At 71.6% G+C, this 115,343-nt stretch carries 101 protein-coding genes and 1 riboswitch (1 of these 102 running past the window's edge); of the genes, 54 read left to right on the top strand and 47 right to left on the bottom strand.

The window, feature by feature from the left end; genetic code table 11:
• From D7193_RS30520 to D7193_RS30505, 4 genes are all read left to right on the top strand, one after another.
• A protein-coding gene (locus D7193_RS30520; RefSeq protein ID WP_120783125.1) for an alpha/beta fold hydrolase crosses the window boundary here: on the top strand, nt 1-268 show its end. The gene continues 692 nt to the left of window position 1, outside the view; only the last 268 of its 960 coding nucleotides appear in the window; its start codon lies off the left edge, out of view; it ends in the stop codon at nt 266-268.
• Between the two features lie 153 nt (nt 269-421).
• The gene (locus tag D7193_RS30515; protein WP_120783124.1) at nt 422-1,651 is read left to right on the top strand and encodes an SGNH/GDSL hydrolase family protein; all 1,230 of its coding nucleotides are present in this window, start codon (nt 422-424) and stop codon (nt 1,649-1,651) included.
• A 14-nt stretch (nt 1,652-1,665) separates the two neighbouring features.
• Nucleotides 1,666-2,697, top strand: coding sequence for an alpha/beta hydrolase (locus D7193_RS30510; RefSeq protein ID WP_120783123.1), 1,032 nt, complete (start codon nt 1,666-1,668; stop codon nt 2,695-2,697).
• A gap of 115 nt (nt 2,698-2,812) precedes the next feature.
• The gene (locus D7193_RS30505; protein WP_120783122.1) at nt 2,813-4,369 is read left to right on the top strand and encodes a bifunctional 3-(3-hydroxy-phenyl)propionate/3-hydroxycinnamic acid hydroxylase; all 1,557 of its coding nucleotides are present in this window, start codon (nt 2,813-2,815) and stop codon (nt 4,367-4,369) included.
• On the opposite strand, the gene D7193_RS30500 is transcribed toward D7193_RS30505, so the two are convergent.
• Both D7193_RS30500 and D7193_RS33600 read right to left on the bottom strand, forming a co-directional pair.
• Entirely contained in the window at nt 4,278-4,517 is a 240-nt protein-coding gene (locus tag D7193_RS30500; protein WP_120783121.1) for an SDR family NAD(P)-dependent oxidoreductase, read from the bottom strand. The two genes, D7193_RS30505 and D7193_RS30500, sit on opposite strands and share 92 nt — an antisense overlap.
• Before the next feature lie 96 nt (nt 4,518-4,613).
• Nucleotides 4,614-4,829 carry a YbaB/EbfC family nucleoid-associated protein gene (locus tag D7193_RS33600; RefSeq protein ID WP_158674892.1) on the bottom strand — a complete coding sequence of 72 codons (216 nt, stop codon included), beginning with the start codon at nt 4,827-4,829 and terminating at the stop codon, nt 4,614-4,616.
• A 1,175-nt stretch (nt 4,830-6,004) separates the two neighbouring features.
• Between D7193_RS33600 and D7193_RS30490 the strand changes: the two genes are divergently transcribed.
• The 7 genes from D7193_RS30490 (at nt 6,005) to D7193_RS30460 (ending at nt 14,270) form a co-directional block, all read left to right on the top strand.
• Nucleotides 6,005-9,184 (top strand): amidohydrolase family protein, encoded by a 3,180-nt coding sequence (locus tag D7193_RS30490; RefSeq protein ID WP_120783119.1) that lies wholly within the window; start codon nt 6,005-6,007, stop codon nt 9,182-9,184.
• A gap of 69 nt (nt 9,185-9,253) precedes the next feature.
• The gene (locus D7193_RS30485; protein WP_241563649.1) at nt 9,254-10,033 is read left to right on the top strand and encodes a hypothetical protein; all 780 of its coding nucleotides are present in this window, start codon (nt 9,254-9,256) and stop codon (nt 10,031-10,033) included.
• 6 nt (nt 10,034-10,039) lie between these two features.
• Nucleotides 10,040-10,921 (top strand): nucleoside hydrolase, encoded by an 882-nt coding sequence (locus D7193_RS30480; protein ID WP_120783118.1) that lies wholly within the window; start codon nt 10,040-10,042, stop codon nt 10,919-10,921.
• A gap of 123 nt (nt 10,922-11,044) precedes the next feature.
• On the top strand, nt 11,045-12,262 hold the full coding sequence (locus D7193_RS30475; protein WP_147434480.1) for a cupin domain-containing protein: 1,218 nt from the start codon (nt 11,045-11,047) through the stop codon (nt 12,260-12,262).
• 306 nt (nt 12,263-12,568) lie between these two features.
• Entirely contained in the window at nt 12,569-13,189 is a 621-nt protein-coding gene (locus D7193_RS30470; protein ID WP_120783116.1) for an L-threonylcarbamoyladenylate synthase, read from the top strand.
• Nucleotides 13,190-13,219: 30 nt separating this feature from the next.
• Complete coding sequence (locus D7193_RS30465; protein ID WP_120783115.1) at nt 13,220-13,684, top strand: SRPBCC family protein; 465 nt, start codon at nt 13,220-13,222, stop codon at nt 13,682-13,684.
• Entirely contained in the window at nt 13,674-14,270 is a 597-nt protein-coding gene (locus tag D7193_RS30460; protein ID WP_120783114.1) for a TetR/AcrR family transcriptional regulator, read from the top strand. Before D7193_RS30465 ends, D7193_RS30460 begins: the two co-directional genes overlap by 11 nt.
• Here D7193_RS30460 and D7193_RS30455 read toward each other — a convergent pair.
• The 4 genes from D7193_RS30455 to D7193_RS34425 all read right to left on the bottom strand — a co-directional run bounded on the left by D7193_RS30455 (nt 14,215) and on the right by D7193_RS34425 (nt 18,352).
• Nucleotides 14,215-16,410, bottom strand: coding sequence for an FUSC family protein (locus D7193_RS30455; RefSeq protein ID WP_158674891.1), 2,196 nt, complete (start codon nt 16,408-16,410; stop codon nt 14,215-14,217). The genes D7193_RS30460 and D7193_RS30455 overlap by 56 nt on opposite strands.
• 87 nt (nt 16,411-16,497) lie before the next feature.
• Entirely contained in the window at nt 16,498-16,830 is a 333-nt protein-coding gene (locus tag D7193_RS30450; protein WP_120783112.1) for a putative quinol monooxygenase, read from the bottom strand.
• A 165-nt stretch (nt 16,831-16,995) separates the two neighbouring features.
• Nucleotides 16,996-17,739 (bottom strand): N-acetyltransferase, encoded by a 744-nt coding sequence (locus tag D7193_RS30445; RefSeq protein ID WP_120783169.1) that lies wholly within the window; start codon nt 17,737-17,739, stop codon nt 16,996-16,998.
• 274 nt (nt 17,740-18,013) lie between these two features.
• Nucleotides 18,014-18,352, bottom strand: coding sequence for a hypothetical protein (locus D7193_RS34425; protein WP_241563647.1), 339 nt, complete (start codon nt 18,350-18,352; stop codon nt 18,014-18,016).
• Nucleotides 18,353-18,827: 475 nt separating this feature from the next.
• A riboswitch (cyclic di-AMP (ydaO/yuaA leader) is annotated at nt 18,828-19,011 on the top strand.
• Between D7193_RS34425 and D7193_RS30435 the strand changes: the two genes are divergently transcribed.
• The 3 genes from D7193_RS30435 (at nt 19,010) to D7193_RS30425 (ending at nt 20,849) form a co-directional block, all read left to right on the top strand.
• Complete coding sequence (locus D7193_RS30435; protein ID WP_120783111.1) at nt 19,010-19,660, top strand: LysM peptidoglycan-binding domain-containing protein; 651 nt, start codon at nt 19,010-19,012, stop codon at nt 19,658-19,660. (Overlaps the previous riboswitch by 2 nt.)
• A 244-nt stretch (nt 19,661-19,904) precedes the next feature.
• Nucleotides 19,905-20,186, top strand: a complete 282-nt coding sequence (locus tag D7193_RS30430) for a hypothetical protein (RefSeq protein WP_120783110.1) — start codon at nt 19,905-19,907, stop codon at nt 20,184-20,186.
• A 72-nt stretch (nt 20,187-20,258) separates the two neighbouring features.
• Nucleotides 20,259-20,849 (top strand): hypothetical protein, encoded by a 591-nt coding sequence (locus D7193_RS30425; protein ID WP_147434479.1) that lies wholly within the window; start codon nt 20,259-20,261, stop codon nt 20,847-20,849.
• Nucleotides 20,850-20,982: 133 nt separating this feature from the next.
• On the opposite strand, the gene D7193_RS30420 is transcribed toward D7193_RS30425, so the two are convergent.
• The 5 genes from D7193_RS30420 to D7193_RS30395 form a co-directional block, all read right to left on the bottom strand.
• On the bottom strand, nt 20,983-21,819 hold the full coding sequence (locus tag D7193_RS30420; protein ID WP_120783108.1) for an aldo/keto reductase: 837 nt from the start codon (nt 21,817-21,819) through the stop codon (nt 20,983-20,985).
• 180 nt (nt 21,820-21,999) lie between these two features.
• The gene (locus D7193_RS30415) at nt 22,000-23,049 is read right to left on the bottom strand and encodes an SEC-C metal-binding domain-containing protein (protein WP_241563645.1); all 1,050 of its coding nucleotides are present in this window, start codon (nt 23,047-23,049) and stop codon (nt 22,000-22,002) included.
• A 187-nt stretch (nt 23,050-23,236) separates the two neighbouring features.
• Entirely contained in the window at nt 23,237-23,890 is a 654-nt protein-coding gene (locus tag D7193_RS30405) for a response regulator transcription factor (protein ID WP_120783105.1), read from the bottom strand.
• Nucleotides 23,887-25,104: a sensor histidine kinase gene (locus tag D7193_RS30400; RefSeq protein ID WP_120783104.1), complete on the bottom strand. Its 1,218-nt coding sequence runs from the start codon at nt 25,102-25,104 to the stop codon at nt 23,887-23,889. The genes D7193_RS30405 and D7193_RS30400 overlap by 4 nt, the downstream gene beginning before the upstream one ends.
• 75 nt (nt 25,105-25,179) lie before the next feature.
• Nucleotides 25,180-26,154: a hypothetical protein gene (locus tag D7193_RS30395; protein WP_120783103.1), complete on the bottom strand. Its 975-nt coding sequence runs from the start codon at nt 26,152-26,154 to the stop codon at nt 25,180-25,182.
• Nucleotides 26,155-26,462: 308 nt separating this feature from the next.
• Between D7193_RS30395 and D7193_RS30390 the strand changes: the two genes are divergently transcribed.
• From D7193_RS30390 to D7193_RS30375, 4 genes are read left to right on the top strand one after another with little or no spacing between them, the layout of a single operon-like run.
• On the top strand, nt 26,463-27,590 hold the full coding sequence (locus D7193_RS30390) for an acyl-CoA dehydrogenase family protein (protein ID WP_120783102.1): 1,128 nt from the start codon (nt 26,463-26,465) through the stop codon (nt 27,588-27,590).
• 49 nt (nt 27,591-27,639) lie between these two features.
• Entirely contained in the window at nt 27,640-28,497 is an 858-nt protein-coding gene (locus tag D7193_RS30385) for a phosphate/phosphite/phosphonate ABC transporter substrate-binding protein (RefSeq protein ID WP_120783101.1), read from the top strand.
• A complete protein-coding gene (locus tag D7193_RS30380) occupies nt 28,475-29,653 on the top strand; it encodes a ferritin-like domain-containing protein (protein WP_120783100.1) in 1,179 nt (392 codons plus the stop codon). The genes D7193_RS30385 and D7193_RS30380 overlap by 23 nt, the downstream gene beginning before the upstream one ends.
• Before the next feature lie 40 nt (nt 29,654-29,693).
• A complete protein-coding gene (locus D7193_RS30375; protein WP_120783099.1) occupies nt 29,694-30,437 on the top strand; it encodes an MBL fold metallo-hydrolase in 744 nt (247 codons plus the stop codon).
• 60 nt (nt 30,438-30,497) lie between these two features.
• Here the strand turns inward: D7193_RS30375 and D7193_RS30370 are convergent, their stop codons facing one another.
• The 8 genes from D7193_RS30370 to D7193_RS30335 all read right to left on the bottom strand — a co-directional run bounded on the left by D7193_RS30370 (nt 30,498) and on the right by D7193_RS30335 (nt 39,769).
• On the bottom strand, nt 30,498-32,891 hold the full coding sequence (locus D7193_RS30370; protein ID WP_120783098.1) for an ATP-binding cassette domain-containing protein: 2,394 nt from the start codon (nt 32,889-32,891) through the stop codon (nt 30,498-30,500).
• Between the two features lie 147 nt (nt 32,892-33,038).
• Nucleotides 33,039-33,449, bottom strand: coding sequence for a VOC family protein (locus tag D7193_RS30365; protein WP_120783168.1), 411 nt, complete (start codon nt 33,447-33,449; stop codon nt 33,039-33,041).
• 5 nt (nt 33,450-33,454) lie between these two features.
• Nucleotides 33,455-33,904 (bottom strand): helix-turn-helix transcriptional regulator, encoded by a 450-nt coding sequence (locus D7193_RS30360; RefSeq protein ID WP_120783097.1) that lies wholly within the window; start codon nt 33,902-33,904, stop codon nt 33,455-33,457.
• Nucleotides 33,905-34,017: 113 nt separating this feature from the next.
• Nucleotides 34,018-34,590, bottom strand: coding sequence for a TIGR03086 family metal-binding protein (locus tag D7193_RS30355; protein WP_120783096.1), 573 nt, complete (start codon nt 34,588-34,590; stop codon nt 34,018-34,020).
• Nucleotides 34,577-35,059: an SRPBCC family protein gene (locus tag D7193_RS30350; RefSeq protein ID WP_120783095.1), complete on the bottom strand. Its 483-nt coding sequence runs from the start codon at nt 35,057-35,059 to the stop codon at nt 34,577-34,579. Before D7193_RS30350 ends, D7193_RS30355 begins: the two co-directional genes overlap by 14 nt.
• Nucleotides 34,992-35,387 carry an ArsR/SmtB family transcription factor gene (locus D7193_RS30345; RefSeq protein WP_120783094.1) on the bottom strand — a complete coding sequence of 132 codons (396 nt, stop codon included), beginning with the start codon at nt 35,385-35,387 and terminating at the stop codon, nt 34,992-34,994. Before D7193_RS30345 ends, D7193_RS30350 begins: the two co-directional genes overlap by 68 nt.
• A 97-nt stretch (nt 35,388-35,484) precedes the next feature.
• Nucleotides 35,485-37,797, bottom strand: a complete 2,313-nt coding sequence (locus tag D7193_RS30340; RefSeq protein ID WP_120783093.1) for a low temperature requirement protein A — start codon at nt 37,795-37,797, stop codon at nt 35,485-35,487.
• 196 nt (nt 37,798-37,993) lie between these two features.
• The gene (locus tag D7193_RS30335; protein ID WP_377456372.1) at nt 37,994-39,769 is read right to left on the bottom strand and encodes an LVIVD repeat-containing protein; all 1,776 of its coding nucleotides are present in this window, start codon (nt 39,767-39,769) and stop codon (nt 37,994-37,996) included.
• Nucleotides 39,770-40,045: 276 nt separating this feature from the next.
• Here D7193_RS30335 and D7193_RS30330 point away from each other — a divergent pair, with 276 nt between their 5' ends.
• The 3 genes from D7193_RS30330 to D7193_RS30320 all read left to right on the top strand — a co-directional run bounded on the left by D7193_RS30330 (nt 40,046) and on the right by D7193_RS30320 (nt 42,365).
• The gene (locus D7193_RS30330) at nt 40,046-40,726 is read left to right on the top strand and encodes a DUF305 domain-containing protein (protein ID WP_158674890.1); all 681 of its coding nucleotides are present in this window, start codon (nt 40,046-40,048) and stop codon (nt 40,724-40,726) included.
• Nucleotides 40,727-40,788: 62 nt separating this feature from the next.
• A complete protein-coding gene (locus D7193_RS30325) occupies nt 40,789-41,370 on the top strand; it encodes a PadR family transcriptional regulator (RefSeq protein ID WP_120783090.1) in 582 nt (193 codons plus the stop codon).
• Nucleotides 41,367-42,365, top strand: a complete 999-nt coding sequence (locus D7193_RS30320) for a hypothetical protein (RefSeq protein WP_120783089.1) — start codon at nt 41,367-41,369, stop codon at nt 42,363-42,365. Before D7193_RS30325 ends, D7193_RS30320 begins: the two co-directional genes overlap by 4 nt.
• Before the next feature lie 10 nt (nt 42,366-42,375).
• On the opposite strand, the gene D7193_RS30315 is transcribed toward D7193_RS30320, so the two are convergent.
• Complete coding sequence (locus D7193_RS30315; protein WP_120783088.1) at nt 42,376-42,765, bottom strand: MmcQ/YjbR family DNA-binding protein; 390 nt, start codon at nt 42,763-42,765, stop codon at nt 42,376-42,378.
• Between the two features lie 248 nt (nt 42,766-43,013).
• On the opposite strand from D7193_RS30315, the gene D7193_RS30310 reads away from it, so the two are divergent.
• On the top strand, nt 43,014-44,747 hold the full coding sequence (locus D7193_RS30310) for an amidohydrolase (protein WP_120783087.1): 1,734 nt from the start codon (nt 43,014-43,016) through the stop codon (nt 44,745-44,747).
• A 112-nt stretch (nt 44,748-44,859) separates the two neighbouring features.
• Here D7193_RS30310 and D7193_RS30305 read toward each other — a convergent pair whose 3' ends face one another.
• Together D7193_RS30305 and D7193_RS30300 are read right to left on the bottom strand one after the other, a co-directional pair.
• The gene (locus tag D7193_RS30305; protein ID WP_120783086.1) at nt 44,860-46,026 is read right to left on the bottom strand and encodes a mandelate racemase/muconate lactonizing enzyme family protein; all 1,167 of its coding nucleotides are present in this window, start codon (nt 46,024-46,026) and stop codon (nt 44,860-44,862) included.
• 59 nt (nt 46,027-46,085) lie between these two features.
• On the bottom strand, nt 46,086-47,117 hold the full coding sequence (locus D7193_RS30300; protein WP_120783085.1) for a LacI family DNA-binding transcriptional regulator: 1,032 nt from the start codon (nt 47,115-47,117) through the stop codon (nt 46,086-46,088).
• A gap of 185 nt (nt 47,118-47,302) precedes the next feature.
• Between D7193_RS30300 and D7193_RS30295 the strand changes: the two genes are divergently transcribed.
• Genes D7193_RS30295 through D7193_RS30285 form a run of 3 tightly spaced genes read left to right on the top strand, consistent with a single transcriptional unit; the run spans nt 47,303 to nt 50,040 of the window.
• Nucleotides 47,303-48,181, top strand: coding sequence for an ABC transporter permease (locus D7193_RS30295; protein ID WP_120783084.1), 879 nt, complete (start codon nt 47,303-47,305; stop codon nt 48,179-48,181).
• A 12-nt stretch (nt 48,182-48,193) separates the two neighbouring features.
• Entirely contained in the window at nt 48,194-49,213 is a 1,020-nt protein-coding gene (locus D7193_RS30290) for an ABC transporter substrate-binding protein (RefSeq protein ID WP_120783083.1), read from the top strand.
• Between the two features lie 5 nt (nt 49,214-49,218).
• Nucleotides 49,219-50,040: an ABC transporter ATP-binding protein gene (locus D7193_RS30285; RefSeq protein WP_120783082.1), complete on the top strand. Its 822-nt coding sequence runs from the start codon at nt 49,219-49,221 to the stop codon at nt 50,038-50,040.
• Nucleotides 50,041-50,054: 14 nt separating this feature from the next.
• Here D7193_RS30285 and D7193_RS30280 read toward each other — a convergent pair whose 3' ends face one another.
• Nucleotides 50,055-51,116 carry a saccharopine dehydrogenase family protein gene (locus D7193_RS30280; RefSeq protein ID WP_120783081.1) on the bottom strand — a complete coding sequence of 354 codons (1,062 nt, stop codon included), beginning with the start codon at nt 51,114-51,116 and terminating at the stop codon, nt 50,055-50,057.
• A 104-nt stretch (nt 51,117-51,220) separates the two neighbouring features.
• Here D7193_RS30280 and D7193_RS30275 point away from each other — a divergent pair, with 104 nt between their 5' ends.
• Complete coding sequence (locus tag D7193_RS30275; RefSeq protein ID WP_120783080.1) at nt 51,221-52,177, top strand: helix-turn-helix domain-containing protein; 957 nt, start codon at nt 51,221-51,223, stop codon at nt 52,175-52,177.
• A 51-nt stretch (nt 52,178-52,228) separates the two neighbouring features.
• On the opposite strand, the gene D7193_RS30270 is transcribed toward D7193_RS30275, so the two are convergent.
• The gene (locus D7193_RS30270) at nt 52,229-53,128 is read right to left on the bottom strand and encodes a hypothetical protein (protein ID WP_120783079.1); all 900 of its coding nucleotides are present in this window, start codon (nt 53,126-53,128) and stop codon (nt 52,229-52,231) included.
• 162 nt (nt 53,129-53,290) lie between these two features.
• Here D7193_RS30270 and D7193_RS33330 point away from each other — a divergent pair, with 162 nt between their 5' ends.
• Nucleotides 53,291-53,671: a hypothetical protein gene (locus tag D7193_RS33330; RefSeq protein ID WP_147434478.1), complete on the top strand. Its 381-nt coding sequence runs from the start codon at nt 53,291-53,293 to the stop codon at nt 53,669-53,671.
• Nucleotides 53,672-53,768: 97 nt separating this feature from the next.
• Here the strand turns inward: D7193_RS33330 and D7193_RS30265 are convergent, their stop codons facing one another.
• Nucleotides 53,769-54,953 (bottom strand): sugar phosphate isomerase/epimerase family protein, encoded by a 1,185-nt coding sequence (locus D7193_RS30265; protein WP_120783167.1) that lies wholly within the window; start codon nt 54,951-54,953, stop codon nt 53,769-53,771.
• Nucleotides 54,954-55,046: 93 nt separating this feature from the next.
• Nucleotides 55,047-58,499 carry a ThuA domain-containing protein gene (locus D7193_RS30260; RefSeq protein ID WP_120783078.1) on the bottom strand — a complete coding sequence of 1,151 codons (3,453 nt, stop codon included), beginning with the start codon at nt 58,497-58,499 and terminating at the stop codon, nt 55,047-55,049.
• 313 nt (nt 58,500-58,812) lie between these two features.
• Between D7193_RS30260 and D7193_RS30255 the strand changes: the two genes are divergently transcribed.
• Together D7193_RS30255 and D7193_RS30250 are read left to right on the top strand one after the other, a co-directional pair.
• Entirely contained in the window at nt 58,813-59,487 is a 675-nt protein-coding gene (locus tag D7193_RS30255) for a hypothetical protein (protein ID WP_120783077.1), read from the top strand.
• Nucleotides 59,488-59,495: 8 nt separating this feature from the next.
• Entirely contained in the window at nt 59,496-62,438 is a 2,943-nt protein-coding gene (locus D7193_RS30250; protein WP_120783076.1) for a M48 family metalloprotease, read from the top strand.
• 181 nt (nt 62,439-62,619) lie between these two features.
• Here the strand turns inward: D7193_RS30250 and D7193_RS30245 are convergent, their stop codons facing one another.
• Nucleotides 62,620-63,342, bottom strand: coding sequence for a VOC family protein (locus D7193_RS30245; RefSeq protein WP_120783075.1), 723 nt, complete (start codon nt 63,340-63,342; stop codon nt 62,620-62,622).
• A 219-nt stretch (nt 63,343-63,561) separates the two neighbouring features.
• Between D7193_RS30245 and D7193_RS30240 the strand changes: the two genes are divergently transcribed.
• The 10 genes from D7193_RS30240 (at nt 63,562) to D7193_RS30195 (ending at nt 78,434) form a co-directional block, all read left to right on the top strand.
• The gene (locus tag D7193_RS30240) at nt 63,562-64,203 is read left to right on the top strand and encodes a suppressor of fused domain protein (protein ID WP_241563643.1); all 642 of its coding nucleotides are present in this window, start codon (nt 63,562-63,564) and stop codon (nt 64,201-64,203) included.
• Nucleotides 64,204-64,335: 132 nt separating this feature from the next.
• The gene (locus tag D7193_RS30235) at nt 64,336-64,950 is read left to right on the top strand and encodes a dihydrofolate reductase family protein (RefSeq protein ID WP_120783073.1); all 615 of its coding nucleotides are present in this window, start codon (nt 64,336-64,338) and stop codon (nt 64,948-64,950) included.
• Between the two features lie 202 nt (nt 64,951-65,152).
• Nucleotides 65,153-66,217, top strand: a complete 1,065-nt coding sequence (locus D7193_RS30230; RefSeq protein ID WP_206612025.1) for a Gfo/Idh/MocA family protein — start codon at nt 65,153-65,155, stop codon at nt 66,215-66,217.
• A complete protein-coding gene (locus D7193_RS30225) occupies nt 66,214-67,716 on the top strand; it encodes a sugar ABC transporter ATP-binding protein (RefSeq protein WP_120783166.1) in 1,503 nt (500 codons plus the stop codon). Before D7193_RS30230 ends, D7193_RS30225 begins: the two co-directional genes overlap by 4 nt.
• The gene (locus D7193_RS30220; protein ID WP_120783071.1) at nt 67,713-68,738 is read left to right on the top strand and encodes an ABC transporter permease; all 1,026 of its coding nucleotides are present in this window, start codon (nt 67,713-67,715) and stop codon (nt 68,736-68,738) included. Before D7193_RS30225 ends, D7193_RS30220 begins: the two co-directional genes overlap by 4 nt.
• The gene (locus D7193_RS30215; protein ID WP_120783070.1) at nt 68,735-69,739 is read left to right on the top strand and encodes an ABC transporter permease; all 1,005 of its coding nucleotides are present in this window, start codon (nt 68,735-68,737) and stop codon (nt 69,737-69,739) included. Before D7193_RS30220 ends, D7193_RS30215 begins: the two co-directional genes overlap by 4 nt.
• A 32-nt stretch (nt 69,740-69,771) precedes the next feature.
• The gene (locus D7193_RS30210; protein WP_120783069.1) at nt 69,772-70,944 is read left to right on the top strand and encodes a substrate-binding domain-containing protein; all 1,173 of its coding nucleotides are present in this window, start codon (nt 69,772-69,774) and stop codon (nt 70,942-70,944) included.
• Nucleotides 70,941-71,792, top strand: coding sequence for a sugar phosphate isomerase/epimerase family protein (locus D7193_RS30205; RefSeq protein ID WP_120783068.1), 852 nt, complete (start codon nt 70,941-70,943; stop codon nt 71,790-71,792). Before D7193_RS30210 ends, D7193_RS30205 begins: the two co-directional genes overlap by 4 nt.
• Before the next feature lie 90 nt (nt 71,793-71,882).
• On the top strand, nt 71,883-77,882 hold the full coding sequence (locus D7193_RS30200; RefSeq protein ID WP_120783067.1) for a ThuA domain-containing protein: 6,000 nt from the start codon (nt 71,883-71,885) through the stop codon (nt 77,880-77,882).
• 159 nt (nt 77,883-78,041) lie between these two features.
• Complete coding sequence (locus D7193_RS30195) at nt 78,042-78,434, top strand: VOC family protein (protein ID WP_206612024.1); 393 nt, start codon at nt 78,042-78,044, stop codon at nt 78,432-78,434.
• Between the two features lie 41 nt (nt 78,435-78,475).
• Here D7193_RS30195 and D7193_RS30190 read toward each other — a convergent pair whose 3' ends face one another.
• Nucleotides 78,476-78,946 (bottom strand): YdeI/OmpD-associated family protein, encoded by a 471-nt coding sequence (locus D7193_RS30190; RefSeq protein WP_120783065.1) that lies wholly within the window; start codon nt 78,944-78,946, stop codon nt 78,476-78,478.
• Nucleotides 78,947-79,080: 134 nt separating this feature from the next.
• Between D7193_RS30190 and D7193_RS33595 the strand changes: the two genes are divergently transcribed.
• Nucleotides 79,081-79,218 (top strand): hypothetical protein, encoded by a 138-nt coding sequence (locus tag D7193_RS33595; RefSeq protein ID WP_158674889.1) that lies wholly within the window; start codon nt 79,081-79,083, stop codon nt 79,216-79,218.
• On the opposite strand, the gene D7193_RS30185 is transcribed toward D7193_RS33595, so the two are convergent.
• A complete protein-coding gene (locus tag D7193_RS30185) occupies nt 79,215-79,637 on the bottom strand; it encodes a winged helix-turn-helix transcriptional regulator (RefSeq protein ID WP_241563641.1) in 423 nt (140 codons plus the stop codon). The genes D7193_RS33595 and D7193_RS30185 overlap by 4 nt on opposite strands.
• Nucleotides 79,638-79,797: 160 nt before the next feature.
• Here D7193_RS30185 and D7193_RS30180 point away from each other — a divergent pair, with 160 nt between their 5' ends.
• Both D7193_RS30180 and D7193_RS33325 read left to right on the top strand, forming a co-directional pair.
• Complete coding sequence (locus D7193_RS30180) at nt 79,798-80,520, top strand: DsbA family oxidoreductase (protein ID WP_158674888.1); 723 nt, start codon at nt 79,798-79,800, stop codon at nt 80,518-80,520.
• 226 nt (nt 80,521-80,746) lie between these two features.
• Nucleotides 80,747-80,974, top strand: a complete 228-nt coding sequence (locus tag D7193_RS33325) for a hypothetical protein (protein ID WP_147434477.1) — start codon at nt 80,747-80,749, stop codon at nt 80,972-80,974.
• 76 nt (nt 80,975-81,050) lie between these two features.
• Here the strand turns inward: D7193_RS33325 and D7193_RS30175 are convergent, their stop codons facing one another.
• Both D7193_RS30175 and D7193_RS34950 read right to left on the bottom strand, forming a co-directional pair.
• Nucleotides 81,051-81,566, bottom strand: coding sequence for a Uma2 family endonuclease (locus D7193_RS30175; protein ID WP_241563639.1), 516 nt, complete (start codon nt 81,564-81,566; stop codon nt 81,051-81,053).
• Nucleotides 81,567-81,700: 134 nt separating this feature from the next.
• Nucleotides 81,701-81,826: a DUF4926 domain-containing protein gene (locus D7193_RS34950; RefSeq protein WP_120783062.1), complete on the bottom strand. Its 126-nt coding sequence runs from the start codon at nt 81,824-81,826 to the stop codon at nt 81,701-81,703.
• A 52-nt stretch (nt 81,827-81,878) separates the two neighbouring features.
• On the opposite strand from D7193_RS34950, the gene D7193_RS30165 reads away from it, so the two are divergent.
• A complete protein-coding gene (locus D7193_RS30165; RefSeq protein ID WP_120783164.1) occupies nt 81,879-82,097 on the top strand; it encodes a hypothetical protein in 219 nt (72 codons plus the stop codon).
• Between the two features lie 9 nt (nt 82,098-82,106).
• Here the strand turns inward: D7193_RS30165 and D7193_RS30160 are convergent, their stop codons facing one another.
• From D7193_RS30160 to D7193_RS30130, 7 genes are all read right to left on the bottom strand, one after another.
• On the bottom strand, nt 82,107-82,409 hold the full coding sequence (locus D7193_RS30160; RefSeq protein ID WP_120783061.1) for a DUF4193 domain-containing protein: 303 nt from the start codon (nt 82,407-82,409) through the stop codon (nt 82,107-82,109).
• Between the two features lie 206 nt (nt 82,410-82,615).
• On the bottom strand, nt 82,616-83,029 hold the full coding sequence (locus D7193_RS30155; RefSeq protein WP_120783060.1) for a hypothetical protein: 414 nt from the start codon (nt 83,027-83,029) through the stop codon (nt 82,616-82,618).
• On the bottom strand, nt 83,026-85,464 hold the full coding sequence (locus tag D7193_RS30150) for an AAA family ATPase (protein ID WP_120783059.1): 2,439 nt from the start codon (nt 85,462-85,464) through the stop codon (nt 83,026-83,028). The genes D7193_RS30155 and D7193_RS30150 overlap by 4 nt, the downstream gene beginning before the upstream one ends.
• Nucleotides 85,465-85,597: 133 nt before the next feature.
• A complete protein-coding gene (locus D7193_RS30145; RefSeq protein WP_120783058.1) occupies nt 85,598-86,410 on the bottom strand; it encodes an RNase H family protein in 813 nt (270 codons plus the stop codon).
• A gap of 11 nt (nt 86,411-86,421) precedes the next feature.
• On the bottom strand, nt 86,422-87,021 hold the full coding sequence (locus D7193_RS30140; RefSeq protein ID WP_120783057.1) for a hypothetical protein: 600 nt from the start codon (nt 87,019-87,021) through the stop codon (nt 86,422-86,424).
• A 91-nt stretch (nt 87,022-87,112) separates the two neighbouring features.
• On the bottom strand, nt 87,113-88,867 hold the full coding sequence (locus tag D7193_RS30135; protein ID WP_120783056.1) for a DUF6119 family protein: 1,755 nt from the start codon (nt 88,865-88,867) through the stop codon (nt 87,113-87,115).
• A 97-nt stretch (nt 88,868-88,964) separates the two neighbouring features.
• Complete coding sequence (locus D7193_RS30130) at nt 88,965-89,516, bottom strand: DUF4352 domain-containing protein (RefSeq protein WP_120783055.1); 552 nt, start codon at nt 89,514-89,516, stop codon at nt 88,965-88,967.
• A gap of 189 nt (nt 89,517-89,705) precedes the next feature.
• Between D7193_RS30130 and D7193_RS30125 the strand changes: the two genes are divergently transcribed.
• The 6 genes from D7193_RS30125 (at nt 89,706) to D7193_RS30100 (ending at nt 100,332) form a co-directional block, all read left to right on the top strand.
• Nucleotides 89,706-91,655 (top strand): N-6 DNA methylase, encoded by a 1,950-nt coding sequence (locus tag D7193_RS30125; protein ID WP_120783054.1) that lies wholly within the window; start codon nt 89,706-89,708, stop codon nt 91,653-91,655.
• Between the two features lie 119 nt (nt 91,656-91,774).
• A complete protein-coding gene (locus D7193_RS30120) occupies nt 91,775-93,745 on the top strand; it encodes a type I restriction-modification system subunit M (protein ID WP_120783053.1) in 1,971 nt (656 codons plus the stop codon).
• Nucleotides 93,738-94,955 (top strand): restriction endonuclease subunit S, encoded by a 1,218-nt coding sequence (locus D7193_RS30115; RefSeq protein WP_120783052.1) that lies wholly within the window; start codon nt 93,738-93,740, stop codon nt 94,953-94,955. The genes D7193_RS30120 and D7193_RS30115 overlap by 8 nt, the downstream gene beginning before the upstream one ends.
• Entirely contained in the window at nt 94,952-98,068 is a 3,117-nt protein-coding gene (locus D7193_RS30110; protein WP_120783051.1) for a type I restriction endonuclease subunit R, read from the top strand. The genes D7193_RS30115 and D7193_RS30110 overlap by 4 nt, the downstream gene beginning before the upstream one ends.
• A gap of 21 nt (nt 98,069-98,089) precedes the next feature.
• Nucleotides 98,090-99,649 (top strand): serine/threonine-protein kinase, encoded by a 1,560-nt coding sequence (locus D7193_RS30105; RefSeq protein WP_120783050.1) that lies wholly within the window; start codon nt 98,090-98,092, stop codon nt 99,647-99,649.
• Nucleotides 99,650-99,690: 41 nt separating this feature from the next.
• A complete protein-coding gene (locus tag D7193_RS30100; protein ID WP_120783049.1) occupies nt 99,691-100,332 on the top strand; it encodes a hypothetical protein in 642 nt (213 codons plus the stop codon).
• Nucleotides 100,333-100,423: 91 nt separating this feature from the next.
• On the opposite strand, the gene D7193_RS30095 is transcribed toward D7193_RS30100, so the two are convergent.
• Nucleotides 100,424-100,624: a helix-turn-helix transcriptional regulator gene (locus D7193_RS30095; protein WP_174242777.1), complete on the bottom strand. Its 201-nt coding sequence runs from the start codon at nt 100,622-100,624 to the stop codon at nt 100,424-100,426.
• Nucleotides 100,625-100,815: 191 nt separating this feature from the next.
• Here D7193_RS30095 and D7193_RS34420 point away from each other — a divergent pair, with 191 nt between their 5' ends.
• The 3 genes from D7193_RS34420 (at nt 100,816) to D7193_RS30080 (ending at nt 102,223) form a co-directional block, all read left to right on the top strand.
• On the top strand, nt 100,816-101,037 hold the full coding sequence (locus D7193_RS34420; RefSeq protein ID WP_241563637.1) for a DivIVA domain-containing protein: 222 nt from the start codon (nt 100,816-100,818) through the stop codon (nt 101,035-101,037).
• Entirely contained in the window at nt 101,034-101,285 is a 252-nt protein-coding gene (locus D7193_RS30085; protein ID WP_120783047.1) for a hypothetical protein, read from the top strand. The genes D7193_RS34420 and D7193_RS30085 overlap by 4 nt, the downstream gene beginning before the upstream one ends.
• Nucleotides 101,286-101,875: 590 nt before the next feature.
• Entirely contained in the window at nt 101,876-102,223 is a 348-nt protein-coding gene (locus D7193_RS30080) for a hypothetical protein (protein WP_120783046.1), read from the top strand.
• A gap of 79 nt (nt 102,224-102,302) precedes the next feature.
• Here the strand turns inward: D7193_RS30080 and D7193_RS30075 are convergent, their stop codons facing one another.
• The gene (locus D7193_RS30075) at nt 102,303-102,797 is read right to left on the bottom strand and encodes a hypothetical protein (RefSeq protein WP_120783045.1); all 495 of its coding nucleotides are present in this window, start codon (nt 102,795-102,797) and stop codon (nt 102,303-102,305) included.
• Nucleotides 102,798-102,916: 119 nt separating this feature from the next.
• Between D7193_RS30075 and D7193_RS30070 the strand changes: the two genes are divergently transcribed.
• Nucleotides 102,917-108,910, top strand: a complete 5,994-nt coding sequence (locus D7193_RS30070; protein ID WP_120783044.1) for a DUF4011 domain-containing protein — start codon at nt 102,917-102,919, stop codon at nt 108,908-108,910.
• 76 nt (nt 108,911-108,986) lie between these two features.
• Here the strand turns inward: D7193_RS30070 and D7193_RS30065 are convergent, their stop codons facing one another.
• The 7 genes from D7193_RS30065 to D7193_RS30035 all read right to left on the bottom strand — a co-directional run bounded on the left by D7193_RS30065 (nt 108,987) and on the right by D7193_RS30035 (nt 115,104).
• Nucleotides 108,987-109,718, bottom strand: coding sequence for a hypothetical protein (locus D7193_RS30065; protein WP_120783043.1), 732 nt, complete (start codon nt 109,716-109,718; stop codon nt 108,987-108,989).
• Between the two features lie 320 nt (nt 109,719-110,038).
• Entirely contained in the window at nt 110,039-110,269 is a 231-nt protein-coding gene (locus D7193_RS30060) for a hypothetical protein (protein ID WP_120783042.1), read from the bottom strand.
• Between the two features lie 3 nt (nt 110,270-110,272).
• Nucleotides 110,273-111,550 carry a WXG100 family type VII secretion target gene (locus D7193_RS30055; protein WP_120783041.1) on the bottom strand — a complete coding sequence of 426 codons (1,278 nt, stop codon included), beginning with the start codon at nt 111,548-111,550 and terminating at the stop codon, nt 110,273-110,275.
• The gene (locus D7193_RS30050; protein ID WP_120783040.1) at nt 111,547-111,867 is read right to left on the bottom strand and encodes a type VII secretion target; all 321 of its coding nucleotides are present in this window, start codon (nt 111,865-111,867) and stop codon (nt 111,547-111,549) included. The genes D7193_RS30055 and D7193_RS30050 overlap by 4 nt, the downstream gene beginning before the upstream one ends.
• Nucleotides 111,854-112,255, bottom strand: a complete 402-nt coding sequence (locus D7193_RS30045) for a YbaB/EbfC family nucleoid-associated protein (RefSeq protein ID WP_120783039.1) — start codon at nt 112,253-112,255, stop codon at nt 111,854-111,856. The genes D7193_RS30050 and D7193_RS30045 overlap by 14 nt, the downstream gene beginning before the upstream one ends.
• A gap of 129 nt (nt 112,256-112,384) precedes the next feature.
• Complete coding sequence (locus tag D7193_RS30040) at nt 112,385-113,443, bottom strand: tartrate dehydrogenase (protein WP_120783038.1); 1,059 nt, start codon at nt 113,441-113,443, stop codon at nt 112,385-112,387.
• The gene (locus D7193_RS30035; protein WP_120783037.1) at nt 113,440-115,104 is read right to left on the bottom strand and encodes an SLC13 family permease; all 1,665 of its coding nucleotides are present in this window, start codon (nt 115,102-115,104) and stop codon (nt 113,440-113,442) included. The genes D7193_RS30040 and D7193_RS30035 overlap by 4 nt, the downstream gene beginning before the upstream one ends.
• Nucleotides 115,105-115,149: 45 nt before the next feature.
• Here D7193_RS30035 and D7193_RS33970 point away from each other — a divergent pair.
• The coding region (locus tag D7193_RS33970; protein WP_206612023.1) for a hypothetical protein at nt 115,150-115,343 on the top strand (194 nt) is incomplete at its 3' end.

Genomic DNA, 115,343 nt, shown 5'->3' with positions numbered 1-115,343 from the left:
GCTGCTGCTCGTGCTCGCCACCGAGGACCTGCCCGAACAGCAGGCGTTCCACGAGCTGTACACGGCCTACCGCCGCGCGACCGCGGAGTGTCTCGCCGGTGTGGACAACCCCTCGCTGCGCGTGCTCCACCTCGCCGGCGCGAGCCACGCGATGGTCGCCGAGCGGCCCCGGGAACTCGCCGCCCTCATCACCGACTTCCTCGCCGCTGCCGTTGCCCGACGGGCTTCCCACCGAGGTGAATGGTCGGCTCGCATCGATAGCCGCTGATCGCAGTCGCCCTGTCCGTTCGGCTCAGCTAATCGTCCGCTCGCCGCGCTGACCCCGCCAGTGCCCTCCGTTCGCTGTCAGTTGATCACGGTACGTGATTACATCACCCGCGCCGGCCGGCTACCGCATCAGTGTCGACAAGGGAGCTGGGTTGTGACATCGAAACGTGTACGAGGCCGTCTCGCCGCCACCGCCGTGGTCGCCGCCCTGATCGGGCTTCTTCCCGCGAGCGCTTCCGCCGAGTCCCACGGCCGCACCGACTGGGTGGGCAGCTGGACCGCGGCGGTGGCCGAGCCGCGGACCACCGGTACGTCGGCCACGGGCTTCACGGACACCACGCTGCGGCAGGTCGCGCACCTGTCGATCGGCGGCGACAGCATCCGGGTACGCCTCAGCAACGTCTACGGGAACACTCCGCTGACCGTCGCGGCGGTCACCGTGGCCCCCCGCACCGAGGGCGCGGGCACGCCGCAGGTCGACGCGCGGGCGCTGCGCCCGGTGACGTTCGACGGCCAGCGGTCGGTGAGCATCCCCGCCGGGGTCGAGTGGTGGTCCGACCCGCTGCGGATCCGGGTCGCCGCCGATTCCGACCTCGTCGTGAGCACGTACCTGCCGGGGCCCACCGGCCCGACGACCTGGCACCCGGCCGGCTACGCCACCTCGTTCCGCGCCACGGGCGACGCGACCTCGGACACCGGCGGCGCCTTCGCCCGGCTGGACACCGCGCGGTACTTCCTCTCCGGCGTGGACGTCACCTCGCGGGCGGCCGGGTCGGTGGTCTTCTTCGGCGACTCGATCACCGACGGCGTCGTCTCGACGGTCGACGCGAACCTGCGCTACCCCGACCAGGTCGCCGACCGGCTGCTCCAGCGGCCCGAGGTGCGGCAGTGCGGCGTCCTCAACGCCGGGATCAGCGGCAACCGGCTGCTGTCCAACGCGGGCTCCGCGGGTGACTCCGCGCTCGCCCGGTTCGACCGCGACGTGCTGGGGCAGGCCGGCGTCCGCTCGGTGGTGCTGCTGGAGGGCATCAACGACATCGGCAACAGCCGCGGCGCCCTCGAACCGGAGCAGATCATCGCCGTGTACCGGCAGTTCATCGCGCGGGCGCACCAGGCGGGCATCCGGGTCGTGGGCGCCACCGTCCTGCCGTACGAGGGCGCCGGCTACTACAGCGAGGCCGGCGAGGCCGACCGCCAGGCGGTCAACGAGTGGATCCGCACGTCCGGTGAGTTCGACGCGGTGGTCGACCTCGACGCGGCGACCCGCGACCCGGCCGACCCGGGCCGCCTGAACCCCGCGTACGACTCGGGCGACCACCTGCACCCCGGCGACGTGGGCTTCACGGCCATGGCGCGCGCCGTGGACCTGCGCGACATCTGCTGAGGACGGGAGCTGCCATGAGGAGATCATCGGGGCTTCGGGTCGCCCTCGCGGCCGCGCTCGTGCTGGCCGGGCTCGCCGTACCAGCGCCGGCCGTCGCGGCGACCGGCTCGGCGACGGGTGCCGCGGCCGCCGCCGCGCCCGTTCGGGCCTCCGACGGGGCGTACGTGACGCGGGAGACGGTGGTCGGCCCGCGCCTGGTCGACCTCACGATCGAGTCCCCGGCGCTCGGCGGGACGGCGAACGTGCGACTGCTGACCCCCGACGGATGGGAGCAGCGGCGGCGCGGGGACCGGTGGCCCGTGCTCTACCTGCTGCACGGCTGCTGCGACTCGTACGTGAGCTGGACCCGCTCGACGGACGTCGCCACGATCCCGCAGCTGCGGGACGTCCTCGTCGTCATGCCGGAGGCCGGCGCCGCCGGCTGGTACAGCAACTGGTGGAACGGGGGCAGCGGCGGCGCCCCGGCGTGGGAGACGTTCCACCTCACCGAGGTACGCCAGATCATCGAGCGCGGGTACGGGGCGGGCTCGAAGCGGGCGGTTGCCGGCCTCTCGATGGGCGGCTTCGGGGCGATGTCGTACGCGGCCCGCAACCCCGGCATGTTCCGGGCGGCGGCCTCGTTCAGCGGGGTCGTGCACCCATTGCGGGACGCCTCGTACTGGTTGCCGTTCTTCGGGCGCACCGGCCTGGACCCGTACGCGCTGTGGGGCGACCCGGTGGCGCAGCGGCACATCTGGGCGGCGCACGACCCGTACCACCTCGCGAAGCGGCTGCGCCACACGGCGCTGTTCGTGGCCACCGGTGACGGCACCCCCGGCGGACCGTTCGACCCGCCGGGGGCGACCGACGGCCTGGAGGCGCTCATCCACCAGGAGAACGTCGACTTCGTCGACCGGCTGCGGGAGCGCGGGGTGTCCGTCCAGACCGACTTCTACGGCCCCGGAACGCACAGCTGGCCGTACTGGCAGCGGGAACTGCACCGGGCCCTGCCGATGCTGCTGCGCGCGCTGGGAACGGGGCGGGCGGCGGGGACGGCCCAGGAGTGACCGCCGGGGCGCCCGCCGGTGACCGGTCCGGTCACCGGCGGGCGCCCCCACGCGCCGGCCGGCGCGGGCCACCATGGATCCCTACCGAGTTGTTGCCGGACGCGGGGAGTGGGCGATGGCGGGCACCAGCGACACCGTCGACGTGGTCGTCGTCGGCTGCGGACCGGTCGGTGGGGTGCTCGCCGCGCTCCTCGGCGCCCACGGCGCCACCGTCGTCGTGGTCGACCCGAATCACGAGCCCCACCCGCTGCCGCGCGCCGCGACGCTGGACGCCGAGGTGATGCGGATCCTCGGCCGGGTGCCGGGTCTGCACGACACCGGCCGGTGGGCGGCCACCGTGCGGCGTTCCCGGGTCCTCGGCCCCGACCACCGGCCGCTGTTCACCGTCGACGTCCCGGACCCGGGAGCGGCCGCACCGCAGCCGGCGCTGATCGACCAACCCGAGCTGGAGGCGGCGCTGCGGGCCGGGCTGTCCGCGCTGCCGACCGTCGCGGTGCGCACCGGCCGGTCGGTGGTGGAGATCGAGCAGGGCGACGGCCACGTGCGGGTCGCGCTCGACGACGGCACGCCCGTCCGGGCCGGCTGGGTGGTGGGCTGTGACGGCGCGTCCAGCAGCGTCCGCCGGCTGCTCGACCTGCCGTACGACGGGGTGAGCTTCCCCCAGCCGTGGCTCGTGGTCGACGCCACGACCGGCGCGGACCTCACCGCGCCACCCACCATGTCCTTCGTGCTGGACCCGCGCCGTCCACTGGTGACCATGTCCCGTCCCGGAGCGTACCGCTGGGAGTGGATGCTGCTGCCGGGCGAGGACCCGGAGCGGATGGCCGGCGAGGCGACCGTCCGCGAGCTGATCGGCGCGTGGGTCGACCCCGACGCCGTACGGGTGCGCCGCGCCGCCGTGTTCACCTTCCACGCCCGGGCCGCCGCGCGGTGGCGCCGGGGGCGGGTGCTGCTGGCGGGGGACGCCGCGCACTCGATGCCGCCGTTCGTGGGCCAGGGGCTGGGCAGCGGCATCCGCGACGCCGCGAGCCTCGCCTGGCGGCTCGCGCAGGTCGCGCGGGGGCTCGACGGGGACGACCTGCTCGACGGGTACGAGCGGGAGCGGCGACCCGACGTGCGGGCCACGACCCGGATGGCGCTGCGGGCGGGCCGCGTGGTGCAGAGCCGGAGTCCCGTCGGTTCGGCCCTGCTGCGGGCGGTGCTCCGTACTGCGGGATCGGTGCCGGGGCTGGAGGGGTTCGTGAGCCGGCGCGCCCAGCGGGCCCAACCCGCCCGCCGCCTTCCGCGGGCGGCCGTCGGGTCCCGCCCCGACGCCGGACGGCTCCTGCCCGACGTGCGGGTACGCGTCCGGGGTGGGGACCTGGTCCGGCTCGACGACCTGCTCGGCACCCGGTGGGCCGTCATCGGGTACGGCGTCGATCCGCGATCCGCGATGGACGCCGGGGCACGCGAGTGGGCGGCGGCGCGCGAGGCGGTGATCCTGGCGGTCGCCGTGCCGGGCCGCCCCGTGACGGTCGACGCGGGCTGCGCCGTCGTCGAGGACCCCGCCGGTGCGCTCCGGCCACCGCGACGGGCCGCCGTCACGGTCGTACGGCCGGACCGGTTCCTGCTCGGCACCCTTCCCGTGCCGCTTCGCGGCGGAGACCTGGCCGTGCGTCCGGCCTCCCGGTAAGGTCGGCGCCCTCGCCGATCAGGTGGTCGACCGTCCGGGCGCTGTCGGCGCCACCGGGTCCGTGCACGAGGACGAGCCAGCCCGTGCCAGCCAACCGTGCGGCCACGGCCCGGCCGATGCCCTCCGCGGCGCCGGTGACGAGCGCGATCCTGGGCGTATCGGCCGGTGAGCGGCGGCCGGGGCGGGCAAGCGTGTGCGGTCGGTGATGGTCGTGCGTGGCATCGGTGGTCCTCTGGGCTCCCGGTCAGGCCGCCCGCGCCGGGCCCGAGCCGGCCCCGGCCGAGCAGGCCCGCTGGATCGCCTCGATGCAGGCGCTCGCCAGCTCGGCGGCGGTCAGGTCGTACATGGCGTGGGGATCGATCCGCAGCGCGGCCAGTCGTCCGTCCGGTCGTACGGTGACCTCGACGTACCCGCCGGGATCGGACGCCGTGACGGCCCGCGCGTCGCTGTGGTTGTCCATGATCTGCTCCTTCCGGAACGAGGGCGCGGCAGGCCCGGCCGAACCGGCCGGGACCTGCCGCGGGAGGGTGGAAGGGACGGTTAGCGGCGTCCGTCGCCCGGCCGCGGCGCGCGCCGGTGCGCTGTCTGGACCGCACCTTCCGCCGGCCATGCGAGCCCGGTCGAGGGGCGCCGTATCGAGGGGACCACCGTCGTCCTTTCACCTGGTCGGGCTCCACCTGCCCGACACGACCAGCACACCGCGACCGGCCGGTACGGGACAAGGATCTTCACGCGGCCCGTACGCGCGGGGCCCGGGATTTCACGCCGGCGATACGAGAAGGGCCGGCGCGACCGGCCAACCCGATGCCGGGGAAGGGCCCGCTCGATCGCCGGAACGCGCACCGCCGCCCCGGGCCCGGCGCATGGTCGGGTGTCGTGATCGACTCGGGCTCCTGGAAGTCGCGGTGTTCCGGCCGTCGTGACACCGCGACTTCCGGGAAGTCGAGTCGATCAACGCGGCCTGCCTGCGCCGAGGGCACGGTGCCCCCGTTTGCGGGCCGGCGCGGACGTCCTCGGCCGGCGGGTGCCGATCGGCGCTCCGTTTGCGGGGCGGCGCGGCCGTCTCTGCCTGGCGGGCGCCGATCGGGTCCACGTGATCGGCTCGGTTTCGCCGATGTGGCGGGGTCTGCGTGCGTTGGACACCGCCAGGTCGGCGATCTGGTGTCGATCATGTGTGGTGATCGACTCGGGTTCGTGGAAGTCGCGGTGTTCCGGCCGTCGTGACACCGCGACTTCGAGGAAGGCGAGTCGATCAACCCGGTCTGCCCGCGGCCGAGGGCACGGTGCCCCCGTTTGCGGGCCGGCGCGGACGTCCTCGGCCGGCGGGTGCCGATCGGCGCTCCGTTTGCGGGGCGGCGCGGCCGTCCCCGCCTCGCGGCGCTGATCGGGTCCACGTGATCGACTCCGTTTCGCCGATGTGGCGGGGTCTGCGTGTGTTGGACACCGCCACATCGGCGATCTGGTGTCGATCACGCTCACCGCGGGTATCCGGCGTGCCGCTCAACGCGTACGACCGGCCGGTCACCGCTCCAGCCCGTCCGCTGGCCGCTCGCCCGCAGGTGCACGCTGTCCCGGGGCGTACGGCGGGGACAACGATCGGTGTTGTTCGATCAGTGGCTTCGACGGGGAGGCATCATGACGGGCGTCCGGAGACGGGATCTGCTGGCGGGAGCGGCCGGTGCGGCGGCGCTGGCGGGAAGCGGCATCGCGACCGGGGAACCGGCGCTGGCGACGGAGGGCCACGGGTCGGGGGACCGGAGCCGGCGGGTCAGCCTCCGGCAGGGCACCGACGTGGCGGCGCAGTTGTCGCCGGACGGCCGGCTGATCGCCATGGACCTGGTGAGCGTGCTGTGGGTGCTGCCGTCGTCGGGCGGGCCGGCCCGCCGCCTCACGAGCGACCTGTACGACATCGCCCAGCCCGAGTGGGCGCCGGACAGCTCGACGATCGTCTTCCAGTCCTACCGGGACGGCGTTTTCAACCTGTGGCTGATCCGCCCCGACGGCTCCGGCCTGCGCCAGCTCACCCACGGCCCGTACGACCACCGGGAGCCCCGCTTCTCGCCGGACGGGCGGCGGATCGCGTACTCCTCGGACCGGACCGGCAGCTACGCGATCCACGTGCTCGACGTGGCCACGGGGGAGAGCACCGTCGTGGCCGACACCGCGGCCGAGGAGTACGAGCCGGCGTGGTCGCCGGACGGGACCCGCATCGCGTTCGTGGTCGCCAACACCCGCATCGACGTGGTCGACCTCGCGGGCGGCGCCCGGACCACCGCGGTCACCGCCCCGGCCGGCGCCGTGCTGCACAGCCCGGCGTGGACACCGGACGGCCGGGACCTGGTCTACCACCGCCTGCTGGACGGGCGCAGCGAACTGTGGCGCGCGGATTCGCCCCTGGTGACGGGCGAGGACGCGTACCCGTTCCGGGTGTCGTGGCGCTCCGACCGCGAGTTCGTCTACACCGCCGACGGCCGGATCCGGCGCCGCCGCCTCGACGGCGACCGCCACCAGGACATCGGCTTCGTGGCCGCGGTGACGGTGGCGACCCCCCGCTACCGCAAGCGGCGGCGGGACTTCGACTCGACCATCCGCCGGCCGGTGGTCGGCATCGGCAGCCCGACGCTGTCACCGGACGGCCGCCAGGTCGCGTTCCGGGCGCTCAACGACATCTACCTCATGACGATCGGGCAGCCGCCCCGCCCGCTCACCCGGGACCAGTGGTGGAAGTGCGATCCGGCGTGGTCCCCGGACGGGCGCTACCTGTCGTACTCGACGGACAGGGCGGGGACGCTGGACATCTGGCTGCGGGACCTGCGTACGGGTGCGGAGCGGCAACTGACCGACCTGCCGGACCGGGCGGCGGTGTCGGGCACGTGGTCACCGGACGGCGAGCGGCTCGCGTTCCTCGACCAGAACGGCGCGCTCTACACCGTCGAGGTGGACTCGGGCGACGTGCAGCCGGTCTTCGGCGCCACCTTCGAACCCGGCCGCCCCACCTGGTCACCGGACGGCAGGACCATCGCCCTCGCCGCGGTCGTGCCGTACTCGGCCCGCTACCGGGAGGGCCTCAGCAAGATCCTGCTGGTGGACCGGACCACCGGCGCCGCCCGCTACGTCGATCCGATGCCGCACCGGTCGATCCAGACGCGCGGCGACGACGGGCCGGTCTGGTCCCCGGACGGCCGGCGGATGGCGTTCGTGGTGGCCAGCGTCCTGTGGGTGGTCGACGTCCACCCCGACGGCACGTTCGACGGCACGCCCCGCCAGGTGACCCAGGAGGTCACGGACGCGCCGAGCTGGAGCGGCGACTCCCGCCACCTGCTGTACCTCAACAACGGCCGGCTGCGGACGGTGTCCGCCGACGGCGGCTCGCCGCGGACCGTCCCGGTGGGTCTCAGCTGGACGAACAGCCGGCCGCGCGCGCGTACGGTGATCCGGGCCGGACGCCTCTGGGACGGCACCGCGCCGAAGCTGCGCCACGACGTCGACGTGGTGGTCGAGGGGCACCGGGTGGTGGCCGTCGAACCGTCGCGGCCCGGCCGCGACGGGCGCATCGTCGACGCCCGCGACGGCGTGGTGATCCCCGGTCTCATCGACATGCACCACCACCGCGAGATGCAGGGGTACGGCTACGGCGCGCGGCAGAACGCCCTGTGGCTGTCCCTCGGCGTGACCACCACCCGGTCGCCGGGCAGCCCGGCGTACCACATGGTGGAGGAACGGGAGTCGATCCAGTCCGGCGCCCGGATCGGGCCGCGGTACTTCGGCACAGGCGAGGCGATCGACGGCCCACGGATCTACTACAACTTCATGCGCCCCACCTTCGACGAGCGGCAGCTGGAGCTGGAGCTGGAACGGGCCGGCGCCCTCGACTACGACCTCATGAAGGCGTACGTGCGGCTGCCCGTCGTGTGGCAGCGCGCGGTGGTCGACTGGTCACACCGGCACGGTGTTCACGCCACCTCGCACTACCACTATCCGGCGTTCGCCTTCGGCAGTGACGGCATGGAGCACACCGGGGCGACGAACCGGTTCGGCTACTCCCGCACCGTCACCGCGATCGGCGCCGGCTACCAGGACGTCATCGACATCTTCAACACCTCCCGCGCGGCGCGCACGCCCACCCTGTTCGGCGCGAACACGCTGCTGCGCGAGGACACCTCGCTGGTCACCGACCGGCGGGTCCGCACGCTCTACCCGCCGTGGCAGTACGCGGCCCTCCAGGCGGCGGTCACGTCGGCGCAGACGACCGACCAGACGGCCAACCGGGAGAACCTGGCCCGCCAGGTCGCCCAGGCGGCGGCGATGATCCGTGGCGGTGGGCGGGTGATCAGCGGCACGGACTCACCGATCGCGTTCAACGCCGTCAGCCTGCACCTGAACCTGCGGGCGATGGTCGCGTACGGGCTGACCCCGTACGAGGCGTTGACGACCGCGACCCGGGTGCCGGGAGAGTTCCTGGAGGAGCCGGTCGGCCGCATCGCGCGCGGCACGTACGCCGACCTGGTGGTGCTCGGCGGTGACCCGCTGCGCGACATCGACGAGGCGGCCGACGTCCGGCAGACCATGGTCAACGGCGTGCTGCACGGCGTGGACGAGCTCCTGGCCCCGTTCGCGACCGGCGCGGCCGCGCGGGCCACGGCGACCGGCGCGGGCACGCCGACCACCGCGACCGGCGTGGCCGAGCAAACCACCCCGGCGCCCCGGAACCGGGTGCTGCCGGCGCTGCCGGAACACCCCGACAACGCGCGGTACTGGTGGCACGACCCGGACTACGTGGAGGCCGGCCGCCACTCGTGTTGCGCCGAGGGCTGACCACCGGGGCCCGACGACGATCAGTATGCTGCGGCCCGCACGGCACGTGCGCTCACGGTCGGGGGTCGGATGCGCGGAAGACGGTTCGTCGCGGGGATTCTGGTGACGGCGGGGCTCGCCGGCTGCGGGGGACACTCCGTCCGGCCGGCGCCCCCGCCGCCCGCGGTGACCGCTTCCCCGGCGTCGCCGTACGAGCCGGAGGCGTTCCTGGCGATCGCTCGCGCGGCGGTGGACGAGGCGGGCGTCGGTGACGACGTGGCGCAGAGCGACGTCGAGAGCGGCGAGGTGTCCTACCGGCCCTGCGAACTGTTCGTGACCGACCCGCGTTCCGGGGATCCCGAGGTGAGCGTGGACGCGGTCTGGGCGGGCCAGATCGAGGTCAACGCGGTGCCGTCCTTCCAGGCCGTCGCGCGCCCGACGACCGTCGTGACCGTGGAGGTGGCGCGGCTCACCGATGCGGCGACGGCCGGCGCGGCGGCCGACCGGCTGCGTGCCGCGAGGTGCCCGGGCGGGGACTTCCGCCTCCGCATGGGCCTGGCCACCGCGCGGCAGGCGGCGGCCACGGTCACCGTCGGCGCGACGGGCGCGCGGGTGACCACCGCGACGGTCCGCCGTGTCGACCCGGAGAGCGAGGCCGGGATGACGTACCTGCCGGGCGACGCCCGGCTGTTCTTCGCGTACGGGCCGCTGCTGGTCAGCGTCGAGGCGCTGGCGTTGTGGCCGCGCCACGGGAACACCGCCGCGGAGATCACGGCGATGGCACAGGAGAAGGCCACCACGGTGGCCGCCGCGATCGTGGCGAGGCTTCCGCCGGGAGACGCGACCGACCCCGGTCCGGGGGATGATTGAGCCGCCATGGAGACGGTACCCGTCCTGCTGGACACCGACATCGGCAACGACATCGACGACGCGATCTGCCTCGCCTACCTGCTGGCGCAGCCCCGCTGCGACCTGCTCGGCGTCACCACGGTGACCGCCCACCCGGAGCAGCGGGCCGCGCTCGCGAGCGTGCTGTGCCGCGCCGCGGGGCGCAGCGTGCCGATCCTTCCCGGCGCCGCCGAGCCGCTGGCCAGCCCGCCCGTGCAGGCCCCGCCGCCGCAGGCGGTGGCACTGGCCCGCTGGGCCCACGACACCTCGTTCCCCACCGGGGAGGCGGTGGAGTTCCTGCGTCGCACGATCCGGGCGCGTCCGGGCGAGGTCACGCTGCTGGCGATCGGGCCGCTCACGAACGTGGCGCTCCTGTTCGCCGTCGACCCGGAGATCCCGTCGTTGCTGAAGTCGCTGGTGCTCATGGGCGGGGCGTTCACGACGGTCGCGGGTCCGGAGTGGAACATCCACTGTGATCCGCACGCGGCGGCCCGTGTGTACGCGGCGCCGGTGCCCGTGCACCGCTCGGTCGGTCTCGACGTCACGACCCGGGTGCGCATGGACGCGGACGCCTTCCTGGAGCACTGCGCCAACCCGCTGCTGCGCCCGGTCGCCGACATGGCCGCGCCCTGGTTCGCCGAGCGGCCGGAGGTCACGTTCCACGACCCGCTGGCAGCGGCGACGTTGTTCGACCCGTCCCTGTGCGTGTTCGAGGCGGGGGAGGTCACGGTCGGCCGCGAGCCGGGGCCGTCGGCCGGCGCCACGGCGTGGCGCCGGGACGCGGGCGGGCCGCACGAGGTGGCCGTCGACGTACGGCCCGAGGCGTTCCTCGACCACCACCTCACGGTCCTCGACGGCGCACGGTCATGACGGGCCACCTCCGCGCGCGGCCGGCTGACCTCCCGGGCCCTGGCCGCCGGTCGTCCTCTCCGGTTCCGACAAATACCCGGCGCCGCTCGGCCTAGCATTGTTCGTGGTCAAGAATCGGACGTCGTGGACCCTGGGATGACCGGCGGGCCGCCGCGGCAGCTCGTCGAGGAACTGCTCCACGACGGCGGGGGAGTGCTCCGCCTCGCCCCGGCCTTCGTGGCGCGGGACCTGGTGCCGCCCGGACGGCGGTTCGGCCTGCCCGAGGACGCGTACGACCTGGGCGAGCGGGGCTACCTGTGCGAGCGCTGGCTGGGCTCGACCACGAAGGCCGACAACCGGGTCGGCCCGGCCGACGAGGGGCTCAGCCACGTCGTCGACTCGACGCGGCGGCCGCGCATGACCCTGCGGGACGCCGTCGCCGCCGACCCCGCCGCGATCATGGGTGAGGCGTACGCGGAGAGCCATCCGCAGGGGCTCGGGCGCCTCGCGAAGCTGCTCGACTACGGCGACCGGATCCCGTACCACATCCACCCGCCGCAGCGTTTCGCGGAGCTGATGGGGAGGCGGTCGAAGGACGAGGCGTACTACTTCCCGGCCGGGGTCGACATGGGTGCGCACCCGGAGACGTTCTTCGGCGTGCATCCGTGGATCGCCCGCGAGCGGGCGTACGACGTGCTGCTGCCGTACCTCGTGGACTGGGACAGCGACCTCATCCTGCGGCACTCGCGCGCCGAGGTGCAGGTGCCGGACGAGGGTTTCCAGGTGCCGTCGGGGGTGCTGCACGGGCCCGGCACGGCGCTGACCGTGGAACTCCAGGAGGACTCGGACGTCTTCGCCATGTTCCAGGCGCTCAACGCCGGCCGGATCATCGACAAGGACCTGCTCTTCCACGACGTACGCCCCGAGGACCGCAGCGCCTACGGCGAGCGGTTCCCGCTGAACTTCGTGGAGTGGGAGCTGAACGGCGACCCGTTCTTCTACGAGAACAACCACCTCACGCCCCAGCCGATCGAGACCGGGCCGGGCGGTGGCCGCGAGTGGTGGATCTTCTACAACACGTCGAAGTTCAGCGGGAAGAAACTCGTCGTACCGCCCGGCGCTCGGCACACGGTCACCGAGAACGGCGTCTACTCGCTGCTGGTCTGGTCGGGTGCCGGCCGGTACTGCGGCCACGACGTCCGCGGCGGTGACGCCGACGCCGACGAGTTGCTGGTGAGCCACGCGGTGGCGACCGCCCCGCACACGGTGGAGAACACGGGCGACAGCGATCTCGTGGTGTTCCTGTTCTTCGGCCCGGACATCAACGACACCCCGACCATCGCCCGGTACGGCGTGAGCTGACGGTCAGGCGGTGCGCAGCAGGCGGCGGGCGAGGGTGGCGAGGAGGGCCATCAGGACGCCGGCGAGGACCTCGGCGGCCACCTTGACGAGAATCTCGGTCATGTTTCTTCGGCTTTCGGGTCGGATTGTGTTGATTCCTGCGAAAGCTAGCCGCCGTCGGCGAACGTGAGGTGCACGGAAGGTCGACGTTTCCTGCCGGCGAGCCGCCCACCGGGTGCGGACAACGGGGGACGAGGCCGGCAATGCGGCCGTCGAGGCGTTCGCCGATGGCGCGGCGGGGCTACCGCTCCGCACTAGGCTCGACACATGGCGAGGTACTACGACGTGCACCCGGACAACCCGCAGCCCCGGGCCATCGGCCAGATCGTCGACCTGGTCCGAGGCGGTGGTCTGATCGCCTACCCGACGGACTCCTGCTACGCCCTCGGTTGCCAGCTGGGCAACCAGGACGGGCTCAACCGGATCCGGGAGATCCGCCGGCTCGACGAGCGGCACCACTTCACGCTGGTCTGCCGGGACTTCGCGCAGCTCGGCCAGTTCGTGAAGGTCAGCAACTCGGTCTTCCGGCTGGTGAAAGCCGCGACTCCGGGCAGCTACACCTTCATCCTGCCGGCCACGCGGGAGGTGCCGCGCCGGATGTTGCATCCGCGCAAGCGGACCGTCGGCGTCCGCGTCCCGGACCACGCGGTCACCCAGGCGCTGCTCGCCGAGCTGGGCGAGCCGCTGGTGTCGAGCACCCTGATCCTGCCCGGCGAGGACGAGCCGATGACCCAGGGGTGGGAGATCAAGGAACGGCTGGACCACCTCGTCGACGCGGTGATCGACGCCGGTGACTGCGGCAAGGAACCCACGACCGTGGTCGACCTGTCGCAGGACGAACCGGAGGTGCTGCGCCGCGGGGCCGGCGACCCCTCCCGGTTCGAGTAGCCGTACGCCGCTCTATGTACCATCTGGTACATGGATTACGGGGAGACGATCACCACCACGGCCGGCGCCGACCGCGCCTGGGCCGCGCTCGCGGCCGTCACGACCTATCCGCGCTGGACCGCGTCCATGTCGTCGGTGCAGCCGCTCGACGGCCCGGCGCTGGCCGTCGGCAACCGGTTCCGCATCCGCCAGCCTGGCCTGCCGGTCACCGTGTGGCGGGTCTGCGAGGTACGCGACGGCGAGTCGTACGCGTGGGAGGCGCGCGCCCCCGGGGTACACACCCTGGCCTACCACCGGCTGACGCCCGAGGCGGACGGGGCGACCCGGATCACCATCGGCATCCGGCAGACCGGTCCCCTCGCCGGCCTGGTCGCGCTGCTGATCGCGGCGCGGACCCGGCGGTACCTGCGGATGGAGGCGGCGGGCCTCAAGGCGGCCGCCGAGGCGGGCCACGGGACGACCGCGGACGAGGGGCCGGCCGCCGGTGGCCGGTGACGCCCGCGCGGCGCTGCTCGACCGGTGCGTCGACTTCCTGAAGCAGGGTGGGTTCAGTCAGCTGAGCCTGCGGGAGATCGCCGCCGGCACCGGCACGAGCCACCGCATGCTGATCTACCACTTCGGTAGTCGGGAGGGGCTGCTCGCCGAGGTCGTCGGGCGCGTGGAGGAGGAGCAGCGGGCCGCGCTCGTCTCGCTCACCGACGGAACGGACGACCCGGTCGAGGTGAGCCGTCGGTTCTGGCAACGCCTGGCCGACCCGGCGCTGGCACCGGCCGAACGGCTGTTCTTCGAGATCTACGCGCACGCGCTCTACGACCGGACCTGGACGGAGCAGTTCCGTGCCTCCGTCGTCGCGGCCTGGACCGGACCGGTCGAGGACCTCTTCGCCGGCCTCGGGTTCGACCAAGCGGAGGCCCGCCAGCGCGCCCGGCTCGGCCTCGCCGCCACCCGCGGCCTGCTGCTCGACCTGCTCGTCACCGGTGACCGGGAGCTGCTCGACGCCACCGCCGACCTGTTCGCGCGGCTCGTCACGACCTCTCGCCCGGACGGGCGACCTCCGGCCGCAGTGGAGCCGGGGGACTGAGCCGGGTGAGCCCGTCGGTGCAGTTCGCGAGGAGCAGCTGGATCTCCGCGAGGTGCCGCATCGCGTTCCCGTCCCCGCGCTCGTCGAGCATCGGGCGGATCCCGCTCAGCTCGTCCACGCACCGGATGGGCGTGACCCCCGGCTCCGGGACGTCGCCGCGGACCAGCTGCTCCGCGGTCCGGTCGTACGCCGACCGCAACCGTCCCACGGCGCCGCGCAGCTGCGCCGCCGTCTCGGGCCAGCCGGTGAGGCATCCGGGCGGGTTCCGGTACAGCGTCGACTCGGCACCCTGCAGAGCGTGGTGTCCCGCGGCCAGAACCGACGGCCAGTCGACGCGGCTCGTCCCTGGGTCCGGGCGCTCGGCATGGTACTGGGCGTAGGAGGCGTCCGCCAGCACCACCGCCCGGCGGCCCCGCTCCAGGGCACCGTCCGGGCGCTCGCCCCCGAGCACCGCCTCGACGACGCCCACGAGCACCTCGCCGCTGGCCCGGAGCGCCACGGCGGCATTGCGCCGCAGCTCGCGGCGCGTGCCTCGCGGCCACATGAACACACCGGCGAGGACGCCGACGGCACCGCCGAGCAGCACGTTGACCAGCCGGGCCTCGGCCAGCTGCAACCCTCCGGGAGCGAGCTGCGCGAACACGAACGTGAGCAGCAGGGTGAAGAAGGCCTGCGCCCAGGCGGGCCCCAGGAGCTTCCCCACCGTGAAGGCCAGCACCATGGCGACCGGCAGTGCGGCGACGTAGATGACCGACCGGTTCGCGAACAGCATCAGCAGCCCACTGACGACGGCGCCGCCGATCGTGCCGAGCACGGCGGGCCTCAGCGCGGTCCGGGTGTCCACGGCCGACGTCCGCAGCACGGTGAGGGTCGCGAGCAGCACCCAGAAACCGTGCATGAGCGCCAGCACCCCGGCGATCACCCGCGCGGCGGCCAGCGCCACGGCCAGCCGCAGCGCCGACTGGAACGGGGCGGACCGGATCGTCAGGTGCGAACGGAACTGCTGCCAGTACAGCGTCCACGGGTGGCGCGGCCGGTCGGCGAACAGGTCCTGGTAGGCCCTCGCCGCGGTGTCCTCGCGATCGGCCGGCGCCCCCGCGGCCACCCGCGCGGAGATGGCGAGGATCCGGACCTGCTCGGCGACGCTCAGGGTGGCCGCTTCCACACACAGTTGCGGTACGAGGACGGTGCCGTCCCGACTGGTGGGCCGGGCCTGTTCGGAGGCGGCGATCCGTGCGTTCAGGTCGTCGAGCGTCACGGTCGGTTCGCCGCGACGCAGGGAACGGCCCGCCGTCCGCGTGGTGTCCGCGCACCCGGCCAGCAGCCGCGTCGCCACGTCGGGGATCGACCCCTGTGGTGGCGCCTCCGCCGCCAGCCGCGCGGCCTTGACGAGAAGCACCTGCATCGACGCCACGCACGCCCGAAGTGCCCGGTCCTCCACGCCGGCGGCGATCGGCCGCTGCTCGGCCGGCAGGTCGGCCAGCCGCAGCCGCGCCAACGCCTCCGAAGCCGCCCGGTGCACGGCCTCCCGCTCGCGCGGATCGCGCCTGCCACGCAGGGTCTCCCTCGTCAGGTCGAGGAACGCCGCGAGGTGGTCCGCCGCGTCGGCCAGCCGTTGCCGGTAGGAGACCGGCACCGGATCCGGCCACAGCACCACCTCGGCGGCGGCGAGCAGCGTGACGCCCAGCGTCACGCCGATCAGCCGCTCGGGGAGGGTCTGCGGCTGGTACGGCGGAAAACAGGCGAGGATGTAGAACAGTTGCAGGGCGCCGACCAGGCCGATGAGGCGTGGCCCGCCGACGCCGGCGAACGCCACCACGAACCCGATGACGAGCATCCCGGCGGCGGCCGCCCACGTGTTGCCCGCCAGCGCGGTGCCCATCCCGATCAGCACCCACGCCGGAGGCAGCGCCGCGAGGAGGATCCCGGCGCGCTTGCGGGCCGAGCCGGGAAGCTGGGCGAACGTCCCCATGGCGATCGCGCCGAACAGCGCGTACGTGGCCAGCGTCGGGTTGCCTATGCCGTACCGGCTGCCGTAGAAGACGGTCGACACGACGAGGGTCAGCCGAGCGGCGCGCCGTACGGCCACGTACCCCGGGTCGCGGTGGTGCACCCACCTCAGGAGGCCGGTTCCGAGCACGCCTGGACCCCCGTCGCACGCACCTCGTTCCCGGTCATTCTCCATCCCGGGTCGGCGGCGCGGGCCGCTTCGACGCAATCCCCGGCGCTACCCCCGGTCGGGGACGGCCATCTCGCCGAGTTCGGACCAGTCGTCCTGGGGGACCGTGACGTTGACGATCCGCGGCGTCTCGGCCAGGTACGGCGGCAGCGCCCGCTGCGCGGCCGTGAAGTGCGCCGACTGCACGTGCGCGGCACCGGCGTCCCCGTCGCGGAACGCCTCGACCAGCACGTACTCGGTCGGGTCGTCGACGCTGCGGGACCAGTCGAACCACAGGCAGCCCGGCTCGTCCCGGGTGGCCCGGGTGAACTCGGCGGCGATCTCGGGCCAGCGGTCGGCGTGCTCGGGCAGCACCCGGAACTTGGCGGTGATGAAGATCATCTGGTACCTCCCGGCGGGCGCCCGGGTCGGGGCGCCGGACGACGTTCACGGTAGCCGTCCGGTGGGCCGGATGCCCTTCCGCGCACCGGATGCGTGCCGTGCGCCGCGCGTAGCTGCGGTCCTCGCGCGGTGCCGGGCTGTGGGCGACGCGGGCTCGTGCGGCGCCTACAGCCGGTGCCGGACCCAGACGTTCGGCTCCACGTAGACGGCGTGGTCGTGCGTCACGTCGCAGTGCACCGGCACGAGGGCGCCGGGCACGTGCACCGGGCCGGAGGTGTCGAACGGCAGGCCCGTCCACCGACGCCAGTCGGCGAGCGTGCCGGCGATCGTCATCGAGCGGGTGGCGACGCGTTCGATCCGTCCACCCGCCCGCACGTGCACCCGCAGCCAGGGATCGACCGGCAGGCCGTCGGCGCGCACCTGGGCCGCGTACTCGGCCATCGGCAGGTCGGGCCGGGTGTGCTTGCCGTTGGGCCGTACCGGTGCGACCAGCGTGTCGTACCCCTGCTTCGCCACCGCCTGCCGCATGGCGTCGAGCATCAGCGCGGAGAGGCCGCCGCCGCGCCGGTCCGGCCGGATGCAGATCTCGATGGCCGACACGATGGTCGGCTCGGCCCCGGTGAGGCGCCCGATCGTGGCCCGCTGGATGACGCGGTCCCAGCCGCCGTCGGGCAGCTCCGGCTCCGTCCACCGGAACGGCACGGCGTACGCGCGGGCGACGGCGCGGCCCGGGTCGGCCGAGTCGACGGCGGCGAACACGAACTCCGGGTACAGCTCGTGGGCCACGTTGTAGTACACCGCGCCCATCGGGTCCCAGAGCATGAACGGTGGCCACGCTCCCTCGAAATCGTCGTCGAGCAGCGCGGCGAGTTCGGGGCGGTCGGCCAGGCACACGATGTCGATGGTCACCGCGGCACCGTAGAAGGTCCGGCCAACGGGCCGCACGTCATATTCGCCGACGCGGCGGTGGCGGCGTGCCGTGTCGAAGGCCCGGTGCGGTGGAGCGGGCGTCCGGTGCTTCCGACGGCCGGCCGCCCTGCCAGGTGGCAGGGCGGCCGGCATGCCGCTGAGCCGTCGTGACCCGGTTGGGGTGGCCGGCGCCGCTCAGCTCCGGCGTCACCGGGCGGCACCACAGCGCGGTCCGGGTCGGGCGGGACCGCGCTCCGGGTCGTCGTGCCGGCGGTCAGGCCGCCGAGGCCGTCGCCCCGGACGTCTGCGGCGTGGCCGCGGTCGTGGCACGGCGGGCGGCCGGCACCACCGGAGCGCCGGACCAGCCGGCCGGCGATCCGGGCGCGGACGTCGTCTCCGCGACGGCCTCGCCCTGCGCGGCGCGCAGCGCCCGCTGCGCGTTGTTCCACGCCGTGCACGGCCACGGTTCGCCGGCGCAGAGCAGGTTCCGGCAGCCGCCCTCGCCGTCGGGCTCGTGCGCGTCGGCCACCCCCAGCGCGAGCTTCCACAGCAGCGGATCCGCGACCCAGTCGGGACGATCTGTGACGTCCTCGACGCGTTCTGTTTCGGACATGCTTCTCCCCCCTCGTTCCTGTGCCGCCCTACCTTCACCGCTGTGCCCCCCAGGTAAACCCCGACAGCCGGGCGACGTGAACTGGCGGAGGCTTCTCATTCGGATTGTTGCCCACCCGGCCGACAGGACCGCTGTCCGTGAGCCGTCGTGTCGCGGTCATCACCAGAGATGTCGGCGCCGGTAACTGCGGAAACCACGGACGGCAACGGCCCGGCTGCGGTGCGTCAACGTGGACCCTCGACGTCGGACGCCGCGCCCGTTCGCCGCCGCGGGGTCCCGCCCACCGTATCGGCGGACCGGTTCGACCGCCCCGGGGCTCGTGTTCGACCCCTCGATGCCTCTCATCGCACGGTCCCGCGACCGTCGCAACTCGACGGCGGGCCGCCCCGCATGGATCGGTGAACAACTTCACACGAAGTGGGCGATCCACCCGAACGGTGCCTAACGTCGATCGGGTCCGCCAACGCGGACACCGCGACCGGTAACGCCAAATCCTGCCGCCGGTCGCCGGCACTCGTCATCCAGGCAGGAGCGGGGGACCCACCGTTCCTCGGCGCCCAGCGGTTCCGCTGCGGCGCCTCGGGGTGAAGCCGCCCAGAGCGGCCGGGCACCTCAGCCCGAACCCGACAGCTCACCTCGTCGGCGTGGAGGACATCCATGGCATCTTCGTACAACGCCCGTCACCGTGCCGTCAGCGCCCGTCGCGTCGCCGTCGGCACCCTCGCCGCCGGCGCGGTCACCGGCGCCGTCGCCGTCTTCGGGGCCGGCGCACCCGCGCAGGCCGCGGTCAACTGGGACGCCATCGCCCAGTGCGAGTCCGGCGGCAACTGGCACATCAACACCGGCAACGGCTACTACGGCGGTCTCCAGTTCTCCCAGAGCACCTGGAAGGGCTACGGCGGCACCAAGTACGCCGCCCGCGCCGACCTCGCGACCCGCGGCGAGCAGATCACCATCGCCGAGAAGGTGCTCGACGGTCAGGGCATCGGCGCCTGGCCGACCTGCGGCAAGAAGGGCGGGTCGACGTCGTCGAAGTCCACCGGCTCGTCGAAGTCCACCGGCTCGTCGAAGTCCACGGGCTGGACCGAGCGGTCGTCCGGCGGGGAGAAGACCACCACCCGCACCGAGCGACGCACCACCACGCCGTCCACCGGCGGCACGTACGTGGTCAAGGCGGGCGACACCCTGTCGCAGATCGCCGAGGCGCAGAACGTGTCCGGCGGCTGGCACGCCCTCTACGAGCGCAACAAGCGCGTGGTCGGCGACGACCCGGGCCTGATCTTCCCGGGCCAGCGCCTCAGCCTCTGATCCGTCCGGCGGCCGCCAGCGGGCTCCGATCCACCGGTTCGGGGTTCGGGCCCGGGGCGGCGCACCGGCACGAAAGGGCTCTGGCCTGGTGTTCTCCACCAGGCCAGAGCCTGTGGCGTTCCGGGCGGTCGATCGACCGGGTCCGGCGCCCAGCCGAACGCCAACCCCGCTGCGGGCGGCTTCCTTGCGGGTGCCGCCTACCGTCCGACACGGGAACCTGTGGTGGCGGCTGGGGGCCTGCGGTATGGCGGCACATGTTCTGCGGTCGATCGCCGCGTTCGGCTTCGGATTGTTCGTGGCGTTCGTCGGCCTCGTGTGGGTCGCGAACCTCTTCGGCGTGGCCGAGGAGCACCGCCGCCAGATCGCCCGCAGCCAGTGGACACAGGGATGGTACGACAGCGAGCAGGAGGCGTTGGCGAACACGGGCCAGATCGGCCGGTACCTCGCCGGAGGCATGTTCCTGCTCGCCGGTGTCGCGTTGGCCGTGGCCGCTGTGGTCTACCTCGTCCAGGGGCCGGATGGGTGAACGCCGCCGCCCGTACGCCCGCCGCGCCGCACGGGGTCGCGCCGCCGGCGGTCCATCGTCGACACTGTGGACATGCCGAAGGCTCTCCGGACAACGGCGCTCGTCGTCCTGCTGGCGGCCGCCGCGGGCTGCGACAGCGCCGCGCCGACCCCGACGTCCACCCCGGCGTCCACCCCGACATCGCCGGGCGCGTTCGCGGCCCCGCCGTTGCGGCTGCCCGAGGGGGCCTCCGGCGACGCCTGCCCGACCAGCGAGGCGCATCCCTGGCCCCGGTCCGACCAGGCAGCCCGCGTGCTCGGCCCCGGCCCGGTGTATCCCGTCGCCGACTACCTGGGCGGCGGCGCGGTGTTGCAGCTGCGCGACAGCGACCGGCAGCAGGACGGCACGTACGAGAAGAAGGTGCGGTGGATCGCCGCCGGCTACCGCGGGCCGGTGCTGGTGCGGGCGGGGCGCATCGACGGGCCGGGCAGCGCGAGCGCCACGTTCTCGTACACGGGCGAGGCCCGCGACGGTGGGCACTACGCCCTGCTGGACGACCTCGACACCGACCTGCCCGCGACCACGACGGTGAGCGGTCCGGGCTGCTACGCGTACCAGGTCGACGGCGACACGTTCAGCGTGACGATCGTGTTCCGGGCCGTGCCCGCCACCGGTCCGACCTGACCGGCCTGACCGGCGGTCCGGCCTGACCGGCGGCCCGAGCGGCCCGCGCGCGCGGCAGCCGGCAGCGAGCGGCCCCGCCCGCGCGGCAGCCGGCAGCGAGCGGCCCCGCCCGCGCGGCAGCCGGCAGCGACGCTCAGAACTCCTCGTACACCGCCGGATCCTGGCCGGCGAGGCGGCCGTCGGGGCGGCCCAGCGCGGTGATGACCTCGATCTCGGCGTCGGTGAGCGCGACGTCGAAGACGGCGAGGTTCTCCTGCTGCCGCTGCGGCGACGCGGCCTTGGGCAGCGGGATGACCTGGCGGGCCACGTGCCAGGCGAGAATCACCTGCGCCGGGGTCACGCCGCGGGCGGCGGCGATCTCCGTGATGACCGGATTCTCCTGCAGGTCGTTCCCCCGACCGAGCGGGCTCCAGCCCTGGACGAGGATGCCGCGCTCGCGGTGGTAGTCGAGCGCCTCCTGCTGCGGGAAGTAGGGGTGCACCTCGATCTGGTTGACCAGTGGCTTGACCCCGGTCTCCGAGACCAGCCGGTCCACATGCTCGGGCAGGAAGTTCGAGAGGCCGATGTGCCGCACGAGGCCGCGTTCGCGCGCCTCGATCAGCGCCTTCCACGCCTCCACGTACAGGCCGACCTTCGGGTTGGGCCAGTGGATGAGGTAGAGGTCGATCCGGTCGAGGCCGGTGCGGAAGACGCTCTCCTCGATCGTGGTCAGCGCCTCGGCGTACCGGTGGTGCCGCCCGGGCAGCTTCGAGGTGACGACCAGCTTGTCCCGTACGTCGCCCGCCGAGCGGGCGGCCCTGCCCACCGCGCCCTCGTTCTCGTAGTTGACCGCGGAGTCGAGCAGCCGGTAGCCCACCCGGATCGCGTGGCCGATCGCGTCGACCCCACCGGAGCCGGTCAACCGGTAGGTGCCCAACCCGATGGCCGGCAACGTCGTACCGTCGGCGGCCGCCACGGTGGGAATCGCCATCGTCGATCTGCCTCTCGTCGACCGGGACCGGCGGCCCGGGTGGTCGTACCGCACGCGCCGACGGTCGGATCTTCCCGCCGGCTCCGTGACCCTACCCGCACGGCTCGCCCGGCCGGGCCGCATCGGCGCCAGCCGGACCGTCCCGGCCGGCCGCCCGGGGACGACCCGGGCGGCCGGCGCTCAGCTACGGGAACGCGGCAGGCAGCACTTCTTGTACTTGAGGCCGGAGCCGCACCAGCAGGCGTCGTTGCGCTCCGGTGGCCAGGGGATCCGGGCGTCGGGCCGGGCCTCCAGCTCGCGCGCGTACCCGGCCCGGACCTGCGGCTCGGCCGGGTCGCCGTTCTGCCGGCCCGCGTGGCCGGTCAGCCCGTCCACGGATCCCCGCAGCACGTGCAGCCCCGCCCGGCCGGTGCCCGCGAGGCGCACCAGTTCCTTCTCCAGCCGGGCCCGGTGCGCGTCCCAGTCCGGGCCGTACACCTCGGTCAGGGTGGCCTGGTCGGCGAGGAGGCGGTCGAACTCGGCCCGGGGGAAGAAGACCAGGTCGGGCTCGCCGGCCTGCTGCTGCGCGCGGCGGAGCAGCTGGTTCTCCAGCCGGTCGGCCAGGTCGTCGGTGCGGTCGTGCGCCATGTTCAGGTTGCGGCGCACCCGGTGCCGCTGCTGGAGCAGGAAGAACAGGACGCCGGGCGCCTCGGGCGGGCCGACCTCCACGGCGGCTCCGGCGGTCACGGAGGCGGTCTCCGCCGGGTCACCGGCGGCGGTCGCCCGCTGGCCGAGGAGCGTGTCGGCCGCCTCGCTCAGCCACTCCTCGGCGGTCGCGGAGCGGCCGCCCGCGTCCAGCGCCGCGCTCACGTACGCCGGAGCGTCGGGCTGCTCGGTCAACAGCGGGCGCAGCGCGGTGAGTTCCGCCATGGCCTCGTCCTCGCGTCCGCCGGAGCGGAACAGGATCCGGGCCCGCAGCGCCCGGGCGAAACCGGCCCGGGCGTCGTCACCGGACGGGTACGCGGCCACGGCCCGGTCCGCGTAGCGCAGCGCGGCGTCCAGCCGTGCCCGGACCTCGGCGATCTCGGCGGCCAGGGTCAGCGCGTCCCCGGCGTCGCCCGGATCGGCCAGCCTGCCCTGCTCCACCGCGTCGGCCAGGTCGGCGGCCACGCCGAGCGGGTTCGCCGTCCCGAGCGCCGAGCGGCGGAGATCGGCGAGGTCGGCGCTGGTGATCATGTCTTTCGTCGGCACGGTCTCACGGTACGTCGGCACCGGCCCGGTGCACGGGCTGATCACCTGTAACGCCCATCTCACGGAGGCCCGGCCGCGCCGCCGGCCGGGCGGCGTCACGGTCCGGGCGGCGTCACGGTCCGGGCGGCGTCACGGTCCGGGCGGCGTCACCGTCCGGACGGCGTGACCGGCGGTACGGAGCAGCCCGTCACTCCTCGACGGTCAGGCCCGACTGCGCGGCCAGCAGCGCCAGGCGGATCCGGTTTCCCGTGCCCGTCTTGGCGAGCAGGCTCGTGACGTGCGTCTTCACCGTGGTCACTCCCAGGTGCAGGCGCTCGGCGATCTCCCGGTTGGAGTACCCGGCCCCGACCAGCGCCAGGACGTCGCGTTCCCGGGCGGTCAGGGCCGGTGGCAGGGCCGCGGCGGGCGCCTCGCCGAGCCGGGCCCGGACCGCCTGGTCGACGAGGCGGCGCAGCACGCCCGGGCTGTAAGGGGTCTCGCCGGCCGCCGCGGTACGGATCGCCGCCAGCAGTTCGTCGGGGGAGGCGTCCTTGACCAGGAACCCGCAGGCGCCGGCGGCGAGGGCGGGGAAGAGGTGGTCGTCGTCGTCGAAGGTGGTGAGCACCACCACCCGCACGGCGGGCCGGCTCGCGTGGATCCGCGCGGTCGCGGCCGTCCCGTCGACGAGCGGCATCCGCAGGTCCATGAGCACCACGTCCGGCGCCATTTGCTCGGCCAGGCGGATGGCCTGCTGGCCGTTCTCCGCCTCGCCGACGACCGTCATGTCCGGCGCGGAGTCGCAGAGCATGCGCAGGCCGGCGCGGACCAGCCGCTGGTCGTCGACGAGCAGCACCCGGATCACCGGTCCGCCCCCGCCGGCAGGACGGTCCGTAACCGCCACCCGGGGCCGTCCGGCCCGGCCACCAACGTTCCGCCGAGCAGCTCGACGCGCTCGCGCATCCCGGTGAGCCCGTGGCCGGATCCCGTTTCCGCACGCCGGGAAATGCGGCGGGACGCGCCGCCGTCGGAGCCCCGCCCGGGCGCGGCGTCCGTGACCGTACCGCCGCCACCGTCGTCGCTGACCTCCCAGTGCACCGCCCCGTCGCGCATCCGGACGCACACCCGGGCGCGTGCCGCCGGGCCCGCGTGCCGGGCCACGTTGGCCAGACCCTCCTGGGTGAGTCGCAGAACCGCGAGGCCGCGCACGGTGTCCAGGGTCGCCACCTCCGGGTCGATCGTCGCGTCCACGGTGAGCCCGGTCTTCACGGCCCGGTCCACGGCCTCGGCGAGGGCCTCGGGCAGGGCGCCCGGTTCGATGGGCACGTACCCGGAGCCGTCGCCGACGAGGGCGGGGTTGCGCAGCACCGTCACCAGCCGGCGCAGGTCGGCCAGCGCCGCGCTCCCGCTGGTGTGCAGGTCGTCGAAGACCTCGCGGACCCGGGGGTCGGTGTCGCTCAGGACGTGCCGGGCCACGCCCACCCGCAGCACCATGGACGCGACGTGGTGGGCCACCAGGTCGTGCAGCTCGCGGGCGATCGCGGCGCGCTCACTCGTCCGTGCCGCCCTCGCCTCGACCGCCACCCGCTGCTCGGCCTGCCCGGCGAGCTGGCGGCTGGCCCGGATGTTGAGCCCGAGCAGCAGCGGCACCCCCACCGTCACGGCGATGCCGTAGAGCCAGGTGGGCAGGCCGGCCGGCAGGGCCTCGTGCGAGTCGGCGAGGTACGCGGCGAGCAGCGCCGCCGCACCCACGGCCACCTGACGCGTCGGCACCCGTAACGTCAGCTCCACGACCGCCCAGGTGGCGCCGACCTGGGGAACGACCGGCTCGGCCTGACCGAACCAGCCGGCGAGGCCGAACACGAGCGCCGAGGCGAGCGCGGTGACCAGCGGCCACCGGACACCGAACGGGCCGAGGGTGAGGGCGGCGGCCGCGAAGAGCCAGTCGGCCGGGGTGTACGGGTCGGTCGGATGTGGACGCAGCAGCAGGTAGCCGACGCCGCTGAGGCACAGCAGGGTCAGCCGCAGCCACGCGTACCGGTCGTCGAAGAGCCGCGACACCGACCGTGTGACCACCATGTCAGCGTAGGCCGGTCGGGCCGGCTCCGGGGACACCGGCGGGCCGACCCGAGTGGAGCGTGACGGGCGCGTGGTTCACGCGTGCACCTCGGAACGGTCGTCCGGAAGCGACGGTGCCGGCGCGGGCCGGCGCAGCGCGAACAGCACACCGGCGGCCGTGGCCGCGGCGAGCAGGCCGGCCGCGGTGAGGGTCGCGCGGTCCGGGTGGATCAGCGGCTGTCCGCGCAGGGCCTGCCACGTCACGATCGCGACCAGACCGGCGTACGCGGCGGCGGCCACCACCGTCAGCCGGAGCCGGACCCGGCCGTCGCGCAGCCGGGGGCGACGTCCGGCCAGCGCTCCCAGGGCGATCGTGAACAGCGGCAGCACCTGAAGGGCGTGCATGCCCACGAAATGCGGGATCCGCAGGTCACCACCCGTGGTGCTCCACCCGGTCAGCGGCATGCCCGGCCCGCCGTCGGGCACCCCGACGCTGTGGGCGCCCACGAGCGTGACCGCGTCGGCGGCCTCCTGGGCGGGCGTCGGCAGCACCATGAGGTAACCGAGCCCCATCCCCACCAGCGCGACGAGCAGGCCCAGCCGCAGGGTCCAGGCGATCGCCCGGTCGGGCATCCGCTGGATCGCCAGTATGACGGCGAAGACCAGCGTGGCGGTGTACAGCACTGCGATCAGCACGGCCATCAGCAGGAAGATCGTGGTGTCCAGCGGCGTGGCGACGTTGAAGTGGCTCTGCCGCCCCCGGGCCGCCTGCGCGGCGATCAGCCCCACCTCCACGAAGCCGGACGCGGCGACGACGGTGCCGGCCCACCAGGCGACCCGCCGGCCGCGGCGCGTCAGCGAGATCATCCAGGCGAGGGTCACCACGTAGACGAGGAACGAGACGGCGAACTTGAACGGCTTGAGCCAGACCGGCACGCCGGCCAGGGTGCGGTCGTCCACGGCCAGCCCGACCAGCGAGACGACCGCGAGCGCCACCATCGTGACGGCGACGAGCATGAGCGGCCGGTGCCGGAGGGCGGCCTGCCGCAGCGAGACTGGTGAGTACGTCATGCCCTCACGGTCGCGCCGCCGCGAGCGCGACTCGCCCGTCCGAGGTCCCCGCTCGCCGGCCTCCGGTACGAACCGTCCTCCTCCCATGGGAGGAGGCGGGCCACGGGACCGGGGCGGCCGTGTCCACACGGCACGGCCCGGCGTCTTCCTGCGATCGCTGTCGGTCACTAGGCTGTCACCCGACGGTTTGTCCCACCTCCGTCCGATCGCGCCGCCCGACGGCGCCCGTCGCCGGCCGATGTCGGCCGTTCCCGCGCAGTCCGCGCACCGCCCGCCCGTAGGTCGACCGCAGCCGACCAGGAGGAACCATGGCGCACCAGGATTCGCTGGCACAGATCATCAGGGAGATCGTGGCACCGCAGGCCACCGACGTCGACCGGTCCGGAGCCTTCCCGGTGAAGGCCGTCGAGGCGCTGTCGGACGCCGGCCTGCTCGCCCTCACCGTGCCGGTCGAGCATGGCGGCGCGGGCGGCGGGATGCGCGACGCCGCCGACGTCGTACGGCAGCTCTCCACCGCCTGCGGGTCGACCGCGATGGTCGTGATGATGCACTACAGCGCGGTGGCCGCGCTCGTCGCCACCGGCCGCACCGACGTGCTCGGCGAGATCGCGGCCGGCCGGCACCTGACCACCCTCGCCTTCTCCGAGACGGGTTCCCGCAGCCACTTCTGGGCGCCGGTGAGCACGGCGACCGCCGACGGCACGGACGTGCGCCTGGACGCCCGCAAGAGCTGGGTCACCTCGGCCAGCCATGTCGACAGCTACGTCTGGTCCAGCCGGCCGCTGGACGAGCCCGGCCCCATGTCGCTGTGGCTGGTCCGCGCCGACGCCCCGAGTCTCACCGTCGGGCCGGAGTTCGACGGCCTCGGGCTGCGTGGCAACGACTCGCGCCCGGTCACCGCCGACGGCGTGCGAGTTCCCCGCACCGCCCTGCTGGGCGGCGACGGCACCGGCCTGGACCTCGCGCTCTCCGCCGTGCTCCCGTGGTTCCTGCTGCTCAACGCGTCGGCGAGTGTCGGCCTGATGCGCGCGGTCACCGACGAGGCGACGGCGCACCTGGGCCGCACCCGGCTGCAGCATCTGGACCGGTCGCTCGCCCAGCAGCCGGAGGCCCGGGCGACGCTGGCCCGGATGCGGATCGAGACGGACCGTACCGGCGCCCTGGTCGACGCCACCCTCACGGCGCTGGAGCAGGGGAGCGCGTCGGCGCAGCTGCTCGTCCTCGAGGTCAAGGCGGCCGCGGACGGCGCGGCCGCCGAGGTCGCCGACCTCGCCATGACGGTCTGCGGCGGCGCCGCGTTCCGCAGGGAACTCGGCATCGAGCGGCGGTTCCGCGACTCCCGGGCCGCCCGGGTGATGGCGCCGACGACCCCGGCGCTGCTGGACTTCGTCGGCCGGGCGCTCTGCGGCCTGCCGCTGCTGGACGGCCCGGCGTGAGCGCGCCGGGTGGGCCGGCCCGCGGGCCGCGGACCGGAGGTGTGGACCGATGACCGGCACCCTGCTGCTCGGCGCCGTGGCCTACGACCCGAAGGTGGTGACCATCTGGGAGGGTTTCCGGTCGTGGTTCGGCGACCACGGCCTCGACGTCGACTACCTCCTCTACTCCCACTACGACCGGCAGGTCGAGGACCTGATCGCGGGCCGGATCGACCTGGCGTGGAACTCGCCGCTCGCGTGGATCCGCGCCGAGCGGATGGCGCGGGCGCGCGGGCTCGCTCTCCGCGCGGTGGCGATGCGTGACACCGACCGGGACCTCCGGTCGCTGGTGGTCGTACGCGCCGACGCCGACCTCCACTCCGTCGCCGACCTGCGCGGCCGGACCGTGGCGACCGGCGCGGTCGACTCGCCGCAGGCGACCCTGCTGCCGCTGGCGCTGCTGCGCGACGCCGGCCTCACACCCGGCGGGGATGTCGAGGTGCGCCGGTTCGACGTCGGCGTCGGCCTGCACGGCGATCACATCGGCGGCGAACGCGAGGCCGCGCAGGCGCTGCGGGCCGGCCGTGTCGACGCCGCCTGCCTCATCGACGCGAACCTGCTGGCGTTCGGCCGGGAGGGCACCCTGCCCCCGGGATCGGTGCGGGTGCTGGCCCAGACCGAGCCGTACGACCACTGCACCATGACCGCCGGTCCCGCCGCCGACCCGGGCCTCGTGGAGCAGTTCGGCAAGCTGCTGTTCGGCATGTCGTACGCCGATCCGGTCGCCCGGCCGCTGCTCGACCTGGAGGGGCTCAAGCGCTGGCTGCCCGGCCGGACCGACCGGTACGCGGCGCTGGACCGGGCGGTGACCGACACGGGCTTCTACGATCCGGACGGGGCGTTCGATGCCGGCCACCATCGACCTTGAGGGGCTCGGCCTCGACGCGGGCGGGCACCTTCTCGTCGAGCGGGCCCTGGCCCACCTCGCCCCCGGTGACCGGCTGGTGGTCCGGGGGCGGCATCCCACCCTCAGGCTGCACCTGGCCGCCTGGTGCCGGGCGGAGGGGCACCGGCTGGACCAGGAAGCGACCGCACCGACCGTCGTCCGGGGGAGTGCGGACCTGGACCGCTGGCGCGACGCGCGACGCGCCGGCCGGAACGCCGCCGACGTGGCCCCGCACGCGAGCCCGGCGTGGGGCCTCGCCGCCCGCGGCGCCCTGGTCGAGCCGGGCGGCCCGCCGCTCTCCGTCGACTGGGTGGACCGGGACCTCGTCTGGGCCGATATCGCACCCCAGCTCTACGCCCAGGCCACCGCCAACCAGTGGGACCCGGCGACCGCGGTCGACTGGGCGGCCCGCGGCCCGGTGCCGGACGACGTAGAGGACGCGGTCGTCCAGGTGATGACCTATCTCGTGGAGAACGAGCAGGCGGCGCTGATGATCCCGGCCCGGCTGCTGTCCCGGCTGCACCCGCACTACCGCGAGGTGATGCAGCTGCTGGCCGCGCAGGCGGCGGACGAGGCGCGGCACGTGGAGATCTTCACCCGCCGGGCGTTGCTGCACCGCGACGTGCTGGGGCTCTCGGGCGCCGGTGGCCGGGCGTCGCTCCAGACGCTCCTGGAGGAACCGGACTTCACCCTGGCGTCGTTCCTGCTCTCGGTGCTCGGCGAGGGCAGCTTCCTGGACCTGCTGCACTTCCTGCACCGGCACGCACCGGACGGGGTGACCGCCGACGTGACCCGGCTCGCCGCTCGGGACGAGGCCCGGCACGTGGCCTTCGGCGTCGCGCACACCGCCCACGTGGTCCGGGCGGACCCGGGCTTCCTGAGCCGGCTGCGCACCGCCGTCGAGCGGCGGCACGCCGCCCTCGCCGACACGGCGGGCCTCAACAAGCAGGTGTTCGACGCGCTGGTGATCCTGGCCGCCGGGTCCTGGGAGCCCGCCGCGATCGCCCGGGGCTGGCAGGAGGTGCTGCGGTTGCAGGAGACGATGGACAGCGGCCGCCGTCGCCGGCTGGAGTACATCGGCTTCCCCGCCGACGAAGCCGCCGCGCTGTCCGCCCTCCACACCCGCAACTTCATGTGAGCGCCGCCGGCGATCCGGGGCCGGCGGTAGCGTCGACAGGATGCGGCTCACGGTGCTCGGCGCGTGTGGCGCGTGGCCGGGGGCGGGCCAGGCGTGCAGCGGCTACCTTCTCGAACAGGACGGCTTCCGGCTGGTCGTCGACCTCGGCTACGCCACCGTTCCGCGGCTCCTGCAGTGGGTAACCGCGGACGAGGTCGACGCCGTGTTCGTCACCCACGGGCATCCCGATCACTGCGCCGACCTGGGCGCGCTGCTGCGTGCCCGCGCGTTCCACGACGACCCGCCGGCACCCCTGCCGGTGTACGCGCTGCCCGGCGCGCTCGACGCCGTGCTGGCGCTCGACCGGTCCCGCCTTGTCGACGCCGCGTACGTGCGGCACGACGTCACCGCGCGCAGCAACCTCGACATCGGCCCGTTCCGCGCCCGTACGCACCTGCTGCCGCACTTCGTGCCGAACGCCGGCGTACGGCTGGCCGCCGGCGGGCGGGTGCTCGCGTACACCGGTGACACCGGCCCGTGCCCGGAGGTGACGGAGCTGGCCGGTGACGCCGACCTGCTGCTGGCCGAGGCGACGTACGTGGACCGGGTGCCGGACGACTCGCGAGGCTTCCAGTCCAGCGCCCGGGACGCGGGCCGCCAGGCGGCCCGCGCCGGCGCCGCCCGCCTGCTCCTGACCCACCTCCGGCCCGGGACGGACCACGCGGCCGCCGAGGCGGCGGCCGCGGACGGGTACGACGGTGAGGTGGGTGTCGCCACGGCCGACCTCACCGTCGATCTCGGCTGACGACCGGCCGGGCGTTTCCCACCCGGCCGGTCGCCTGCTGGCGGCCGACCGTCCGCGGCGTCAGGCGCCGACGTAGGCCGCGAGGTGCTGCCCGGTGAGGGTGGAACGGTCGGCGACCAGGTCGGCGGGCGTGCCCTCGAAGACGACCCGGCCGCCGTCGTGACCGGCGCCGGGACCGAGGTCGATGATCCAGTCGGCGTGGGCCATGACCGCCTGGTGGTGCTCGATGACGATCACCGACTTGCCCGAGTCGACGAGCCGGTCGAGCAGGGCGAGGAGGTTCTCGACGTCGGCGAGGTGCAGGCCGGTGGTCGGCTCGTCGAGGACGTAGACGCCGCCCTTCTCGGCCATGTGGGTGGCGAGCTTGAGCCGCTGCCGCTCGCCGCCGGACAGGGTGGTGAGCGGCTGGCCGAGGGTGAGGTAGCCGAGCCCGACGTCAGCGAGCCGGTCGAGGATGGCGTGCGCGGCCGGCGTACGTGCCTCGCCGGCGCCGAAGAACTCCTCGGCCTCGGTGACCGACATGGCGAGCACCTCGGCGATGTCGCGGCCGCCCAGCGTGTACTCCAGCACCGACGCCTGGAACCGCTTCCCCTCGCACTCCTCGCAGGTGGACTCGACGGTGGCCATGACGCCCAGGTCGGTGTAGATGACGCCGGCGCCGTTGCAGGCGGGGCAGGCGCCCTCGGAGTTCGCGCTGAACAGCGCCGGCTTGACGCCGTTGGCCTTCGCGAACGCCTTGCGGATCGGGTCGAGCAGCCCGGTGTACGTCGCGGGGTTGCTGCGCCGCGAGCCCCGGATGGCACCCTGGTCGATCACCACCACGCCGTCACGGCCGGCCACGGAGCCGTGGACGAGCGAGCTCTTGCCGGAGCCGGCGACGCCGGTGACCACGCAGAGCACTCCGAGCGGGATGTCGACGTCCGCGTCCTGGAGGTTGTGCGTCGCGGCGCCGCGGACCTCCAGCCGGCCGGAGGGCGCGCGCACCGACGTCTTGAGGCTCGCCCGGTCGTCGAGGTGCCGGCCGGTGATGGTGTCACTGCCTCGCAACTCCTCGACGGTGCCCTCGAAGCAGATGGTGCCGCCGCCCGTGCCGGCGCCGGGGCCGAGGTCGACCACGTGGTCGGCGATCGCGATCGTCTCGGGCTTGTGCTCGACGACGAGGACGGTGTTGCCCTTGTCGCGCAGCCGCAGCAGCAGGTCGTTCATCCGCTGGATGTCGTGGGGGTGCAGGCCGATCGTGGGCTCGTCGAAGACGTACGTGACGTCGGTGAGCGAGGAGCCGAGGTGGCGGATCATCTTGGTGCGCTGAGCCTCACCTCCGGACAGGGTGCCCGCCGGACGGTCGAGCGAGAGGTAGCCCAGACCGATCTCGGTGAACGAGTCGAGGAGGTGCTGCAGCCCGCTGAGCAGCGGGGCCACCGACGGCTCGTCGAGCTTCCGGACCCAGTCGGCCAGGTCGCTGATCTGCATCGCGCAGAGGTCGGCGATGTTCTTGCCCCGGATCTTCGACGACCGCGCCTCCGGGGCGAGCCGGGTGCCGTCGCACTCGGGGCAGGTCCGGAACGTGACGGCCCGCTCCACGAAGGCGCGGATGTGCGGCTGCATGGCGTCGACGTCCTTGGCGAGCATCGACTTCTGGATCTTCGGGATCAGCCCCTCGTAGGTGAGGTTGATGCCGTCCACCTTGATCTTGGTCGGCTCCCGGTAGAGCAGGTCGTGCAGCTCCTTCTTCGTGTACCTGCCGATCGGCTTGTCCATGTCGAAGTAGCCGCTGCCGCTGAAGATGCGGCCGAACCAGCCGTCCATGCTGTAACCGGGGACCGTGAGCGCGCCCTCGCTGAGGGACTTGGTCTCGTCGTACAGCGCCGACAGGTCGAAGTCCTTGACCGAGCCCATCCCCTCGCACCGCGGGCACATGCCGCCGAGACGGTGGAAGGTCGCCTTCTCGGTCTTCGTCCGGCCCTCGCCGCGCTCGACGGTGATGGCGCCGCTCGCCTTCACCGACGGGACGTTGAACGAGTACGCGTTGGGCGAGCCGATGTGCGGCTCGCCCAACCGGCTGAACAGGATGCGCAGCATGGCGTTGGCGTCGGTGGCGGTGCCGACCGTCGACCGGGGGTTGGCGCCCATGCGCTCCTGGTCGACGATGATCGCGGTGGTGAGGCCGTCGAGCAGGTCGACCTCCGGCCGCGCCAACGTCGGCATGAAGCCCTGCACGAACGCGCTGTACGTCTCGTTGATGAGCCGCTGCGACTCCGCGGCGATCGTGGCGAAGACCAGGGAGCTCTTGCCCGAGCCGGAGACGCCGGTGAACACCGTCAGCCGGCGCTTCGGGATCTCGACGCTGACGTCCTTGAGGTTGTTCACGCGCGCGCCCAGCACCCGGATCAGGTCGTGGCTGTCGGCGGCGTGCAGCCCCGGCGATCGCGTGTCCGTCCTCGTGGCCTTGCTCATCGTCTCTCCATCCGTCGCGCGGGGCCGCCTACGGGGTCTCCCGGCGTCCTGGCTCGATCCAACTGTTGTCGGGCGGTACGTCTGGTTACTGGTCGTCGACGCGGTCGTGCCGCCCGGTCGGCGGCCCGGCCGCGATCGTCGGACGGCTCAGCGCAGTTCCTGGATGCGGATCATGTTTCCGGACGGGTCGCGGAACGCGCAGTCCCGGACGCCGTACGGCTGCTCGGTCGGCTCCTGGACCACCTCGGCGCCGCTGGCCTCCAGCTTGCCGAAGGTGCCGTCGAGGTCGGCGGTGGCCAGGTTGACGCCGAAGTAGCTGCCCTTGGCCACCAGCTCAAGGATCATCCGGCGTTCGTCGTCGGTGATGCCGGGGGTGGCGGCCGGCGGGTGCAGGACGATGGACGTGTCGGGCTGGCCGGCGGGACCGACCGTGATCCAGCGCATCCCCTTGTGCCCGACGTCGTTGCGGATCTCGAAGCCGAGGACGTCCCGGTAGAAGGTCAGGGAGGCGTCCGGGTCGGTGTGCGGAAGGAAGCTCGCGTGAATGGTGATGTCCATGACGGTCACGCTAGGTGCGGCCCGGCGCCGGGCGCTTCTTGATTCCTGACGGGTCGGGTCACCTGTTTCGCCACGCAGGGCGGCATCCCCGCGACCGCCCCCGTCGCCTGCTCGCGGTAGACGCTGGGCGGTACGCCCACGAGTTCGGTGAACCGCGTGCTGAACGTGCCCAGGGACGCGCAACCCACCTGAAAACAGACCTCGGTGACGCTGAGGTCGCCACGACGCAGCAGGGCCATGGCGCGTTCGATGCGGCGGGTCATGAGATAGGAGTACGGGGACTCGCCGTAGGCCAGCCGGAACTGGCGGCTGAGGTGGCCGGCGGACATGTGCACGGCGCGGGCGAGGGCCTCGACGTTGAGTGGTTGCGCGTACTCCCGGTCGATCCGGTCGCGGACCCGGCGCAGCCGCGCGAGGTCGCTCAGCCGCTGCGCCTCTACGGAAGTGCTGGTCACGTCCAGAATCGTGCCATCTCGCACCCGCGTTGCCCAGCGTCGCCGCCGGCGCGGGTCGGCTCCGGCCGGGGTGGCGCGGACGCCCGGCGCATCCGCGCGGTGACGGCGCGTGCTCACCGTGCCGACCAGAACGGGTCCCGGCCGATGAGACCGAGCAGCCTGGTCTGGGTGTCCGCGTCGCCGGGGACCTCGACCCGGGTGCCGTACTGCCCGGAGGAGCGCAGAACCTCCTCCATCTGCGCCATCTGCCCGAGCAGCTCCGCGCAGAAGTCGTCGTCCAGGCGGTCGTCCTGCCCCGTGGCGCGGGCGAGGTCCCAGGTGTGCATGAACACGTCGGCGGTGTAGAAGCGGTCGACCGCCGTCTCGACGGGCAGGCTGCCGACGTGCCGGTTGGTGAATTCGCGGCGCGCGGTCTCCGGGTCGTCCAGCACGGCCTGCACACCGTCGCAGTGCACCTGCCACGCGGTGACCGGGTCGTCGTCCACGGACGGGCCGCGGGGCAGGTCGATGCCGGCGCCGGCGGCGAGGAACCCGGGGAACCACTCGGTCAGGTGGCGCACGACGTCCCGGGCGGTCCAGCCGGCGACCGGGGCCGGCACGTCCCAGGACCGGGTGCCGCGGACGCGGTCCATGAACAGGCCGGCAACCTGTCGGTGCCGCTGTGCCGGGTGCTCAGGCAGCGCCATCGGCGAGCATCCTCTCCAGCTTCGCGTACCCCTCGTCGACGCCGACCTCCATGCCGCTGCGCAGCCACGCGTCACGGCTCTCGAAGCTGTCGACGAGGGACTGCGTCCGCAACCGTGTACGGCCGTCGCCCAGGTCGTCGAACCACAACGTCTCCAGCGCGACCGCGTCGGGATCGCCCTCGTACGTGAAGGTCTGCATGATCCGGTCCGGCCGTACCTCGTGGAAGCACCCGTGGAACCCGTACTCCGTGCCGTCGCCCACCGACACGTACCGCCAGCTCCCGCCGGTACGCGCGTCCCAGTGCTCGATCCGGGTGGTCATGGTGTCGGGGCCCACCCAGCGGGCGAACAACTCGGGATCCGTGTGGGCGCGGTACAAATGCCCGGGTGCCGCCGCGAAGTCACGCCTCATCCGGATGACCGGCAGCGTCGGATCGGCCTCGATGACCGTCTCCGTGATCCTGCGCATGCTCGTCTCCCCTCATCTCCGTCAGGACCGCGTCGAGGCGGCGGTAGCGCCGCTCGGCACGGTCGCGGTAGCGCTCGATCCAGGTGTCCACGAGGTCGAAGACCTCGACCTCCAGCCGCACCGGCCGCGGCTGCGGCCCGCGCGGCCGGCTGACGAGCCCGGCGTCCTCGAGGACCCGCAGGTGTTTGTAGACGGCCTGCAGCGTCATCCGGTACGGCGCGGCGAGCTGGCTCACGGTCGCGTCGCCCTCCGAGAGCCGGGCCACCATGTCGCGCCGCGTGGGATCGGCGAGGGCGGCGAAGGCGCGGGACAGTGCGTCCGTGGTCATACCCGTCCGTTTCAACCCGATGGTTTAAAGGGACCGTAGACCCTCGCGCACCCGTCCGGCAACCTCCCGGTTGACAGTGCTGGTGACGCGCGTCGGGTCAGGGCCCCGGCTGCTGCGCCGGGACCACGACGTTCCGGTAGCTGAGGGTGAGGAGGAACGCGACGACCACGGTGGCGAGCGCCACCACGAGCGGCGGCGCCCTCAGCAGCCCGGGCGCCATCCCGGCGATCACGAGCAACGCCAGGGTGCCGCGCCACGGTCGGTGCACTCCGTACAGCACGACGCCGAGCAGGGTCCGCCCGACGATGTGCAGGGCGATCCCGCCCATGATGACGAGCGACCACACGGCGTTCGCCCGGCCGAGGGGTTGGCGGATGGTGAGCTCGGCGCCGACCGCCACGGCGACGGTTCCCGCGACCATGATCCCGTGGCAGTACGCGGCCGCGACCGCGATTCTCGGCGCGCCCGTGTTGACGGCGGTTCCGAGATCCCGCCCGGACGGCAGGAAGTAGTTCCACAGCATGACCGTCGCGCTGGCGAAGGCGACGGCGAAGGCGAGGGTGCGGACGTAGTCGAAGCCGGCGCTGCTGTAGGCCTGTCCGCTGAGCACGACGAGCGCGCCGAGGGCGATGATGTGGATCTGACGGTACCGCTCGGCGATGTGGTCGCCGATGACCTTCAGATGCGCCGACGGTGCCCTCAGTTTCGGCACCGGCCAACCGAACCAGGCGCTCGCGCCGTCGACGACGATCGCCGCCGCCCACAGGGCGAGCCGGCCCGGGACGGGGAGGAAGGCTCCCACCAGCCACAGGACGGCCGAGACGCTGAACCAGACGAGGACGCGCGCCGAGCGCGCCTGCAACGGCGAACCACGCAGGACGGGGACGAGCACCAGCCCCCGGACGATGTGGATGCCGGCGTAGGCGCCGGCGAACAGCAGGCCGTGATCGCCGAAGGCGGTCGGGACGGCCGCCGCCATCAGCAGTCCGGCGAACATGATGACGATGATGAGTCGTTGCAGCCGGGGCTCGTCCGGGTTGAACCAGTCCGTCGACCAGGCTGTGGCGACCCAGACCCAGTAGATCGCGGCGAGGAGCACCAGGGACTCCGCGACGTTGACCAGGCTGAGGTCGGCCAGCGCGCGTTGTGACACCCGGGCGAGGGCGAAGATCATGGCGAGATCGAAGAAGAGTTCGTACGCGGAGAGTTCGCGGGGGTCCTTCCGTTTCCGGGTGAGGCGCTCCAGCGGGGTACCCGCGCGGACCGGCTCGGGGCCGATCCGGCCGTAGCTCAGCACGACGCCGATCAGCACCGCGCCGACGGCGCCGCCCACGGCGAGCGGCGGTAACCGCACCATGGCGGGGGACACGGCCGCGATCACCAGCATGCCGACGCCGGCCCGCCACGGGCGTCGCTGGAACAGGGCCCGCGCGTACAGGGCGCGTCCGGCAAGATAGAGGAAGGGCCCGGCCAGGACGGCGGCCGACCACACGGCCCGGGCCTCGCCCAGCGGTTCGGAGATGAGTATCTCGGCGCCCATGGCCGTGACCACGATCCCGACGACCATGATCAGATACGTGTATGAGGCGCGGATGGCGGCCGAGGCCGGTCGTCGGTCGAGGGCGTCCCGGAGGGGGAGCCCCCGCGGCAGGAAGAAGGCCCGGGCCATCAGTCCGGCGATCGCGAACGCGAGGGCGAAGGCGCCGACCCGGACGATGTCGAGATCGGTCTTGCTGAGGGCGATGCCGCTCGCCAGGACCACTTCCCCCAACGCGATGATGAAGACCTGCCGGTGACGCTCGGCGAAATGGTCGCCCTGCACCCGCAGATGCTGCTCCCGCAACAGCGGCAACCCGGGCACCCGCCAGCCGATGCCGACACCCACGTAGTCCAGCGCCACCGCCACCGACCACAGCGCGAGCCGCGGGGTCGCCGGAAGGAACGCGCCGGCGATCCACAGGGGCGCGGTCGCGCCGAACCAGGTCGCCGCGCGCGCGGAACGCGCCGCGGGCGGGTGGCCGTGCAGGACCGCGACGATCGACAGGTGCCGTACGAGGTGCGCCGCGACGTTCGCCCCGGCGAAGACGATGCCGTGTTCGCCGAAGGCCTCGGGTACGGCGGCGGCGGCCACCAGCCCCGCGAACATCATCCCGATGACGATCCGCTGCACGAAGGGCTCGTCCGGGTCGAGCCAGTCCGTCGTACGGGCCGCACCGACCCACAGCCACCAGACCGCCGCGAGCAGCACCAGGGTCTGGAGCGAGTTCTCCCAACCGAAATCGTGCAGGAAACGCCGCGACAACTGCATGAGCGCGAAGATGATGGCGAGGTCGAAGAAGAGTTCGACGAATGTTATTTCGCGGGGTTGCCCGGAATCCCGGATGAGCCGTTCGACCTCGGTCCGCGCCACCGCTCATCCGCCTCGTCCATCGTGGTACCGGGTATTCGTACCACGCTGGGAGAGACGGTCGGGCCGTTATGCGCCGCAGGCGGAAGCGACGGATGGCCTGAGGTTTTCTTGCGAATCCCGCCGGGCGGGCCGGGACGGGCTCCGGCCCGGCGGGATCCGCCGGGCCGGAGCGTGGTGCCGTCAACGGGTGTGCGGATCAGCTCGTCCGCACCGCGCCGGTGACCTTGCTGTCACGGACGGTGGCGCCGATGGCGTCCACCGAGCCGTTCACCTGGCTCTCCACGATCGACACCACGGAGGCGCCGGCCGCGTGGAGCGAGCCGTTGAGGGTGGAGTTGAAGGCGATCAGGCCCGCGCCCGGCGCGACCGCGATCGCACCGTTGACGGTCGCCCCGTCCAGGCAGGTGACGCCGGACGTGACGTTCATGCTGCCGATCTGCCGACCGCTCAGGACGGTCGTGCAGGCCGGGTAGTTGGGCTGCGTCTGCACGTTCAGCTCCGAGAAGGAGATCGCCCGGGCGTTGTTGGTCCGGGGGTCGTCCAGCTTGAGGACGTCGAGACCCTTCTGGATGTCGTTCGAGTAGATGTAGCCGTTGTGGTAGTACGTCGACCAGGCCCCGCCGAGGATGCGGCGGGTGTCCGAGAGCGGGCCCCGCTCCCAGTAGGCGATCTCGACCGGGTTGGCCGAGTCGGTGAAGTCGATCACCGAGATGCCGCCCTGGTACCAGGCCTGGACCATGATGTCGCGGCCCATGGCCGGGATGAGCGAGCCGTTGTGCGCCACGCAGTTCTCAAGGGTGGTGTTCAGACGCGGGATCTTGAAGTAGCCCTTGAAGACCAGCTCGCGGTCCGCCCCCGAGCCGGTGATGTCGTAGATCGCGTCCGCGCCCTGGTTGGCCCGGTAGGTGCTGGTGCAGATCGCGCTGCTGCCGCCACCGAGCTCGTCGGTGAAGACGACCTTGGTGCCGGCGTTGTTGAACGTGGCCGAGTGCCAGAACGCGAAGTTCGTGTCCCGGACCTGGCTGAGGATCACCGGGTTCTCCCGGTCGGAGATGTCGAACAGGACGCCGTCACCCATGCAGGCGCCGGCGGCCAGGTCGAGCGCCGGGTAGGCGGTGATGTCGTGGCAGCCGCTCGTCGAACCGGCGCCGTTGGTGCCCGGGAAGAGAACCGGGGTGGCCACCACGGCGGCGCTGGTCGGGTTGTCCAGCGGCACCTTGACGATCGAGATCTTGTCGTGCGGGGGCTTGCAGTAGAACGCGCCGTTCGACGGGCCGTACGACTGGATGTAGACGTAGACGCTCTTGCCGTCCTTGCTCGGCACCAGCGTCTGGGTGTGCGAGCCGCAGTCGGTCCGGACCGACTTGATGTACTGCGGGTTCGCCTTGTCGCTGATGTCGAAGATCCGGATGCCCTCCCAGGAGCTCTCGAGGGCGGACGACGCGCTCGTGCTGCTGCACGAGTCGTTGCTACGGGGCGCGTCGACAGCGAGGAACAGCAGGTTGCCGAAGACCGACGGGTCGCCCTGCGAGCCGGAGCAGACCACCTGGCTGACCACCTCGGGCGAGGTGGGGTCACTGACGTCGAAGACGTTGAAGCCCTCGTAGTTGCCAGCGAAGACGTAGTTGCCCTGGAACGCCAGGTCCGAGTTGTACGCCCCCTCGCTGGCGAACCCGCCGAACTTCGGGACGTTGGCGATCTGCCGGATGTTGTCGCTGCTGGCGATCTCGTCGACGCCGGGGATGGTGTCGGCGGCGGCGGTCACGCCGTCGGCGGCCTCGCCCGCGATGCAGTACTCGGCGAAGTTGTCACCAGCGGCCCGGAACGACTCGCAGACGTCCGTGCCTTCGGCCGAGTCGGTGGCGCCGCTCGCCGGGGTGGCGGCTGCCACGACAGCGGTGAGGAGGAGTGCGCCGGTGGCAGCGAGGCCGACGGCCAGCTTCCGGCTTCCTCGTGAGGTTGGTTGGGACATGTAGCGACACCCTTCGTCATGTGGGCATGAGTAGCGGGACGATATCCCTGATCAGCCACTCAGCCGACGTGGGTTTTGATCACGCTTCGGCAACAGCGGAAAAATTGCGGAAGCCCAAATAACCGCAGGCCCGGCAATCGAATCTTTTCTCTGCGAGGGAGTTGCCGTCGCAGGTCAATGCCGCGCTACCATCCCCGCCAACCTCGGACGTACGGCGGGAGTCAAGTTGTGCTAGGTGGACGGATCCGCGGAATTTCTCGACAGTCGCGGGCAATCGTGCTGATCGAGCTGGCCGTATTGGCGCTTCTGGCTGCGGGTGCGGCGGTGGCCGTCTGGGCGCCCGGCGACGACCCGCGACCGGCGGCGCAGGCCGACCCGCGGCAGACCCTCGACATGCCCGGCCTGCCGAACGCCACCGCGCCGGTGCTGTTGCCCGGACGTCCCGGCGAGTCGGCGCGGAGCCGCCCGGCGAACGAGACGTCACCCGTCCCGCCCCGGTCCTACAACAACGCCGACGTCCGGTTCGTCGCGATGATGATCCCGCACCACGAGCAGGCGCTCGTGATGGCCAGGCTGGTCGCCGCCCGGGGCGAGAACCCGCAGCTCAAAATCATCGCGGACCGGATCCTGGCCGCCCAGGAGCCGGAGATCAGGACGCTGGAGACCTGGCTGACCGACCGGGGTCTGGACCGCGACTCCGCGGGCGACCATCGCCACACCATGCGCGGGATGCAGTCGGCGGAGGCGCTGGACCGCCTCACCGCCGCCCGGGGCGCGGAGTTCGACCGGATGTTCGTCGGGATGATGACCGACCACCATCAGGGCGCGATCGACATGGCGGACGAGGTCCTGGCGCTGGGTGTGGACGGCATCGTCAACGAGATGGCGAGCAGTGTCGTCGTGGAGCAGGGCGCCGAGATGAACCGGATGCGCCAGGTGCTGGGCGCCGCGCGGTAGTTCGAGCCGGCGGCGGAGCCGGCGCGCTTGCACTTAGGCGTATACGCCTATAACTTACGTCCGTGCCCCTGGACGCGTCACGCAACAGCCTGGTGCTGCCGATGCTCGGGCTTCTCGTCGAACAGCCCGCGCACGCCTACGACCTCACCACCCGCCTGGCCGACCGGTACCGGCACCTCACGGTCACCCGCAGCACGGTCACGTCCCTGCTCAAGGCGCTCGAGAGGGCCGGCCTGGTCGCGTCCCGGCAGCCCGAGCGCGTGGGCAACCGGCCGCCGCGCACGGCCTACGAGTTGACCGACGCGGGAGTGGCCGACTTCCGCCACAAGGTCGAGGCGGGACTACGCGACAGCGCGGCCGCCTCCATGGACTTCGTCCTGGCGGTCGCGTACGTGGGGATCCTGCCGGCCGCGCAGGCGGCGGCCCTCCTCGACGCGCGCGCCGACCGGCTCGACCGGGACCTGGCTGTCCTGTCCGCGCGACCCGACGGCGTGGCCGAGGCGCACATGCTCGAAGTCGCCTACTGGCACACCATCGTCGCCGCCGAGGTCGCCTGGATCAGGACGCTCGCGCGGCGGATCCGATCGCACGACATCGACTGGCCCGACGGGCGGGCCGACGGACCGGGGAGGACGGAAGCGTGAAGTTCGGCATCTATCCGGGCGGGCGCGCCGGGGTCCTCTGCTCGTACCCGCCCGACCCCGCCGCGATCCGCGACCTCGTCGACGACCTCGCCGGCGGCCGGCCCTTCGTCGTCCGCGAGTACGTGCACTTCTTCGGCGACGCGACACCGCCGGACGTCGTCACCTCGCTCGGAGCCGAACACGAACTCGCCCACCTCACGATGCCCGACGAGTGGTACGCCGAGGGTGGCCGCGAACTGGACCTCGTGGCCAGTTACATCCCCCGGGCCGCCGACATCCCCGGGTGGCTGACGTTCCTCGACTCGGTCATCGACCGCTACGGGCACCTGACGCGGTACCTCCAGGTGACGCTGGAGCCGAACTTTCCCATCCCGCTCATCGACGGAAGCGCGCCCGGCGTCCTCGACGCCCTGACCCTCGGCATCCCGCACGCCCGTGCCGCCCTCGACGAGCGGGGCCTGCGGGACGTACGGATCGGCTTCTCCGTCGCCGAACCGGCGGAGTGGTTGGGCGGCGACGACGCCTTCTGGTCGTACCTCGCCTCGCTGCCGTACGAGTCGTTCGCCGCCCACGTCGACTACGTCGGCCTGGGTCTCTACCCCGATGCCTTCTCGCCCGTCGCGCCGCGAGGTGCGCCCGGGGACACGGCGTCCCTCACCACCCACGCCCTTCACCACCTGCGTGACCACTCGCTGCGCCGCGCCCACATCCCGGCCGGCACGCCCATCCACGTGGTCGAGAACGGCACCCCGAGCGGGGCGCCGCGCACCGAGCAGGCGCAGTGCGACTCCCTGTCGGACATGCTCGGCGCGATCCTGGCCCACCAGCGGTCGCTGAACATCACCCAGTACGAGCTGTTCAGCCTCCGGGACGCCGCCAGCGACTCCACCGAGCCGACCGGCACGCTGGGCCTCGTCACCGACACCTACCGGCCGAAGCCCGCGTTCGCGGTCTACCGCGACGTGGTCCGGAACGAGCCGCCGTCGGTGCACTGACCGGCGCTGCTCAGATCGGGCTCACCGGATCCGCGCCGGCGTCGAGGTCGCCGACGAGGGAGGCTGGGGCGCGCATCCGCCAGGCGTCGGTGACGAGTTCCGCCAGGCGGTCGACGCCCACCTGCGCCAGCCGCAGCATGACCAGCGGCAACCCGTCGTACGCGGGCGTGGTGAAGAAGCGTTCGGGCTCGCCGAGGAGCAGCGCCTGCTTCTCCGCCTCGTCGCCGACGTACAGCACCGCCACATCGGTGCGGATGACCCGTGGCCGGCCGGGCGTGCGCTCGGGGTAGGACCACACGAACCCCTTGTCGGCCACGCGGAAGTCGAAACCCTCACTGTCGATCTCGACGACGTGGGGCAGCGCCAGCGCGAGCCGGCGGACGTCGTCCGCGTCAGCCATCGAGACCGCCCCCGGACACCGACCCCTGCATCCGTCCAGCCTAACCGCCGCGCGATCGTCCTCCGGCGGAGGCTCACAGCGCCCGCACCACGGGAACCGGGCCGATACATCGATCTTGACCGCTGAATTCGGCCGCTGATAGCGTCGCGGCCACAGGAAGCCGTCGCCGTGACGGGCCTCTGCGGGGCGCACGACGCCCGCCCGTCGCGTGGACGACGACACCGCCCACGTCTCGTCGAGGAGTCCCTGTGTGTGAGGCCTGCGCCACTCCACCCCCCGCTCCGGTCCTCACCCGCGCCCAGGTCCTGAGACTGCTCGGTGTCGGCGTCGGCGCCGCGGTCCTCCCGGCGGTCGCCGGCGGCGGCCCGGCCGCGGCGCACGGCACCGGGCGAGGACCGGTGCTGGTGGACAACGTCCGCGGTTACACGGTCACCCGCGACGGGCGGCTCCACCGGTTCTCCAGCATCCTCATCGCTCCGAACGGGACGGTCGCCGGCCTGGACGCCCGCGCGGGTCGCGGCGTACGACGCATCGACGGCAGGGGTCGGGTCCTGCTCCCGGGCATGCACGACGCGCACGGGCACCTCTGGAGCTACGGCGCGCTGGCCTCGGAGCTCGACCTCAGCGGCACCCGGTCCCTCGCGGAGGCGCAGCAGGCCCTCGCCGCGTACGCCGCCGCCAACCCGGACCTGGCGTGGATCACCGGGCGGGGATGGAACCAGGTGATCTGGGGGCTGGGCCGGTTCCCGACGGCGGCCGACCTCGACGGGTTCGTCAGCGACCGGCCGGTGTGGCTGGTCCGGGTGGACGGCCACGCGGGTGTGGCCAACAGCGTGGCGCTGGCTCTCGCCGGGGTCACCCGGGACACGCCCGATCCCGCGGGCGGGCAGATCATCCGCGACGCGGACGGCAACCCGACCGGGACGCTGATCGACAACGCGATGAGCCTCGTCTCGTCCAAGCTTCCCGCGCCGACCCTCGAGGACGTCCGACGGCGTGCCCTCACCGCACAGCAGAAGCTCAACGCCGTCGGCATCACCTCCGTCTCCGACGCCGGCACCGACGCCGCCGGCTACGTCATCCTGCGCGAACTGGCCGGTGCCGGCGCGCTGACGATGCGGGTGAACGCCTTCCTCACGTGGGACGCCTTCACCGCGATCGGCGCCGAGGCCCGGACGGACTCGTTCGCGGCCGACATGCTGCGCGTACGCACCGTGAAGCTCTACGTCGACGGGGCGCTCGGCAGCCGCGGCGCGGCGCTGCTCGAGCCGTACAGCGACGACCCCGCCAACACCGGCCTGCTCCGGATCGCTCCGGAGGAGCTGGACCGGCGGGTCACGGCGATCCTGCGCCAGGGCTACCAGGCGGCGATCCACGCCATCGGCGACCGGGGCAACCGGCTCGTCCTGGACGCGTTCGAACGGGCCTTCCGCACGGTCGGCGACGCCCGGCTGCGGCACCGCGTCGAACACGCCCAGGTCGTCGCGCTCGACGACATCCCCCGGTTCCGGGACCTGGGTCTCATCGCGTCGATGCAGCCGGTGCACGCGACGGACGACATGAACATGGCCGAGGACCGGGTGGGCCCCGAGCGCATCAAGGGCGCGTACGCGTGGCGGAAGATGCTCGACCAGGGGACGGTCATCGCCTCCGGCTCGGACTTCCCGGTGTCCTCCGCCCTGCCCTTCGAGGGCATGCACGCCGCGGTGACCCGCACGGACCGGGAGGGCCGGCCGGCCGGCGGGTGGTACTCCGACGAGGCCATGACACCGGTCGAGGCGCTGCGTTCGTTCACCCGGGACGCGGCGTACGCGGCCCACCAGGAGCGGGTGATCGGCAGCCTGGAGCCGGGCAGGTGGGCCGACTTCGTCGTCACCGACCTGGACCCGTTCCACCTCCCGGCCGGCCGGGCGATGTGGCAGACCGGAGTGCTCCAGACCTGGGTCGGCGGGCGGCAGGTCGGCGACTACGGCGACCTCTGAGCCGCCGGCCGTCGCCGCCGACCTGCTCGCCACGCAGATCTGGCAGGCCGTCGGCGACCGGCCCGTCCGCACCTCGTGACCGGCCCCGCCCCCGGGCTGCGGGCCGGTCCGCTCACCGGTCGAACACCTCGACAGCCAACTCCCGCACCACGGTCTCGTCGACGTCGACCCCCAGGCCGGGGCCCGTCGGCACCCGGGCCGTGCCCTTGGCGACCTCGACGGTCGCCCCGGTGGCGTACGAGGATCGCACGAACTGACGCCCGTTGAGGTCCACCGGCGTGTCGATGCCGAACGCGGCGAACAGGTGCAGCGAGGCGGCCAGGCCCAGGTCGGAGTCGGTGAGCCCGGAGCCCATGAGGCGTACGCCGCTGTCCTCGGCCAGTGCGCACAGCCGGCGGGACAGCGTGAGCCCGCCGCTGCGCTGCACCTTGGCGATCGCCACGTCCACGGCGCCGAGCTTGACGAAGGTGGCCAGGTCGCTCGGGTGACGCAGACTCTCGTCGAGTGCGACCGGCACCGGTGACGCCTCCCGGAGCCGGCGCAGCCCGGCCACGTCGTTGGCCGGCAGCGGCTGTTCGAACGCGCTGACGCCCAGGTCGGCCATGCGGCGCGCCATGCGGAGTGCGGTGTCGGCGGTGTAGCCCTGGTTGGCGTCGACCCAGAGCGGGGCGTCCGGCGCGGCCTCGCGGACCGCGCGGACCACGGCGGTGTCCTCGGCCTCGCTGTGCAGCCCGACCTTGACCTTGAAGGCGCGGTACCCGAGGTCGAGGCCCTCGGCCACGCAGTCGGCCACCTCGTCGGCGGTCTGCCCGGAGACGATCCAGCCCAGGGCGATGGTCTCCTGGCGGCGCTGCCCCCACAGCACACCGACGGGTACGCCGAGCGCCCGGCCGAGCAGATCGTGCAGCGCGACGTCCACCGCGGACTTGGCCAGCGGCGCCCCGATGCTGAAGCCGCGGTTGATGGCCCGGTCGAACGCGGTGGTCACCCCGTCGAGGTCCCAGCACGGGCGGCCGAGGACGGCCGGCGCAAGGTACCGGTCGATGGTGCTGACGATGGACTCCGCGGTCTCGTAGGTCCAGGCCGGGATCGGCGTCGCCTCGCCCCAGCCGGCGACGCCGTCCGCGCTGACCTTGACGAGGATGCGGATGCTGGGCCGGCCCGCGACGGTGACGGACCCGCCGGACACGCCGAAGGAGCGCAGCGTGGGCAGCGCGACGGCGAACGTCTCGACGCGGTCGATGGTCAGGCCGGCCAGGGCGGGGGCGGGGTGCGTCACGGGCTGCCTCTCTCTGGGTGCCGTTCCCGGTACGTGTCACGGGACGTCCGCGCTGCCTGTCACGGGACTTTCGCGGTGCTCGCCCGGAGGACCACCTCGCCGGCCATGCGGTGGATGCGGCGCCGCCGCCCGGGGTTCTCGGTGAGGGCGAGTTGCATGGCCCGCTCGCCCAACTGCTGCAGGGGCAGGGCGACGGTGGTGAGCGGAGGCGTGAGGTCACGGACGATCGGGATGTCGTCGAAGCCGGCGACGGACACGTCGGCCGGCACCGACAGCCCGTGGTCGCGCAGGGCGGCGAGCGCGCCGATGGCCATCACGTCGGTCACCGCGAACACGCAGGTGGCGTCCAGCCCGCGCGTCAGCAGGTCGGTCATCGCCGCGTACCCGCCGTCGCGGGTGAAGGCGCCCTCGACGACGTCGTCGGTGTGCAGCGGCACGCCCGCCCTGGTCAGTTCGTCGCGGAAGCCGGCGACCCGGTCGGCGACCGTGGTGAGCGTCCGGGGCCCGGTGAGCACGGCGAAACGGCGATGCCCGAGGTCCAGCAGGGCGCGGGCCATGGCGGCGGCTCCGGCGCGGTTCTCCGGCAGGACGGCGTCGACCCGGAGGCTGCGGTGCCGGCTCACGACCGCGACCCGGCCGCCGCCGTTGATGTAGGGCTCCAGTTCGGTGTGGAGGGCGCGCTCCCAGTCCGGGTTCTCGAATCCGGAGCCGATGAGGAGGATGGCGGCGGCACGTTCGGCGCGCAGGATCGACACGTACGCGAGCTCGCGTTCGGGGTCGCGGAACGTGCTGGCGAGCATCACCAGCAGGTCGTTGTCGTCGGCGACCCGCATGATGCCGCCGGCCACCGTGGCGAAGTAGGGGTCGCTGACGTCGTGGCAGATGACGCCGACGGTGCGGTGGGAGGCGCCGGCGAGGGCCCGGGCGTGCGCGTTCGGGGTGTACGCGAGCTGCCCGGCGGCTTCGAGGACCCGGTCGCGGAGGTGGGGTCGGACGGGGGCCGTCCCGTTGAGCGCCCGGGAGGCGGTCGCGAGCGAGACCCCGGCGGCCCTGGCCACGTCTTCGAGTGTCGCGTGGGGACGTGGCTGCATGGACTCTCCCGCAAGGAACTCTTGACCGTCTATTTCCGCGTCGTTACGGTACACCGTGAAAGCGCTTACTGAAAGCGCATTCAGGCGGGGCCCGTTACGTCGAGGTAAGAACCGCCGCCTCGGTCCATCGCCCCCACCTACCCAGCGGCTGCGCAATCAGGACAGCCCACGGAGAACGGAGGGTCATGGCCGCGCAGAGCTCGACAGACCTGCTGGAGCGGGCGGACGCCGCCGGGGGCGGCGCGGTCACCGTCCGCCGGCGGACGGGCGTGGGCCCCGGAGTCGCCCGGTTCGTGCGGGGGACGTGGCGGCCGTTCGCCGTTCTCGTCGCGATCTTCGTGGCCTGGTGGGCGGTGACGGCCGCGAACCTCATCAGGCCGTACCTGGTCCCGTCGCCCGGGGCCACGCTGGACGTCATCCTGGCCCAGTCCAGCTACTTCGCGCACAACACCTGGATCACCACCTACGAGACCGTCCTCGGCTTCCTCATCGCGATCGCCGTCGGCGTGATCTCCGCCGTGGTCATGGTCTACTCACCCACGGTCGAGAAGAGCCTGTACCCGTTGCTGCTCTTCGCGCAGGTCATCCCGAAGATCGCGATCGCGCCGCTGTTCATCGTGTGGCTCGGTTTCGGGCTGACCCCCAAGATCGTCGTGGCGGTCCTGATGGCGTTCTTCCCCATCGTGATCTCCACGGTCACCGGCCTGAAGTCGATCGACCCGGAGATGCTGCAACTCTCCGCGACGATGGGCGCCGGCCCGGGCCAGACGTTCTGGAAGATCCGTTTCCCCGCGTCGCTGCCGCACCTGTTCGCGGGTCTCAAGGTCGCCGCGACGATGGCCGTCACCGGCGCGGTGGTCGGCGAGTTCGTGGGCGCCAACGAGGGCCTGGGCTACGTGATCCTCCAGGCCAACGGCAACCTCGACACCCCGATGCTGTTCGCCGGGCTACTGATCATGTCCCTGCTCGGCGTCGTCCTGTTCGTCATCGTCGAACTGATCGAGTACGTCGTCCTTCCCTGGCAGGCCAGCCGCCGTGCCGACGCCGCCACGACGTCGCTGTAAGAGGAGAGATCCATGAAGCTGCGCACCCTTGCCGCCGCGCTCGTCCCCGCACTGCTGCTCACCGCCGCCACCGGCTGCGGGTCGGACTCGGGCGAGCAGAGCAAGAACGCCGAGGGCCACGACAAGGTCACCCTCACCCTCAACTGGTACCCCTACGGCGAACACGCGCCGTTCTACCACGGCAAGAAGCAGGGCATCTTCACCAAGCACGGCATCGACCTGACCATCCAGGCCGGTCAGGGCTCCCAGAAGACGATCCAGGCGACCGCCGCCGGGCAGACCGACTTCGGCTGGGCGGACACGCCCGCCCTGCTGGGCGCCGTCGGTCAGGGCATGAAGGTCAAGAGCGTGGGCGTGTTCCTCCAGACCACCCCGTCGTCGGTGCAGTTCTTCAGCGACAAGAACATCACCACGCCGGCCGACCTCAAGGGCAAGACGATCGCCTCCACGGCCGGCGACGCGCTGAGCCGGACCTTCCCGGTCTTCCTCAAGGCCAACGGCATGAGCGCCAGCGACGTCACCCTCCAGAACACCGACGCCGCCGGCAAGATGGCGGCCGTGATGTCGGGCAAGACCGACGCGCTGCTCGGGTTCGCCACCGACCAGGGCCCGACCATGCAGGAGAAGGCCGGCAAGCCGGTCTCCTACCTGAAGTTCGCCGACCTCGGCCTCAACTTCTACAGCAACGGCCTGCTCGCCTCCCAGGACACCATCGACAAGAAGAAGGACCTGGTCACGCGCATGGTCGCGGCCACCAGCGAGGCGTGGACGTCCGCCCAGGGCGACCCGAGCGCCGCGGTCGACGCGATGGAGGGGGCCTCCCAGCAGTTGCCCTCCAAGGCCGTCCTCACCGAGCAGTTCAACGCCACGCTCAAGCTGCTGCACACCGACGCCACCACCGGCCAGGCGCCCGGCGTGAACAGCGAGGACGACTGGAAGAAGACGATCACCGTCTTCGCCGAGGCGGGCGTGATCACCAAGGCGGACGATCCGGCGACGTACTGGGACGCGAGTTTCGCGCCGAAGGGATGACCTCGATGACGGTCGGCAACACCACCACACCGCGGCCGGCGGACGGCACGGCAACCGGCGCGGCTGTCGAGATCGACGACGTGGCGGTCCGGTTCCACACCCGGAAGAAGGACGTCACCGCGCTCACCGACGTCTCGCTGCGCATCGAACCGGGCGAGTTCGTGTCGATCGTCGGCGCCTCCGGGTGCGGCAAGTCGACGCTGCTCAAGCTGGTGTCCGGCCTGCTGCGACCGTCGTCCGGCCGGGTGCGGCTGCACGGCGAGGACGTCCGGGGGCCGCGACGCGACATCGGGTACGTCTTCCAGCGTGCCGCGCTGCTGGACTGGCGCTCCGCGCGGCGCAACATCCTGCTCCAGGCCGAGATGCGCCGCATGCCGAAGGGCGAGGCGCGCGCACGCGCCGACGAGCTGATCGCGATGACCGGCCTGTCCGGCTTCGATGACGCGTACCCCAACGAGCTGTCCGGTGGGATGCAGCAGCGCGTGGCGCTGTGCCGCGCGCTGCTGCACCGCCCGCCGGTCCTGCTGATGGACGAGCCGTTCGGCGCGCTCGACGCGCTCACCCGCGAGCAGATGAACGTCGAGCTGCGCCGGATCTGGCGGGAGACCGGCACCACGGTGCTGCTGGTCACGCACTCGATCGCGGAGGCCGTCTACCTCGCCAACCGGGTGGTCGTCATGACCCCGCGCCCGGGGACGGTCGCCGAGCTCATCGACGTGGACCTTCCCACCGAACGTGACTACGGCCGGACGATGGCCGAGCCGTCCTTCGCCCGCGCCACCGGCCGGATCCGCGAGTTGCTCGGCGCGGCGACGACCAGCGAGTGACCGGGGGCCGGCCATCAGGCGGGCCGCGCGGCGCGGGACTCCTGGCACGCCTCGACCGAGAGGTACGCGGACAGCGCGTGGAGGAAGTCGGCCGCGTCGAACATCTCGCCCGCGGAGGCGACGCCGCTGGTCCTCGTCCGGCCGTCGAGGATGCGCCGGACCGCCTCGACCGCCAGCGGTGCGCTGATGGCGTAGATGTCCTGGCCGCTGGCGACGACGCGTCGACGCGTGTCGCCGGAGCGCACGACGACGTCGACCGTGAACGTCTGCGCGGACCGGCCTCGCTCGTCGACCGCGGCCGGTGCGGGCGTGTCCGGCGCGGCCAGGTCCCGCGCCGCGTCGACGGTCATGTACGTGCGCACCTCGGGGATGGGCAGATGGCTGGGCACGGTGACGACGTCGGCCATCGTGAAGCCGCCGAGCACGGTCCGGCGGCCGGTCGGAGTGGGGAACTCCCACTCCAGGGCCGGCAGGTCACCCTCGGCGTCGTGGTACTCCAGCCGGCCGCCCGTGTAGCGGACGCGCCGGCCGTCGCGCCGGTCCCGGGAGACGGTGCCGGACGCGAGGGTCCCGGTCGTCGGGTGCCAGCTGCTCAGCCCGTACGCGACGTGCGCCTCGTCGGCCGCCGTCCAGTCGCCCATCGCCATGGTGACCAGCAGGTCGCCGAGTCCGCCGAAGAAGGCCATCGCCGGGACCACGGGAACGCCGGCGGCCCGGGCGCGGTCGGTGAAGTGCGTGAAGGTGTCGAGGTTCGCCTCGATCTCGGCCGCCACGTCCACGTAGGGGATCCCGGCCCGCAGGGCGGCCTCGATCACGGGGGCCGCGGTCGAGGCGAACGGACCGGCGCAGTTGACGACGGCGGCGGCGCCCGCCAACGCCCGGTCGAGCGACGCCGGATCGTCGACCGACGCCACCCGGTGCTCCAGCCCTGGATGCGACGCCGCGAGGGCCCGCAGCCTGCCGGCGTCGCGACCGAGGAGAAGCGGGACGAACCCGCGCTCGCGCAACTCCGTCACCACGAACCGCCCGGTGTGCCCGTACGCGCCGAACACCGCCACGGTCTGACCCGCACCCATCTGCAGTTCCTCCCCGCTCTTCGAAAGATCGACTGAGAAGATCCTCCAGCGGCCGAAGGGCCCGGACGAGTGTCTGGAACGCCATCCCCCGTACACTTTCGGACATGGCCACTGTCGCGCTCGCCGCCACCGACGGGATGCTGCACTTCGAGCTCGCCATGGCCTGCGAGGTCTTCGCCCGCGACCCGTCCGGCCTGGCGGACCCGTGGTACGACCTCGTGGTCTGCGGCCCGGGCCCGGTGCGGGTCGGCAGGTTCCAGATGGACGCCGACGACGGGTTGGAGCGGCTCGCCCGCGCCGACACCGTGATCGTCCCTTCCGTGGAGGACATCGACGCGGACGTGCCCCCCGACCTGCTCGACGCCGTCCGCGCGGCCCACGAGGCGGGCGCGCGGATGGTCTCGCTGTGCACCGGCGCGTTCGTGCTGGCCGCCGCCGGAGTGCTGGACGGGTTGCGCGCCACCACCCACTGGGCGCACACCGAGGCGCTGGCCGCCCGCTATCCGCGGGTGACCGTCGACCCGGACGTGCTCTACGTCGACAACGGCACCGTGCTCGCCTCCGCCGGCAAGGCCGCCGCGATCGACCTGTGCCTGCACCTGATCCGCCGCGACCACGGCTCGACGGTCGCCAACGCCGTCGCCCGCCGCCTCGTCGTACCACCGCATCGCGCCGGTGGTCAGGCCCAGTTCGTCACCACCCCGGTGCCCGCCCGCGACGACCATCCCCTCGCCGACCTGTTCCCCTGGGCGATGCAACGGCTGGACCGCCCGCTGACCGTGGAGGACCTGGCCCGCCAGGCGAACATGAGTTCGCGCAACCTGGCCCGCCAGTTCAGGGCGGTGACCGGCACCACCCCGCTGCAGTGGCTGTCGACGCAACGGATCCGTCGGGCCCAGGAGCTGCTGGAGAACACCGACCACAGCATCGACGTCATCGCCGAGGCGGCCGGCATGGGGACCGCCACGACGCTGCGCCGGCACTTCCACCGCACCGTCGGCGTACCCCCGGACGCCTACCGGCGCACCTTCCGCAGCGCTGGGCCCTCGGCGGGTTCGTGACGGGCGTTCTGCCGCGACCGCCCGACCGGGCCGTCCGCGACGACCCGGAGGTCAGCCGAGACCGAGCCGGTGCAGGGCGAGGGCCACGAACCCGCGCACCGACCTGTCCCAGCCGGGTACGTCCGCGTCGACGTCCGTGACGCGGGCGTCGGTGAGCACGTCGAGGGCCAGGTCGGGCAGACGGTCGCCCAGCCGGTATGCGAGCCCCACGGCCGCCGTGACCCGGACGACCGCGGCGTTCGCCGCCAGCAGCTCCCGGAGGCGGGCGTCGATCCGCCCGGAGTCGACGGGCCAGTGGCCGAGCGTCAGGTTGGCGCTGGCCCGGGTGGCGGTGGGGTGCTCGGGTACCGCGACGAGCCCGGTGACCGCGGTGTCGTCCGGCGCGAACCAGGCGAGGATCTCGGCCGCGTACGCGCCCACGTGCGGATCCGGATCGGTGAGCCACCGGACGTACCGGTCGGTGTGCCGGGCCCCGGCACGGTAGGCGTCGGCCTCCCAGCGGGCCGCCACACCGTCGGCCAGGTCCGCTGCCTCCTCGTGCTCGAACAGGTCCTCGGCCTCCAGATGCCGCTCCACCAGCGCGACCTGCTCGTCGGTGATCCCCTCGGCGGCCGCGAACGTCGGCCGCGGATCGAACGGCAGCGCGTCGCCACGCCGGTCGCCGAGCACGACCGCGCGGAGCAGGCCGGCCACCGCCGCCCGGTCCGGGGTGCCCGGGTCGTCCGCGAGCGCCACCAGGAACGGCACCGCGTGGCAGCTCGCACCCCAACGCGTGCCCTGGTGGTACACGTTGCCGGACAGCTCGGACAACGCGCGGCGCCGGACCGAGGCCTCGCCGGACCGCAACGCCCGCAGCTGGTCCGGCACGTCGACGGCCGGACCGTACGCGTGGTGCAGCGACTCCCACGGGACGTCGTCGAGCCCGGCCAGCGGGTCGCGGAGGTGAGGCATCCGACGGTTCTACCAGGCGGGCCGGGAATCGCCGAGGCAGCAGCCGGGTAGGAAGGCCGTACGGCGATCGGCCGCCAGCAGGGCCGTCGGCGCCGCGGAATCCTGGACCACCCTCGTTCTGGCATCGAGGGGCGCGTCGGACGACGGCAGGGAGGGCCTGCGATGCGTGGACTCGTCAGTGGCCCGGCGTTCGCGCTGTCCCTGCTGCTCTTCCCGCTCGGGCTCGCCGTCTCGCTCGTCGCCGAACCGGGCTACCGGTGGTGGGGCGTGCCGCTGATGCTAGCCGCGCTCGGCCTGGCGGTCGTGTGGTGGCTCGTCACCGGTCGGCACGACCAGGCCGAAGGCGAGGTGCCGCCGGTCCGTCATCTGCTGCTGACCCTCGCCGGCATCTTCGGGGTCCAGTTCGTGCTCGTCGGGCTCGGCTGGGTCGCCGCCGTGTCGGGTGCGGGACGGTCACTGGCCGTGGCGTGGGTCGCGGTCGGCGTGGCCCTCTTCGCCGCCTTTTGGAAGGGGATCGTCTCCCACTACGGCGACGAGGGCTGAGGCGCGACCCCGGGCGCCGACGCCTTCGTGTCCGTCCCGCATCCGGATCAGGCCGACTGAGGCCGCCGGCCCGCCCGGAAGCGGGCCGGCGAGACGCTCAGTAGCGCAGCGCGCGGAGATTGGCGTAGCTGTCGCAGGCGGACGAGACACCGTCCGGGCGCGGGCTGTCGTTCTCGGTCAGGTAGTACTCGACGCCGGCCATCCTGCTGTAGGCGAAGATGCGCGCGAAGTCGATGGTGCCCTCGCCCACGTCCGCGAACGAGCCGTCGGCCGCCATGTCCTTGACGTGGAACAGTGGGAACCGGCCCGGGTGCTGGCTGATCAGCTCCACCGGGTCGACGCCGACGCTGGCCGCCCAGTACAGGTCGAGTTCCATCGCCACCAGGTTCGGGTCGGTCTCGCGCAGCAGCACGTCGTAGCCGCGTACGCCGTCCCGGGCCGTGAACTCGAAGCCGTGGTTGTGGTAGGCCACGGTGATGCCCGCCTGCTTCAGCCGGGCGCCGACGGCGTTGAGTGTCGCCGCCACCTCGGAGTAGTCGTCGAGCCCCCAGGAGCCGGAACCCGAGATCCGGACGTACCGGGCGCCGAAGGCCCGGGCGTTGGCGATGACGCCGTCGATGTTGTTCTGGAGGTCACCGAGCCCGATCCCGATCGACGGGACGGACAGACCGGCGTCGGTCACCACCGGCGCCAGAGCCGTCGCCGTCCGGCCGTAGAAGTTGTCGACCGCGCCGGAGGGCTCCGCGTTGCGGTATCCGCAGGAGGCCAGCGCCGCCAGGGTGGCCTCGGGAGCGGACGGCATGGTGGCGCGCACCGTGTAGAGGACGAGACCGATCCTCTCGTCGGGGAGCGCGCGCGTCCCGGTAGCCGGCTGCGGCGTTCCGATCGGGGAGCGGGCCGCCGCCCGGACGATGCTGCGGCTCTCCTTCCCGGTCACGACGCCGTCCTTCCGGAGGCCCGTGGCGACGCGGCTCACGGCGCGCACGAAGCTGCCGTGGTCGAGGAACGGCGCCTCGGCCCAGATGGCGTCCATGATCGTGCAGCCGTTGCCGAGGTCGCGGTTCGGCACGCCCGAGTCGGCGCGGTTCCGGCCGAAGAAGACCGTGGCCGAGGAGGTGTACCCCCACGGGCAGCTGTCGGCGGTGGCCGCACGGGTGTCGGGCGCGGCGGCGGCCGACGCCGGAGCCGGTGCGAGGGGCAGGAGGGCGGCGGCGAGCGACACGGCGAGCAGGTGGCGTGCCCGTCTCGATCGGCGGGACGGGCGGGCGGAGTTCAGCTCCATGATCTCTCCCAGGTGGACGTGGACAGGGGTGGTGGCGGCGGATGCCGGGCCGGTGGTGGCGGGACGCCGGAGCCCCGCCACCACCACCCGGGTTCAGCTCACCGTGACGACGACGGGGGTGGACATGGTCGCCCCGAGGTTGTCGGTGACCGTGAGCCTCGCGGTGTAAATGCCCCTGCGGGCGTACGTGTGAGTGGCCTGCGGGCCGTGGGCGACCGCGGTGTTGTCGCCGAAGTCCCACGCGTGGTCGGTGATGGTGCGCCCGGTCGCCGGGGAGGCCGTCGCGGTGAACGCCACCTCCAGCGGTGCCGTGCCCGCCGACGGCGTGGCCGCGGCCGAGACCGTGGCACCGGTCTGTTCCCGCACCCCGGCGCCGTTGAAGCGCAGCCAGTCCAGCGCCATCAGGTCCGGGGTCCCGCCGGTCTGGTTCGGGTTGACGAACACCACGTAGAGCGTGCACGTCCGGCCCGGGTCGGTCACGTCCACGGTCGGTGAGACCAGGTTGTCCCAGCCGCCGGTGCTGCCGATGGTCGCCCGACCGAGCAGTTCCCCGGTGGGGGAGTCGGCCCGCAGCTCGATGTCGCCCCCGCTGCTGCCCGACGCGACGCCGACGGTGACCGAGTCGATGTTGCGGAGGTTCACCGGAGCGAAGCTGATCCACTCGCCGTGGTCGATGTCACCGATGCGCTTGCCGGCGCTCGCGGTGGGCCGGTCGAGGACCTGGATGCCGCTCTGGCCGTCGAAGTGTTCCGCCTCCTTGCTCTTGGTCTGCAGCTCGGCGCGGGTCGAGCCGACGAGTTCCGGTGCGCCGGACGCCCCGCCGTCGGTGTACTGCGCGGTGAGCACGGTGTAGAGGTTCTGACCCGGGCCGTGCCCGTCGCCGCCGTTGCCCTCGGTGATCGCCACCCCGCTGCACCCGATGTAGTTGTCCAGCGGATGGGTGTGCGAGTCGTGGCCGAGCTGGGTCTGCACGACCACCTTCGCGCAGTCGATGCTGCCCTCCTCCGGGTCGGTCACCGTCACCGCGTACGGGATCCGGTCGCCGAAGTCGAAGAAGGCGCCGTCGGGGACGCTGAGGGTCACCGTCGGCCGCGTGTTGCCGGCCGTGATCTCCTGTACGGCGACGGCCGTCTGCCCGTTGGTGGCGGTGACCGTGAGCCGGGCCGTGAAGCGTCCCGCCGTGCCATAGGTGTGGCTGGGGTTGGCGGCGGTGGAGTCGACGCTGCCGTCGCCGTCGAAGTCCCAGGCGTACTGGATGGGGGTGCCGTCCGGCCCGCTGGACCCGGCGCTGGAGAAGGCGACGGTCAACGGCGCGGGCCCGCTGTCCTTGTCGACGGCGAGGCGGGCCACCGGGGAACGGCTGTTGGCGACGTAGTCGATGCGGTAGATGCCCGCGCCCTCGTTGGTGCCGCCACGGCCACTCCCGCTGCCCTCGCCGAAGTCGATGACGTAGAGGGAGCCGTCGGGCCCGAACTCCGCCTCGAACGGCTGGATCCAGGACATGCCGTCGAAGATGCCGTTGATGGACTGCACCTCACCGGGCCGGGTGGGGGCGAAGCGCGGCTCGTCGAACGTCTGCCCGGTCTCGTGGATCGACACGGTCTTGAACCACCTGCGGGTCAGCTCGTAGACGATCCACTTGTCCTCGTAGTACTGCGGGAACTTGGTGAGCCGCTTGTTGGACGGGTCGTAGTCGTAGACGGGACCGCTCATCGGGCCACCGCCGCCGGTGCCGAGTTCCGGGAACTCCGGGGACGCCGAGTAGGCGTACCAGATCAGCGCGGGCCTGGTCGGCGGCAGGTTCGTCAGGCCCGTGTTGTTGGGGGAGTCGTTGACCGGCGCGGCGCAGTCGAAGGTCGGGCCGGAGGTGGAGGTCGCGAAGTCGTAGTCGTTGAACGGGGTGTTGTTGCCGATGCAGTACGGCCAGCCGTAGTTGCCGGCGCTGGTGATCCGGTTGAACTCGACAGTCCCCTCCGGCCCGCGCGTCGGGTTGGCGGAGCGGGCGTCGGGGCCGTAGTCGGCCACGAGCAGCGCGTTCGACGTCGAGTCGACGGTGATGCGGAACGGGTTCCGCAGGCCCATCGCGTAGATCTCGGGCCGGGTCCTCGGGGTGCCGGGAGCGAACAGGTTGCCCTGGGGGATGGCGTACGTGCCGTCGGCCCGGGGCTTGATCCGCAGCACCTTGCCCCGAAGGTCGTTGGTGTTGCCGGCGGTGCCCTGCGCGTCGTACGCCCGACGGCCCGGCCGTTCGTCGATCGGGGCGAAGCCGCTGGACTCGAACGGGTCGGTGTTGTCGCCGATGGCCGCGTACAGGTTGCCCTGCTCGTCCATCGTCACCGAGCCGCCCATGTGGGAATTGGCGCGGGCCTCGCCGCGCCAGGTCGGGATCGTGAGCAGCCGCTTCTCCGAGTCCAGGCTGACGCTGTCGCCGTCGACGGTGAACCGGGACAGGTTGAGCCGCTTCTCGACCCGGTCCGACCACAGCAGGTAGATCCAGTTGTTCCGGGCGAAGTGCCGGTCCAGGGTCATGCCGAGCAGGCCGTCGGACTGGCTGGTCTGCTCCGGCGTGTAGTCGAAGTCCAGCAGCGTGGTGACGGCGAGGGTGTCCTGGTTGACGACCTTCAGGGCGCCGGTGCGCTCGATGTAGAAGACGCGACGGTCCGGTGCCACCGCCAGTTCGAACGGGTCGGAGAGGTCCTGGTTGACCAGCGGGATCCGTTCGAAGTTGGTGCTCCTCGTGGCACCGCAGTCACCGGGGACGGCGCCCGCCGCCCACCGGATACCGCCGAGCAGGTGCTGGAGGAAGGCGGGCTCCTGGAAGGAGGACGAGCTGTGCCCGCCGGCGGTGAACCAGGAGCGGCCACCGTCGTAGTTCTGGCACCACGAGTACGGGTGGTCGACACCCTCGTCGAGCCCCGGGATGCCGTCGCGGACCTTGATCTGGGCGAGCGTGTGGACCTTGCCCGTGGGGTTGGTCCGCCAGTTGTACCACTCCTCGCTGCGCTCCCAGAGTTCCGGCAGATTCTTCGTGGACGGGTGGGCGTGGTCGAGCACCTTGACCCGGCCCGGGAAGGTGCCGCCGGTGGCGGAGAAGTCGGGGTGGTTGTCGAAGATGGCGCCGACCAGTCCCTCGTACCAGGTCCAGTCGCGTTCGCTCGCCGACGCGGCGTGCAGGCCGACCCAGCCGCCACCGTTGCGGATGAACGTCTGCAGCGCGGCCCGCTGGGTGGCGTCGAGCAGGTCGCCGGAGGCGGGCGTGGAGTTGGTGTTGTTGAAGACCAGGGCGTCGAACCGGGCGAGGTTGGCGTCGGTGAACGCCCCCGCGTCGGTGGTCGCCTCGACCGCGAACCCGTGCCGCGCGCCGAGTTTTCGTACGGCGTCGATCCCCGCCGGGATCGAATCGTGGTGGAAGTTCGTGACCTTGGAGAAGACCAGGACCCGGAATGACGGGGCGGCGGCCGATGCGTTCACCGGATTCGCCGTGCCCGCGAATACGAGGGTGACGGCCGTGAGCAGGGCGAGAAGTAGCGGGCGGCGGCGTCTCATACACGCGCTCCTCAGATGGGGACGGGAGTAGGAAAGCGCTTTCCAGCTTCCCCACCCTACGAGCCCCATTTCCACTGGTCAATATCCTGAGGCACTTCAACGCCTGATCGACTCCATTTCGCCGAAGTAGCGGTGTCCTGGCGTCGCGGATAGCGCTACTTCGGCGATCTGGTGTGGATCAAGCGCGGGAGCCGACGTCGGGCGATCGGGTTGGGTTCCCGGCGCTCCGATGTGGGGGACCGTCGCCGTTGGTGTTTGTCGATAGCATCGCCGGGGTGGGCGGGCGATCGTACGGGGGTCTGGCGTGGAGCCGATGACGCGACACGAGGACGGACGGGCCGACACGCCACCACGGTTGGTCCGCGATGCCGTGCGGGACGTCGTCGCGGACGTGGCCCCCGACGAACTGGTGCTCGTCGACGCGCTCCGGTCCTTCGACGACGACACCGCGCTGCGCCGGCTCGCCCGGGCGCGCGGGTCCCGTGACCTGCTCGGATTCGGATTGGGTGAGGTTACGATCCTGGTCACCTCGCTCGTCTGGGTCGCCCTCGACGAGGTCGTGCGCTCCGCCGTCGGAGCCGGGATGGCACGGGCCGGTACCGGAATGCGCACCTGGTTGCGCGCACGCCTCGGTCGGCCTGCGCCGCCCCGGTCGATGCCGGCGCTCACCGGTGACCAGTTGCGGGCCGTCCGGGACCGCGTGTGCGAACTCGCCGTGGCGGCCGACCTCACGCCGGACGCGGCGGCCCTCCTGGCGGACCGGGTGGTGGCGCGGCTGGCGACGTCGACCGGCGACGGGTCACCGACGTGGGACGGTGCCGGCTTCGGCGCGACGGGCCGCGAGGCACCGGGCACGGCGAGCCGCGACGGTTCGGGCACGGCGGACCGCGCCGGCTCCGGTACGGCGAGCGGCGACGCAGCGCGACCGGCGGACCCCGACGACGGGCCGGCATCGGCGGATCCCGACGACAGCGACGGCCAGCGGTAGCGGCGGACGTGTCGGCGACCACGGAGGCGACCGCCGAGGCGACCACGGAGGCGGCCACCGAGGCGGCGATCCCGGCGGGCGCCACCCCGCCGGCGATCCCGCCGGGCACCACCCCGCCGGCCTCGGCTTTCCACGACCAGCGGGCGTTGCGGGCGGGCGCCCTTCCACGCTTCGTCCTGCTGCTCGCCCTCTTCGTCGGCATCGCCGCGACGATCTCCGTGAACGTCATCGACGCGCGCGCGGACCCGGACGGCATGCGCGTCGGTTGCGGGCTGGCCGCGGGCGGCGACCCGGGTCTCAGCGACCTCGACGTGGTGGTCCGGATCGCCGACCAGCGGTCGGCGTACGAGGCGTGCGTGGACCGCTTCGTGCCGGCGCAGGCGTGGTGGTGGAAGCCCGGCGCGCTGCTCCTGCTGCTGATCTGCGCGGCAGCGCTGTACTGGATTCTGCCGCTGTGGAAGGGACGCCGGGGCCGGGTCGTGCCGGTCGAGGAGGTCGAGGGGTACGGAGAGCTGCGGGCGACGCTCGCCGAACTGGTCGCCGTTGCCGGGCTCCGACGGCCGCCCCGGTTCGTCATCGCGCCCGCCACGCCCACCGCCGGGGCCGTCGTCTTCGGGCGGTTCCGCCGGTACACCGTGTGCCTGAACGGCGGGCTGCTCGCCCGGAGGCGCAGCGACGACCAGGGTTTCCGCGCCGTGGTGCTGCACGAGCTGGCGCACCTGCACAACCGCGACGTCGACATCACGTACGCGACGGTCGCCCTGTGGCGGGTGCTGCTCTGGGTGGTCCTGCCCCTCGACCTGCTGTACATCGCCGCGGTGAGCCTGCCCGGCACGGCGGGCACCTACATGGAGACGCGGGAACAGTCCCGCGTCGTGCACCACGTGGCGATGCTCGCCGTCACGGTCGTCCTGGTCTACCTGGCCCGCGCGGACATCCTGCGTACGCGCGAGTTCCACGCCGACCTGACGGCCCGGCGGTGGGGCGCGGACGTGCGACTGTGGCAGGCCGCCGCCGGACCACGCCCGGATGCCCGGCACCCGTCGGCCGTCGGGCGGCTCACGGCCCGGGCGGCGTCCCTCTGGCACACGCACCCCACCTGGGGCCAGCGCTGGCGATCGCTCGCCGACCCGGGGGCGCTGTTCACGCCGGGCGCGTTGGCGTTCTTCCTGACCGGCGCGACGGCGGCGATCACCGCCACCCGCATGCCGGCGCTGCTGTCGCTGCTCGGCATCCCGCAGGAGTGGCGGACCTCGGTCATCTCGGTGACCGTGGCGGTGCTGGTCACCTCCATCACCGGTCTGCTCCTCCGGCCGGCCGCCACGTACGCCGTGCTCGCCTCGGGGCCGGCGCCGTCGGGGCTGCGCGTGGCCGGGTGGCTCGGCATCGGCCTGGTCCTCGGGGAGATCGCGGTCGGCCGGGCGGGCAGCGTCTGGGACCTGCTCCCGGAAGATCCTGCCTTCCTGCTGTTGCACGCGCTGGCCGCGTTCGCGGTCACGTGGTGGATGGCCGAGTACGCCCTGTTGTCGGCCGCCTCGTCGGCGGGCGGACGCCCACGCTGGTCGGCGTGGCTCGGCCTGGTCGTCGGCTGCTCCGTCCTCGCCCTGTGGTGGCGCTGGTGGGAGGCCGAGGGCCACATCGAGGCGGGCGGCATGCTGGCCTTTCTCGGTGAGGGCGTCATCAGGCAGCACGAGCAGGACCTGACGAGCGGCCAGGGCTACGAGGGGCCCCTGCTCGATCTCGTCCCGGGCCTGCCCGTCCTGCTGGCCCTGACGCGTCGCGCGGATCTCTTGTGGGCGGCCGGGGCGCTCTGGCTCCTTCCCCTCCTGGCCGGCCTGCGACGGCCGGCGCCCACCCGACCCCGCCGCCCGCTGCTGGCCGGAGCCGGGTGGGCCGCCGTCGGCGCCGTGGTGCTCGTCCTGGCGGTCACCGCCGCGCTGCGGGCCTGGTCCCCGGTGGTCGACGGCCGGGCGCAGACGCACCTCGTGGCGTACACGATGTGGGTCATGGCGGCCGTGGCCGCGGGCATGTGGCTGGCCGCCGGCGTCACGGCGGCGGTCGCCCGGGACGTCCCGCTGCTGCGCGGGCTCGTGGTGGCGGCCACCGTCGGGCTGGTCGGGCTCGTCACCATGGGCGTACTGCTCGCCGTGGACGGCTGCGCCCGTCCACTCGCGATCCTGGCCTCGTCGTGCCGTCCGGACCTGGTGGGCGGGGGTCGGGTCGTCGAGTTGCTGGCGCCGACCGTCCTGGGTCTGGGGCTGTTTCTCGCCGCCGGGGTGGCCGCCGTGGGCGTTCTGGCGGGCGCGTCGGTCCGCCGGCTGCGCGGCCGGGGCGTGCGCGCCGGGCGCGGACACGCCGCGGCGGCCCGGCCCCCGGAGTCGGTCACGGCGCGCCCCCGCTGGCGGACGGCCGTCGGGGTGGTCGGCCTGTGTCTGCTCGCCACCGCGACGACCGCGGCCGTGACGGTCTCCGACGTCCGCTCACGCGCCCGCGAGGACACCGCGGCCGACGCGCTGGATCCGGTGTTCTCCGGCGGCGTCACGTCGCCGGCCGTCCGCGCCGCGCAAATCCACGCCTGGCTCGTCCTCGGGGGGAGCGACCTGACCCTGGGGATCGCGAAGAGCCTGGCCGAGCTGGCGGAGCCGCTCAACGCGGTGACCTCCGACCCGGCCCGGCGGGTGTTGAACGACTGGGCGGTCATCGAGGCGCAGATGCGTCCGCGCTGCCTGGCCGTGAGCGAGAGCGTGTCCGCCGGCCGCCGGTACTTCCACCATCCCGATCCGCGGGGCGAGGCGGCCTGGGAGGCCCTGCTGACGCGGGCGGACCAGATCGGTGTCGAGTGCGACCGCGCGATCGGGCAGCGGGACCATGCCGCCTACATCACCTCGCTGCAACGACTCGCGCCCCTCGGCGAGGACCTGACGGCCATGGCCAAGGCCATAGCCGGCTAGCCCGCCCCCGCGCCCGCCCCCGCTCCCGTCGATCATGGAGTTGTGGTGGGTGGTCTGAGCCGGTATGCCGCTTTCGTGGGGCACCACAACTGCATGATCGTCGATCGTGGGCGCCGTGCGCGCGGGGCCGCCGGGTCAGCGCGTCGCTTACCCGGTGAGCCCGCGCGGGAGGAACGTCAGCTCACTGGGGCGGCAACAGGCAGAACTCGTTGCCGTCGGGGTCGGCCAGCACCACCCAGTCGACGTCGCCCTGGCCGATGTCGATCCGGGTCGCCCCGAGCGACAGCAGGCGGTCGACCTCCGCCTCCCGGTCGTCGTGGACGGAGAGAGCCAGGTCGAGGTGCACCCGGTTCTTCCCGATCTTCTCATTCAGGGGTGGACCACCCCACGCGATCTTCGTGCCGCCCTGGGGTGACTGGATGGCGGTCTCCTGGTCCTGGTCCCAGACCAGCGGCCAGCCCAGCGCCTCGCTCCAGAAGTACCCGACGGCCTGCGAGCCGTCGCAGGACAGCGCGCCGACGAATCCGCAGTCGGCGAGGAAGTTGTTGCCCGGCCCGACGACGCAGAACTCGTTGCCCTCGGGGTCGGCGAGCACCACGTGGCCCTCCTCCGGACGCTGACCGACGTCGATGTGGCGTCCGCCGAGTTCCAGCGCCCGGGCCACCGTCCGCTGCTGGTCCTCCGGGGAACTGCTCGTCAGGTCGAAGTGGATCCGGTTCTGGGTGACCTTCCGCCCCTCCACGGGGAGGAAACGGAGCCGGAATCCGGTGTCGTCGCCGGGCAGCAGCGTGACACCGTCGTACGGGTCGTCGCCCCGCTCCCAGCCCAGGAGCCCGGACCAGAAGCGCGCGACACGCAGGGGCTCACCCGCGTCGAAGCTGACAGCGAACAGGTGGGACGTCATCCTCGGCTCATCTCCGATCCCCTGAGCGACCGCCGCCGGCGGGATCCCCACCGGCCGGACGAACGGGAGCCTACGTACGAGGCGCGCCACCCGCAGCCGAGTATCGGGGCGGCGCGGCACCGTGGCTTCGCCGGTGCACGGTGTGAACTAGGCTGCCTCGTCATGAGTGAGCCGCGCGGGTCAGGGGTCCTCCGTCACCAGGCGTCGCATGACGGGTTCGTGCCGGCACAGGGACCGCGGGAGTGGTTCGCCGAGGCCATCGACCGGCACATCGAGGAGCACTTCGGGCCGGTCGAGTTCGTGTACCACGAGATCGCGTCGCATCTCGTCGGCGTGCACGTTTACGTCGTGGCGCCCACCGAGGCGCGCCCCTACCGGACGCTGGTCACCTCAGGTATGAGCGAGCTGCCGATGACGGTCCCCGAGGGTCACGACATCAGCCCGTACGCCGAACTGATGCTCTGCCTGCCGGCCGACTGGCCGCTCGGCAAGGCGGCGGGGCTGGACGGCGACCCGGCCGGCTGGCCGGTGCGCGTGCTCAAGCAGGTGGCCCGGCTGCCGCACGAGTACGGCACGTGGATCGGGGAGTGGCACTCGGTGCCCAACGGCGATCCCGCGCAGCCCTACGCCCCGGGCACGCCGTTCGCGGGTGTCGTCGTGACGCCGATGCTGCGCGTGCCGGCCGAGGCCCGCACGATCGCGGTCGGAGACGGCACACAGATCTCGCTGCTCGCGCTGGTACCCCTGCACCCGCAGGAGGTGGCGGTCAAGGTCGAACGCGGCACGGACGCCCTCATCGAGGTGCTCGACCGCGGCCAGGTCACCGAGCTGCTGGAGCCGCAGAGACCGTCGTACGCCTGACGACCCCGACGGCGCCCCCCCCGCGACGAAATCGACCGCCGACTCCGTCGGAACGGGTCCGTGATCGACCGATGAGTTTGCGATGATGCGCCGGTCTACCCAGCGACACCACCGACTCAAGGGGGCACCCCGATGGCGAAGGTCATCTCCACGCTGTTCATCTCGGCCGACGGCGTGGCCGAGATCAATCCCGACTGGCACTTCCCGTACTTCGACGAGAACATGGGCCGCGCGGTCGGCGAGGACTACGACACCGCTGACGTGTTGCTCATCGGCCGGGAGACGTACGACAGCTTCGCCGGCGCCTGGCCCGACCGTGAGGCCGCGGGTGGGGACGACGCGCCGTTCGCCAAGCAACTCGGCGACGTGCGCAAGGTGGTCGTCTCCCGCCAGCCGCTGGAGTTCTCCTGGCGCAACTCCGAGCTGATCCAGGGTGACCTCGTCGATGCCGTCGCCGCGCTCAAGGCCGACGCCGGCATCAAGGGCATCCTCATCCCCGGGTCGATCTCCGTGGTGCAGCAACTGCTCGCCGCGGGGCTGGTCGACGAGCTGCGTCTGCTGGTGCACCCGGTTGCGGCGCGCAAGGGCCGCAAGCTGTTCGACGAGGGCGACGCCCCGTACCACCTGCGGGTGACGGCCTCGGAGGTCTTCCCGACGGGCGTGATCCGGGTGATCTATTCGCCCACCGCCGCTCCCGGCGCCGTCGGCTACGACGACGTCAAGGACCAGGTTCCCGCCGGGAACTAGCGCCATCGCGGGCAGGACCGCCGTGGCGGCGGCACATCCGTCGACGCAACCCGGACTTTCGTCACCATCCATATAACTATCGGCGACAGCGGCATGACTTTTCGTTGACCAATACAGAAGTCACCGCTACCGTCGACGCATGTCTATAGCCGATCTGGCAACGACGTCCGATGGGGTCGAATCCGATCAGCAGACAGTGCGCGTGGCGGTCGTCGGCGCGGGCTTCATGGGGCAGGTGCACGCGGAGGCGGCCCGGCGTGCCGGGGCGCGGGTCGTGGCCGCGATGGCGTCACGGCCCGACGGCGCCGCCGCCGCGGCTCGCGCCGTCGGGGCCGACGCGGGCTACCCGGATCTCGCGGCCCTGCTCGGCGACGCCGAGATCGACGTGCTGCACGTGTGCACGCCCAACGCGTCGCACGCGCCGGTCGCCGCCGCCGCGCTCTCCGCGGGCGTGCACGTCGTCTGCGAGAAACCGCTGGCCACCGCGAGCGCGGAGGCCGCGGCACTGGTGGCGGCGGCCGGCGACCACGTGGCCAGCGTTCCGTTCGTCTACCGTTTCCACCCGATGGTGCGCGAGCTGCGCGCCCGGCTCTCCGCCGGCGAGGCCGGGGTCCTCGCCAGCGTGACCGGTGGCTACCTCCAGGACTGGCTGTCCCGCCCGTCCGACGACGACTGGCGGGTCGACGCCGCGCTCGGCGGGCCGTCGCGGGCGTTCGCCGACATCGGCTCGCACTGGTGCGACCTGTTCGAGTTCGTGACGGGCGACCGGATCACCCGCCTGTCCGCCCGCACCGCGGTCGTGCACGAGCGTGCCCGCCGGAACGGCACCCCGACCGAGGACCTGGCTGCCGTGCACTTCACCACCGCCGCCGGCATCATCGGCGCACTGGTGGTGTCGCAGGTCGCCGCGGGCCGTAAGAACCGGTTGCACCTGGAGCTCTCGGGCACCGACGCGAGCTTCGGCTTCGACCAGGAGGATCCGGAGCGGCTGTGGGTCGGCCGGCGCGAGGGCGGCGAGACGTTGCTGCGCGATCCCGGGACGCTGCATCCCTCGGCGGCCCGCTACGTCCGGCTGCCCGCCGGGCACGCCCAGGGCTACCAGGACTGCTTCGACGCGTTCGTCGCCGACACCTACCGGGCGGTGCGCGGCGAGGCCGTCCCGGACGGGCTGCCGACGTTCGCCGACGGCCTGCGCGCCGTCCGGATCACCGATGCGGTGCTGGCTTCCGCGGCCGCGGACGGCGCGTGGACAGCGGTGCCGACATGACGACCGCGACCACGACGACGGTGCGGATGACGGGGATCAGCAAGTCCTTCCTCGGCGTGCCGGTGCTGCAGGGCGTGGACCTGGAGCTGCGTGGCGGCGAGGTGCACGCGGTGATGGGTGAGAACGGCGCGGGCAAGTCCACACTGCTCAAGGTGCTGGCCGGGGTGCACCGGCCGGACGGCGGCACCATCGAGGTCGACGGTGACCCGGTGTCCTTCGCGGGCCCGACCGACGCGCAGCGGGCCGGCATCGCGATCATCCACCAGGAGTTCACGCTGCTGCCGCACCGCAGCGTCGCCGAGAACGTCTTCCTCGGCCGCGAGCCCGTGCGCCGGATGCAGGTCGACCGGCGGCGCATGGTGGCCGACACCCGTGAGCTGCTGGACTGGCTCGGCGAGGACGGGATCGATCCGACCGACGCCGTGTCGTCGCTGTCGGTCGCACAGCGGCAGGTCGTCGAGATCGTCAAGGCCCTGTCGACGAACGCGAGGGTGCTCGGCATGGACGAGCCGACCGCCGCGCTCGCCGACCACGAGGTCGAGCTGCTCTACGACCTGGTGCGCCGGCTCCGCGAGCGCGGGATCGCGATCCTCTACGTCTCGCACCGCATGCGCGAGGTGTTCGACCTCTCCGACCGGATCACCGTGCTCAAGGACGGCCGGTTCGTGACCTGCGCCCCGACCGGCGAGCTGACCTCGGAGGCACTCGTCCGGCACATGGTGGGCCGCGACCTGGGCGAGTACTACCCGGACCGGGCGGCCCCCGCCGACCTCGGGCCCGTCCGCCTCGCCCTGCGCGGCGCCGGCAACGACCGCGTACGCGACCTGGACATCGAGGTACGCGCCGGGGAGATCGTCGGGCTGGCCGGGCTGCAGGGGTCCGGCCGCTCGGCCGTGGCCCGCGCGGTGTTCGGCGTGGAGCCGTTCACCCGCGGCGTGCTGGAGGTGGACGGGACACCGCGGCAGGTGACCCGGCCCCGCACCGCCGTACGCCTCGGGATCGCACTGGTCACCGAGGACCGCAAGGGGGACGGTCTGGCGCTTCGCCAGTCCGTACGCGACAACACGTTGCTGGTGCGCCGCGCCGCGCTGCGCGGCGCGCGATCCCGCGCCCGGTCGGACCTGCCGGCGTTGCTCGACCTGGTGACCGTGGTGTCGCGCGGCGAGCACCAGGAGGTGCGCTTCCTGTCCGGCGGCAACCAGCAGAAGGTCGTGCTCGCCAAGTGGCTTGCGGTCGAGCCGAAGGTGCTGATCGTCGACGAGCCGACGCGGGGCATCGACGTCGGCGCCAAGCGGGCCGTGCACGAGCTGCTGCGGGACCTCGCGCGACGCGGCGTGGCGGTGCTGATGATCTCCTCGGAGCTGCCCGAGCTGATCGGGATGAGCGACCGGATCCTCGTCATGCACGACGGCGCGCTGGCCGGTGAGCTGCCGGCCGGTGCGAGCGAGGGAGCCGTGATGGCGCTCGCCACCGGGCACGGGATCGGTGAGGTGGCATGAGCACCGTTCACGAGAACATCGCCCCGGCCCGGCGTACCGCCGCCCGGCCGGCGGTGCGCCGGCGGCTCACCCCCGTCGTCATCGTCTACCTCGCGCTCGCCGCCCTGCTCGTCGTCGGCAGCGTCCTCGTCGGGATGCGGGGAGAGGTCCTGCTCGATCAGGCCGGCATCCTCAACATCCTCACCCGGGCCACCGCGCTCGGCGTCGTCGCCATCGGCCAGACGATGGTGATCCTCACCGGATCCCTCGACCTGTCGGTCGCCTACCTGATCGGCCTCACGTCGCTGATCGCGGCGGAGACGATGGCCGGGCGGGAGGGCATGATCGTGCCCGGACTGCTGCTCGCGCTCGCCGTGGCCGCTGGCGTCGGCCTGGTCAACGGCCTGGTCATCACCGTGCTGCGCGCCAACGCGTTCATCGCGACGCTCGGCGTGGCGCTGATCCTGCGCGGCTACCTGGAGCACACCTACACCGGCCCGGCCGGCGACGTCCCGCGCGGCTTCCAGCACCTCGGCTACGACCGGATCGGCCCGGTGCCCGTCGCGGCGCTGCTCATGCTCGCCGTCGTCGCGCTGTCGTGGTGGTACCTGTCGCGGACCCGCCCCGGCTACCACATGTACGCGGTCGGCGGTGACGTCGAGGTGGCCCGGCTGTCCGGGGTGCCGACCCGCCGGGTCATCGTCACGGCACACGTGCTGTGTTCGGTCGCCGCCGGCCTCACCGGCGTCTACCTCGCGAGCCGGCTCGGCTCGGGCGCCCCGTACGTCGGCACCGACGCCGGGTACGACCTGGAGTCGATCGCCGCCGTCGTGCTCGGCGGGACGCTGCTCGCCGGTGGCCGCGGCGGGGTCGTCGGCACCCTCGGCGGTGTCCTCATCCTGGCGACCCTGGACACCATCTTCGACGACCTGGAGGTCGACCCGTTCTTCAAGGACGTGGTGCGCGGGATCGTCCTCGTGACCGCGGTCGCGCTCTACGCCCGCCGCATGATGGCCGATCGCGCCCGGGGGAGGTTGGCATGACGTGGCGCCCACGCCTGGCCGAGGGCACCGCGCCGGTGCTCGTGGTCCTGCTCCTGCTGCTCGTCGGCCTCGCGATCGCCGGCCCGGCCTACGACGAGCCGTCCGGCTACCTCGCGCTGCTCAAGCGGGCCGCGCCGCTGATGATCCTCGCGATCGGGCAGTACTTCGTCATCGTCTCCGGCGGGTTCGACCTGTCGGTCGGTGCCCTGGTGACCGCCGGGGTGGTCATCGCGGCCCGGCTCATCGACGGCAGCGAGTCCGCGACGACGGGGGTGATCCTCCTCGTGCTCGGGTTCGGCCTGCTGGTCGGCCTGGTCAACGGGCTGGTCACGACGAAGCTCCTGGTGCCGTCGTTCATCGTCACGCTCGGCATGCTGCTGGTGCTCGACGGCGCGGTGTTCCTCTGGACCGACGGCGCGCCCCGCGGCGCGCTGTCCGCCGGGTTCCGGACGTTCGGGCGCGGCGCCCTCGACGTCCCGGTGCTCGGCGAGGTTCCCTGGTCGGTGCTCATCCTGCTGGCGATCCTGGTGGCCGCGGCGCTGTTCATGCGCAGCGGCACCGGCCGCGCTCTGGTGGCGGTCGGCGACAACGAGGCCGCCGTACGGCTGTCCGGAGGGCAGGTCGACCGGCTCCGGCTGCTCGCCTTCGTCCTCTCCGGGCTGCTCGCCGCGGTCGCGGCGATCCTGCTCGGCGGGTTCGCCGGCGTCTCGGCGCAGGTCGGCAGCGGCCTGGAGTTCCGTGCGATCACCGCCGTCGTGCTGGGCGGCGTGCTCCTGGGCGGCGGGCGCGGGTCCGTCGTCGCGGCCGCCGCGGGCGCGCTGTCCCTGGAGGCCCTGTTCACGCTGCTGAACCTGCTCGGCGTGAGCGGTGCCCTGGAGTCGGCCGTCCAGGGCGTGATCATCATCGGCGCCGTCGCCTACGCCTCGCTCGGCGGCGGCCTACGACAACGGCTGCGGTGGTGGCCGAAACAGCGCGACAGCGTGCGACCCGCTCCCTCCTGACGTCCCCTCGGCTGGTAAGGAGATTCGCAACCATGACCAAGAGATGGGCCCTGGTGGCCGTGGCCGGCGTGCTCGCCGTCGCCGGATGCTCCAGCGATCTGCCCGAGGAATCCTCGGGCAGCGGAACACCCAGTTCGGACACCCGTAAGTCGGAGTTCTTCGACCAGGCCGAGTACGACCGCCAGCTCGCCTTCCGCAACGCCACCCCGCAGGGGCCGGAGGGCAGGCCGTGGGAGCAGATGCTCGAGCCGCAGATGGTCGACACCGCGAAGTTCGCCAAGCCGGGCGGCGGGTACACCCTCTGTTTCTCCAACGCCGCGGTGGACAACCCGTGGCGGCAGGTGGGCTTCAAGACCATGCAGGAGGAGGTGAAGCTGCACCCGGAGATCACCGATTTCGTCGTGCTCGACGCGGAGGCCAAGGACGACAAGCAGATCAGTGACATCCAGTCGCTGACCGGTCGCAAGTGCTCCGCGATCATCATCTCGCCGAACACCACGGCCACGCTGACGCCGGCCGTCGAGCAGGCGTGCGCGACCGGCGTACCGGTGATCGTGTTCGACCGGGGCGTCAACACCGACTGCCCGGTCACCTTCATCCACCCCATCGGCGGCTTCGCCTTCGGCGCGAACGGCGCGGAGTTCCTGAAGGAGCGGGTCAAGCCGGGCGGCAAGATCCTCGCCCTGCGCATCCTGCCCGGCGTGGACGTGCTGGAGCAGCGGTGGGCCGCCGCCAACGAGATCTTCGGCGGCACCGAACTCGACGTGGTCGGGGTGGAGTTCACCGACGGCGACGCGGCCAAGACCAAGAGCATCGTGGCCGACTACATCCAGCGCGAGGGGAAGATCGACGGCGTCTGGATGGACGCCGGCGCGACGGCCGTCGCGGCGGTCGAGGCGTTCCAGGACGCCGGCGTCGACGTGCCCGCCATCGTGGGGGAGGACCAGCAGGACTTCCTGCGGATCTGGGTCGACGAGGGCCTGAACGCCGTCGCGCCGACCTACCCCACCTACCAGTGGCGCACCCCGGTCATCGCCGCCGTGAAGATCCTCAAGGGCGAGCAGGTACCGAAGGAGTGGGTGCTGCCGCAGCCGCGGATCACCGGCGACACCGTCCGGGAGTACGTGAAGCAGGACATGCCGCCGCTGCACTACGCGATGTGCGGCTGCGAGGGCATGCCCGGCTACCCGGGGCCGTGGAAGTGAACCGACGTCCGCTCGGGGTCAACACCTGGGTGTGGACCTCGCCGCTGACCGACGCGACCTTGGCCGCGCTCGCGGCCAAGGTCGCGGGCTGGGGCTTCGACGTGCTCGAACTCCCCGTGGAGACCCCGGACGACTGGGACCCGAAGCGGGCCGCCCAGGTGCTCGCCGACCACGGCCTGGGGGCGACCGTGTGCCTCGTGATGCCGCCCGGTCGGGAGCTCGTCGCGGCCGACCGGGCCACGGTCCGATCCACGCAGGACTACCTGCGCACGGTGGTGGACGTCGCCGTGACCGTCGGATCGGCGGTGATCGCCGGGCCGGCGTACGCCTCGGTCGGCCGTACCTGGCGGCTGTCGCCGGCCGAGCGGGCGGCGGCGTACGCGCAGCTGCGGGAGAGCCTCGCGCCCGTCGCCGCCCACGCGGGCGAGGCCGGTGTCACGGTGGCCGTCGAGCCGCTCAACCGCTACGAGACGAGCCTGCTCAACACCATCGGCCAGACCCTCGACGCGATCGGCGACCTGCCGCACTGCGGGGTCGCGCTCGACCTCTACCACCAGAACATCGAGGAGACCGACGTCCCGGCGGCGATCCGCTCGGCCGCCGGCCGGGTGGCGCACGTGCAGGTGTGCGGCAACGACCGCGGTACGCCCGGCACCGACCACCTGGACTGGCCGGCGATCCTGGCCGCGGTCGACGCGACCGGCTACGCGGGCCCCCTGTGCATCGAGTCGTTCACCGCGGAGAACGCGACGATCGCCACCGCCGCCTCCATCTGGCGTCCCCTCGCCGAGAGCCAGGACGCCATCGCCGTGGACGGCCTGACGTTCCTGAGGACGGTGATGCCCTAGCCCCTCACCCGCGCACCAGTCCGACGGCGCCGGCACGCCGCACGGTCACGACAGCATCAGTTCCTCGCGTCCCAGGAGGTTCCGCACGACATGAACGTGACCCGGCGTCCCCGGTGGGGACGGTTGCTCGCGATGCCGGTCGCCGCCGCACTCGCGATGTCCATGATCAGCCCCGCGCCAGCCGCCGCGCACCCCGGTACGCACGGCGACGCTCACGTGCTGATCTTCACGAAGACCACCCAGTTCCGGCACACCGAGGCGATCGAGCAGGGCGTTCCCGTGCTGCAGGCCGCCTTCGCCGACGCCGGGATCACCTCGGAACACACCGAGGACTCGTCGGTCTTCAACGACGAGGACCTCGCGCACTTCGACGCGCTGGTGATGTTCCAGGCCTCCGGCGACCCGTGGACCGCCGGCGAGAAGGCCGCCATGGAGCGGTACATGCAGGCCGGCCACGGCATCGTCGCCATCCACAACGCGACCGACATGCGCGGGAACTACGCGTGGTGGGACAAGATGATCGGCACGCTGATGCCGGGCCACGCCGCCACCGGCAGCAGCCCCGGCCTGCCGGGCACCGTCCGCGTCGAGGACCACACCCACCCGTCGACCAGCCACCTGCCGCAGCGCTGGCAGCGCGCCGACGAGTGGTACAACTACGCGCTCAACGTCCGCGGCGACGCGCACGTGCTCGCCACGATGGACGAGACCACCTACGACCCGGGCGGCAACGCCATGGGCTACGACCACCCGATCTCCTGGTGCAAGCCGTACGACGGCGGCCGCGCCTGGATGACCGGCATGGGCCACTTCGGCGCGCACTACACCGGCGAGCCGCAACTCGTGCAGCACATCGTCGGCGGCGTGAAGTGGGCTGCCGGAATTGCTCAGGGCGACTGCGGCGGGACGACCTGGGACAAGTTCGAGCGCGTGCCGCTGGACCAGAACACCAGCGCGCCGTACGCCATGGACGTCGCGCCGGACGGCCGGGTGTTCTACACCGAACTCGTCCGCGGTGAGATCCGGGTGTACGACCCGCGCACGCGGACCACGTCGACCGCCGTCACCATCCCGGTGTACTCCGGTGGTGAGGACGGCCTGCTGGGCATCGCCCTCGACCCGAACTTCGAGGACAACGGCCACCTCTACGTCTACTACTCGCCGGCGAGCGCCGACGACACGAACCCGGCCACCTTCGTCAACCGGCTGTCCCGGCTGACCGTCGGCGCGGGCTCGCAGATCGACCGGGCGACGGAGAAGGTGCTGCTGGAGGTGCCGGCGCGGCGGCTGCCCGACGAGCCGGGGCACACCGGCGGCGGGCTGGAGTTCGGCCTTGACGGCAACCTGTACCTCGGCGTGGGCGACGACGTGAACCCGCACTCCGAGCCGTCCGGAGGCTACGCGCCGCTGTCCGAGCGGGACGGGACGTTCCACGACGCGCGTGCCACCTCGGCCAACACCAACGACCTGCGCGGCAAGATCCTGCGGATCCACCCGGAACCGGACGGCACCTACAGCATCCCGGAGGGCAACATGTTCCCGCCGGGCACCGCGAAGACCCGCCCGGAGATCTACGCGATGGGGTTCCGCAACCCGTTCCGGTTCTCGATAGACCCGCGGACCGGCGCCCTGGGCATGGCCGACTACTCGCCGGACAACGGCAACGACAACCCGGACCGCGGCCCGGCGGGCATCGCCGAGTGGAACCTCATCACCGAGCCCGGCTTCTACGGCTGGCCGCTGTGCATGGGCAACAACGAGCCGTTCCGGGACGTCGACTACCGCACCAACCCGGTGACCGTCGGCGGGTACTTCGACTGCGCCAACCCGGTCAACGACTCGATCCGCAACACCGGCCTCACCGAGCTGCCGGCGGCCAAGCCGGCCACCATGTGGTACGGCTACAAGCGATCCTCGGTGCCGTCGGTCATCCCCCAGGGCGGTGGCCTCGCGCCGATGGGCGGGCCGTTCTACCAGTACGACCCGGACCTGGAGTCGGACACGAAGTTCCCGGCCTACTACGACGGCAAGCCGTTCTTCTACGAGTGGTCCCGCAACAGGATGTACTCGATCATCCCGACCTCCGACGGGAAGGTGGAGAAGGTCAACCCGTTCCTGCCACAGGAGCAGTTCCTCGCGCCGATCGATTCGACGTTCGGCCCCGAGGGCTCCCTGTACGTGCTCGACTGGGGCGGCGGCTTCGGGCGGGACAACCCCGACTCGGGCCTGTACCGCATCGACTTCATCTCCGGCTCGCGTTCCCCGGAGGCGAAGGCCACCGCGACCCCGGACTCCGGCCACGCGCCGCTCGAGGTGCGTTTCGACGGCGCGCCGTCGTCCGATCCGGAGGGCGAGCCGCTGACGTACGCGTGGGACTTCGACGGCAACGGCACGGTCGACTCGACCGACCGGGCGCCCACCCACACGTACACCGCCGACGGTGTCTTCGACGCGCGGCTCACGGTGACCGACCCGCACGGCAAGACCGGCACCACGACCGTGCCGATCACGGTCGGCAACACACGGCCCGAGGTGCGCTTCGAACTGCCACCGACCGGCGCGTTCTTCGACTTCGGTGACGAGATCAGCTGGAACCTGACGGTCACCGACGCCGAGGACACCCAGATCGACGACGCCGACGTGGTGATCCAACCGGCGCTCGGCCACGACGGGCACGCCCACCCCGCCGAGCCGCTGCACGGGCGGACCGGCACGGTGGCCACCTCGCTGGGCGGCGGGCACAGCGACGACATGAACGTCTTCTACGCCATCGACGGCCGCTACACCGACTCCGGCGGCCCGGGCGACATCCCGCCGCTCACCGGGTCGGACACCACCCTGCTGTTCCCGAAGCAGCGGGAGGCGGAGTTCTTCGACTCCTCGCAGGGCGTCACCGTGACGCCGTCACGGGACGTGGAGGGCCACGCCGACGCCATCACCGGGCAGAACGGCGCCTGGGCGTCGTACGACCCGGTGAACCTGCGCGGCGTCGACAGGCTGGTCCTGCGCGTGAGCGCGGCCAGCGCGGGCACCGTCGAACTGCGCCGCGGCGCACCCGACGGCGTCCTGCTGGGCACCGCGCAGGTGCCGGCCACCGTCGCCGGCCGCTACGCCGACGTGGCGGTCGACGTCACCGACCCGGGCGAGACCTTCGCCCTGTACGCGGTGTTCCCGGGCGCGGGGGAGCGGCGGCTGAACTTCATCGAGGCCGACGGCAAGGGCGTCTCGCCCACGAGCAAGCCGAAGGTCGCGGTGACCGCACCGACGCCGGACGACGACCTCGAACCGGGAGCGATCCAGGTCACCGCCGACGCCAGCGACGCGGAGAACACGATCACCAAGGTCGAGTTCTTCGCCGGCGACACCTCGATCGGCACCGACACCACCGCGCCGTACGCGGTGACCTGGAACGCCACGACCGAGCAGCGTTACCGGCTGACCGCCGTCGCCACCAACGACAAGGGCGCCAGCACCACCTCACGCATCGTCGAGGTGGAGGTCGGCGACCTGTACGGCGACTGGCAGACCTTCAGCAACACCAACGCCACGTTCGACCGGCCGGACACCGACACCTGGGTGGTCACCTCCGGGGGCGGGAACATGTGGCAGGGCACCGACCAGTACGGCGCGGTGTACCTCCCGGCCGCCGCCGGCAACCAGTGGACCGCCACGGTGAAGATCGAACGGCAGGGCAACTCCAACGCGTCCGCCAAGGCCGGGTTGATCGTCCGCAACGACGTCACCCAGCCCGGCACCTCGCCCGGGTACGCGGCCATGACCATGCGGGCCGGGCTCGGCTTCGAGTGGCTGCGCGACACCGACGGCAACGGGCAGCTCGACGCCAGCACCGGCGCCAGCACGACGAGCTACCCGGCGTGGGTGCGGATCGTGCGCGACGGTAACCAGTACTACGGCTACTGGAGCAAGGACGGCGTGACCTTCACCCGGGTCGGCGACCCGGTGACGCTGCCCGGCGCGGTGAGCCCGCAGGACATCGGGCTCGCGGTGACCGCGCACAGCACGTCGGCCACGAGCGAGGTGGAGTTCTCCGGGTTCAGCATGGTCGACGAGGTCATCCACCCCGGGCCGGATCCCGAGCCCGAGCCGGGGCCGGGTTGCCTCGTCAAGGGCTCGGACACGTTCGACGGCGCGGCGCTCGACACAGGCCGCTGGACGGTGGTGCGCAACGCGCCGAACCTCCCGGCGCGCGTGGCCGACGGTGCGCTGGTGCTTCCGGTGACCAACGGTGACATCAACGAGGAGTCGACCGGCCCGATCAGCTACGTCGGCCAGCCGGCACGGCCGGGCGCGTGGACGGCCGAGACCACGATGTCGATCAACCACAGCCGGGAGTGGCAGCACGCCGGGTTGCTTATGCACGGCGGTGACGACGACTACGTGAAGCTGGCGTACACCCGCAACTCGTCCGGTGGGCGGATCCTCGAGTTCCAGACGGAGGCCGCGGGCACCCGACGGTGGCACGCCACCGTGCCGGTACCCGCGGACTTCCCGGACACCATCCACCTGCGGCTGGTCAGCGACGGGTCGAAGCTGACCGCCGCGTACTCGACCGACGGCCGCACCTGGACGGCGATGGCCGGCGAGGCGACCGTGATCCCGGGCGCCACCATCGGCCTGATGGCCGCCGGTGACACGGCGACCCCCGCCGTCGACGCGGTGTTCGACCACTTCACCGTCACGCCCGACTCGACCGACGACGGCGTACGCGCAGCGACCGACGAGTTCGACGGCGACGCGCTCGACGGCTGCCGGTGGGACGCCGTGGTGCGCTACGACTCGTCGAAGGTCGCCGTCACCGGCGGCCAGCTGCGGATCGAGACGCAGCCGGGCGACATCAACGGCGGCAACACGCTGTCCCCGCGCAACTTCGTCCTCCAGGACCTGCCCGACGGGGACTGGACCATCCAGACCCGGCTCACGCCGACGATGCTGCACCGCTGGCAGCTCGCCGGGTTCCTGGTCTACGCCGACGACGACAACTACGTGAAGTTCGACGTGGTGGCCACGAACACCAACGGTTCGCCGACCGACCTGCGAGCCGAGCTGGTGTCCGAGCGCAACGGGGAGTTCGGCAACGGCGGCAACCGGTCGATCGACGTCGCCGAGGCGACCGAGAGCGGCTGGTACGACCTGCGGCTGAAGCGGACCGGGAACACCTACTCGGCCGAGATCAGCGACGGGGGAGTCACCTGGACCTCGCTGGGTGACCCGGTCACCAACGACGCCCCGATGACGTCGTTCGGCCTGATGGCGGTGGGCCCGGAGCAGGTGTCGCCGGTGACGGTGGCGTTCGACTACTTCCGGGTGGTCGACACGGTGGCGCCGTCGGTGTCGGTGGCCGTCGACCCGGCCGCGCCCAACGGAAAGGACGGCTGGTACGTCTCGCCGGTCACCGTGTCGGCGACTGCGTCGGACGACCGTCCCGGCCCGGTCGGCATCACCTACGCCGCCGGCGACGGTGAGTGGACCGACTACCGGGAACCGCTTCGGCTGACCGACGGCATGCACGCGCTGCGGTTCCGGGCCGTCGACGAGGCCGGCAACACCTCGCCCGAGCAGGCCGTGTCGGTGCAGGTCGACTCGACGGCACCCGTGGTGTCGTTCGGCGGCGTCACCGACGGCGGCTCCTACGAGCTCGGCAAGGCGTTGCCGATCAGCGCGTCGGCGAAGGACCCGGCGTCCGGCGTCGCGTCCGTCGTCGTACGGCTCGACGGCCAGCCGGTCACGGCGGCGGTCGCGCCGACCGCCGGTACCCACCGGGTGACCGCGGTGGCGACCGACAAGGCCGGCAACGAGGTCGAGTCGGCGGCGTCGTTCGAGGTGGTCGCGACGTTCGCGAACACCCGGGCGCTCATCGACCGGTACCACGCCGACGGCCTGATCCCGACCGGCCGTGCGGCAGTGCTCAAGGGCCAGCTCGACGCGGCACGGCACCTGGCGGACGCCGGCCGGGAGACGCAGGCCAGGGCGGCGCTCGACCTGTTCACGGGGACCGCCCGCACGGTCACCGACGAACAGGCGCGCACCCAGCTGGTCGCCGCCGGCGCCTACCTGAGGGCACACCTGTGAGGTGATGACGGCGAGCCGGTGCCGGCCGGCTCCCGACCGGTGCCGGAGCACGCCTGGCGTGCTCCGGCACCTGGTCTTTCGGGCGAACAGGGTCACCGCTCACTGGCGGACCAGTCCGCCGCGTTCATAGGATCGGCTCTCGTGGAAATGATTCGAAACGTGGTCGTGTTCGACGCCGCTGACCTGCACGCTGAGAGTGCGTTCTGGGCGGGAATGCTCGGTGGGCACGTCTTCGAGGACGAGACGTTCCACAGCGTCATCGACGCGGCCGGTGAGTGGCGGATCGGCGTCCAGCTCGCGCCGAGGCACGTTCCTCCCGACTGGCCGGACGGCGCGCCTCAGCAGGTACACATGGACCTCCACGTCGAGGACCCCGTACAGGCGCACGATCAGGCGATGAGGCTCGGTGCCCGCTTGCTTCGAGCCGGTGACCTGGAAAGCGACGAAGGGCACCAGGTGTACGCCGACCCAGCCGGCCACCCGTTCTGCATCGGCTGGGGGCACCCGTCCCGAGAGGCGCTGGCAACGTTCGTCCGCGAGCGGTTGGGATAGGCGCCGACCACGCGCGGGTGATCATTCAGGCGGTGCGGGACTCACCTCTGCTTGCCGTCACGGAACAAGGAGACGGCTTTCTCGATACGTCGCTGACGCGTCTCGGCGCTCTTGGCGGCGTTGATGTTGTCGACGTGATATCGCTGCACGCTGTTCGAGAGCTTCTCGAAGAAGGCCCCAGCTCGCTCGTCAGCCGCGAGAGCGGCGGCAAAGTCGGCTGGGACGTCGACCTCGCGAGGGGTGTCCGCGACCGTCAGCGTTACGTGAACCGGATCCCCGCCCTTCAGGCCGGTGGCGCTACGGACGGCGGCGCTGACGCTGATCATGTGCCTGCCGCCCATCACCCCCACGGTGTTCCGGTACTCGTAACCGTTCACCCTGACGACCACGGGCGGGCGCTTGCCTGCCGCAAGCTGTTCGATGACCTCCGCTGGCACGACGATCCCGGTGTTGTTGCCGCTCGCGGTCACAGTTGTCTCGAAGGTCACGCTCTTCGGCGCCGGCGCTGTCATCGGAACCGTTTCTCCTCATCATCCGATCTTTCAACGGCGGAATCTGGCGGGCGACGGCCCGCGATCGCCGACGCTGCAGCTTCTTGGACCCTGGCTGCCAGTATCCAAACCGCCACGGAGGCAAATGCGACGCCATGCGGCGAGTCGGATACGACCTGACACGGGTCGTGGAGATCGACGCCGGGTACGGCCTGCGGAGCGCGCCCTGCGACCGGATGATCGTCGCGGTCGAGGCGTGTGACATTCCGCCGCCCCAGCTCGAGCAGCGCTAGTCGTTCACGACCTCGGCCACGTCACTGGCTGAGGTGCGACTTCGGGTGACGTTGTCGTATGCGGTCTGGTGGCGGCGAATTTCGGCATGGTGGTCGGCGGACCAGGCCGCCAGAGCCAGGACGGTGGACAGGAGCGAGGTGCCGAGTTCGGTGAGGGCGTACTCGACGCGGGGTGGGACTTCGGGGTAGGAGGTCCGGGTGACGAGCCCGGTCCGCTGCAGGTGTTTCAAGGTCAGCGTGAGCATGCGCTGGGAGATGCCGGGGATCGCGTCGGCCAGGTCCGAGTAGCGGATGGGGCGATCGGCGAGGGTGCCGATGATCAGCACGCTCCACTTGTCGCCGACAAGATCCAGGACCTCGCGGATGAAGTCGGCGTCTTCGTTGTTCCAGTGGGCGCACGGCCCCGGCACGGTCCGCACGTTCGCCCGGACGTTGGTTCGTCTCCGTCGAAGATCCTCTGCGCTCATGCTCGCCGCCTTCCGTTAGCCAGTAGCTACGCACATGAATGTGCCTTTTGTGCGTCTCTGATTCTAATGCAGGATGGGGCTACGAACAGAGAGTATGAAATGGGGGAGCGTCATGAAGATCGAATTCTGGTCAGACATCGTCTGCCCGTGGTGCGGGCTTATGGACCACCGGCTGCACCTGGCCCTGAACCGGTTCCCGCACACCGACCAGGTGGAGGTGATCCACCGGTCGTTCCAGGTGCATCCCGACCTGCCACGTGAGGGCGTCAGCCAGCGAACGCTGATCGAGCGGGTCGGGGCGCCGGCCGCGACCGTGGACCGGGTCCTGCGACCGATCGAGCGGGCCGCCGAGGCGGAGGGCCTTACGCCCTACCGCGTCGTCGATCGCACGCTCGGTCCGACAGACCTGGCCCACGAACTCCTCGCCTACGCGAGCGATCAGGGGCGCGGCAACGAGATCTGGTCATTGATGTTCCGCGCTCACTTCGGGCAGGCCCGCAAGCTGTGGACCGCCGAGGAGGTCCTCGATTTCGCCGCCGAGGCGAGCTTGGACCGGACCGGGGCCGCGGAGGCCCTGCGTAGCCGCCGCTACCGGGCCCGGGTGAAGGCCGACCAGCGCGAGGCCCAGCGCCTCGGCGCCCACGGGACACCGTTCCTCGTGCTCGACGGCCGCGTTGCGATCCCCGGCGCCATCGGCACCGACGACCTGCTCGCGGTGATCACCAAGACGTGGGCCGAGAGTCACCCCGAGCCGCAGCCGCTGCCGATCGTCTCCGGGGCCGACGGCATCTGCACCCCGGACGGCTGCGCAGTGCCCGAGCTCGGCACCACCTGACACTCCGCCCAGCACCGCGCGGACGGAACGCACCGGGGGACACGTCGCCAGCGACGTGTCCCCGGTGGGGCCGTGAGGAAGCAGGACGTCGACGCCATAGCGGAGAGTGCCGCCAATCTCCGTCCACCGGTCGAGTAGCGCCAGCGTGGCCTCGGGAACGGCTTCCCGCTGCAGCACTTTCAGTTGCTCGGCGAAGCGGTCGGCACGGGGCTGCCCTCGCCGGGCCGTGGCCTGGGCAGCCGCGGGGCAGTTCGTCGGGCGCAAGTCCGGTCAGTCGCGCCAGTTCGTCGAGATCTGTGCACTTGGTCTGGTCAGCCTGTCCGTACTGATGGAACAGGACGCCTTCGGCCTTCAGCACCGCGACCGGGACTTTCGTGCCTTCGAGCAGGCCTTGGAAGCTGGTCTCTGCCGCTGCGATCATCGGACGCCGTCACCATCTGTTCCGGCGACGTGATCAATCGAAGGATCAAAGGGTAAGTACAGCCGTTGTCGATGCGCGACGACGGGGGAGCGACGCGGCCCGCCCCGGGTCAGCCGAGGTCGTGCTCCGCCAGACCGGTGTTGAGGACCCAGGCGAGCGGCATGGTGGCGCGGACGGCGTACTTGTCGCCGTCCAGGTGGTGCATGGTCACGGTTTGCGCCGGGTCCTGCTCGATCATCCAGTACTGCGGGATGCCGGCGGCGGCGTACTCGCTGCGTTTGGTCACCGTGTCCACGCCCTCGGAACCAGGAGAGACGATTTCGACGACGAGGAGGACGTCGTCGACCGGTAGCCACACGCCGTCGGACTGAGGCTTGCTCCAGACGACGAGGTCGGGGATGCGTCCGCCGACGCCGCCGTTACGCCCCAGGATGCGCAGCCCGACGGCCTGAGCGATGCGGTCCGCGGGGATGCCGCCCTGGGCCAGCCATACCATCAGCCGGGTCGCGATGATCGCATGGGCGTATCCCGGCGGTGGCATGATCGAGACGACTCCCTCAGGGCTGATCTCGTACCGGTGGTGTTCGTCCGCAGCCATCATCGCGGTGAGGTCATCGAGCGTCACGACCGGGGGCATGTACCTGCCGACCGCCTCTGAGCTCATGGGTGCATCCTACTGGCCCAGTTGGGCAGCCTCCGGTCACGACGGCCCGATGTTCGGCACTACGGGAGGTGTCGCCAATCCGAACCGCTGTCTGATCACACGTGGTCTGCAGCGAGGGTGATCAGGGCGACGGTGCGGCCGTCCGCGTCGGAGAACTCGACTTCGTATGCAGTCGGCGGGCCGCGGAAGATGTGGACGATGTATCCCGACCACGCCGCCATCCTCCAAGATCATCATGGTTCGACGTGCCGGCCGGTGCTATATGGTCAGCAGGTGAGAATTGAGCGTCACTGGTGGAACGGGGACCGGAGCCCGCGGGGGCGCCGCGACGTCTACATCCGCACCGACGGCCAGCGGTGGGAGGTCGAGGCGCAGGCCGGCGGCACCGCGGGCCGGTCGAAGCTGCACCCCTGTCCGAGTCGGGCCTCTGCCGAGATCCTCGCCGGCGCATGGCTGGGTGGTCGCCCGGAGTGGCGGGAAGTGGTGGCCTGACAGCCGCTGTCAGGAGCACTCCCGGCAGACCTCCTGGCCGTCGAGCTGTGCGGCGAGCTGGCTGCGGTGGTGCACCAGGTAGCAGCGCGAGCATCGGAACTCGTCCGACTGCATCGGCACGACCGCCACGGTCAGTTCCTCGCCGGACAGGTCCGCCCCGGGCAGCTCGAAGGTCTCGGCAGCCTCGGCCTCGTCGACGTCGACCGCTGCCGACTGCGGTGCCGTGCTGCGCGCCTTGAGTTCCTCCAGGCTGTCGTCCTCGGTCTCAACTGCGGGTCGGCGCGGTGCGTCGTAATCGATGGGCTTGCTCATCGTGAAGGCCTCTCCGGCTGTGCACGGGTGTCACGGTGGTGGACCGCGGCCCGCGGCGTGGTGCTCAGGCGAGCGCTGGAAGGGTAGCTCGCCTCGGACGCGACGGCACGTAGCCATGATCGTCATCCCGGCGGCGTGTCACCACCCATTTCCTCGGCTCTGGCCCGGACAGGCACTGCCGGACGTACGCACACCGATCGCAGCGATCAATGCGGACGGGAAGGGTCGGCGTCGCCGGCCTGCAGCCGGGTGAGCAGGGTGCTCACCTCGGTGTGCAGGCGACGCAGCTCCGCCGCCGTCGGGGCCAGCTCGTAACAGTGGTGGTGCGCGGCGGCGGACAGCGTCGCCCAGGCGAACGCCACCCGCCGCGCGACCTCGGCGCCCGGGCCGAGCCGACCCCGCAGCATCAGCTGCTTGGCGCGGCCCTGCCGGCAGGCGGCCACGGGCGGCTTGACCCGCCGCCAGTAGGCGTCGATCCCGCCTTCGAGGGCGAGCCGGATCAGGCAGGCACAGGCCCGCGGCCACCAACCGGCGGTCACCGCGACGGCGCCGAGAAGGCCGGCGCCGCGCAGCAGCTGATCGGCCGCCGCCAGGCAGCGCTCCGGCGCCGGCGCGGTCACGACAGCACCCCCACGAGGAAGCGGACGTCCGCGACCAGTCCGGGCAGGTCCGCCAGGTACGCGCCGTGAACACCTTCCCGACACGCCTTGTACGCGTTCACGGCCCGAGTCCCGTGCCGGCGGCCGAGCCAGCCGAGGACGTCGCCGCCCCGCTCGGCGTCGTCGAAGACGGCGAGGGCGACGATCGTGGCGACCCGGCGGGACGCGTCCTCGATCGCTTTCTCGATGTCGGCGTGCGGCACACCCCGGCCCACCCGGGTGCGCCACACCACCCGGTGGCAGGCGGCCTCGATCGCCGAGCGGCACAGCTCCGCGACCACCGGTCCGCGTACCTCGGCGGTGATCTCCTCGTTGCGGGCCAGCGCGTACGCGTCGTCCAGGTAGCGGGTCACCGGGTCCGACGCGGTGCGCAGCGTCACCACCGACCGTTCCGCCCGGGTCACCTCGACGATCCGCGCCCTGCCCAGGTCGAGGCGGCCGATCGCGTCCGGCAGCCGGGTGTCGTGGGTGAACACCACGACCTGCCGCTGCTCGGCCAGCTCGGCGAGCACCCGGGCGAGCCCGTCCACCTTCGCCGGGTCCATGCTCTGCACCGGGTCGTCGACGACGATGAACCGGAACGGGCTCTCCGGCGCGCAGCCGCGCGGCAGGAACGTCGCCAGGCCGAGGGCGTGCATCTCGCCCTGGCTCATCACCCCGAGCGCGGTGCCGTTGTCGGCGCCGTCCACGCTGACCGGGAAGACCACCCGGCGCCGCGTGTTGTTCCCCTCCAGCTTCATGGCGCCGAGTTCGACGTTGCTCTCCTGCCGTAGCTGCGCCCAGATCCGCTGCGAGTGCTCCGCGAACGGCGCCAGCCGCTCGTTGCGCAGGTCCGCAGCGGTGGCCTTCAGCCATGTCCGGGCGGCCTTCAGCCGCGCCAGCGTCGCTTCCCGCTCCGGCAGCCGGGCGGCGGCGTCCGCCCAGGCCCGCAGCTCCGCGGCCGCCTGCCGCCAGCCGGTGCCGCGCTCCCGCAGGATCTTTTCGGCGTACGCGCGGGCGGCCCGCGCCGCGTCCACGACCGCCGGGTAGCGGGCGGTCAGGTGCGCCGCCAACTCCGCCGGCTCACCCGGTACGCGCCGCAGCTCCGCCACCGCCCGCCGCAGGGCATCGACCGGCACCCCCGGAGCGTCACCATCGGGCACCGCCAGGTCGTCGACGAAGTGCCGCACCTGCTTGAGTAGTGCGTCCAGCCGGGTGTTCGCCGCCTGCGCGGCGAGGCTCCGGTCCCGCAGCTGGACCAGCGACTCGGCCGCGGCCGTACGCCAATCGGCGTCGAGCATGCCCGCGGAGCAGACCGGGCAGGATCCGTCGCCGGTGTCCTCGTGGTGCTCGATGGCCAGACGCAGCAACTCCGCGCTGCGCAGCGCCGCCCGCGACCGCCCACCGTCGTGCCGGCTCGCCGCCGCCGTGGCGTCGGCGAGCCGGGCGGCCAGGCCCGCCACCTGCTCGGGCGCGGGCACGGGCAGCTCGACCAGCGCCCGGCACAGCAGCAGCGGCCCGTCGGCGGTGACCTCGTCCGGTTCGTCGAGGATCGCGGTCAGCGCCGCCAGAGCCACCAGGCCACGCCCCTTCAGCAGCGCGGCCGCCCGCCGAGCCCGGTCGTCGTCCACTTCGGCCAGGCGTTCGGCGAGGGCGGTTCGCTGCGCGCGTACCTCCTTGATGGCCGCCTCGACGGGCCGGGCAGCGGCCATCAGCCGCTGGTCGGCGTCGGTGATCGCCTCCAGGCCGAGGATCGCGGAGATCGCGTCGAAGAGCTGGCTCTGCGTGCCGGCGGTGAGCCGGCCCAGCTCGGCGGCGGTCAGGAACGGCCGGTACAGGGCCAGTGGACGTGCCAGCCCCAGCTCGGCCAGGTCCGCGTGCCGCCCCCGTTCGCTGGTGACCGTCACCTCCGCGTCGGCGAGCCCCGCCCCGAGCGGCCACGACCGGGACACCGCCACCGGCCTGGCCACGCCGTCGACGCGCAGCTGCACGTCGATCCAGCACGGGTCCGGGGTGTGCAGGTTGCGCCACCCCGTACGCCAGACGCTGGTGCGGTCCGCCCACCGGGCGCTGTCGCCGGTCAGCGCCAGCTCGACGGCCTCCGCGAAGCTCGACTTGCCCGACCCGTTGCGCCCGACCACCAGCGTGATCCCCGGACCCGGGCCGATCGGCAGGGTGCGCTCCGGACCGACCCCGCGGAAACCCGCCACGGTGATCGAGGAGAGCCAGATCTGCGCCGGCGGCTCGGCGGCGACCGGCGTGACCGGGGCCAGGCTGGTCGAGTCGCCATCGAGCGCGGCGGCCAGGTCGGTCTCGCCGGTGAGCGCGGCGAGGACGACCTCGGCGGTGTTGTCGGGTACGTGGTCGTCGGCGAGCCGGTTGAAGATCAGCTCGACCAGGGGATCGGTGCGGGTCATGAGGACCTCCGGCTGACGTGGGCGGTTGAGGGCGTGCGGTGCCGGCGGGGCCGGCGTGGCCGGTCCGCTGGTTTCTCGTGAGTTGCAGGCCGGGCTCGACGTGACGGCTCGGCTCAGAGCGCTGGCCCGGCGGTCAGGCCGCCAGCGCGTGCAAGTCGCGCAGGAACGCCTCGACCAGGTCGTGCGCCCGCTGGCGTACGTCGAAGGTCTCCTCGACCCGGCGGCGCGCCATGTGCGCGAGGCTGTCGGCGGCCTCGTTCAGGCAGTGGTGGGCGTGAGCCTTGACGTGCGTGAACGTCAGGTCCGGACGCTCGGCGGCCAGCTCCGCGAGCCGGACCAGGGTGGGCTTCAGCCCCGAGTGCCGGGGGCGCAGGTCGTAGCCGGCCGGCATCGCCTCGACGTCGCCGCCCTGCCAGCGGTGCAGGTAGGTCACCGCCGGAAGACAGTCCACCAGCACCGTCATCCCGGGCGGCGGCGTGTCGTACGCGGTGAGCAGGAACTCGACCGCCCGCAGCTCGCTCACCAGCACCCGCGAGCAGCCCGTCGGGTCGGTACGCCCCGGACGGCGACTGCGCACGCCGTACCGGCCATCACTGGCCACGTACCCGATGCCGCCGGCCCGGCCCTTCCAACTGGCGTCGGTCGCGGCGATCAGCGGCCCGCACGTCGTCGCCCAACGGCGGACCTGCCCACGGCTCGGCAGCTCGTTGTTCGGCCGGCAGGCCAGGTCGTGGCGGGCGGCGAGCCGCTCGGCGGTGTCGAGCAGCTGCGCGGCCTCGCCGAACTCGTCGTAACGGGCGGCGGTCAGCGCCAACCGGACGGCGTCGCCGATCGAGGTACAGGGCTCGCAGCGCCGGGGCTTGACGTAGGTGCGGAGGGCGAGGGCGCGGTCGTGCAGGGAAGTGGGGAGCAACTCCAGGGTGCGATGGAACTCGTCGGGACGCATGACCGCTCCTCTCAGAACTCGGTGACGTCGGTGACGGCGGCGGTCAGCTTGTCGCCGGAGCGCTTGGTGCTCGCCATCTCCTCTTCCTGTACCGAGGCAGAGTCGCCGGTCACCTCGAAGGTGTTGATGATCGGGTCCTCGGCGCCCTTCACCTGGTAGGTCACCTCGTACGTCTTGGACGGGTCCAGGTCGCCGTCGCCGGTGTACGTCACGTCGATCCGATAGGTGACGTTGCATCCCGCGCTGCCGAAGCACTGCTTGCGGAGGATCTTCACCTTCAGCTTGAAGTCGTTCTTCGTGGGCGTCGCGTAGACGGGGAGCGGAGCCGGCTCGGTGGTCGTCGGGGCAGCCACGGCGGTCGTGGGCGCCGCGGTCGCGACGGGGGCGGTGGGAGTGGCCGGGCTGGCGGCCCTGCTCTGCTTCGCGGTTTCCCCGTCGTCGGTCGTGGCCAGCAGAGCGCCGCCAGCGCCGAGGCAGAGCAGCAGCACCAGGACGCCGCCACCGACGATCCATCCGAGGGGCTTCCGTCCGGTCCCGATGGGCTGGGGGTTCTCGATCCCCGGTGCGTCGGGCTTCACTCCGTCCGGCGGCGGGAACTGTTGCTGGGTCATGGCTTTCTCCTTCCGGTGAAGGTGGGCAGGGGAACAGGCCCGGCGGACCGGGTGGATGGCTGTGCGTGGGGGGAACGAGGTGGATCGCGCGTCAGGCCGACGGGATCGAGACGACCTCGACGTCGACGCCATCGATGCGCAGGGTCTTCATCGCCTGGTAGAGCGCGACCTGGGCGAAGGTGAAGAGCGTGTCGACGGTGACCGTCCGGCCGGACTTGAGGGCGATCGCGTAGACGACCTTGCGCGGCCGGAAGCCGTCGGTGAGCTCGGACGCTCGGGCCTGCCGACGCACCAGCTCCAGGAACGCGGTGCGGGCGTCGGCCTCGTAGCGGAGGGCCTCGGCGGAGGTGACGCCCTGGGCGAAGAGGTGGCTCAGCGGGGAGCTGCCTGACGCCCGCTTGACGTGGATCAGCTCGCCGTTGGGGCCGAGCAGGTCGCACGCCTCGATGCCGCGCGGGTGCTGCGCCGTGTAAAGGAGCTTCTTGTCGAGCAGGACGAAGCGCGGATCCCGCTGGGCGACCTCATGGTTGTAGGCGCTCTCGTTTGACAGATCGCTCGTCCACGGCGGCAGGACGATGTCGGACGGCCGGTCGAGGATCTGGGCGATCTCCTGGCGCAGGAACTCGCGGTGCCGGTCGCCGATCTCGTACCACCGGTCCTCGTGGAGCAACAGGTGCATGTCGTCGACCGCCACCTCCGCGGTGAGCCAGCGGGAGACCGGAGCCGACGTCATCGCCTCCTTGCCGGCCACGTCGGCGCAGAGGATGACCCGCCCGGTTCGGAGCCCGGTCCACCGGTCACCGTCCAGCGCACCGTTGGTGTGGGCGAGGATCGTGGGCAGGTCCAGCTCCGTGGTGCGGGTCGCGGCGCGGCCGGACTTCGGCACGGAGATCCGGTACGAGGCGACGTGCTCGATGTCGCCGACGAGGTCGCCGGGCACGGCGAGCGCGAGGTTCTCCGGGTCGGTCAGACCCAGCCGCTGGTCGAGCTCGTCGTCGAGATCCGGCAGGCGAGGGTCGTTCGCCGGCACCGGGCGGATCTGCGTGATGAACTCCAGATCGGCCAGGGGCGACTCCTGCCGGCACACCCGGTCGATCTCGCGAAGGTCAGCCAGCAGTCCGTCGGGGTCCACGCTGAGGGGCAGGTGCAGAGCCTCGCCGCCGTCGACCTTCACCGGCTTGCCGGTGCGGCGGCACGCGGTCAGGTTCGGGTTGTCCGTACGGCCGCACACCTGGCCGACGATCTCGCCCCACTTGTCGATGCCGTACTTCCAGATGGGCTGACCGCCCGGCACCAGGCTGCGGTCCACGCGTCCGCTCGCGCCGACCATCCGCCGGCGGACCTGGCGGATCTCGCTCGGCAGCAGGGCGCGCACGGCGAAGGACACCCCGAAGGTGGGGTCGAACTTCTCCCGCACGACCAGGAAGCGGCCGAGGGTGCCGTACGCCAGGACGTACGCGCGCTCGTCGACGGCGAGGAGCAGCGCCCCGCCGCCGTTGCTGTAGCCCAGGTCAATGTCCCGGCCGACGAGCCCGGCCAGCACGTCGCACCACTCGGCCCGTGGGCGCGCCACGCTGCCGTGCACCAGGACCGCCGGCACACCCACGACCTCGATGGCGCTCGGCTCGAAGCCGTGCTCGCGAAGGTAGTCGTCGTTGAGCGCGGTCATCAGCCCCTCGGGCGTGGGAGGCACGTCGAGCCGGTAGACGGTGGTCGGGTAGGTGCCCGGCGGAGCGGGCGGCAGCGGGCACTCGAAGAGCGCGAGCTGGGGCGAGACGGGGCGCCGACGGTCCTTGCGGACCGAGGCGCGGACGGTTCTGGCACCGGGGGTCATCGCACTGTGCATCTCGAACTCCTCGCGTAGAGATTCGTGTTGCCGGTTGTGCGGGGTGGGGGCGCGTTGAGGGCGGGCTTCGCGGGGTCCCGCCCTCAACGCCGGGGAGTCAGCTCAGGGCGACGGTGACGCCGCCGGAGAACGGCGAGTCGTGCAGCTCGAGCTTCGCGAGCTTGACGTTCTTCGGGATGTCGAAGACGACCACGCCGGTGACCTGGTTGCCGGGGTTGATGTCGTTGAGGAACGTGTCGGCGTTCTTGTTGGCGTAGAGAGCGGCCTCGCCGTCCGCGGAGTACTCGGTGCCGTTCGCGGCGTACGCCTTCTGGCTGCTGCCGTCGAACATCTGCGACTCCTTGCCGACGTTCTTCACGTTGACCGTGACCAGGCAGAACTGGCCCTGCGCCTTGGCGCCGAGCAGGTCGGTGCCGACCTTGGCGACGCCGCACTTGGACGACTTCACCGTGAATTCGAACTTGCCGTCCCGGGCCGGCTGGCCGATCTTCGCGGTCTTCGGCTTGTCGTCGTCCTTGGCGCCGCCCGCGTTGTCGCTGGCGGCGTCCGCGTCGTTGCTGGAGCTGCTCGCGTTGTCGGTCGAGCCGGCGCCGCAGCCGAGGGCGACGACGGCGGTGGCGAGCAGGGCGAAGGTCGTGGTCTTGCGCATGGCTTCTCCCGAGTGGGGCATGGCGGCGCACAGGGACGCCGCAGGGGGATGAACAGTGATCGCGCCGCAACCAGCGCGGCGAAAGCAACGTTAGTAAACCACTGCGTGAAAACACTGTCAAACGCCATGTTGCCATCAACCGTACGCTGCCCTAGGGTTGCGGTGACCGGCCGTCAACGAGGAGTAGACATGCCACAGGTCACCGCCGCAGAGATCTCTCGCATGGCCGGCGTCAGCCGGGCGACCGTCAGCAACTGGCGCCGCCGCCACGCCGACTTCCCGTCACCATCCGGCGGGACCGAGACGAGCCCGGCGTACGACCTGGACGCAGTACGTTCCTGGCTCAGCGGCCGAGGTCAGCTGCCAGCCGAAACGCCGGCGGAGGATCTGCGAGCGGCCCTGCGTGAACGCCCAGAAAGGGCGGACCCGACACGGCTGCTACCGCTGGTGCTTGCCGCGCACCGGCTCGACCCGGGGCACCTCGACAGGGTCCTGGAGTTGCCCGACGAGGATCTGATCCGGCGTGCCACCGACCTCGTGGGCGATGCGGCGACGTACGGCGGCGACGAGGCTCCGGTCTTGCGGACGCTACTGCGGTGCGTGCGCGTAGATGGGGCGCTGGTCGCCGCCGACATTCTTGCCGAGCGGGGCACCGACGATTCGACCACGACGGGCACGTACCGAACGCCGGCAGAGGTGGCGGATCTCATGGCCGATCTGCTGCTCAGCCGCGACAGGCGCTTCCCCTCTGACGTGTACGACCCGGCCTGCGGGATCGGCGGGTTGCTTGCCGCGGCTGCCCGTCATGGGGCTCGCCGGCTGTATGGGCAGGATCTGCTGCCCGCCCAGGCGGTGCAGGCCGCGACACGGCTCGGTCTGCAACATCGCAACGCGAAAGCCGACATCCGCAGCGGTGACAGCCTGCGCGACGACGCCTTCCCGAGCCTGGGGGCCGGTGCAATCCTGTGTAACCCCCCGTACGGCAACCGGGACTGGGGCCAGGAGGTCCTCGCGTACGACCCGCGCTGGGTCTACGGCCTACCACCGAAGGGTGAGCCCGAGCTGGCCTGGGTCCAGCACTGCCTCGCACACCTCGCACCTGGCGGCCGTGCAGTCCTGCTGATGCCACCCGCGACCGCCGAACGCACCTCCGGTCGCCGCATTAGAGCGGAGCTGGTGAAGAGCGGGGCACTCCGAGCGGTCATGGCGCTACCGGCCGGCGCCGCACCACCCCCGCACATCGGCCTGAACCTGTGGGTCCTGACGCGAACCGAAGACGAATCTCAGGCGGCACCCGACACCGTGCTCTTCGTCGACGCCGTCGGACCAGGCCGACAGGGCTGGGAGTCTGTCCGCGAGGCCGTGCTCAGCGCCTGGTCGGCGTATGAGGAAGGGGTCTTCGAGGCGGTCCCCTCCGTGGCACGGGCAGTGCCGGTCGTCGACCTGCTCGCCGGGCCGACCGACCTCACCCCGGCCCGGCATGTTCAGTCGGTGACGACGGCCATCCGGCCCGCGGACCACATGCGGCAGGTACGGCGGAAGCGCACCGAGCTTCGACAAGCAGCGGACAGGCTTCTCAGCGCGACGGAGCCGGGCGAACGGTGGACCGCCTCCGGCAAACAGCCTCAAACCTGGCGCACGACGGCTGTCGCGGACCTGCTCCGGGGCGGGGCGCTGACGTTGCTGCGCGCTGTTCCCGCTGGTCGCGCCCCCACCGTTGACTCGGACGTCGAGGTGCGCGCGGGGGATGTCATCCTGCCGGAGCTGTTCGCCCGGCCGTACCGTGCCCGCGTCGCCGATTCCGCGGACGAGGGCCGACCGCTGGGCCGGCAGCATCTCCTGCTGCGTCCCGACCCGCAGCGCCTGGACCCGTGGTTCCTCGCGGGCTTCCTCAGCGCGGAGGAGAACGTCAATGCGGCCGCCACCGGGAGCACCATCGTGCGAGTCGACGTCCGCCGGCTGCAGGTGCCTGTCATGGCGCTGCCCGACCAGCAACGGTACGGGCGGGCGTTCCGCCAGGTGCAGGAGCTGCGCGAGGCGGCCGACGCGGTGAGTCGACTCGCCGAGGAGGCCGCCGACGCCTTCGGCATTGGACTGAGCGGCGGAGCGCTGCTTCCACCGGACGAGGAGCAGCCGTGACCGATGTTGCGCTGTCACCATTCGCGGTGGCGCCGCTACCGTAAGACCCCCACCGGATTGAGTTTGCTGGGACCAGGGGCGTTCGCGCGCCCGACGAGTAGTGAAAGCGAGCTGTTCACGTGAGTACCCACCAGAGCCTGGCCGGCTTCATCTGGTCGGTCGCCGACCTGCTGCGCGGCGACTACAAGCAGTCGGAGTACGGCAAGGTGATCCTGCCGCTGACCGTGCTGCGCCGCCTGGACTGCGTCATGGCGCCGACCCGCAAGGCAGTGTGGGACCGAGACGCCTCGCTGAAGCTCACCAACAAGGACCAGTTGCTCCGGCTCGCGGCCGGCCTGCCGTTCTACAACACGTCCCAGCAGAGCTTCGAGACCATCGGAGCGTCCGCGCCGGACGTAGCGAAGAACCTCACCGACTACATCAACGGCTTCTCGCCGAACGCTCGCGAGATCATCGACAAGTACGACTTCCACACGCAGATCGCGCGCCTACAGTCGGCCAAGCTGCTCTATCCGGTGGTGCAGAAGTTCCGGGACATCGACCTCAGCCCGGAGCGGGTCGACAACCATCAGATGGGCTACGTCTTCGAGGAACTGATCCGGCGCTTCTCCGAAATCTCGAACGAGACCGCCGGTGAGCACTTCACCCCGCGCGAGGTCATCAAGCTCATGGTGAACCTGCTCATCGGCCCGGACAGCGGGCACCTCACCGGAGCACCAGTGATCAACGTCCTGGACCCGGCCTGCGGCACCGGCGGAATGCTCTCGGCGGCGGAGGAGGTCATCACCTCGCTCAACCCGAGCGCGACGGTGCGCCTCTTCGGTCAGGAACTGAACCCCGAGTCGTACGCCATCTGCCGCTCCGACATGATGCTCAAGGGCCAGGACCCGTCGAACATCCATCTGGGCAACTCGTTCAGCGACGACGGCCACGAGGGCCGGCGGTTCGACTACCTGCTGGCCAACCCGCCCTTCGGGGTGGAATGGAAGAAGGTGAAGGACGAGGTCGAGGCCGAGGCCAAGCTCGAGCACCTGGGCCGCTTCGGCGCCGGCCTGCCGCGCATCAACGACGGCTCGTTCCTCTTCCTGCAGCACATGATCTCCAAGATGGAGCCGCCGGAGAAGGGTGGCTCCCGCATCGCCATCGTCTTCAATGGCTCGCCGCTCTTCACCGGCGCCGCGGAGTCCGGCGAGTCGAACATCCGCCGCTGGATCCTCGAGAACGACCTGCTCGAGGGCATCGTCGGCCTGCCCGACCAGCTCTTCTACAACACCGGCATCTCCACGTACTTCTGGATCCTTTCCAACCGGAAGGCGGAGAACCTCGAGCGCAAGGTGATCCTGCTCGACGCCCGGGACCAGTGGGTCAAGATGCGCAAGAGCCTCGGTGACAAGCGCAAGATGATCTCCGAGGAGCAGATCGCCTACATCACCAGGCTCTACGGCCAGGCCCTCACCATCGCGGCGGACGACGTGCACCCGGATCACGGAAAGGTCAAGGTCTTCCGGACCACGGACTTCGGCTACCAGCGGATCACCGTGGAGCGGCCGCTCAAGCTCCGCTTCGAGATCACCGAGGAGACCCTTGCCGCGCTCGCGGAGAGCAAGCCGCTTTCCCGGTACGCGCACCGCGACGAGCTGATCGGCGCATTCAAGCCGCTGCTCGGCGCGGTGTGGCGTACCAAGGCCGAGGCCAAGGACGCACTCCACGCGGCCGCCGTCGCTGGTGGCGTGCTGTGGCCGTCCGGCGCCGCCGCGAAGGCCATCATGGACAGCGTCTCCGTCAGCGACCCGGACGGGGAGGTGCAAAAGGTCAAGGGTGAGGTCGTGCCGGACCCGGACCTGCGTGACTACGAGAACGTGCCGCTCGCCGAGGACATCCACGAGTACGTCGAGCGCGAGGTGAGCCCGCACGTCGCCGACGCGTGGGTCGACGAGAGCAAGACCAAGATCGGGTACGAGATCCCGTTCACTCGCCACTTCTACGTCTACAAACCGCCTAGGCCGCTGGCCGAGATCGACGCCGAACTTCGGGAGCTGGAATCTCAGATTCAAGCGTTGCTGAGCGAGGTGACCGGCGGAGATGAGTGACATTTATAAGTGGGAGTCCCGCCGCGCACGGCATGTAATGCGGCGGATTGACGTGCGCGGCGCCAACGCCCCGCTTGCCTCTGCTACGAAGACCGGAGTTTCCCTACGCGATGACCTCGACTTTTCGGTCTGGAACCCGGACTCGAACGTCTCAAACTACAAGCTCGTCGAGCCCAACGACTTCGTAATTGGACTTCGATCATTCCAACATGGGATTTCCCACTCCCAAGTGAGAGGGATCGTGAGTCCGGCCTACCACGTCCTCCGTTGTGTCGACGGCCTTGAGCCTCGGTACTACAAGTACTACTTCAGGTCTCAATTGCTAATCTCGATGCTGGCGAACATTACCCAAGGCATACGCCAGGGTCAGAGCATCGACATGGATGCGTTTGCCGACGTGCGACTGCCGGTACCTCCGCTTGAAGAGCAGTGGCGGATCGCCAACTTCCTCGACGCCGAAACCGCCCGCATGGATCGCCTAGTCGAGCTTTATAGTCGGACAGGTGCGCTGGTGACCGAGAAGGAGCAGGCGGTTCGTGATGTTGTCATTGACGAAGCGTTCAAGTCGCATGGATCAGTGCCGTTAAGAAGGCTGGCTAGAGGTATTACTCAGGGTTCGAGTCCGCAATGTGACAACATTCCTGCCGACGGCGACGAGTGGGGAGTTCTGAAACTCAGCTCCGTGAAGCGAGCGGTTTTCAAAGCGCCTGAGAACAAGCGGCTTCCGAGCGGCGTAACGCCGGACAAGCGGCATGTAGTGCGGTCTGGAGACCTGTTGGTAACGCGTGCCAACACGCCAGATTTGGTGGGTGACGCCGCGATCGCGGCAGTCGACGGCCGAAAACTTTTGCTCCCTGATTTGATATACCGGCTCGACCTCCTGGACGGAGTCCTGGTGTCTTTTGCCCTGCAATGTATTCTCAGTACTCGCACACGACAATTGGTGCGTGAAGTTGCTCGTGGCTCTTCACAGTCGATGGTGAAGCTCCGAGGTGAGGACATCCTCGCCTGGCCCGTGCCTAAGTTGACTTCGAAAGAGCAGCAGGCTTTGGTGACTGAGATAGAAGATAGGTCAGCGCAATTGGCGGGCGTGCCAGTGGCTATTCAACGTCAACTCCGTCTCCTCGCAGAGCGGCGGCAGGCGTTGATTACGGCGGCGGTCACCGGACAGTTCGATGTCAGCACCGCGAGGGGGGCGGACCTGTCGTGAGCGCACAGGTCTACAAGGAAGACGCGTTCGAGAAGACGATCGAGGCTGAACTCCTCGCAGCCGGCTGGCACCGCGGGCTGTCGAACGGCTATCGGCCCGACCTCGGCCTGGACACCGGCGAGCTGGACACCTTCATCGGAGCGACCCAGAAGAAGGAGTTCGACCGGCTGATCACCGCCTACGGCGATCTGGCCACCGCCCAGCGGGAGTTCGCAAAGCGGGTCGCGGCCGAGATCGACAAGCGGGGTGCGCTCGACGTGCTCCGCAACGGGGTCAAGGACCGGGGCGTCACTATCCAGCTCTGTTACTTCCGGCCCGGCCACACACTCGCCGTTGGCGCGCTCGACGAGTACCAGGCGAACCGGCTTACCGTGGTGCGGCAGTTGCGCTACTCGGCGAAGACGGGCGACGAGCTGGACCTGGGCCTGTTCGTCAACGGCATCCCGATCGCCACCGCCGAGCTAAAGAACACGCTGACCGGGCAGGATGTCGAGGATGCGAAGCGCCAGTACCGGAAGGACCGCGACCCTAAGGAGCTGATCTTCGCGCGCCGTAGCCTCGTGCACTTCGCCGTCGATCCGCACCTCGTCTTCCTGACGACGCGGCTGGCCGGCGATCGGACGCGGTTCCTGCCCTTCAACGTGGGCTCGGATGGGCCTGGGGTATCCGGCGGTGCGGGCAACCCTCCCGCGCCGGCCGACGGCTACCAGACCTCCTATCTGTGGCGTCAGGTGTGGCAGCGGGACAACTTCCTCGAACTGCTGCAACGGTTCGTGCATGTGGAGGTTCCGAAGAAGGGCAAGCCCAACCCGCACGGGAGCCCGTTGATCTTCCCGCGTTACCACCAGTGGCACGCCGTGCGGCAGATGGTCGACCACGCCGCCCAGCACGGCGCGGGCCACAACTACCTGATCGAGCACTCGGCCGGCTCCGGCAAGTCGAACACGATCGCCTGGCTGGCGCACCGGCTGTCCAACCTGCACGATGCGAACAACCGACCGGTCTTCGAGAAGGCCATCGTCATTACCGACCGGGTCGTACTCGACCGGCAGTTGCAGGACACGATCTACCAGTTCGACCACGTGGCAGGCGTGGTCAGGAAGATCGACGAGGATTCCCAGCAGCTCGCCGACGCCCTCACCGGCTCGACCGCCCGGGTGATCATCACGACGTTGCAGAAGTTCCCGTTCGTGCTCGACAAGGTCGCCAAGCTGGGCGAGCGCCGGTACGCAGTGATCATTGACGAGGCGCACTCGTCGCAGTCGGGGGAGTCAGCGAACGCGTTGAAGAAGGCGCTCGGTCGGCTCGGCTCGGACGACATCGACGCCGACGGCGACCTGTTGACCGCCTCCGCCCTGGCACGAGGCAGGCATGGGAACCTGTCCTACTTCGCCTTCACCGCCACGCCGAAGCAGAAGACGCTGGAGCTGTTCGGCACCCGCAACCCCGAGACCGGCCAGATGGAGCCGTTCCACGTCTACTCGATGCGCCAGGCCGTCGAGGAGGGCTTCATCCTGGACGCGCTGCGCAACTACATCACGTACGAGGCGCGGTGGCGGCTGGCCAACGCGGCAGTCGAGGCCACGGAGACCGCCGACCCCGAGGTCGACCCGAAGAAGGCCAAGGCCAAACTGGTACGGGCGGCCGAGCTGCACCCCGAGTCGCAGGACCAGCGGGCGCAGATCATCATCGAACACTTCCGTACCGAGGTCAGCGAGCGCATCGGCGGGCGGGCCAAGGCCATGGTGGTGACCCGCTCGCGCGAGCACGCGCTGCGGCTCTACCAGGCGATGCGCAAGTACCTCGACAAGCGTGGCATCACCGACTGCGCGCCGCTCGTGGCGTTCTCCGGCACGCTCACCCTCGACGGCATCGACTACACGGAGCCGAAGCTCAACGGCTTCTCCGAGGCGGCGCTGCCGGACGCCTTCGCGTACACGAAGGCCGGCGATCCGCAGGCCGCGGCCCGTAACCAGACCGAGTACCGGATCCTGGTCGTCGCCGAGAAGTACCAGACGGGCTTCGACCAGCCGCTGCTCGCGGCGATGTACGTCGACAAGCCGCTCGCCGGCGTGGCAGCCGTTCAGACCCTGTCCCGCTTGAACCGCACCCATCCGGACAAGACGCAGGACGATGTCTTCGTGCTCGACTTCGCCAACAAGGCCGAGGACATCCAGAAGGCGTTCAAGCCGTACTTCGAAACCACCATCACCGAGCCGACCGACCCGAACCTGCTCTACGACAAGCAGCGCGAGGTGATGGATTATCAACTGCTTGTCGAGTCGGAGATGGACGCCTTCGCCGAGGCCCTGCTCGCCGCCGAGCAGTCCTCGACGACCGACGGGCAACTGGAGAAGGCGCACGCCGCGCTGTACCGGTTCCTTGAGCCGGCGGTCGACCGGTTCACCGAGCTCGCCAAGGACGACCGAGACCGCGCCGAGGAGTTCCGCTCGTCGGTGAGCGACTACGTCCGGGCGTACGGCTTCCTGGCCCAGGTCGTCGGGTACGCCGACCCGGACCTGGAACGGCTCTACCTCTACAGCCGCTTTCTGCTCCGGCGGCTACCTCGCGAGCCCGGTGCGGGCGTGGATGTCGGCGAGGCGACGCTGAGCCACCTGCGCATCCGCAAGCTCGGTGAGGAAGACCTGTCGCTGCAGCCCTCCGGCGCGCACCTCATCCCCGGCTTCTCGCCCGACGGCGGTGCCGCTCGCCGGGTCGAGGAGAAGCCGCTCAGCGAGGTGATCGAGGAACTCAACGAGCGCTTCGGCTACGACCTCAGCTCGTCCGATCAGATCCTGCTCGTGCAGCAGATCATCTCACTGGCCGAGGACGAGAAGATGCAACAGGTCGCGCTCAACAACGACATCGAAAGGTTCGGTCAGGTCGCCGACCCGGAGCTGGACAACATCGTTGCCCGCAACCACGATCGCAACACCGCATTCGTCGGGCGGTACTTCGACAACCCGGAGTTCCAGGCCGCCGTCAAGGCGGAGGCCCGGCGCCGGGCGTACGGCCTGATCCTGAGCCCGTCTCGCGCCGAAGCCCTGCGCAAGCTCCGCAGTCAGGTCTCCGAGGCGAGCGAGAAGCGTGAAATAGTGACCACCGGCGAGTGACGATCCGGGGGAAGGCACGCCGTGAGCGACGTGATACCGGCTGAGGAGTGGGTCTTCGCGGACCGGTACCGCGTCGACGCGCCGATCGGTAGCGGCGGCATGGGCGCCGTCTGGAGCGGCTACGACCGGCACCTGGACCGCCGCGTGGCGATCAAGCTGATGCGGAGCACGTCCGGACCCGCGGCGACCTTCGGCAGCGCGGAGAGCGCGGCGTTCAACGAGGCGGCGGCGGCAGATCGGGAGCGGTTTTTGCGGGAGATCCGTACGACTGCGAGGCTGGAACTGCCCGGCATCCCCGCGGTGTACGACTTCGGCGTCGAGGAGTCGACCGGCCGCATCTACCTGGTGATGCAGTTGGTGTACGGGCAGACCCTTGAGGAGCTGATCGCCTCCCGGAACTATGGCGCCGACCCGTGGCCGATCACTTGGGCGGTCGCCATCACAGCTCAGGTGGCGGCCACCCTCGTTGACGTCCACCGGGTCGACGTCGTCCATCGCGACATCAAGCCCTCGAATCTCATGGTCAGTGACGGGGGAGTGGTCAAGGTTCTCGACTTCGGGGTGGCCATCCTGCGCGGCGCCAGTGCCCTCCCGCGGCTCACCCAGGTCGGCCTGACCGTCGGCAGTCCACCGTACATGCCGCCGGAACAGGCTCTGGGCAACCCGGTCGGGCCGGCGAGCGACGTCTACGCGTTGGGTTGCGTACTGTACGAGGCCCTCACCGGGCGCGTCCCGTTCGTGGAGACGAACAGTCGCTCCTACCAGGATCACCACGTCAACACCCCGGCACCGTCGGCGCGCGCGCTGCGCGCGGACGTGCCTGCCGATCTCGACAATCTGATCGCGCGAATGCTGGCGAAGCGGCCCGCTGAGCGCCCCTCAGCAGAGGACATCTACGAAACGCTGCTCCCGATCGCCGCCCAGCCCGGTCCGGCAGGACCCGGCGGCAACCGTGACCCGCGCCGCCCCTTCCTCCGCCCACTCGCACCCGCGCCCCGGCAGCGCGGAGCCGCCCCCGCCCCGAAGCCGACATCGGCGACCTCGGCGCCACTGAGCGTTGACGAGGCGATCGACATCCAGCAGCGGGTCGGCGACCTGGTCCAGGATTCGCAGTTCCAGCAGGCGATCGATCTGCTGGACGAGGCGGTGGGGCGGGCCGCCGCTGAGCCGGCGTTGAAGCTGGAGATGCAGGTGGCTCTGGCATCGACGCTGTGGTTCGCCGACGAGTTCAGCCGGGTGGCGGCCGTCCTCGACGAGATCCTCCCGAAGCTCGACGGCGGCGACGACATGGCGGTGCTCTACTACTACTCGGGCGTCAGTAACGCCGAGATCGGCAACATCGACGAGGCCGTCAAACAGCTCACCGAGTTCCTCGCCCTCGCGGAGCCGTACGATCCCCTGCACCGGGACGCCACCTACCGCCTCGGCATGATGCTACCCGCCGTCGGCCGCGCGACCGAGGGCCTTCGCCATCTCGAGGCGCTCCGGCCGATCCTCGTCGCCGAGTACGGACCGGAGTCTGTGCACGTGAGGACACTGGACGGTCGGATCGCTCAGATCAGACGCGGACCCGATCTCTAGAAACGACATCGACAACGTGGACGTTGGGGGAGGGGCGAAGGATGACGCTGATCGCAGGTGAGGCTGAGGTGGCCGCGGTCATGGCCGAGCTGGTCGGCCGCCGTGCTGTCTTCCATTCGGAGGCCGACTTCCAGCACGCGTTCGCCTGGACGTTGCACAGCCTGCGGCCCTCAGTCCAGGTCCGGTTGGAGGCTCGGCAGGCCGGCGGAGAACACGTCGACCTACTGTGCTTCGGACCGCAGGGGCGTACGGCCATCGAGTTCAAGTACTTCACCGCACGGTGGGACGGCACCGACCCGGCGACCGGGGAGCAGTTCCGTCTGCGGGAGCACGCGGCCGACGACCTGGCCCGACGCAACTTCATCTTCGACGTCGCGCGGCTCGAACGACTCTGCGCTGCCGACCCGACCCTGACCAGCGGCTTCGCGATCATGCTGACCAACCACCAGCCGCTGTGGGCCCCGCCCAGGCACTCTCGACTCACGCGCGACCAGCACTTCCGAATCCACGACGGGCGTACCGTGACGGGCACCCTGCGATGGGGCACCGAGGGCAGCTACTACGCGGACAACGAGCGGACTCTCATCGGCAGCTACAGGCTCGCCTGGAATGACTACACGCGGCTCGACGGCGCGAACGGGCAGTTGCGCTGGTTGGGTGTCCAAATCCGGCCGTCACGTTAGGTCAGGACCGAGACCAGCTCGACGCCACGTCGCCGGGCCGGCAGTACGTCGTCTCACGGCTTGACCGCGCATCGCTCGGATCTGCCTGTCGCTACTCTTCCGAGTCCTGCAGGTCCCGCCGGTGCTCCTTGATCCACCGTTCCACGTCCTCCGCGCGCCAGATGCGCCCAACGGACAGGACGGCCACCGGATCGGGAAAGGACTTCGAGTTGGTGATCTGGTACGCGCGTGTCCGTGAGACGCCCAGCATCTCCTGGATCTCCTGGCTGGCCACCAGTCGAAGTTCTTCCACGCCGTCACGTTAAGAGCATGCGAACTGAACACACGCTCAGTGCGCAGATGAACTGTGCACACGCTCCCTGCTCGTGTAGGCTGTGCATCTGCGCACGCTGTCCTGCTTGGAGGAGGAAGGCAGAGTTGAGCACCCGTAGTCAAGGGCCTTGGCCGGTAGGCAGTGGTGCGACCTACCGATCCAGTACGTACATGAGTTTGCTGCCGTGGCAGGTGCGCGAGCGCCGATTCCAGCCCTCCCGGCTCGGACGCCGCGGCCTCAACCCCGACGAGGTGTACGCCTTCCTCGACCGGGTGGCTGCCGACATGATGGCGCTCCACGCCGAGATCACGAAGCAGCGCCAGGAGAACCTGCGGATCAAGGTCGCGCTGCGCCGGTGGCAGTCCGAGCAGGCTGAGGGTGGCCGCCGGTGAGCGCACGTTTCGTGATTCACCTGCCGGTCATCGCCGCCGATCTGTCGGCCGCGCAACGCCTGGCCCTAGTCGTCGGCCGCTGGATCACCGTGCTGCCGATGATGGATCCCGGGGAGATGACCATCTCCGAGGAAGACATGCAGTTCGTCCGGCACCGCGTCTTCTGCGACGTGCGGCTGCCCGGTGGTCGGCGCTGCGTGCTCCGCGACGGCCACGACGGTGAGTGCGCCCGCCGCCTGCGTCGCTGACGTAATCAGACGATCCGTCGTGCCGACTGGCCGTTGCGCCGAGTGAGTAGCACTCATCACGCCGCTAACGTGCGCAGCACGGGAGGTGGTCGGAGTGGCCGTTCGGCGGTTGGACGCCTGGTTCGAGCGGGAGCATCTTGTCGTCCGGCGTCGGCGGTTGCTGCCCTGGCTGAAGGCGGACACTCGGCATATCCCGTTGGCCGCGGTCCTCGACATCGGGTCGCCCACTGCGGCGGACCATGCGAGGCGGCGGGCCCTCCTCACCGTCCAGGACCCGTCCGCTCCGAACGTACCCGAGATCATCCCGGTCAGGTTCACGCCGGAGCAGTGGGAGCACGCCGGCTGGTTCGTACGCCAACGTCAGGAACCCGTCGAGCATCCCCGACCAGCCGGGGAAGCTCCGTCGGAGCCGCCACCCCCGACCCGCCCGGCCACCGACGTCCGCGTCCCGCCGCAGTCGCGACGGCGGACGCCGTCCGCGACCGCTGCCCAGGCTCATCTTTCCGGCAAGGCGGCTACAACGCCGTCACGCCGGTCGACCATCGCGTCCGCAACGCCCGTGATGCGGGGCCGGCGACGGCAAGCGGTCGGTGTGGCTGTGGCGGCAGGACGACGAGATCCACGCCTCGCTCGTTCCGGTGGGCAACACCACGCCGCGCAAACTGAGCCCTGCCGACGTCGCACAGCTCCTGCTGATTGACCCGGCCAGGGCGATGCCGGCGATTCGTACCCTGACGGGCATTGTCGACAACGAGCAGGCTCTGGCTCGCCTGCGGAGCTGGCGGCGGTCGGACCGGGTCGTCGTGAACCTGGGCGCCTCCGACCTCGCCGGCCGTCGGGTCACCGAGGCCCTGCAGAAGCCGGGCCGGAGCAACCCGGACGGCAGCGTGCGGACGGTGTCCGGCGGGCTTCCGAGCCTCAACAAGCGCCGCCGGTGAGCACGAGCCACGGAGACGCCGGCCGCACATGAACGGCGGTGCCGGTCCGAGGAAGCGATGCCGGCGTCTCCGTTGGTCCTCAGGCGGTCAGCGAGCCGAGATCGACGCCGTCGAGCAGGTTGATGCGGTCATCGTCGCGGGTCACCTCGTAGCCGCGCTCACGCAGCTCCGCGACCAGTGCGGCCTCGCGGTCGAGCGGAACGTCAAGGTACTCACCGTTGTGAACCGTATACACGACTTTGCCGTACCGGTCCCGCAGGTCCTGCGGCAGCACGTCGAACGCCCGCGTCGTGACCATCGGTGGCCAGTACCCTTCCACGACTGAGCCGACCTCCGTGATGTCGAAGGGCTTGTCGTCGGCGTAGTCGTCCTCGTCGTAGCAGTCGGGTCCGGCGGGGTTGTCCAGGTGGGTCATCTGCACCTGCCGGGCCTCGCCCCAGGTACGAGCGGAGGCGAGCGCCCGGATCTCCGCGGCCTCCCCGGCGGCGGTGTCGGCGTCGATGAAGGCGAGGCAGTCGTGGTTCTTGGCGTGGCCGTAGACCAGGCGCAGGCTGTTCGGGTGGTGCGTTGTCATGGCGCACATCCTGTTTCAGGCGTACGACTTCCAAGATCGTCGGATGGCCGGGGGACGGTCCACCGGTCGGGTGACCGCTAGGCTGGCCCTCGCTGGCCTCCCCACCTGGAGAAACACCCATGTCCGACAGCGTCTTCGCGCAGTTCACCGCCGACGACGACCGGCTCGCCGTCGCGTTGCTCGTGCAGCCGGCGATCAACGCCGCCCTGGTGCACAACCGGGTGCCGCTGGTCCGCCATCTCACGCTGACCAACCGGGGAATCGAGCCGCTGTCGGACGTGACCCTCACCCTCGACCTGCGAGGACCCGACGGCGCGCTCACCGAGCCGTGGACGTGTACTCTCGCTGCGCCGCTGCGACCGGGCGCGAGCACGGGCTGGGACGACTTCCGGGACGTCACCCCCGACCGCGCGCTGCTCTACCGCACTGACGAGGCCTTCCCGGTCGACTACCGTCTGACAGTCGAGGCGGGCGACGAGACGCTGACGCTGGTCGCCCCGTCACGAGTGCTGGCGCACAACGAGTGGTTCAACAGCCCCGCCCTCTACGACAGCCTGGCGGCCTTCGTGCAGCCGAACACCCGGGCCGTCGAGGCGGTGCTGCGGTCGGCAGCGCAGCTCCTCCTCGCCCGTACCGGCTCCGGCTCGTTGCAGGGCTACCAGGAGGGTTCGGAGCGGGCGGCGCTGATCGCCGGGGCGGTGTACGAGGCGCTGCGCCAGCTCGAGATCACCTACCAGACCCTGCCCGCGTCGTTCGAGAACACCGGCCAGAAGGTGCGGACGACGGCCGCGGTGCTGGACGGGCGGCTCGGCAACTGCCTCGACCTGTCCGTCACGTACGCCGCCTGCCTGGAGGCGGCGGGTCTGCATCCACTCGTCTTCATCAGCGAGGGGCACGCCTTCGGCGGCTTCCTGCTGGAAGAGGAGCGGCTCGGCTCCGCGGCGGTCACCGAGACGAACCTGCTGATATCGATGGTGGACTCGGGCCGGGCAGTGCCGGTCGAGCTGACCCGCATCGGGCCCGGCGCCCAGTCGGCCACCTTCACCGAGGCGGTACGGGTCGGGCTCGGCCACTTCCGCGGCGAGGGCCACCGGCTGCAGGGCGTCGTCGACGTTCACCTGGCCCACCGTTCCGGCATCCGGCCGCTGCCGTCCGCCGACGAGCTGGTCGTGCCGGTCACCGCCGAAACGGACACCGAAACCGCCACCGCGTCCCTCGACCTCCCGCCCGGTGTCGCCGCCGCGAAGCTCCGCCAGCTCGCCGACGAGGGCGACGAGGTGACGACGCCCTCCGACGGCTCACCGGCGCGCATCCAACAGTGGCGCAAGTCGCTGCTCGACCTCAGTCTGCGCAACCCGCTGCTCAACCTGCCCAAGCGCGGCCGGGGGCTGGACCTGCACGTGCCGTCCGGTGCGCTGGCACTGCTCGACGACCTCATCCACGACGGCCGGCAGGTGCAGATCATCCCGCAGGACGACATCAGCCACGTCCACGAGCTGGCCGGGGCCCGCCGGGCCCAGGACCTCGACGCCGAGATGCTGACCCGGGAGCTGCGGACCGACCGGCGGGTCTACGGCGCCGTCACCGACGCCAAGTACAAGACCGCCATGCGGGCGCTGCAGCGCGAGGCGCGCACGATGGAGCAGGAGACCGGCAGCAACTACCTCTACCTGACCATCGGCACGCTGGTGCACACCAAGACCACCGGGGGAGAGGCGTACGCGCCGCTGTTCCTGCTGCCGGTGCGAATCGAGGGCGGCACGGGGCGTCGCCCGTACGCGATGGTCATCGACGGCACCGAGGTCGCCAGTCCCAACTACTGCCTCATCGAGTGGCTCCGGGTCAAACACAACGTCCGGATCCCCGAACTGGAGCAGCCGGTGCTCGACGAGCACGGCATCGACATCGCCAAGACGCTCGCCGCCATCAGCGCCGGCCTCCTGGACAACCGACTCAACTACCGCATCGACGAGACCGCGAGCCTCCGCCTGCTGCAGTTCTCCACGTTCCAGATGTGGCGCGACCTCGGCGACCACTGGCCGCGCTTCATGGAGAACCCGGTCGTCCGGCACCTGGTGGAATCCTCCGGCGCGACCTTCGACGACCCGGCCCGCCCCGACCACGACACGACCGTCACCGTCGACGAGGCCGAGCTGCACCTGCCGATCCCGGCGGACGGCTCGCAGATGCAGGCGATCGTGATGGCCGAGCGCGGCCAGTCCTTCGTCCTGGAAGGCCCGCCCGGCACCGGTAAGTCGCAGACCATCACCAACATGATCGCCCGAGCCGTCGCCTCCGGCCGGTCGGTACTGTTCGTCGCCGAGAAGCAGGCAGCCCTCGAGGTCGTGAAGCGCCGCCTCAAGCAGGTCGGCCTCGGACCGTTCGCCCTCGACCTGCACGGACGCAAGCAGTCCCTCAACGCCATCCGTCAGCAGTTGCGGGAGGCCCTCGACCACTACGACGACGGCGGCGACGGCGACTGGACGGCCGTCGAGACGGCCTACCGGACCCGGCTGGCGCCGCTCGTCGAATACCCGAAGCAGGTCCACACCACCAACCCCGTCGGGATGTCACTCTGGTCGGCCTACGAGCAGGTCCTCGCGTACGGGGACGGGCCGGCCGCCCCGATTCCGGTGAGCTACCTGCACGCACCCACCGACGTACGCGCGCAGGTGGAGCGGGCCCTCCGTGAGTTCCCGGCCGCAGCCCGCTCGGCGCGGCTCCGGCCCGAGCATCCCTGGGCCCTCAGCGGCTGCCGCACCCTGGACGGGCTGCACGCCGCGGCCGTCACCGAGATCGCCGCTGAGCTCGAACGTCTCCGCGCCGACCTCGCCGCACACCCGCACCTCGTCGGGCTGCTGCGAACGCTGCCCACCCCGGAGACCGTCACCGAGTTGCAGGCCGGCGCCTGGCTCGCCGTACGCGGACTGCTGCCGGACCGCGAGACGACCCTACGTGCCGGCGACCGGAGGTGGGACGAGGCGGTGGCCCGGCTCCAGGCCGACCTGTCCGCCTTCCACCAGGGCTTCGCCGGTGAACTCGCCACCTTCCGGCCCGACGTGTACGCCCGCCAGGAGCTGACCCTCTGGCACGCCGAGGCGGAGGAGGCGGCGAAAAAGCTGCTCGGCAAGCGCAAACGCCGGCAGGCGGTCGCCGACAAGCTGGCCGTGTACCTGGTCGCCGGCGCGACGCTCGACGCCGAGCGGATCGAGGTGACCACCGGCCGCCTGGTCGCCGCCCAAGCGCAGGCCGCCGCGCTGCACCAGAACGCGGCCGCGCTGGGCGGCCTGTACCTGCCCGGGTGGCAGCCGACGAACCCGGACGCGCAGGAGCGGCTGACCGAGGCGGTCGAGGCGACCCGGGCCGGCCGGGCGCTGCTGGCTCGGCACCCGCAGGCCTGGGACGCGTTCCAGCGGGGGATCACCGACGTCGACGCCGCCCTGCTGGACCGGGTCGCCTCCCGGTGGCGGGCCTGGCGCGGCGTGCTGCATTCCGGGGAACCGGAGCTGGCCCTGTGGGCCTCGAACACCCACTGGGTCGACGCCTGGCACCGGGACGGCGCGACCTGGCTCCACGACCTGCACACCGAGGAGCTGTTCCCGCTACGGCGCTGGGCCACCGTCCTCGCCCACGCCGATGTGCTCGCGTCCGCCGGTCTGACCGACTACCGGTCCCAGCTGCTCTGTGGCGAGGTGAACGGCCAGCTCGCCGAGGAGATCTACCGCCGGGGGGTCGCTGCGGCCTCCCTCGCCGAACGGGTGCGGGCCGGCGGCCTGCAGTACTTCGACCCGGAGCTGCACGACGACGAGATCGCCCAGTTCGAGGCCTCCGCCGATCAGCTGCGGTCGGCGCTGCCCGAGCGCCTGCCCTCGGTGCTGATCCGCCGCCGCCCCTTCAGCCCGACCGACCGTCGGGGTCGCTTCGCCGACTTCGCCGCCGAACTGCGTCGCAAGCGCGGCGGCAGGTCCTTCCGGGAACTGTTCGCGCAGTACGCGGACGCCGTGCTGGCGCTGACGCCCTGTGTGCTCGTCAGCCCCGCGTCGGCGGCGAACTTCCTCGCACCGGGAAGCCAACGCTTCGACCTGGTCATCTTCGACGAGGCGTCGCAGATCCGGGTGGCCGAGGCGATCGGCGCGATGGGCCGGGGCAGCGCCGTGGTGGTGGTCGGCGACTCGCGGCAGATGCCGCCGAGCAGCACCATGCAGGCCAGCCACACCACGGACGAGGTCGACGAGGGCGACGGACCAGTGCCCGAGGACCTGGAGAGCATCCTCAGCGAGGCCGTCGAGTCAGGGTTGCCGCAGCGGTGGCTGTCCTGGCACTACCGCAGCCACGACGAGTCCCTCATCGCCTTCTCCAACCGCTACTACTACGACAACAAGCTGTCCAGCCTCCCCTCGCCCGGTGCCAGCAGCTCCGCCGGCATCACCTGGCGCCGGGTCGACGGCCAGTACGACCGGGGCGGCTCCCGCACGAACGATGTCGAGGCACGGGCGATCCTCGCCGACATCACCCGGCGCCTGCACGATCCGGCCACCGCAGCCCAGTCGGTCGGCGTGGTGACCTTCAACATCCAGCAGCGGGACCTCATCCTCAACCTTCTGGAGGACAGCGCCGACCCGATCATCCGCGAGCACCTCTCCGGTGCGGTCGCCGAGCCGATCTTCGTCAAGAACCTGGAGAACGTGCAGGGCGACGAACGCGACGTGATCCTGTTCTCGTTGGCCTTCTCCACCAACCCGGAGACCGGACAGCTCCCACTGAACTTCGGTCCGCTCAGCCAGGCCGGCGGAGAGCGGCGACTCAACGTGGCCATCACCCGGGCCCGCCGCCAGGTCGTCCTCTACTCCTCGTTCGACCCGTCGGACATCGACCTGTCCCGGACGTCTGCGGTGGGCACCCAGCACCTGCGCGCGTACTGCGAGATGGCCGCCGCGGGTGCCGACCGCCTGGGTGACCTCGCCACCGACCGCACCGAGCGGCGCAGCCGGATCCGCGAGGCGGTCGCCTCGGCACTGCGCGAGCGCGGCCACGAGGTTCGTACCTCGCACGGCCTGTCAGACTTCACGGTCGACATCGCTGTCCGCGCACCGGGATCGCCGCGTTGGCAGGTGGCCGTCATGCTGGACGGTCCTGACTGGGGCGCCCGCCCGACGGTGGCCGACCGCGACTCGGCGCCCACACTGCTCCGCTCGATCATGGGCTGGCCGGAGGTCGTCCGCTTCTGGCTGCCGGCGTGGATCCACGACCGGTCCGCTCTGCTCGACCGCGTCGACGAGGCGGTCGCCCGCGCCGAGGCACCCGCGACCGGTGCCTTGCCGGCGGCTGTCGCCCCGACGCCCGAGCCCGCGAGCGATGCCGCGCCGGACGCCGATGTCGCCCTGCCCCAGCCGCGATCCGCAGCCGATGTCGAGGTTCCGCCGTCACCGACGGGAACAGCGCAACCGCTTCTCGCGGCGGACGGCGATCAGGTCGGCGTGCCGACGCCCGTCACGGCCCTCGCCGCCCCGCCCGCGCCGGTCACGTCGGTGACCGCGCCGGACGACATCACGGTCCGCACCTTCATCCCGTACGCCCCGACGCCGCTCGGCGACCAGGCCGACCTCGACCTTCTCGCTTCCGACCAGCGGGTACGCGCGCTCATGCGCGAGTCCCTCCGCGAGATCATCGAGGCGGAGGGTCCCGTCGAACAGCACCGCCTCGCCCGCCTGGCCCTCGCCCGGTTCGGCTTCCTCCGGACACGCGAGGACCGGCGCCTCGCCGTGCTCGCGCTCGTGGACTCCCGGCGCCTCTACGCCCACCCGACCGTGGGCCGGTACGCCTGGCCGGACGGCACCGACCCGCAGACGTACCGGGGATACCGGGTCACCCAGGCGAGCAACGACCGGGCGTTCGAGGAGGTCCCGCCGGAGGAGGTGGCCAACGCCTTCGTGCACGCGCTGCACGGCGTACCGAGCATGGACGAGGAGCGGCTGTTGCGCGCCGGCCTTGAGCGGCTCGGCTACCGCCGGCGTACCGACAAGATTGACAAACTGCTCCGGTACGGTCTGCACGTCGCCGTGACCAGCGGCCGTCTCCGCTACGACCAGGACGGCCGCCTCACGCTCGGTTGACGGCAGGAGAACCAGTTCCCCGGAGTGGACTCCGGTGGCGGAGGCGGGTGTTCGCCGCCCTCCCGCGCACCGAGGGTCAGTCCTGCGAGTCCTCGGACGTCGGCGCTGTGTCCGCCGTCTGCTCCGGCCATGACGTCGGGGGCGGCCCGAATGCGCGACGGCCGGCGCGTACAGCCAGGGTGGCGAGGGCAGCGTTGGCGCCACCCCCAATCACGGCACCGATACCGAACGGTGCCACTCGACCGAAAACGATGATTCCCTGCTTGGTCCCGTACTTCGTGATGAAGTTCTTCCCCAAGATCTTGTTGATCTGACGCAGCGTCTCGAGAGGTACCTTGGCGACGACCTGGCGTCCCCAGTGTTGCCCTGTACGCTCGGCGACCTTGCCAATGGTGGCAGAGCCCGATCCGCCGAGCATGATGCCCATCACGATCGTTCGTCGGCGTTCGATCTCATCGATGCGGACGCCGTGGACTTCGGCGATCGAGAGCGCGAAGAGGGCGCTCAGCTCAAGGGACGAGAGAACCTCGCCGGCCGACAGCGCCAGCGCGACGCCCGTACCGACGCCGGGCGCGGCGGCGGCTCCTCCCACCGCCGCACCCGTCCCGGCCAAGGCGCTGACGTACATCCGTTCCAGGTTGCGGATCACCTCTGCTGGTGTCGCCTCCGGATTCCGCTGGCGAGCCCGGGCGATGTTCTTGCGCACCAGCGGGCTCTGGACGGCGATCGCCTTGTCCAGAAGATCGAGGACGCGCTGCCCACGTACGGCTGCCTCCGGAACTGGTCCGTCGAGGGCACCTGCTGCCATGCCTTGCTCCTTCGCCATCGCGTCAAGGCGCCCACTCGACCAGCTGAGCGAACCGTCAGTCAGGTCGTTGAATGGTGGACACCGTGTTGATGGGCGAACTCGTTGATTGAGACGCCTGTGGCGGGGAGGGGCGAGCAGTGTCCACCTGGGTCGCAGTCGAGCAGCCTACGCCGGGGCGTGCGTCCATGATCAGATCTGACGTTTTGACTACAGAGTGTGGACGGCTCGCTGGTGATCACGGTAGAAGCCGGCCCGCGGCTGAACCGACCAGTGGTACGCCTAGGCGAGGCCGAATACGTCGGGGCCGATGGCCAGCGGACTCAACTTGCGAAGATGATCCGCGGCGGGAATTCGCCACCTGACCGCCAGGCGTTGACAATCTTCGCCGTGATGGCGCTCGCCGCGGAATCGAAGTTCCCGTCCTCGACGCGCGCCTCAAGGGTCGTCGGATCGATTGTCAGGACCCGGTCGAAGTGATCCTCGAATCCGAACTCGTACCGCACGACGCTCGTCGCGGTCTCCACCCGCCGCGCCGCTACCATCATTCCCATGGCCTATCCTCTGAAGATCGAGTAGTCCTCGTAGGTTGGATCGGGAACCGATCTCTCCCAATTCGATATACGGTTCGCCGCGGCGTGAGCCTCTCGATAGTCCGCCTGCGGGTGCGTGCGGTAATAGTTGGATTCGGCCAACTCGTGCTCGAGCAATGCATAGTCTTCCGGCAGTGGGCTGCCACGACGGAGGCGCAGCCATGCTTCGGCCATCGGCGCGCTTGGGTCGTATCGCTGATGGATGATGCCGCCCGCATAGTCGTCCATGGGGTGCTCTTCGAAAAAGACGTGTCGACGGATCTGCCGGATCTCGTCCAGGGAGAAGCCTCGGGAGCCGTCGAGCCGAGGGGCGTCAACCACATGCCGTGCTATGGCATCAGCGTCCTCCTCTTGACGAATCGCCTCGTATGCCTCACCGGCCCAACGCTCTTGACGATCGTAGTCGGCGACGTTGCGAGGTCGTGTGGTGTGGCCGCCATGAACCATCCCCTCTTCTGCGACCCGAACGGGATGCGCGTCAGACGAACCTCTGAGTCGGCCGAGCGCCTGCTTGAGCTTCTCGATCAGTTCCGCGAGGCGGCGGACTTCGGGGATGAGGCGGCGCAGGCTGTTAATCAAGGCTCGCAGCAGCCGCGCGATCCGAGCGGCCCAGGACGCCACCAGCGTCGTGACCTGTTCGGCGACCAGTGGTGTGGCGAGCCCGGCGGTGGCGACAAGTTCAGCCGCGTACACGATGAGGCGGGAGACGCAGGTGGCGATGGCGTCGCGGACGAGGAGCCGGACGGCGGCGACGAGGCCCGCGGTGGCCTCGGTGATGGTCGCCATCGTGTCGGCGCCCTCGGCGAGACCGCCGATGGCCTGATGCTGCTCGGTCGCCCAGGCGCGGTAGGCGGCCCCGGCGGCGCCGCCCCAATCGGCGACATCGTTACGGACGGCGCCGGCGAGGGCGTCGACCTCGTCGCGCAGTGATGCGGCGACGTTGCGCCAGGTCTGGGCGTGCGCGGTGATCTGTGCCGGGTCACCGGCAAGCCAGTCGAGGGCCTCGCTGAGGGGTTTGACGTGCTCGATGAGCCAGGCGATGCCGTACTGGAGCAGGGCACCGACGGGATCGGAGACGAAGGCGAGAGCGTCGAGGCCGGCGCTCACCACGCCGAGAGTGCCGTCGATCCAACTGCCGTTCTGGACGCCCTGGTGGATGAGCTCGATGTCTTCGAGAATCCAGACGCCGGCCCACGCGCTGGGCGGGCTGTCCTCGGCGGATGCGACGAGTGGGTTGGTCACAACTGACGCCGTACCTGGTCGAGCAGGTGTTCGCTGTGCGCGTCAGCGGCCCGATAACGCTCGGCGCTGTTACGCAGCCTCCCGGCGGTGTCGCGGACCGATTCGGCCGCCGCGCCGATGGCGTCCACGACCGTACGTTGCAGTTCGTCGAGCAGCATCGGCATCAGTACGCAGAGCTGCCCGTACGCATCGGCGTCGAGCCGGACGTGCTGTCCCGCCTGGCGGGCGGTGTCGAGGCTGTCGGCCTGGCGGTCGAGCCGCCCGGCGTGCGCGGTCAGATCGTCGGGGTCGACCTGGAAGGCGTCACCGGTGGTCATCCGGGGCGTCCGTGTCCGCGTCCAACCGGCGTCGGTAGGAGTCGACGACCGCCTGCGCCGTCGGGTCGTCGTCGCCGAGCGTCCCGGTCGCGACGGCGGTGACCTGCCGCAGCAGGTCGGCCTGCGCGGCCTTGGTCGTGGCGAGGATCTGCGCGGCGGTGCGTGCGGCGGGCTGTTGCCGGGTGCGTTCGTCGAGCCGGAGCGCGACCAGGGCGCCGCTGGAGTCGACGGTGACCTCGACGAGGTGATCAGCGCTACGCGCGGTGCCGCTCAGCGCCTGCACCTGCGATGACAACGTCTTCGCTCGCGCCGCCCGGTCGGTGATGCCCTTTTCCCACTCGCCCAGCCGCCGCGCCGCCGCGTCCAGCGCAGCCTCGTCCGCCCACACGCGACCCTCCCCAGGAACAGCGCGACGATCACCGCGACGTTACCAACCGCTCGCGGTGTGTGCTGTCCCGTCGAGGTGGCGGCCGTCCGGTGGCATGGTGGACCGCGCGCGGGCCGCGGAGCCGTGCTCTCAGCCGTCCAGCCGGTCGACGAGGGCGGCCGTCACCTCCCGGGTGCCGGCGGTGCCGCCCAGGTCGCGCGTGCGCGTACCGGGCTCGCGCAGCGTCGCCTCGATGGCCCCCAGCACATCCCGCGCCGCCGCGCCGTGCCCGAGGTGGTCGAGCATCATGGCCGCCGACCACACCGCGCCGACCGGGTTGGCCACACCCGTGCCCGCGATGTCCGGCGCCGAGCCGTGCACCGGCTCGAACATCGACGGGTACGTGCGGGTGGGGTCGAGGTTGCCGGACGGGGCGATGCCGATCGAGCCGGCCACCGCCGCGGCGAGGTCGCTGAGGATGTCGCCGAACAGGTTGGACGCCACCACCACGTCGAAGCTGCCCGGTTGCAGCACGAACTTCGCGGCGAGCGCGTCGATGTGCTCGCCGCGCCACCGTACGTCGGTGAAGGCGGCCGCCCGTTCGGCCACGACCTCGTCCCAGAACGGCATGGTGTGCACGATGCCGTTGGACTTGGTGGCCGAGGTGACGTGGCGGCGGCGGGTGCGCGCCAACTCGAAGGCGTAGTCGGCGATGCGGCTCACCCCGGCCCGGGTGAACACCGACTCCTGCACGGCCATCTCCTCGGGGTGCCCGCGGTCGAACCGCCCGCCGATCTCGCTGTACTCACCCTCCACGTTCTCCCGTACGACGACGAGGTCGACCTCACCCGGCCGCGCGTCCCGCACCGGGCTGTCGACACCGTCGAACACCCGCACCGGCCGCAGGTTGACGTACTGCCGGAAGGCCCGCCGGATCGGGATCAGCAGGCCCCACAGCGAGACGTGGTCGGGCACGCCGGGCGCGCCGACCGCGCCGAGCAGGATCGCGTCGTACGGCCGCAGCACCGCCAACCCGTCGGTGGGCATCATCGTGCCCTCGCGCAGGTAGCGGTCACACGACCAGTCGTACTCGTCGTAGTCGAGGTCGATGCCGTGCCGGCGGCAGACGGCGTCGAGCACGGCGCGGGCGGCGTCGGTGACCTCGGCGCCGATGCCGTCGCCCGGGATGACGGCGATCCGTTGGCTCATCGGCCGAGCCCCACGACGGCGACCATGAGGGGCAGCAGCAGGAGGATGAGGATGGCCCCGATGACGTCGAACGAGGCGCCGGACCGGATCATCCGCGTGATCGGCACGGTGCCGGAGCCGTACACCACGGCGTTCTGCGGTGTCGACACGGGCAGCATGAAGCCGAAGGACGCCGCGAAGGTGGCCGCGAGGGCGGGTACGAACGGATCCACGCCGGCGGCCGCGGCGACCGGGATCACGATGGGTACGACGACCGCGGCGGAGGCGGTGTTGCTGGTCGTCTCGGAGATGATGATGGCCAGCAGCACGGCGAACGCGGTGATGGCGAAGGCGTTGGTCAGGCCGAGCCAGTCGGAGCTGGCGTTGCCGATGGTCTCGGCGAGGCCGGTGTCGTCGAGCAGCGCGCCGAAGATGATGCCGGTGCCGAACAGGAGGATCGTGCCCCAGTCGATGCGGGCGGCGTCGCTCCAGTTGAGCGTGTACTCGCGGCTGCGCCAGTCGGTGGGCAGCAGGAAGAGCAGCGACGCGCCGAGCACGGCGACGATGCCCTCGTTGAGCCGGCCGCTGACCGTCTCGTAGACGCGGGACTCGGTGCCGGCGACCAGCGCGACGATGCCCGGGAAGATCCACAGTGAGACCGTCACGGCGAACGCGATGAGGGTGTTCTTCTCGGCCCGGGACAGCTTGCCCAGCCGTGCCCGCTCGGCGGCGACGTACTCCTCGACGCCCTCGATGCGGCGGATCTCCGGCTTGTTGAGCAGCAGCAGGATGGTCGCCAGCACCAGGAACATGGCGAGGCAGATCGGGAACGCCGTGATCATCCAATCGGCGAACGAGATGCGCTCCCCGGTGGCCTCCTCGATGAGGGCCCGACCGATCAGGTTGGGCGGTGTGCCCACGGGCGTGAGCAGGCCGCCGACGCTCGCCCCGTACGCCAGCATCAGCATCAGCGCGAAGCCCACCCGCAGCCGGGTCGGGTCCCAGCCCGGCTTGCTGAGGCCGCGGCTCTGCAGCAGTTTGGCGATGACGGCGAGGATGCCGAGCGCGGTGGGCAGCAGCATCGCCACCGTCGCGGTGTTGGACACGAACGCCGACAGCAGGCACGTGATGACACCGAAGGCGATGACCACCCGGCCGGTGGTCCTGCCGACCCCGGGCAGCGACAGGATGCGGAACGCGAACCGTTGCGCCAGGCCGTGTTTGAGCATGGCCTGGGCGAGGATGAAGGCGCCGATGAAGGTGAACACGGTCGAGGAGCCGAACGGTTGCAGCACGTCGCCGGCCGGGGCGACGCCCATCAGCACGATCACGCCGACCCCGATGAGGCCGCCGACCGGGATGGGCACCGCCTCGGTGATCCACAACGCGATCACGCCGATCAGGATCCCGGCGAGGGTCTGCTGGCTGGGCGGCATGTCCAGCGGCAGGGCGAGGAAGATCAGCGCCAGGACCGGCGCGAGGACGAGGCCCACCGTGCGGCGGCGCCGCTCGAAGCGTTCCTCGGCGGGGGAGAGCCGCTGCTCGGCCAGGCCGCGGTAGGTGGCACCACCGAGTAACGCCTGGTCGACGTCGACCTGAGCCGGCTCGTCCGCGCGGCCGTCGCGTCGCTGCTCGGGTACGGTCGTGCGCGAGTCGCGTCCATCGGCATCGATGTCTGCCATCTGTCGATGATCCGACTGTGACCTGGCTCACGCAAGCCTTTCGGGGTGTGGAGCGGATCGAAGGACGCCCACTGGCGCGCGGGCCGGCGACATTTGCCGCGAACCCGGTATTTTCGCTTCGAGATCGTCGACGCCGACAGGAGCACCGAGATGACCGACGTGACCATCACCAACCGGCGGGCCGACAGCTCGGCCAACGAGAATCTGGCCACGCTCGCCCGCCACGGCGCCGACACCTT

The organism is Micromonospora costi (assembly GCF_003626655.1).
Lineage (GTDB): Bacteria > Actinomycetota > Actinomycetes > Mycobacteriales > Micromonosporaceae > Micromonospora > Micromonospora costi.
Note: the sequence above shows the minus strand (reverse complement) of the source record. Positions and strands in the feature narration are given on the sequence as shown.

What these genes read in the sequence shown, in the direction of transcription:
- D7193_RS30265 (WP_120783167.1), bottom strand. Translation starts at nt 54,953, where the DNA reads ATGGAGCTGAACTCCGCCCGCCCGTCCCGCCGATCGAGACGGGCACGC.
- D7193_RS30125 (WP_120783054.1), top strand. Translation starts at nt 89,706, where the DNA reads ATGCCACAGGTCACCGCCGCAGAGATCTCTCGCATGGCCGGCGTCAGC.
- D7193_RS30510 (WP_120783123.1), top strand. Translation starts at nt 1,666, where the DNA reads ATGAGGAGATCATCGGGGCTTCGGGTCGCCCTCGCGGCCGCGCTCGTG.
- D7193_RS33330 (WP_147434478.1), top strand. Translation starts at nt 53,291, where the DNA reads ATGCGTGGACTCGTCAGTGGCCCGGCGTTCGCGCTGTCCCTGCTGCTC.
- D7193_RS34425 (WP_241563647.1), bottom strand. Translation starts at nt 18,352, where the DNA reads ATGTCCGAAACAGAACGCGTCGAGGACGTCACAGATCGTCCCGACTGG.
- D7193_RS30275 (WP_120783080.1), top strand. Translation starts at nt 51,221, where the DNA reads ATGGCCACTGTCGCGCTCGCCGCCACCGACGGGATGCTGCACTTCGAG.
- D7193_RS30450 (WP_120783112.1), bottom strand. Translation starts at nt 16,830, where the DNA reads ATGATCTTCATCACCGCCAAGTTCCGGGTGCTGCCCGAGCACGCCGAC.
- D7193_RS30390 (WP_120783102.1), top strand. Translation starts at nt 26,463, where the DNA reads ATGGCGCACCAGGATTCGCTGGCACAGATCATCAGGGAGATCGTGGCA.
- D7193_RS33600 (WP_158674892.1), bottom strand. Translation starts at nt 4,829, where the DNA reads ATGGACAACCACAGCGACGCGCGGGCCGTCACGGCGTCCGATCCCGGC.
- D7193_RS30150 (WP_120783059.1), bottom strand. Translation starts at nt 85,464, where the DNA reads ATGACCCGCACCGATCCCCTGGTCGAGCTGATCTTCAACCGGCTCGCC.
- D7193_RS30225 (WP_120783166.1), top strand. Translation starts at nt 66,214, where the DNA reads ATGACGACCGCGACCACGACGACGGTGCGGATGACGGGGATCAGCAAG.
- D7193_RS30180 (WP_158674888.1), top strand. Translation starts at nt 79,798, where the DNA reads ATGAAGATCGAATTCTGGTCAGACATCGTCTGCCCGTGGTGCGGGCTT.
- D7193_RS30370 (WP_120783098.1), bottom strand. Translation starts at nt 32,891, where the DNA reads ATGAGCAAGGCCACGAGGACGGACACGCGATCGCCGGGGCTGCACGCC.
- D7193_RS34950 (WP_120783062.1), bottom strand. Translation starts at nt 81,826, where the DNA reads ATGGCGGCGTGGTCGGGATACATCGTCCACATCTTCCGCGGCCCGCCG.
- D7193_RS30060 (WP_120783042.1), bottom strand. Translation starts at nt 110,269, where the DNA reads ATGGGAATGATGGTAGCGGCGCGGCGGGTGGAGACCGCGACGAGCGTC.
- D7193_RS30485 (WP_241563649.1), top strand. Translation starts at nt 9,254, where the DNA reads ATGCGCGGAAGACGGTTCGTCGCGGGGATTCTGGTGACGGCGGGGCTC.
- D7193_RS30380 (WP_120783100.1), top strand. Translation starts at nt 28,475, where the DNA reads ATGCCGGCCACCATCGACCTTGAGGGGCTCGGCCTCGACGCGGGCGGG.
- D7193_RS30400 (WP_120783104.1), bottom strand. Translation starts at nt 25,104, where the DNA reads ATGGTGGTCACACGGTCGGTGTCGCGGCTCTTCGACGACCGGTACGCG.
- D7193_RS30435 (WP_120783111.1), top strand. Translation starts at nt 19,010, where the DNA reads ATGGCATCTTCGTACAACGCCCGTCACCGTGCCGTCAGCGCCCGTCGC.
- D7193_RS30130 (WP_120783055.1), bottom strand. Translation starts at nt 89,516, where the DNA reads ATGCGCAAGACCACGACCTTCGCCCTGCTCGCCACCGCCGTCGTCGCC.
- D7193_RS30300 (WP_120783085.1), bottom strand. Translation starts at nt 47,117, where the DNA reads ATGCAGCCACGTCCCCACGCGACACTCGAAGACGTGGCCAGGGCCGCC.
- D7193_RS30190 (WP_120783065.1), bottom strand. Translation starts at nt 78,946, where the DNA reads ATGACAGCGCCGGCGCCGAAGAGCGTGACCTTCGAGACAACTGTGACC.
- D7193_RS30035 (WP_120783037.1), bottom strand. Translation starts at nt 115,104, where the DNA reads ATGGCAGACATCGATGCCGATGGACGCGACTCGCGCACGACCGTACCC.
- D7193_RS30140 (WP_120783057.1), bottom strand. Translation starts at nt 87,021, where the DNA reads ATGACCCAGCAACAGTTCCCGCCGCCGGACGGAGTGAAGCCCGACGCA.
- D7193_RS30465 (WP_120783115.1), top strand. Translation starts at nt 13,220, where the DNA reads ATGGATTACGGGGAGACGATCACCACCACGGCCGGCGCCGACCGCGCC.
- D7193_RS30040 (WP_120783038.1), bottom strand. Translation starts at nt 113,443, where the DNA reads ATGAGCCAACGGATCGCCGTCATCCCGGGCGACGGCATCGGCGCCGAG.
- D7193_RS30065 (WP_120783043.1), bottom strand. Translation starts at nt 109,718, where the DNA reads ATGGCAGCAGGTGCCCTCGACGGACCAGTTCCGGAGGCAGCCGTACGT.
- D7193_RS33595 (WP_158674889.1), top strand. Translation starts at nt 79,081, where the DNA reads ATGCGGCGAGTCGGATACGACCTGACACGGGTCGTGGAGATCGACGCC.
- D7193_RS30315 (WP_120783088.1), bottom strand. Translation starts at nt 42,765, where the DNA reads ATGGCTGACGCGGACGACGTCCGCCGGCTCGCGCTGGCGCTGCCCCAC.
- D7193_RS30210 (WP_120783069.1), top strand. Translation starts at nt 69,772, where the DNA reads ATGACCAAGAGATGGGCCCTGGTGGCCGTGGCCGGCGTGCTCGCCGTC.
- D7193_RS30355 (WP_120783096.1), bottom strand. Translation starts at nt 34,590, where the DNA reads ATGGCGCTGCCTGAGCACCCGGCACAGCGGCACCGACAGGTTGCCGGC.
- D7193_RS30160 (WP_120783061.1), bottom strand. Translation starts at nt 82,409, where the DNA reads ATGAGCAAGCCCATCGATTACGACGCACCGCGCCGACCCGCAGTTGAG.
- D7193_RS30345 (WP_120783094.1), bottom strand. Translation starts at nt 35,387, where the DNA reads ATGACCACGGACGCACTGTCCCGCGCCTTCGCCGCCCTCGCCGATCCC.
- D7193_RS30335 (WP_377456372.1), bottom strand. Translation starts at nt 39,769, where the DNA reads ATGTCCCAACCAACCTCACGAGGAAGCCGGAAGCTGGCCGTCGGCCTC.
- D7193_RS30255 (WP_120783077.1), top strand. Translation starts at nt 58,813, where the DNA reads ATGACGCGACACGAGGACGGACGGGCCGACACGCCACCACGGTTGGTC.
- D7193_RS30425 (WP_147434479.1), top strand. Translation starts at nt 20,259, where the DNA reads ATGCCGAAGGCTCTCCGGACAACGGCGCTCGTCGTCCTGCTGGCGGCC.
- D7193_RS30100 (WP_120783049.1), top strand. Translation starts at nt 99,691, where the DNA reads ATGACGCTGATCGCAGGTGAGGCTGAGGTGGCCGCGGTCATGGCCGAG.
- D7193_RS30290 (WP_120783083.1), top strand. Translation starts at nt 48,194, where the DNA reads ATGAAGCTGCGCACCCTTGCCGCCGCGCTCGTCCCCGCACTGCTGCTC.
- D7193_RS30430 (WP_120783110.1), top strand. Translation starts at nt 19,905, where the DNA reads ATGGCGGCACATGTTCTGCGGTCGATCGCCGCGTTCGGCTTCGGATTG.
- D7193_RS30365 (WP_120783168.1), bottom strand. Translation starts at nt 33,449, where the DNA reads ATGGACATCACCATTCACGCGAGCTTCCTTCCGCACACCGACCCGGAC.
- D7193_RS30395 (WP_120783103.1), bottom strand. Translation starts at nt 26,154, where the DNA reads ATGACGTACTCACCAGTCTCGCTGCGGCAGGCCGCCCTCCGGCACCGG.
- D7193_RS30215 (WP_120783070.1), top strand. Translation starts at nt 68,735, where the DNA reads ATGACGTGGCGCCCACGCCTGGCCGAGGGCACCGCGCCGGTGCTCGTG.
- D7193_RS30490 (WP_120783119.1), top strand. Translation starts at nt 6,005, where the DNA reads ATGACGGGCGTCCGGAGACGGGATCTGCTGGCGGGAGCGGCCGGTGCG.
- D7193_RS30270 (WP_120783079.1), bottom strand. Translation starts at nt 53,128, where the DNA reads ATGCCTCACCTCCGCGACCCGCTGGCCGGGCTCGACGACGTCCCGTGG.
- D7193_RS30385 (WP_120783101.1), top strand. Translation starts at nt 27,640, where the DNA reads ATGACCGGCACCCTGCTGCTCGGCGCCGTGGCCTACGACCCGAAGGTG.
- D7193_RS30050 (WP_120783040.1), bottom strand. Translation starts at nt 111,867, where the DNA reads ATGACCACCGGTGACGCCTTCCAGGTCGACCCCGACGATCTGACCGCG.
- D7193_RS30480 (WP_120783118.1), top strand. Translation starts at nt 10,040, where the DNA reads ATGGAGACGGTACCCGTCCTGCTGGACACCGACATCGGCAACGACATC.
- D7193_RS30350 (WP_120783095.1), bottom strand. Translation starts at nt 35,059, where the DNA reads ATGCGCAGGATCACGGAGACGGTCATCGAGGCCGATCCGACGCTGCCG.
- D7193_RS30260 (WP_120783078.1), bottom strand. Translation starts at nt 58,499, where the DNA reads ATGAGACGCCGCCGCCCGCTACTTCTCGCCCTGCTCACGGCCGTCACC.
- D7193_RS30075 (WP_120783045.1), bottom strand. Translation starts at nt 102,797, where the DNA reads ATGACAACGCACCACCCGAACAGCCTGCGCCTGGTCTACGGCCACGCC.
- D7193_RS30115 (WP_120783052.1), top strand. Translation starts at nt 93,738, where the DNA reads ATGAGTGACATTTATAAGTGGGAGTCCCGCCGCGCACGGCATGTAATG.
- D7193_RS30420 (WP_120783108.1), bottom strand. Translation starts at nt 21,819, where the DNA reads ATGGCGATTCCCACCGTGGCGGCCGCCGACGGTACGACGTTGCCGGCC.
- D7193_RS30145 (WP_120783058.1), bottom strand. Translation starts at nt 86,410, where the DNA reads ATGCGTCCCGACGAGTTCCATCGCACCCTGGAGTTGCTCCCCACTTCC.
- D7193_RS30295 (WP_120783084.1), top strand. Translation starts at nt 47,303, where the DNA reads ATGGCCGCGCAGAGCTCGACAGACCTGCTGGAGCGGGCGGACGCCGCC.
- D7193_RS30245 (WP_120783075.1), bottom strand. Translation starts at nt 63,342, where the DNA reads ATGACGTCCCACCTGTTCGCTGTCAGCTTCGACGCGGGTGAGCCCCTG.
- D7193_RS30280 (WP_120783081.1), bottom strand. Translation starts at nt 51,116, where the DNA reads ATGGGTGCGGGTCAGACCGTGGCGGTGTTCGGCGCGTACGGGCACACC.
- D7193_RS30200 (WP_120783067.1), top strand. Translation starts at nt 71,883, where the DNA reads ATGAACGTGACCCGGCGTCCCCGGTGGGGACGGTTGCTCGCGATGCCG.
- D7193_RS30070 (WP_120783044.1), top strand. Translation starts at nt 102,917, where the DNA reads ATGTCCGACAGCGTCTTCGCGCAGTTCACCGCCGACGACGACCGGCTC.
- D7193_RS30285 (WP_120783082.1), top strand. Translation starts at nt 49,219, where the DNA reads ATGACGGTCGGCAACACCACCACACCGCGGCCGGCGGACGGCACGGCA.
- D7193_RS30135 (WP_120783056.1), bottom strand. Translation starts at nt 88,867, where the DNA reads ATGCACAGTGCGATGACCCCCGGTGCCAGAACCGTCCGCGCCTCGGTC.
- D7193_RS30235 (WP_120783073.1), top strand. Translation starts at nt 64,336, where the DNA reads ATGGCGAAGGTCATCTCCACGCTGTTCATCTCGGCCGACGGCGTGGCC.
- D7193_RS30505 (WP_120783122.1), top strand. Translation starts at nt 2,813, where the DNA reads ATGGCGGGCACCAGCGACACCGTCGACGTGGTCGTCGTCGGCTGCGGA.
- D7193_RS30470 (WP_120783116.1), top strand. Translation starts at nt 12,569, where the DNA reads ATGGCGAGGTACTACGACGTGCACCCGGACAACCCGCAGCCCCGGGCC.
- D7193_RS30220 (WP_120783071.1), top strand. Translation starts at nt 67,713, where the DNA reads ATGAGCACCGTTCACGAGAACATCGCCCCGGCCCGGCGTACCGCCGCC.
- D7193_RS34420 (WP_241563637.1), top strand. Translation starts at nt 100,816, where the DNA reads ATGAGTTTGCTGCCGTGGCAGGTGCGCGAGCGCCGATTCCAGCCCTCC.
- D7193_RS30375 (WP_120783099.1), top strand. Translation starts at nt 29,694, where the DNA reads ATGCGGCTCACGGTGCTCGGCGCGTGTGGCGCGTGGCCGGGGGCGGGC.